Origin of the sequence: Luteimonas rhizosphaerae, from assembly GCF_002849595.1 — a bacterium.
Taxonomy (GTDB): domain Bacteria; phylum Pseudomonadota; class Gammaproteobacteria; order Xanthomonadales; family Xanthomonadaceae; genus Luteimonas; species Luteimonas cellulosilyticus.
Window position 1 is genome coordinate 56,261 of the sequence record NZ_NRQR01000018.1, and the last position, 112,332, is coordinate 168,592.

Genomic DNA, 112,332 nt, shown 5'->3' on the forward strand with positions numbered 1-112,332 from the left:
TCAGCCACGCCGGGCCGCACGCGAAGCTCGGCGGGTTCGCGACGTCGATCGGCAGCGACGTGACGATCGGCCACAAGGCCGTGATCCACGCCTGCACGATCGAGGACGCGGTGCTGGTCGGCATGGGCGCGATCGTGCTCGACGGCGCGGTCGTCAGGAAGCACGCATTCGTCGCGGCCGGCGCGCTGGTGGCGCCGGGCAAGGTCGTCGGCGAGCGCGAGCTGTGGGTCGGCAATCCCGCGCGCTGCGTGCGCACGCTGACCGACGCGCAGATCGAGGGCCTCTACTACAGCGCCGGGCATTACGTGCGGCTCAAGGACGAATATCTCGCCGATCCGGCGGGCTGACGACGGCGCCGGCCCGGCCGGCAGGGAATGCGACGCGCGATGCGCAATTCGACACGCGGCACGACAGGCAGGCTGGAGCGCGACGACGCGCGCGCCGGCGGCCGCGTCGACGGCGGACCGGTCGCCTGATGCTCGACACCGTCCGTGAAGTGCACACGCCCGAAGGCGTCGCGCTGCGCCTGCCCGCGGCCGGCCCGGTGCCGCGCGCGATCGCCTGGCTGATCGACCTGCTGCTGCGCGGCGCGATCGTGCTCGCCGGGGCGATGCTGCTCGGCCTGGTCGGGCGCTTCGGCCAGGGCCTGCACCTGATCCTGCTGTTCGTCGTCGTGTGGGCGTATCCGATCGTGTTCGAGGCGCTGTCGTCGGGACAGACGCCGGGCAAGCGCGCGATGGCGTTGCGCGTGGTCGCCGCCGACGGCGCGCCGATCGGCTGGATGGCCAGTGTCGTGCGCAACCTGATGCGCACCGTCGACATGTTGCCGTTCGGCTATGGCGCGGGCCTGGCGGCGAGCCTCGCCGACCCCTGGAGCCGGCGCCTCGGCGACATGGTCGCCGGCACCCTGGTGATCCACGCGCCACGCGAGCGGCCGCGCCCACAGGCGCTCGAAGTGGCGGCGCAGGCGCCGGCGATGCCGCTGCAGCCGCACGAGCAGGCCGCCGTGATCGCGTTCGCCGAGCGCGCGCACGCGCTGACGCCCGAGCGCCGCCAGGAACTGGGTGATCTGGTCACGCCGGTGACGGCCGCGCACGGCGAACGCGGCGTGCTGCGCCTGCTCGGCATCGCCAACTGGCTGCTGGGGCGCCGGCCGTGAGGCAGGAGACCTTCATCGCGCGACATGAGTCCGAATGGCAGGCGTTCGAGGCCTGGCTCGACGCGCGCGGTGGCAGCGCCCGTCGCGCACGGGCGACGCGGGGCTGGGACGGCATCCGCGACGAGGACGTGCCCGCACGCTACCGCCGCATCTGCCAGCAGCTCGCGCTCGCACGCCGGCGCGGCTACAGCCCGCTGGTGACCGCGCGCCTGCAGGCGCTGATGCAGGGCGGCCACAACGTGCTGTACCGGCCGCCGCCGCCGCCGTGGCGACGCGCGCTGTGGTTCCTGCTCGCCGGCTTCCCGCGCCTGGTGCGCGCGCAGCGCGGCTGCCTGTGGGCGTCGCTGGCGCTGTTCGCGCTGCCGCTGGTGACGCTGTACGCGGTGGTGCTGCAATGGCCCGAGGTCGTGCACGGCGTGTTCTCGCCGCAGCAGCTGGCGCAGTTCGAACGCATGTACGACCCCGACACCGCGGCCCAGGCCTTCGACCGCGACAGCCAGTCGGACATGGCGATGTTCGGCTACTACATCTGGAACAACGTCAGCATCGGCTTCCGCACCTTCGCCAGCGGCCTGCTGGCGGGCCTCGGCACGATCGTCGTGCTGGTGTCGAACGGGGTGATCTTCGGCGTCGTCGCCGGGCACCTGCAGGCGATCGGCCACGGTGGCCCGTTCTGGCGCTTCGTCGTCGGGCATTCCGCGCCGGAGCTGACCGCGATCGTCATCGCCGGCGCCGCCGGACTGCGGCTCGGACTGGCGCTGGTCGCGCCCGGCCGGTTGCGGCGACTCGATGCGCTGGTCGAAGCCGGGCGGGTCGGCGGCCAGCTGTGCCTCGGCATTCTGGCGATGCTGGTGTTCGCGGCGTTCGTCGAAGCGTTCTGGTCGTCGACCGGCTCGATTCCCGACCCGCTGAAGTTCGGTGTCGGCGGCGGCCTGTGGCTGCTGGTGCTGCTGTGGTTGTGGCGCGGCGGACGGGGGTCTGCGGATGCGCGTTGACACCGTCCAGGTGGAACTGCGCCCGCGCTCGCCGTGGGAGGCGATGGAACTCGGCAACGCGCTCGTGCGCCGCCACGCGGTGGCCATCTGGTGGCCGTGGCTGCTCGCCAGCCTGCCGGTGTTCGCCGCGATCAACGCCATCGGCTGGACCACCGACCGGCTGGGCTGGGCCGCGCTCGCATTGCTGTGGCTCAAGCCGGTGTTCGACCGCATTCCGCTGTTCGTGCTGTCGCGCGCGGTGTTCGGCACCGCGCCGGGCTGGCGCCAGACGCTGGCCGCGCAGTTGCGCTGGGGCTGGCGTCCGATGCTCGGTCATCTGACCTGGCGGCGGGCCAGTCCGTGGCGCGCGCTGACGCTGCCGGTCGATCTGCTCGAAGGCGGCCCGGCGACCCAGGTGCGCGCGCGGCGGCAGGTGCTGTCGGACGGCGTCGGTGGCCACGCGCTGCTGCTGACCGGCATCTGCGTGCTGTTCTCGCTGGTGCTGCTGCTGTCGCAGGGCCTGCTGGCGTTCCTGTTCGTGCCGACCGAACTGCTGTCGGAATCGGCGCGCGCGGCGTGGACGTTGGTGTCGCAGGATCCGCCGCGCTGGGCGCAGCTGCTGTTCAATCTCGCGCTGTGGCTCGCGGTCAGCATCGTCGAGCCGTTCTATGTCGCGGCCGGTTTCGGCCTTTATCTCAACCGGCGCACCCAGCTCGAGGCCTGGGATCTGGAGATCGCGTTCCGCCGCCTGCACGCGCGGGTCGCACCGGGCGCCGGGGTGCTCGCGGCGGTGCTCGCCTGCGGCCTGCTGTCGCCGCAGGCGCCCGCGCAGGACACCGCGCCGCAGACCACGCCGGTCACGCCGACCAAGACCTGGACGCCGCGCGACCGTGCCGCGCAGACGGACGCCGACACCGACACCGACGACGCAGCGCGGGCGCCGACCCTGCCGCAGGTGTTCGGCGACGCGCTGGCCGATCCCGGCCGTTTCGACGACGCGGTCGAGACCGCGTACGCGGACCCGCTGCTCGGCGGCAAGGCCACCCCGCCACCGCGTCCGCGCGATGCGCCCGACCTCGGCGGCCTCGCGTGGCTCGTCGGCCTGCTGTCGACGCTGGCCGAGTACGGGCTGTGGGCCGTGTTCGCGATCCTGGTACTGGCGCTGGCCTGGACCGCGCGCCGCTGGTGGCCGTGGCTGCGCGGCAGCCTGGCGACGCCGGTCGACGACGACGCGGCGCTCGATACCTCGCCCGCGCCGCCCGCGCCGGAGCCGTTGCCCGACGACCTGCTCACGGCGGTGCGCCGGCTGTGGCACGACGGTGCCCGCCGGCGCGCGCTGGCGCTGCTGTATCGCGGCAGCGTCGCCGCGATGGCGACACGCGCCGGCGCGACCCTCGTGCCCGGCGCCACCGAAGCCGAGTGCCTGCGCGTCTCGCGGCGCCTGCCCGACCCCGAGGACCGCGCGGCGTTCGCCGGGGTCGTGCGCGTCTGGCAGCGCGCCGCGTACGCGCAGCGCCTGCCCGACGACGCCGAATTCGACGCCCTGCTCGCCACGCTCGCACCGCGCTTCGGGTGGTCGGCATGACGCGCTGGCGCACGCGCATCGGCGTGGCGCTGCTGGTGGCCACGGTCCTCGGCCTGTTCGTCGCGTGGTGGCTGCACACCTACGAGCGCGTCGAGCGCGAGATCGCGCTGCCGCCGCGCGGCGAGGCGACCTACAACCCGCTCTACGCGCTGCGCCTGGCGCTGCGCGCCGACGGCGTCGATGCGGTGTCGCGGCAACGGCTGCGGCTGGAATCCGAGGCCCTGTCGCCCGGCGACACCGTGCTGCTGTTCGGCGATCCGCGCACGCTGCGGGCACGCGACGTCGACGCGCTGCTGGCCTGGGTCGACGGCGGCGGTCACCTGCTCGTGCGCACGCCGCCGCCGCGCGGTCGCGACGCGGTCGCACGACCGTGGGAGCTGCTGCCGCGCCTGGGCGTCACGCCGGTGCCCGACAGCGCCCGTTGCGAACGCCTGTTCGTCGACGCGCAGGAGCCGCATGTGGAGTTCTGCAACGGCCAGCGCTTCGTCGTTGCCACGCCGCTGCTGACCTGGGGCGATGACGCTGGCGACCTGGTCTTCGCACGCCTGCAACGCGGCGCGGGACGTGTCGACGTGCTCGCCGATTTCGATTTCCTCGCCGGCGACACCCTGCGCGAGCCGCCGCACGCGGCGCTGGCCCGCCAGCTGCTGGCGCCGAACTACCGCGAAGGCCGCGTGCACCTGATCTACGCCGCGAGCGTGCCGCCGCTGTGGCGCGTGCTGCTGACGCGCGGCTGGATGGCGTGGGGCCCGCTGCTGCTCGCGCTGCTGGCGTGGCTGTGGATGCGCACCCAGCGGCTGGGCCCGCTGCTGCCGTCGCCGTCGCCGACCCGGCGCGCGCTGCTCGAGCACGTACACGCCAGCGGCGAACACCTGCTGCGCTACCGGCGCAGCGCCCCCTTGCACGCCGCGGTCCGCGATGCGTTTCTCGACCGCCTGCGCCGGCGCGATCCGCTGGCCGCCGCGCTCACCGGCGATGCCCAGGCGGAGGCGATCGCCGCGCGCACCGGGCACACGCCGGCCGAGGTGCGCCACGCGCTGCAGACACCGTCTCCCGACGATCCCCGCGGCTTCCGCCAGCGCATCGCCCGTTTGATCCAGATGAGAACGCACCTATGAGAGCCCGACCATGACCGAACTGCCCCTCGCCCCACCCGAGCCGGTCACCGGCGAAGCGCTCGCGGCGCGCGTCGCTGCGGTCCGCGACGAAGTCTCCAAGGCCTTCATCGGCCAGCCCGAGGTGCTCGACGAGATCCTGGTTGCGCTGCTCGCGGGCGGCCATGTGCTGATCGAGGGCGTGCCCGGCCTCGGCAAGACGCTGCTGGTGCGCGCACTGTCGGCGGTCCTCGGCTGCAGCTTCGCGCGCGTGCAGTTCACGCCCGACCTGATGCCGAGCGACGTCAGCGGCCACGCGGTGTGGGACACCAAGAGCGAGACCTTCGTCGTGCGCCGCGGCCCGATCTTCACCAACCTGCTGCTGGCCGACGAGATCAACCGCGCGCCGGCCAAGACCCAGTCCGCGCTGCTCGAGGCGATGCAGGAGCAGCAGGTCACGATCGAAGGCCACAGCTTCGAACTGCCGCCGCCGTTCATGACCCTGGCGACGCAGAACCCGATCGAACAGGAGGGCACCTATCCGCTGCCCGAAGCGCAGCTTGACCGGTTCCTGCTGAAGGTGCTGATCGACTATCCCGGACATGCCGACGAGGTTGCGATGGTGACCGCGATCAGCAGCGGCAAGGTCGCGGCCGATTTCGATCTGTCGCAACTCGCGACCGTGCTGCAGCCGGGCGAGATCGTCGCGCTGCAGCAGGGCACCGCGGCGACGGTGGTCGATGCGGCGGTGATCGACTACGCGGTGCGCATCGCCGCGGCCACGCGCAAGTGGCCGGGCATCGCGCTCGGCGCCGGGCCGCGCGGCAGCCTCGCGCTGGTGCGCGCGGCGCGCGCGCAGGCGGTGCTGTCGGGGCGCGATTTCGTCACCCCCGACGACATCCGCGCGATCGCCAGGCCCGCGCTGCGCCACCGCATCGCGCTGGCGCCAGAGCTGCAGATCGAAGGCCAGAGCGCCGACCAGGTGCTGGACGCGCTGCTGGCCCGCGTCGAGGCGCCGCGTCGCTGATGCCGCGCTCGGGAGCCCATCCGCGATGAGGCCGTCGACACCGCTGCTCGCCGCGCTGGTGCTGTGGGCGCTGGTCGGCATCGCCGCGTCGATCTGGTCCGAGATGACCCTCGCGTGGCAGGCGGTCGGTGCGACCTTGTTGCTGCTCTCGGTCGCGGACCTGGTGGTGCTGGCGCGGCGCCCGACGCCGCGGGTCACGCGGACCATGGCTGAAGCGTGGCCGATCGGCCTGGTGCGCGAGGTCGTGCTGCACCTGGACGGCGGCGCGGCCGGCCAGCGCCTCGACGTGCACGACGGCCATCCGCCGCACTGGACGCTGCAGGGCCTGCCGCGGCGCGTGCGGCTGGCGGCCGACACCGTGACCCATGTGCCCTACACGCTGCAGCCGACGCTGCGCGGCGAAGCGGCGTTCGCGCCGGTGCAGCTGCGGCTGCTGTCGCCGCTGGGGCTGTGGCGACAGATGCGCGAGGCCGGCGGCGTGCAGCATGTGCGGGTGTTCCCGAACTTCGCGCCGCTGACGCGGCTGGCGCTGCTCGGCGCCGACCAGGCCTCGCGGCTGATCGGCGCGCACATCAAGCGGCGACGCGGCGAAGGCACCGATTTCCACCAGATGCGCGAATACCGCGTCGGCGACAGCCTGCGCCAGATCGACTGGAAGGCGAGTTCGCGCGCACGCAAGCTCATCTCGCGCGAATACCAGGACGAGAAGAACCAGCAGCTGGTCGTCGTGCTCGACACCGGCCGGCGGATGCGTGCCCAGGACGGCGCGCTGTCGCATTTCGACCATGCGCTCGATGCCGCGCTGGTGGTGTCGTATCTGGCGTTGCGGCAGGGCGATGCAGTGGGCCTGTTCGCGACCGGCGGCGCGTCGCGCTGGATGGCGCCGCAACGCGGCATGGGCGCGATCGACACCCTGCTGCGCATCAGCTACGACCTGCAGCCGGAGCCGGTCGCGACCGACTACCTCGCCGCGGCGACCGAGCTGTCGCTGCGCCAGCGCCGGCGCGGCCTGCTGATGCTGGTCACCAACCTCGGCGACGAAGATGTCGAGGACGTGCTCGCGGCGGTGCGCATGCTGCAGCGGCGGCACCTGGTGATCGTCGCCTCGCTGCGCGAACGCGCGCTCGACGCGGCGCTCGAGGCCGAGGTCCACGATCTCGACGACGCCGTGCGTGCCGGCGCGACCGCGCGTTATCTCGCCCAGCGCAAGGCCGCGCACGACGCCCTGCGCAACCATCGCGTGCTGGTGCTCGACGTCACCGGCGACGAGCTGCCCGGCGCGCTGGTGGAGCGCTACCTGGCGGTCAAACGCGACGGTCTGCTGTGACGGTGCATCCCGCCGCTGCCGCCGTGGCCGGGCGCGCGTTCCGCTATAACTGAACGGCAGCCGCGACCGCCGGGCGGCCGGCACGCGGCGCGACACCGGCGCGACGGCGCCCGGCGTAGCGTCGGCGGGCCTGCAACGGATCCACCGTTGCAACGCGATCGGGACAGGGGGGGCGTGACGACTCAAGAGACCAGTGCGGGGCCGCCGTCGGGCGGGCCTGACGGCGCCAGCGTGCGCCTGCCCGCGATGGCGCCGCCGCTGTCGGACATCCTGGCGCGCGTCTCGCGCGAGGCGCTCGAGAGCGACAACCTCGACGAGATGCTGCAGCGGATTGTCGACGTGCTCGCCGCCGAATTGCCGGTGACCATCGCCAGCATCCTGCTGCTCGACGAGGCCGGCGGCGTGTTCGTGCAGGAGATCAGCGCGGGCGGACTCGCGTTCGATCCGCCGCTCGCGTGGCCGTGGCCGGTGACCCAGGGGGTCGCGGGGCGCTGCGTCCGGCTCGGCACGCCACAGCTGATCACCGACGTCGCCGCGGATCCCGATTACGTCTCCGGCCACGGCGCGCTGCGCGCCGAGTACGTCGTGCCGATCCGGCATCGCAGCCGGCTGCACGGGGTGCTCAACGTCGAGAGCGTCGACGCCGGCTTCTTCGACGCGGCGATGTGCACGACCTTCGACGCGGTGGCGGCGCAGATCGCCGGGGCGATCCACCTCGCCCGCCGCGCGGCGTCACTGGAACGCGCGAACGTGCGCCTGCAGCGCATCTCGATGGTCGACGGCCTGACCGGCATCGCCAACCGGCGCGCGTTCGACAGCGCGCTCGACGCCCTGTGGCAACGCCAGCGCCGCGCGACGCAGCCGCTGACCCTGCTGCTGGTCGACGCCGATCATTTCAAGGCGCTCAACGATGCCCTCGGCCATCTGCGCGGCGACGAATGCCTGTGCGAGATCGCGGGTGTCTGCGCCAGTTCGGCCGCCGCCGCGGGTGGCACCGCCGCGCGTTTCGGCGGCGAGGAATTCGCGCTGCTGCTGCCGGGGTACGACGCGTCCGACGCCGTCGCCTCCGGCGAGGCCCTGCGGCAGGAAATCGAAGCGCTCGCGCTGCCGCATCCGGCGTCGCCCGTCGCGCCGGTCGTGACCGTCAGCCTCGGCGGCGGCACGCTGTCGCCGCATGCGGGCGACACCCCCCGCGACCTGCTGGATATCGCCGATCGCGCGCTGTACGCGGCCAAGGCCGCGGGGCGCAATCGCGTGCTCGTGGAGACCGGCCTCGCGGCCGCTCAGGCGCCGACGCGCTGACGCACCCGGCCGACGTCGCGCACCGGTCGCACCTCGATGCAGCCGGTCTTCGCCCAAGGCAGATCGCGCGCCATCCGCAGGGCCTCTTCCTCGCTGTCGGCCTCGATCAGGTTGAAGCCGGCCAGCATTTCCTTGGTTTCGGAAAACGGACCGTCGAGCACCTGGGTGCTGCCGTTGCGCGTGCGCACCGACTTCGCCGTCGCGGCCGGTTCCAGCTGCTGGAAATCCAGCAGCTTGCCGTCGGCGCGCAACGCGTCCGCGTGCAGCAGGCAGTCGCGCATCATGTGGTCGTACTCGCCGTCGGCGAGACCGTCGAGCAGGGCATCGTCGGTGTAGACGAGCAGCAGGTACTGCATGGCGGACTCCTGCGGTGGACGCGACTCAGGCGTCGAGATGGAAATACGGTTCGACGGTCCCCTGCAGCTTGACCGTCAGCGGTTGCCCGCGGCGATCCAGCGCGCGCCCCGCGGCGACCCGGATCCAGCCTTCGCTGACGCAGTATTCCTCGACGTCGCGGCGCTCGTTGCCGTTGAAGCGGATACCGATGCCGCGGCCCATGGCGGCTTCGTCGTAGTGCGGGCTGCGCGGGTCGTTGGACAGGCGGTCGGGCGGGGTGTCGGTCATGGGGGAATCGGCAGGCGAACGGGAAGCGGCAAGGATACCGCCGACCTCGCCACGCCCGCACGCGCAGCGTCGGTCAGGGCGCCTCGCCGCGGCCTTGGCGCTTGGCTTGGGCGATCACCGCGCGGACCCGGGCGCGGTCGGTATGGCGCGAGATGGCCACTGCGCCGAGCGCGATCGCACGCAGGCGCGTCGCCGCATCGACGTCGTAATGCGCGCCGCTGGTCTTGTTCTGGAAGGCGCGCCGCGGAATGCCCAGGCGGCCGGCGAAGGCGTGCAGTTCGTCCAGCGTGTCGGCGAGCAGGTGCGCCCAGCGGTCGCCGCGCCAGGGGTGGACCGCATCGTCGACATAGACCGCCATCGTAGGCTCCGCGCGCCGGCTCGATCGCCGCCCGACATGATAGGGGCGATGCCGTCGGCGCCGCGCGGATGCGCGCAATCGGCACGCGATCCGCGGGTCTGGAGAATCTCGCCAAAATGCGTCGGGAATCCCGGTGCGACGCGTCGAACGCCGGTTTTCGCCGGGGAAATCCGCGTGTTTGGAAACTCCCGATTTTGGGTCGGTGTTGGAATTCCGTTAGCATGGCCGGCTGAATTCAATAATCGAACCTGTTTCGGGGAGGGCTGACCGATCGTGAATGTGCGTGGTTTCCAGTGGGTGTTGGGAAGTGTGTTGCTGTGTCTGGCGCCGGTCGTGGCCGCGGACGACCCGTCGCAGGACGGCGGACCGCAGGACGACGCGCCGAGCTTCGATCTCGGCGGCGCGGTGCGCTTCAACTACGGCTGGCTCGATTACGGGCCCACCAGCGGCCTGCAACCGGAACTCGTGCGCATCGACGCGACCGGCAGCGCCGGACCGGCGTTCTTCTCGCTGCAATACCGCTGGTACGACGGTTTCGATGCCGTGCACCACGCCTGGGCCGGCTGGACGCTCGGCGACGAACGCGACGGTGTCGACAGCGACATCCGCGCGGGCATCCAGCAGGTGCCGTTCGGCCTGCTGCCCTACGCGTCGCACAGTTTCTGGTTCGGGTCCGGCTATTACCTCGGCATCGAGGACGATTACGACCTGGGCCTGGTCTGGCAGCGCGGCGACGACACGCACCAGTGGCATGCCGGCGTGTTCTTCGGCGACGAATACGGCACCGGTGCGAACTTCGACCGCTATTCGTTCGACGTGGCGACGACCGACGATCTGCCCTACCGCGAGCGCGAACGCGCGATCGTCCGCTACGAGCACAGCCGAGACTGGAACGGCGCGCAGGTCGCCGTCGGCGCGTCGGGCTTCACCGGTCGCGTCGAGAACCGCATCGACGGCCGCACCTTCGATCACACCGGCGCCGCGCTGCACGCGCAGTGGGCGCGAGGCCAGACCACGGTGCAGGCGCAGTGGGCCCGCTACCGCTACGACATCCCGGAATCGCGCATCGCGCTGTCGGCGTTCCAGTCGCCGTTCGAGATCGCCGCCGAAGCCGACGTGCCGACGCTCAACGTCGCCTACGAGCTGCCGCGCAGCGGCTGGTTCGACACGGTGACCTGCTACAACAATCTCAGCGCGACGCTGCCGGTCGGCGACGATCCGGGCCTGCGCGACTCGGTGCAGAACGTCACCGGCTGCAGCTTCGGCAAGGGCGCCATGCTGACCTATGTCGACTGGATCGCCGGCAAGAACATGTGGTTCGCGGGCGGGCCGGGCATCGGCGTCCGCGATCCGGACAACCAGGGCTGGCATTCGCGCCTGAACGTCAACATCGGCTTCTACTTCTGATCGCAGCGTCCGGGCGCGTGCGCCCGGACGTCGCCGTACGCCCGTACGATCCCGCGATCGTGGCGGCGTGCTTCACCCGGACGTGTCCGGCCCCGGCGCAGGCTCTGCGCTTGCGCCGCACGTCCCGACACGAGGAACCACCATGAACGAGCCTTCGTCGCGCCCGGCCGCGACTCCCGCGCCGGTGCCGCCCGAGACCTGGCATTCCCGCATCCTCGGACCGGTCTTCTATCCGTCGGCGCTGATCATCCTGGTGCTGGTGGCGCTGGCCTTCATCGCGCCGGCCGCGTCGGAATCCGCGTTCAATGCGGCCAAGCTGTGGGTCGCCAACGACGCGGGCTGGTTCACCATCCTCACCGTCGCCGGCTTCCTGGTGTTCATCGTCGGCATGGCGGTCAGCAGCTTCGGCCGGCTGAAACTCGGCCCCGACCACAGCACGCCCGACTACAGCTACCCGACCTGGTTCGCGATGCTGTTCGCGGCCGGCATGGGCATCGGCCTGATGTTCTTCGGCGTCGCCGAGCCGATCATGCACTTCTCGGATCCGCCGGTCGGCGACGCGGAAACCGTGACCGCCGCGCGCCAGGCGATGCGCATCACCTTCTTCCACTGGGGCGTGCACGCGTGGGCCATCTACGCGGTGGTCACGCTGTCGCTGGCGTACTTTTCGTACCGCCACGGCCTGCCGCTGCGCATCCGCTCGTCGCTGTATCCGCTGATCGGCGACCGCATCCACGGGCCGATCGGCCATGCCGTGGACACCTTCGCGGTACTCGGCACGATCTTCGGTCTGGCGACGTCGCTGGGCCTGGGCGTGATCCAGATCAATTCGGGGCTCAACTACCTGTTCGACGTCACCGTCAGCACGACGACGCAGGTGATCCTGATCGCGGCCATCACCCTGGTGGCGACGGGGTCGGTGTTCACCGGACTCGATCGCGGCGTGCGCCGGCTGTCGGAACTGAACATGGTGCTGGCGGTCGCGCTGTTGGCCTTCGTGCTGGTCATGGGCCCGACCGTCCACCTGCTGCAGGCGTTCGTGCAGAACACCGGCATGTACATCTCCAGCGTGTTCGCGATGACGTTCAACCTCTATGCCTACGAGCCGAGCGGCACGTGGCTGGGCGGCTGGACGCTGTTCTACTGGGGCTGGTGGATCGCGTGGTCGCCGATCCGCGAGTTCGTCGTCGGCGTGCTGCTGGTGCCGCTGGGCTTCACCTTCCTGTGGATGACGATCTACGGCAACAGCGCGCTGTACCAGGTCATGGTCGAAGGCTCGACCGGTCTGGTGGCCGCGGTGTCGGCCGACAGTTCGGTAGCGATCTTCCAGTTCCTCGAGGCGTATCCGCTGTCGACCATCACCTCGGCGATCGCGACGCTGCTGGTGGTCATCTTCTTCGTGACCTCGGCCGACTCCGGCGCGCTGGTCATCGACATGCTGTCCTCGAAGGGCGAGGAGGAGTCGCCGGTATGGCAGCGGATCTTCTGGGCGCTGCTGGTCGGTTCGATCGCGATCGCGCTGCTGATCGCGGGTGGGCTCGAAGCGCTGCAGGCGGGCACGATCGCCAGCGCCTTGCCGTTCACCGTCATCATGATCCTGATGTGCTGGGGCATGGTGCGGGCGATGCGGCTGGAAGTCGTCAAGCGCAACAGCATGCGCGACGCACGCATCGCGCCGGTGGGCATCGGCGGCGGCGACTGGAAGCTGCGCCTGCGTGCGCTCTCGCACAATCCGTCGCAGAAGGAAGTGCTGGCGTTCCTGTCGGGCCAAGTGAAGCCGGCGCTCGAGGATGTCGCCGCGGAGCTGCGCAAGCAGCACCTCGAGGTGCGCGTCGAATCGGGCGAGGACGGCCGGGTCTGGGTCGAAGTCGGCCACGGCGAGGAGATGGACTTCTTCTACTCGGTGCGCCCGATCCCGTACGAGCCGCCGACCTTCATGCTCGACGACCCGCGTCGCAAGCGTCGCGACGACGAACGTTACTTCCGCGCCGAGGTGCATCTGCGCGAAGGCGGGCAGGACTACGACGTCATGGGCTGGCGCCAGGACGAGCTGATCCACGACGTGCTCGACCAGTACCAGCGCCACATGCACTTCCTCAACGTGGTGCGCTGAGCGCCGCATTCCGGGATGGGACCGCACCAGGCCGCGCACTGCGCGGCCTGGTGCGTTGTGGGGGGGGCGGATGCCGGCCGCGCCAATTCAGGGCTAGTGACGGCATGCAGATAGCGACCGCGCTGGAGAGCACCATGAAAAAGGCCGCGCATCAGCGCGGCCTTTCTTCGAGGGGACGCGTCGCCCTCAGTTGCGGGCGACGGTCTCGCGCAGCTCGCGTCGCAGCCAGTCGTCGATCAACTGCTTCTCGAAGCGCAGTGCGTCGCTGCGCATCGCCGTGCCGCGACTCAGGAATCCCATGTCGCGCAGTTCGCGGCTGCCTTCGGCGACCACGGTGCCGTCCGCGTCGCGCAGCACGAAGTCCAGGTCGATACGCGGCGGGTAGTGGTCCTTGACGATCCGCACATGGTCGTAGCGCGCGCTGCGCCCCGGCTCGTACATGCCGGCGCGGCGGATGTCGCGGATGGTCACGTCCATCGTGCTGCCGGGCGGCAACTCGCGCTCGGCGCGCTCGCGCACGTGCTGCGCCAGCTGCTCGACCCAGTCGCCGCGCTGGGCTTCCCAGCGGTTGCCACTGAGGCGGATGTCGGAGAACGCGGCCGGATCGGTCCAGTGCACCAGCACCGGGCTGTCGTCGGACAGGCTGCGCGGCAGGCCGGGATCGGTGACGTCGTTGCCGGCAAGGGCGGGCATCGCGAGCGCACTGAGCGCAGCGGCAAGCAGCAGGGGCAGGGAACGGCGGTTCATTGCGGAAACTCCCTCGGTGCGGGCGACCCGCACTGGCGTTGGTGGACAGGCCTGCAGCATGCGCCCGGCGGGCTTAACCGGCCATCAAAATCTCGGAGCGGTTCAGGGCAGCAAGAAGGCGTGGGGGCGGTCGCGGTACCGGCGTAACGGGCTGCGCGCTGCCACGAGATACGCCGCCGTCAGCAGCGTCCAGATGAGCCCCCAGACGACCGCGTGTTGCGCCATGGGACCGCGGAGCAACGTCATGCCCAACGTAGCGCTGGTCGCGAGAATCAATGGCAGCATCATGAGGAACATGCGGGTCGAGGCGACGCTCCGGTCGGCCAGCGCGGATACGCACATCAGTACGCTCCCCGCACCCACGCCGGCCAGCATAGCCAGCAGGTGGGCGGCATAGGGCCAGGGCATCTGCCGCAGCCAGATCAGCAGGCCCAGCCCCGCGAGCGCGAACAGCATCAACTGGCCGAGCCGCACGGCGACGCGACGCAGCAGTCGCGTGGATGCCGTCGCGGCATCACCCAGGCCCGGCAGCAGCGCGAGCTCGGCGAATTCGGCGGACATCCGGTTGCGCTGCCGCTCCAGGCGCATCGCCAGCGTCCAGCCACCCCCGAGAAGTCCCACGACGCCGCCGAGCAGCAACGCGTCGCGCAACAACGGCGTCTCGCCCTGGAATGGAATCGCGATGACCGCGATGACGAGTGCCGCGACGATTGCCCACTGCTTGGCAGCGGCCCGGGGTGCGACATATCCCATCGACCCCGCCAGCAGCGCGTCGATCGCTTGGCCGGGGGCGTGGGGGCCGGCACGCGTCGGGCGCGGCATCGGCGCGAGCCAGCCTTCGTACATGCGGGGAAGCGCGGACGCCGCGCCGGCCTCGGAGTCGGTCCAGACGACGATACCCCCGGGCGCCTGCAGCATCACCGGGCGACGCCAGGCGGGAATCGCCTCCGTGTCCGGGCCTCGCAGCAGGCTGCGCCAGCACGCCGTCAGGACCAGGAGGCCGACCACAGCGCCAGCGAGCATTTCCGCAGAGCCCAGCGGAGGCAGGTACAGAGATGCCCACTGCCAGGCGCCGGGTGCCATCAGCAGAAGCACAGCCGCGGGCCACGGCAACAACGCGAACAGCAGTCCACCGAGCACGCCGAGCGCGGGTGCGCCGAGCGCGACAGGGACCGGCACTTCGAGCGTGAGCAAGACGAGGCCAGGCAGGAGCACGGTGAGGGCGAGACCACAGGCCAGCGCCTGCCGGACGGCGCTGGCGATGCCGGGCGCCTGCACGCCGGCAGCGTCGCGCTGCAGCAGTAACAGACGCGCCAGCCATCCGGCCCACAGCGAGAAGTTGGCGATCGCGGCAAAGAAGCCGAGCCCCAACGTTCGCGCACCGTCGCCCGGCACGAAGACGCCAAGCAGGGCGGCCGCGACCAGCAGCGTGAGATAGACCGCGAGCATCCAGTTCCGGTGCCGCCGCGTTGTCGCCACCCGCATCGCGGCGAACGCGGCATGCAGGCCGGCGTGTCGTTGGATCGGCATAACCGCGTTCATGCCGACACCTCGATGAAGAGATCCTCCAGTGGCAGCGCCTCGGCACGCACGCTGGGCACTTGCAACAGGTCGGGCCAGGGCGCGTCCTCGCCGCGCAGCACGGTGATCGACAGACCGCCATAGGGATGTGGACGGCGCGCGACCTCGCCGGGCACGTCCTCGCGCAACTGCGTGGCAACGGCTTCGGGCACGTGCAGTCGCAGGTTGCGTTCCTTGAGGCTGTCGAGCTCGCTGTGCAGCAGCAGTTGGCCTTCGTGCAGGAACGCGACGTGCGAGGCGACGCGTTCGAGGTCGGACACGATGTGAGTCGAGAACAGCACCGTGGTACCGGACTCGCCGGCGCGCGAGGCGATCTCGCGCAGCAGCTCGCGGCGGCCGACGGGATCGAGCGCCGAGGCGGGTTCGTCGAGCACCAGCAGTTCGGGTCGGGGCGCGAGCGCGCGCAGGATCGCGACGCGCTGACGCTCGCCGGGCGAGAGTTTCGCCAGCACGCGGTTGCGCGGCAGCTGCCAGCGTTCGAGCGTGGCGTCGACGTAGGCGGCGTCCCAGCTCGGGTAGAAACGCCCAATGAAGTCCAGCATCTCTCCGATCTGCAGCCACGCCATCGCCTCGGGCTGTTGCGGCACGTAGCCGAGCCGCTGCTTGATCGCGTCGCTCATGCGCAGCGCGGGCATACCCCAGACGGCGGCGTGGCCGGCATCGGGTTCGATCAGGCCGAGCATCGTGCGGATCAGCGTGCTCTTGCCGGCGCCGTTGCGCCCGATCAGGCCGAGCACGGCGCCCGGTTCGATCGCCAGCGACACGCCGCGCAACACGCTGCGGTGGTCGTACTGCTTGATCACGTCTTCGGCGGCCAGTGGCGCCGTCGTGTCGACGACGGGCAGGGGGCGATCGAGCATCGCGTTCATTGCGGATCCTCCGTGAGTCGGGTCTTGAGGCGGTCGAGCAACGTGCCGACCGGCAGTTCGAGTTCGCGCGCCTGGCGTGCGAGCGCGTCGAGTGCGGGATCGATCAGAATCCATCGCGCGGCGAGATCGGGCGGCGCGGTGAGATCGGCGACGACCATGCCCTTGCCGCGCAGCCGCAGCAGCACGCCCTCTGCTTCGAGCTGGCTATAGGCCTTGGACACCGTCATCGGATTGATCGCATGCAGCCCGGCCACATCGCGCACCGAGGGCAGAGCTTCGCCGGGTCGCAGCACGCCGCCCGCAACCAACCGCCGGATCTGGCCGGTGATCTGCCGGTACAGCGGCTCGACGGCGTTGGGCTGGATCGACAGCAGGCTTGCGTCCATGTGTATCAATACAACAATACACATAGGCGGGTGTCAAGCAGCGGAGTTGCGAAGTTTCAATGGCCCGGCTGATCCAGACGCTCGCATCGGCGGATGCGCGGCAAACGACGCGTCGAAGTGACGGCTAAGCTATGCGGCGCATGCACCACGTTCTCGCCTCACTGTTGCTGGTCCTCTCGATACTGGCGTCGTCGTCGCTGCAGGCGGACGACGTGCTCGAGCGTCTGTCGGCTGCGGCGCCCGCGCTCGACCGCAAGGTGCTGGCGCTCGCGCTCGACGCCCGGGCCTGCGCGGCGCGCCGGCATGACGTCGGGCGCCGGCTCGCGGTGATCGACTATTCGCAGCCGTCGACCGATGTCCGGCTGTGGGTGTTCGATGTGCCCGATACGCGGCTGCTGCACGCCGAGCACGTCGCCCACGGGCGAGGCAGTGGCGACAACGTGCCGACGGTATTTTCGGACACCGAGGGCAGTTACCAGTCGAGTCTCGGCCTGTTCCGCATGAGCGAGACTTATGTCGGCGGCAACGGTTATTCGCTGCGGATGGACGGGCTCGAGCCCGGCCTCAACGCGCGGGCACGGGAGCGGTTGATCGTCATGCACGGTGCCGATTACGTGGATCCGGCGCAGGGGCGTCGCCAGGGCCGCCTGGGCCGGAGCTGGGGCTGTCCGGCGGTGCGCAGCGAGGTGGCGCAGGCGGTCATCGACGATCTCAAGGACGGGCAGCTGCTGTTCGCCTACGCCGACGATCCGTCGCTGCGGCGCGAGTCCCGGTTCCTGCACTGTCCCGCCGACTGAACGCGCGCGGCGCGGCTTCACGCGTCGGGCGCAGCGCCAGCCGGCACGATGGCGCCCTCTCCGTTGCAGGAACGTCCATGCGCCAGACCCCGTCCGCCTCCGTGCGGCAACCCGCGTCCGTCCGTCCGCTGTCCTGGCTCGTCGCCGGCGCCCTGGCCGTGGCCTGCATGCCGTGGCAGCTGCACGCGCAGGAGGCCGAAGCCGCCGCAGACGCGGGGACCGACGCCGCCCTGTCCGCGGACCATGTCAACGACGCGGCCTTCGATGCCGGCGACGCCGCGCTGTTGCGCGCGCAGGTGCTGCTGGACCGGGCGCACTTCTCGCCGGGCGAGATCGATGCCGGCGCCGGCAGCAACACCACGCGCGCCATCGCCGGCTTCCAGCGCAGCCGCGACCTCGCGGCGAGCGGCGAACTCGACGCCGCCACCTGGGCCGCACTGACCGACGGCGCACCCGCGGCGCTGGTGACGCACACGCTGACGGCCGAAGACGTCGCCGGCCCGTACCGGGCGCTGCCCGCGGACATGATGGAAAAATCCGAACTCGACGCGCTCGGCTTCGAGACCCTCGAGGAGGCGCTGGGCGAGCGTTTCCACATGTCGCCCGCGCTGCTGGCGCGGCTCAATCCCGGTGTCGCGCTCGAGGCCGGTGTGCGCCTGGTGGTGCCGAACGTCGCCGACGTGCCGGCGCTGGCCAAGGCCGCGCAGGTCGTCGTCGACGAGAGCGATGCGGTGCTGCGCCTGCTCGACGACGCCGGCAAGGTCTACGCGCAGTTCCCGGCGTCCACCGGCAGCGAGCACGATCCCCTGCCGGTCGGCGACTGGACGATCGAAGGCGTCGCTACCGACCCGACTTTCCACTACAACCCCGAGCTGTTCTGGGACGCCGATCCGGACCACGCCAAGGCCGCACTGCCGGCCGGCCCGAACAACCCGGTCGGCGTGGTGTGGATCGATCTTTCGAAACCGCATTACGGCATCCATGGCACGCCCGAGCCGGCGAACGTCGGCAAGACCGAGTCGCACGGCTGCATCCGGCTGACCAACTGGAGCGCCCGCCGCGTGGCCGACGCCGTCGGTCCCGGCACCGTGGCGCTGCTGCAGGACTGACCGCGGATGCGTGCGCTGGCGTGGCTCGGCGGCGTGATCGTGCTGCTGGTGCTGGCGAACGTCGCCGGCTGGTGGTGGCGGAGCGGCCGGCTTGCCGAAGTGCCGGCGCCGGTGGTGTCCGCGCCGACGCCCGCGGCGGCCCCGGATGCGGGCGCGGCCCGGCCTGCATCCACACCGCCCGCGGCGGTCACGCTCCCCGAGCGTATCGAGCCGCCACCGCCGCCGGCGCTACCGACGCCGACGCCTGCGGTCATGTCGACGCCATCGTCCGCGCCGGCGGGCGCCCTGCTCGTGCCGGTCCAGGGCGTGCCGTTCGCCGCGCTCGCCGACACCTTCGATGACGCGCGTGGCAGCGAACGTCGGCACGAAGCGCTCGACATCATGGCCCCGGCCGGCACACCGGTCGTGGCGATCGCCGACGGCACGATCGAGAAACTCTTCGACAGCGAGCGCGGCGGCCTGACGATCTACCAGTTCGAACCGAGCGGACGCTTCGCCTACTACTACGCGCATCTGCAGGCGTATGCGCCGGGCCTCGCCGAGGGCGCGCAGGTGCGCCAGGGCGACGTGCTCGGCACCGTCGGCAGCACCGGCAACGCGGATCCGGCGGCGCCGCATCTGCATTTCGCCATCTTCCGGCTGACGCCGGAGAAGCAGTGGTGGACCGGCGAACCGGTCAATCCCTATCCGTTGCTGCGCGATGCGCAGCCGCCGGCGCGGTGATGTCCACGCGCTGACATCGTTGTGCGAGCGGGCGAGCGCGCGCGAGCGTGCGTGCAGTGCACGATGCGCCGCGTTGCAAGCGCAAAAAAAAGGAGGCGGCCCAGGGGCCGCCTCCCGCACGTGCGCGAACCAGACGAGGAGTCCGCGCGCGAATCGCCGCGACCGGCGCCGCCCGCAGGCGACGCCGGCGGTGCGGTTACGGCATCAGCACGGTGTCGATGACGTGGATCACGCCGTTGCTCTGGCGCACGTCGGCGGTGGTCACGGTCGCCACGCCACCCTTGGCGTCGGTCAGCGTCACGACGCCGCCGTCGGCCTTGGCCGTCAGCTGCGCGCCTTCGACCGTGGTCAGCATCGCGCTGCCGCCACCGGCTTCGATCTGCTGCGTCAGCGCCGCGGCGTCGACGTTGCCCGGGACCACGTGATAGGTCAGCACCTTGGTCAGGTCGTCCTTCATTTCCGGCTTGAGCAGGCCGTCGACGGTGCCCGCCGGCAGCTTCTCGAACGCGGCGTTGGTCGGCGCGAACACGGTGAACGGGCCCGGGCCCTTCAGCGTGTCGACGAGGCCGGCCGCTTCGACGGCGGCGACGAGCGTGGTGTGCTCGTTGGAGGTCGCGGCATTGGTGACGATGTCGCGGTCGGCGAACATCGGCGCGCCGCCGACCATCGGGTTGTCGGCCTGGGCGCTGGCGTCGGCTTCGGTGGACGTCGCGGCATCGGTCTCGACCGGCGCCAGCGGCGCGGTCGCCGGGGCATCGGCGGCCGGCGTCGTCATCGCGGTGTCGTCGGTCGTGTCGTTCTGGCAGGCGGTCAGTGCGAGCGAGGCCAGCAGCGTGGCGGTGAGCAGATTGAGCTTCATGTCGGATCCCTGTGTGCGTCCGGAGACGGTGGGTGAACCCCGACGCGGATGCGCCGGGCTACAGGGACTTACGCCGCGCGGCGCCGTGTGGATGCATCACGCGGAACTAACGAAATCGCTGCCGGCGCCGCGCGGCCCGTGCCGGCTCAGTCGAGCAGCGGCCGCAGCGCCGGCCACACGTGATCGAGGATCACGGGCTGCGCGGCGATCGTGGGATGCAAGTTGTCGTCCTGGAAGTTGGCCCGGTCCTCGGCGACCGGCTCCAGCAGGAACGGCAGCAGCGCCGTGTCGAACAGCGCCGACAGGTCGCGGTAATTGCGCTCGAAGCCCGCGGTGTATTCGGCCCCGAGGTTCGGCGGCATGCGCATGCCGACCAGCAGCACCTTCGCGCCGACGTGCTGCGACGCGCCGATCATCCGCGCCAGGTTGCGGCGGGCATCGGCCAGCGGCAGGCCGCGCAGACCGTCGTTGGCGCCGAGGGCGATGACCACGACCTCGGGCCGTTCGCGCACCACGGCCTCGGCGATCCGCGACGCCCCGCCGGCACTGGTTTCGCCGGAGATGCTCGCATTGACCACGCGCCAGCCCGGCGCCTCGCCCTGCAAGCGTTGCTGCAGCAGCGCGACCCAGCCCTGGCTGGCGGCCATGCCGTAGCCCGCCGACAGCGAGTCGCCCATGACCAGCACCGTCCGCGCGTCGGCGCCTGCGGACGCGGATGGCGTCTGCGCCTGCGCGGCGAACGCACACAGCAGCAGCACCGAACCGATGGCACATTGCATGGCGGCGCCGAAGGCCCCATACCGGACGCGCTTAATCATCATTTAAACCCTGTCTTCGAAGATGGCTGCCATCAGCGCAGGCGCACAAAGGAACATCATGGCCGATTCAAACCCAGCGCAGGCTGAAACCCGCCACGCGCTTCTCGTGGACGGGCTGGGCAAGCGCGTGGCGCTGCCGTCGGGCGATCTGACGATCCTGCAGGACGTCGCCTTCCACATCGGCCACGGCGATACGGTCGCGATCGTCGGCGCATCGGGCTCGGGCAAGAGCACGCTGCTGTCGCTGCTCGCCGGTCTGGACACGCCGAGTGCCGGCAGCGTGGTGCTCGACGGCGCGCCGATCTCGACGCTCGACGAGGACGGTCGCGCCAGGGTGCGCGGCGAGAAGGTCGGCTTCGTGTTCCAGAGCTTCCAGCTGCTGCCGTCACTCAACGCGCTGGAGAACGTGATGCTGCCGCTGGAGCTGCGCGGCGATGCCGACGTCGAAGGCCCGGCGCGCGAGGTCCTGGCCCGCGTGGGCCTCGGCGAGCGCCTGCACCATTACCCGCGGCAGCTGTCGGGTGGCGAGCAGCAGCGCGTCGCGCTGGCGCGCGCGTTCGTGACCCGGCCGTCGCTGCTGTTCGCCGACGAGCCGACCGGCAACCTCGACACCGCGACCGGGCAGGCGATCATCGAGCTGCTGTTCGCACTCAATGCCGACGCGGGCACCACGCTGGTGCTGGTGACCCATGACGATCACCTGGCCGCGCGTTGCCAGCGTCGCCTGCGCATCGACAGCGGCCGCCTGGTCGCCGACGAGGCGATGACCGCATGACGCTGCCCGGCTCCAAGGTCGCGGCGATGGCGTGGCGCCAGTTGCGCCGCGATTTCGCCGCCGGCGACATCCGCATCCTGTTCGCCGCGCTGGTGCTGGCCGTGGTCGCGGTGACCGCGGTCGGCTTCGTCACCGACCGCGCCGAGCGCGCGCTGGCGATCGAAGCCAACCGCTTGCTCGGCGGCGACGCGGTCGTGCGCGGCGACGCACCGATCGAGGGCGTGATCCGCGAGGCGGCCGCGTCGCCGGGCCTGCAGCAGGCCGACACCGTCGAACTCGACAGCATGATCCGCGTCGGCACCGGCGACACCGCGAACCTGCGCCTCGGCGACGTGCGCGCGCTGGGCGACGGCTTCCCGTTGCGCGGCACCTTCCGCATCGTCGGCGCCGATGGTGTGGAGCGTGACGCCGCCGCCGTGCCGGAGACCGGCACGCTGTGGATGAGCCGCGCCGGCGCCGACACGCTCGGCGCGTCGATCGGCGACGAGGTCGGCATCGGCAGCCGCACGTTCCGCCTGACCGCGCTGGTGGTGACCGAGCCCGATGCGTCGATCGATTACTTCAATGTCGCGCCGAAGGTGTTCCTGCCGCTGTCCGAACTCGAATCGACCGGCCTGGTGCAGCTCGGCAGCCGCATCCGCTACCGCCTGGTCATCGCCGGCGACGCGACCGCGGTCGACGCGTTCGCCGGCACCGCGCGCGCGAACCTCGGCCGCGGCCAGCGGATCGAAACCATCACCGATGCGCGGCCGGAAGTGCGCTCGTCGCTCGACCGCGCCGGCCGGTTCCTCGGCCTCGCCGCGCTGGTGTCGGTAATCCTCGCCGCGGTCGCGGTCGCGATGGCGGCGCGCCAGCACAGCGAACGGCATCTGTCTTCGGTCGCGGTGATGCGCTGTCTCGGCGCGCAGCAGCGCACGCTGGTCGGCATCCATGTCGGCGAGCTGCTGCTGCTCGGCCTGATCGCGTGCACGCTGGGCGTGGCGCTCGCGTTCGGCCTGCAGTGGGGCGTCGGTGCATGGCTGGAGGCCGAACTCGGCCTGTCGATCCCGTCGGCCGGCTGGTTGCCGGCGCTGCAGGGGTACGGCGTCGGCCTCGTCGTGCTGATGGCCTTCGGTGCGCCGCCGGTGCTCGCGCTGCGGCGCGTGCCGGCGCTGCGCGTGCTGCGCCGCGACCTCGATGGCAGCGAACCCAGTGCGTGGCTGGTCGGCCTGACCGGCCTCGCGGGGCTGGCGGGTCTGCTGTGGTGGAAGGCCGGCTCGGCGACGCTCGGCGGCGCGATGCTGCTCGGCATCCTCGCCACGTTCCTGGTGCTGGCACTCCTGGCCTGGGGGCTGATCCTGCTGGTGCGCGCGCTGCGCACGAAACTGCGCGGCAGCCTGCGCTACGGACTGGCCAACGTCAGCCGGCGCGCGTCGACGAGCATCGCCCAGATCAGCGCGCTCGGCCTCGGCCTGATGGCGCTGCTGCTGCTGACCTTCGTGCGGACCGATCTGCTCGACCGCTGGCAGCTGGCGCTCGGCCAGGAAGCGCCGAACCGCTTCATCATCAACGTGCAGCCCGAGCAGCTGGATCCGGTACGCGCCTTCATCGCCGATCAGGGCGTTGATGCGCCGGTGCTGTTCCCGATGATCCGCGCGCGTCTGATCGAGCGCAACGGCGAGCCGGTGCGCGGCGACGACTACGTCGGCCAGTCCGGCGACGAGGACCAGGACCGGCAGTCGCAGCGCCGCGCCGAGCGCGAGTTCAACCTGTCGATGCAGACCGATCTGCGCGACGACAACCAGGTCACCGCGGGCACCTTCTGGGGCGACCCGGTCGAAGGCGGCCGCGCCGATCGGATCGAGGCCCGCCGTGGGCTCGTCGAGGAACAGCAGCGACATCGCCGGGCAGCGCTTCGAGGCGCCGATCACCAGCCTGCGCAGCATCGAATGGGAGAGCTTCCGGCCGAATTTCTTCGTCGTCGCGTCGCCCGGGGCGCTGGACGCGTATCCCGCCAGCCACATCACCGCGGTGCGGGTGCCGCCCGAGCGGCCGCGCTTCACCGCCGAGCTGGTGCAGCAGTTCCCGAACCTGTCGGTCGTCGACATCGACGCGGTGCTGCAGCAGGTCCGCAGCACCGCCGACCAGGTGTCGACGGTGGTGCAGGTCGTGTTCTGGTTCTCGCTGGTCGCCGGCGTGCTGGTGCTGCTGGCGGCGGTCAGCGCCAGCCAGGACGAGCGCCTGCTCGAAGGCGGGGTGATGCGCGTGCTCGGCGGCAAACGCGCGCAGTTGCGTCTGGCGCAGGCGTCGGAGTTCGCGGCGATCGGCCTGCTCGCGGGCCTGGTCGCGGCGATCGCGGCCTCGGTGCTGGCGGGCGTGGTCGCGGTGCAGGTGTTCGATCTGCCGTGGCAGCCGAACTGGGCGCTGGCCGTGGCCGGCGGCGCGACCGGCGTGGTGATGACGCTGTTCGCCGGGTTGTGGGCAACGCGCAAGGTGCTGGATGCGCCGCCGTCGGTGACCCTGCGCGAACTGCAGCAGTAGCGCGTCGGCCCGCATCGCGGTCGTACGCGGCCGGACGTCGCGGCAGCGCGACTCCGGTTGTGCAGGCGTCACGTGGAGGCGCCGGTAGCGCCGGTCCTATGCGTGCGTTGCCGGGGCTTCGTCAGGCGGGGTGACCGGCGACCTGGTGCGTCATGAAGGCCGTATCGCGGGACGGCGCGCAGATCGCGCGAGATGAAGCTGCAACGCCGCGTCTCTGCCTGATCGCATGATCAGGACAGCCCGGACAGGAGCGGCGGCCGCAGAAGGCCGCCGCCCGGAGACGCCTCAGGTCACCGCCTGCTCGTCGGTCGCATCGAAACGACGCGCGTAATCGCGCTCGTTGCTGACGCGCAGCACCTCGTCGGTCGCTACATCGGGCGCGCCGTAGATCGCGTAGACCACCGTGTCGTCCTGCTTGCCGACCGCGTGCAGCCGATAACGCGGCTGGCCGCTGCCGGTTTCCGGCGGGTAATGCTTCGGCGGCTCGGGGCCGTCGAGGTCGAGTTCGTTGTTGTCCACCACGCCGCCGACAAACAGTGCGCGCATCGGGTTCTCCTCAGGTTGCGGAAGTGCGGCTCCATCGTGCGCAAGTGGATGTTCGCGAATCATCAATATCGCGTTGGTGCCGGGTTGGCACCGTTCACCGGGCGACGCCGCCCGTGCCCGGTCCGGCGTGCCGGCCGTCGCGGAGGGGCGGATCGGGCGGACGGGTAGAATCCGCATCCCGATCCGTTCCTGGTGTGCCCCGCCCTTGTCGCAGTCCGATCCCGCCCTCGACGCCCTGTTCCTGCCGCTCGAACACCGCCAGATGGCCTGGCCCGATGACGGCGCGCTGTTCCTGCGGGCGCGTCCCGGCATCCCCACGACCGGGGGCCGCTGGCCGGGCCTGGTCTGCGAGCAGAGCTTCAAGCCGTTGCACGCCGCGCTGCAGCGCGCCGGGCTCGACGTGCTGCCGGCCGACGGCGATGCCGCCCTGCCGGGCAAGCCGCTGGTCCTGGTGCTGCCGCCGCGCCAGCGCGACGAATCGCGCGCGGTGCTGGCGCGCGCGCTGCAGACGGTGACGCCGGGTGGCTGGGTGCTGGCGAGCGTCGCCAACGACGAGGGCGCGAAGTCCGCCCAGGACGATCTCGCGCGGCTGGCCGGCAACATCGGCGCGCTGTCCAAGCACAAGTGCCGCGTGTTCTGGGCGCAGGCCGGCGCCACCGTCGACGCCGCCCTGGTCGCCGAGTGGGCCGCGCTCGACCGCCCGCGCGCGGTGCTCGACGGGCGCTTCCAGAGCCGGCCCGGCGTGTTCGCCTGGGACCGCATCGATCCCGCGTCCGCGCTGCTGGCCTCGCACCTGCCGACGACGCTGGCCGGCCGCGGCGCGGATCTCGGGGCCGGCTACGGTTTCCTGTCCGCGGAGCTGCTGCAGCGCTGCCCCGGCGTGACGTCGCTCGACGTGCACGAGGCCGAAGCGCGCGCGCTGGCGCTGGCGCGTCGCAACCTCGACGCGCTCGGCGCGCCGGCGACGCTGCACTACCACTGGAGCGACGTCACCACCGGCCTGCCGGAGGTCTACGACTTCATCGTCAGCAATCCGCCGTTCCATGCCCACGGCCGCGAGGGCCGGCCGGACATCGGACGCGCCTTCATCGCCGTCGCGGCCGCGGCGCTCAAGCCCGGCGGCGCGCTGTGGCTGGTCGCCAACCGGCACCTGCCCTACGAGGAGGTGCTCGACGCGCGCTTCGGCGAGGTGCGCGAGGTCGCCGCCAGCGGCGCGTTCAAGGTGATCCACGCGGTGCGCGCGCGTCCCGTGCCGAAGCGGCTGCGCGCGTGAAGCTGGTCAAGCTGCTGGCGAACCTCGGCTACGGCAGCCGCAAGCAGGTCACGTGGCTGTTCCGCGAAGGCCGCATCACCGATGCCGACGGCGAGGTGCTGTATGCCGACGACCAGGTCGAACACGCGGCGATCCGTGTCGACGGCATGCCGCTCGATCCGCCGCAGGGGCTGACGCTGCTGCTGCACAAGCCGGCCGGCTACACCTGCTCGACCAAGGACACCGGGCGGCTCGTCTACGAGCTGCTGCCGCCGCGGTTCCGGCTGCGCGCGCCGGCGCTGTCGAGCGTCGGCCGGCTCGACCGCGAGACCAGCGGGCTGCTGCTGTTCACCGACGACGGCCAGCTGCTGCACCGGATCATCTCGCCCAAAGCCGAGCTGCCGAAGGTCTACGAGGCCACGCTGGCCGAGCCGCTGCGCGGCAACGAGGTCGCCCTGTTCGCCAGCGGCGCGCTGCTGCTGGAATCGGAACAGACCCCGCTGAAGCCGGCGGTACTCGAGGTGCTGGCGCCGACCCGGGCGCGATTGACCATCACCGAGGGCCGCTACCACCAGGTGCGGCGGATGTTCGCCGCCGTCGGCAACCACGTGGTGGCGCTGCATCGCAGCCATGTCGGCGGGCTCGGCCTCGGGGCGCTGCCCGAAGGCCAGTGGCGCCCGCTCGACGCCGCCGATCTCGACACCCTGCTGGGTCCCCACGCCGCGTGAGCGCGGCGCCGCCGTTGCCGCAGCGCCCGGCCGCGGTGCTGTTCGACATGGACGGCCTGCTGCTCGACAGCGAACGGGTCATCCTCGAGTGCCTGCAGACCGCAGCGACGGGGCAGGGCATCGACATCGCGCCCGACTGGTGGCTGCAGATGATCGGCCAAACCGATGCGGTCTGCCGCGCGCTGCTGGGCGCGCGCATCGGGCCGGCCGCGGCCGACGCCCTGCTCGACGACGGCCATGCGCGCTACATCGCGATCGCGGAAGCCGGCGTGCCGCACCGGCCGGGCGTCGTCGCGCTGCTGGCGCTGCTCGCACGCCACGACGTGCCACGCGCGGTCGCGACCTCGACGCGCACGCCGCTGGCGCAGCGCAAGCTCGGGGCCGCGGGCCTGTTGCCGTATTTCGACGTCGTCTGCACCAGCAGCGATGTCGCCCGGCCCAAGCCGGCGCCGGACGTGTACCTGCTGGCGGCCGCGCGCCTCGGCATCGCGCCCGCGCAGTGCCTGGTGCTGGAGGATTCCCCGACCGGCGTGCGCGCGGCGCTGGCGGCGGGCATGACGGTCATCCAGGTCCCGGACCTCGTGGAGCCCGACGATGGGGTGCGCGCGCTCGGGCACCGGATCGTCGGGTCGCTGGACGAGGCGCGGGCGTTGCTGGCGCCGTGGTGGGAGGCGGGCGGGGACCGGACCCTCCTGTAGGCGCTCGCGCGCGCGACGGCCCGTCGGAACGCGCGCCAACCGTCGGTGTGCCCCTCGCGCGCTCCTGCAAGCGCCCTCAGGTCTGCGGGCGCAGGCGGGCCAGTTCGCTGGCGCGCTCGGTCGTCATCGTGCGCACGCAATCGGCGGATGCCACCGACGCCAGCGTGCCGCCGTCGAGATCCACGCGGAACCGGCAGTTCGCGTCGCGGTACTGCAGCCACGCCCGTTGCGCCGCACGCAGGCGGACCTGCTGGCCTGTCGACACCGCGCTCATCGTGTCGCGGTATTCGGTGTTGAGACGCGCATCCTGCAGCCGCGTTTCATCGCCGATGCAGTCCAGCATGTCGGCGGTGACACCGCCGGCGCCCTGCATGCAGCGGCCGAAGCCGGCCGAGGCATCGTCCGCGGCGCGGGCGGACGTGCAGGCCAATGCACCGGCGCCGAGCACGGCGGCGAGAGCGACGAGGCGGATCGACATGGCAGGCTCCTGTTCGTTGACGAGGCGCCCAGTGTCGACATCGACGCCTGCCAGGGTGTGAACGCCGCGAGCGCGGCCCGCGGTCTCAGGCGTCTTCGGCCGCGTGGGCCAGCATGTCCAGCAGCATGTCGCGCACGTGGGCGTCGTCGGCCTCGTAGAGCACCTGGCGCTGCTGGCGTTCGCCACGCACCAGCCGCGCGGCGCGCAACAGACGCAGGTGGTGGCTGACCAGCGGCTGCGACGCGCCGGTGCGGCGCGCGATCTCGCTGACCGCGACCGGGCCGTCGACGCAGGTCAGCAGCACGCGCAGGCGCGTGGGATCGCCGAGTAGCTTGAAGGTTTCGGCGAGGATCGCGACGCCGGCGTCGTCCGTCGCGCTCATCGTGGCGTGTCCCGGCCCGCCTGCACGGCGTCGTCGGCGCCGTCAGGGCCGTGCGCGTGATCGCCGTGGTGCGCCTGGGCGTCATGCGTGTGCGGAACATGGCGTGCGGCTGTCGCGGATCCGCCGGCGCCACGCGCCAGCGCGCACTGCGCCTGCGGGCTGTGCACGACCTCGACCGTCGAATGGCCGATCGCGAACGTGTCGGCGAGCGTCCGCTTCACCGCGGGCACCACGCGCGCCGGGTCGGCGCCTTCGGCCAGCGCGAGTTCCAGCGTGGCCAGCACCCGGCCGGACGTGATCGACCACACGTGCACGTGCGCCACGCCTTCGACGCCCGGCACCGTGTCGAGCAGATGCGACCGCAACGCGGCGATGTCGAGATCGGGCGGCGTGCCCTCCATCAGGATGTGGAACGAGCCGCGCAGCAGCGACCAGGCGCTGCGCAGGATCAGCAGGCAGACCAGCACCGACAGGATCGGATCGATCGGCATCCAGCCGGTGAAGTGGATGACCAGCGCCGCGATGATCGCCGCGACCGAACCGAGCAGGTCGCCGAGCACGTGCAGCGTCGCGCCCTTGATGTTGACGTGCGACTGGTCGCCGCGGTGCAGGATCCAGAACACGAGGCAGTTGACCAGCAGGCCGACGACGGCGACCGCGAGCATCGGCCCGGCCAGCACCTCGCCAGGCGCGCGCAGGCGTTGCACCGCCTCCCAGACGATCCACAGCACCAGCGCGAACAGGGTGATCGCGTTGATCAACCCGGCCAGCACCTCGACCCGCATGTAACCGAAGGTGCGTCGCGTATCCGACGCGCGCCGGCCGATGCGAAAACCCACCCACGCCAGCGCCAGCGCCGCGGCGTCGGTCAGCATGTGGCCGGCATCGGCGATCAGCGCCAGCGAGCCCGACAGCACACCACCGATCAGCTCGACGACCATGAAGCTGGCCGTCAGCAGGAAGCCGGTCAGCACGACACGTTCGTTGGTGGCCGACACGGACGGAGCGTGGTTGTGGTTGTGGTTGTGGTCGTGCGGGTGGTCGTGGTGGTGCGACATGGGGCGCAACGGGCAGGAGGGCCTGCGATTATATAAACATATGTTTATGTTTCAACATGCGGGGCGGGCATCGTCGAGCCCGGGCGGCATCGTCGAGCGGGTCCGGTGTTCCGAGGCGCCGGCGTGCCCGAATCCCAAGCGCCGCCGTTGGCACTGACGCCGATGCTGGGCCTGCCGGGTTCCGTCACGTGCTGCCGGAGAGGCCGGGAATGGGGCGTTGTCGTGGAGGCGCCGCGATGCCGCTGTGGAGGGAAGCCTGGGGCGTGGCAGGCCATCCGAAGCCGGCCCCGGAGACACGGTCTGCCTCCGTCCCGAGCCGCCAGCGCCTTGGATCGGTAACGCGCATTGCCCGTCATGCCCGCACAGGCGGGCATCCAGTGACTTCAACCAGGCCCTCCCGCGAATCATGCAGTTTGCGTTGAACTCTGCTTCGGCTTTGGCTTTGGCTGTTGCTCTACCGAGCCGTAAAGCGAGCCGAGCACCGCAGCCTGGCGCGGCCGCAGAGGCGCCCATGTCTGAGCGTAGCGAGTTTGGGCGCCGTGCCGCGGCAGGCGAGGACGCGCAGGGGACCGATGCGGCTTCACCGCATCGGCGAGTGTCCGGCGAAAGGACTTTTTGGTTCCTTTTTGGTCCTTCAAAAAGGAACTCGCACGCGCAAGCGGGCGAAAGCCCTGCAATTGATTTGGCTTGTTTTTCCCCTGCTAAAGGGCGAGTCCAACTGACTTGCCAAGAACAGAGCTTCCGCGCTGTTCGCGCGGCTTACTTTTGTCTTGTCAAAAGTAAGCAAAACCGCCGTCGCCGGACACGAGCCGATGCGATGGAGCCGCATCGGTCCCCTGCGCTCCTCGCCCGATCCGGCACGCTGCCCAAACTCGCTGCGCTCAGACATGGGCAGCTCTGCGGCCGGATCGGCCTCCGGTGCTCGGCTCGCTTTACGGCTCGGTAGATCAAATGCTTGAAGCCAAAGCCAAAGCCAAAGCCAAAGCCGGACCCGCCAGAGCAAGCGCAGTAGCTGCACCAGCCCCAGCAAGCGCCAAGCACGGCCAACTCAGAATCGGAAGCACCAGCGAACGTACGCCAGCTCCACACCCCGATGTCAGGCCACATGCGCCCCCGCCGACGGCAACCCCTTCCTCAACTCCGCGGCGAAAACAACCGTGACCAGCCCTCATGCCCCAGCTCGTCGAGCGTCCGCAGGTTGCGGTCGATGATCGCGTCGGGCTCGGGATACGCCGCGACCGCGCGTTCCACGCTGTCTTCGCGCAGCAGGTGCAGCGTCGGAAACGGCGCGCGGTTGGAATAGTTGCCGATGTCGTCGGGCTCGGTGCCGGCGAACTGGTACTGAGGATGGAAACTCGCGACCTGCAGTTCGCCGTCGAGGTCGAGCGCTTCGACCAGCGCATCGGCATCGCCGAGGAAATCATTGTAGTCGAGGAAGTCCTGCAGCACCCAGGGATGCACGATCAGCGTGGTGTCGACCAGCTCGGCCGGGGTGTCGCGCAGCCGCGCCATTTCCTCGCCGAGGTCCTGCAGCAGGGCTTCGGGCGTGGTCGCTTCGCTGAGGACGAAGCGGACCTGGTCCTTGACCGTCACCGCCTTGGCGAACGGGCACAGGTTGAGGCCGATCACCGCGCGCTCCAGCCACAGCCGGGTGGCGGCGATCGGATCGCCCGGGTCGACGGACGGCGTCGTCATCGCGGCGCGCTCAGTCGCGGAAGTTGTCGAACTGCAGCGGCAGCTCGAAGTCGGTGCTGCGCAGCAGCGCCATCGCCGCCTGCAGGTCGTCGCGCTTCTTGCCGGTCACGCGCAGCTTGTCGCCGTTGATCTGGCTGTCGACCTTCAGCTTCGCGGTCTTCAATGTGGTCTGGATCTTCTTGGCCAGCTCGCGCTCGATGCCCTGCTTGACCGTGACCTTCTGGCGCGCGCCGGCGAGATTGGTCTCGATGTCGCCAAACTCCAGGCACTTGATGTCGATCTTGCGCGCGGCCAGGCGGGCGCGGAGGATCTCGGTCATCTGCTGCACCTGGAACTCGCTGGGCGCCGACTGCTTGATATCGGCCTCGTCGAGCTCGAACGACGCCTCGACGCCCTTGAAGTCGAAACGGGTGGTGAGTTCCCGGTTCGCCTGGTCGACGGCATTGGTCAGTTCGTGGGTGTCGACTTCGGAGACGATGTCGAAGGACGGCATGGCGGGCCCTCTGCGGATCTGCGGAAAGCGCGCAGGGTACCGCAGCGGCGGCATGGTCTGTTCCCGCGGCCGAGGCCGGTCGCGACGTTGCGCTGCCCCGCGCAGGTCCACACTGCGCCGTCCCTCGAGAGGATTCCGCCATGTTGTCCACATCCGCCTACGCCGCCTTCGACGCGGCGTCCCCGCTCGCGCCGCACACCATCGAGCGGCGCCCGCCCGGTCCGGGCGAGGTGTTGATCGACATCCTGTTCTGCGGGGTCTGCCACACCGACCTCCACCAGGTCCGCGACGAATGGGGCGGGTCGCTGTTTCCGATGGTGCCCGGGCACGAGATCGTCGGGCGCATCGCCGAGGCCGGCGCGGGCGTCACCCGGTTCCAGGTCGGCGATGCGGTCGGGGTCGGCTGTTTCGTCGATTCGTGCCGGATCTGCACACAGTGCGAGTCGGGCGAGGAGCAGTTCTGCGAGCAGGGCATGACCAGCACCTACAACGCGATGGAACGCGACGGCAGCGCGCCGACCTACGGTGGCTATTCGACGCGCATCACCGTGCACCAGGAGTACGTGCTGCGCGTCCCCGAGTCGTTGCCGCTCGACGCCGCGGCGCCGCTGCTGTGCGCTGGCATCACCACGTACTCGCCGCTGCGCCACTTCGGGGTCGAGGCGGGCGATGCGGTCGCCGTCGTCGGCCTCGGCGGCCTGGGCCACATGGCGGTGAAGTTCGCCGTGGCGATGGGCGCACGCGTGACGGTGCTCAGCACGTCCGAATCCAAGCGCGACGACGCGATGAAGCTCGGCGCGCACGCGTTCGCCGCGACGCGTGAAGAGGCCACGTTCAAGACGCTGGCCAGGACGTTCGACTTCATCGTCGACAGCGTCTCCGCGCCGCACGACTACAACGCCTACCTGTCGCTGCTGAAGGTCGACGGCACGATGATCCTGCTCGGCGTGCCCGACCAGCCCGCGCCGGTCGCCGCCGGCTCGCTGATCATGCAGCGCCGTCGCTTGACGGGTTCGCTGATCGGTGGCATCCGCGAAACCCAGGAGATGCTGGACTTCTGCGCCGAGCACGGCATCGTCTCGGACATCGAGCTGATCGACATCGACCGGATCAACGAGGCGTACGAGCGCATGCTCAAGGGCGACGTGCGCTACCGCTTCGTCATCGATACGGCCAGCCTGAGCCGCTGATTCCCGGGCCGCGCGCCGGGTGCCCGGCGCGCGTGTCCATGCGAGGATGCGCGACCCGTCCGTCGAGTCGTCCGCATGCCCCGCCACGCCGCCGCACCCCGGACCGACACCCGCGCCGCGGCGCTGTGGATGCTGTTCGCGGTGCTCGCGTTCGCCGGCATGGATGCGGGCATGAAGTGGATCGCCAACGACTACTCCGCGTTCCAGGTCGCGACTTTCCGCAGCCTGGCGACGCTGCCGCTGATCGTCGGCTGGCTGCTGCTGCGCGGGCGCGCGGGCAGTCTGCTGCGCATCCACTGGCCGCTGCACCTGCTGCGCGGGCTCCTGGGCGTCGGCATGATCGCCGGCTTCGTCTATGGCCTGGCGCGGATGCCGCTGTCGACGGCCTACGCGATCGTGTTCGTATCGCCGCTGATGGTCACCGCGCTGGCGGTGCCCCTGCTCGGCGAGAAGGTCGGCCCGCGGCGCTGGACCGCGATCGCGCTCGGCGTCGTCGGCGTGCTGGTCGTGCTGCGGCCGACCGGCGAGGGCATGGCGACGCTGGCGGGGCTGGCCGTGGTCGGTGGCGCGCTGTGCTATGCGATCGCGTCGATCACCGTGCGCAAGCTCGCGCAGCGCGACAGTCCCGAAGCGCTGGTGTTCTGGTTCCTGGTGCTGATGGCGGTGTTCGCCGGCGCGCTGGCGTGGCCGGACTGGCAGCCGCTGCAGCGCGAACACGGGTGGGTGCTGGCGCTGATCGGGGTGACCGGTGCGCTGGGCCAGGTGGGCCTGACGCACGCGTTCCGGCTCGGCGAAGCCAGCCAGGTCGCGCCGCTGGAATACACCGCGCTGCTGTGGGTCGTGCTGCTGGACCTGTTCGTCTGGCAGGTGCTGCCCGACGGCATGACGTGGATCGGCGCGGGCATCATCGTCGCCAGTGGTCTCTACATGTTCCGCCGCGAAAAGGTGTTGTCGGAGACCGTCACGGTCGATGCCGGCGTCAAGCGGCTCGACGGCACGCCGCCGCCCTGAGCCGGCACCGTGACCCGCATCCGATCGGAGGCAATCCGGTCCGATGACCGGGATACGGACCCGGGACACGTTCGCCTGCCTCGCCATCTGCACGCCGCAACCGGCATGCTGCGCGGATGCCGATCCTCCTGCTGCTCCTCGTCCTGCTGCTCCTCGTCTTCGCCGCGGTGCTGCTCTGGCCCCTGGCCCTGTGGAACCGCTATCGCGTCGGCAGCTCGCGGCGGCGTCCGCCGTATTTCCTGACGCGCCTCAACGCGTTCCTGATCCCCGCGTCGGCCGGCGTGTTCCTGCTGGCGATGGCGGCGACGAACCTGTTCGTCACCCATGCCTTCGTCTACGGCGCGGCGGGTCTGCTGGCGGGACTGCTGCTCGGCGGGCTGGGCTGGGTGCTGACGCGTGTGGAGCACCGGCCCGGGCAGGTCTGGTACACGCCGAACCGCTGGCTGGTGCTGGGCCTGACGCTGGTCGTCGTCGCCCGTCTCGGCGTCGCGATCTGGCAGACCTGGGAGCGGATGCGCGGGCACCACGATGCGCTGGCGCACTGGGGCCTGCTCGGCGAGCACGCCAGTCTGTTCGCGGTCGCCGGCCTGGTGCTCGGCTACCACGCGGCCTACGCGTGGCTGCTGTACCGGCGCCTGGGGCGCTGGCTGCGCTGACTCGCTGCCGACGCACGGTAGGAGCGCGCTCGCGCGCGAGCACCTTTGGCACGATCCGTTTTCGAGCAGGGCCTTAGCGAACAGGACGTTGGCGAAGCGATCCTGCGTGCCGCATTGGCTCGCAATAGGGTCAAGTGCGGAAAATCGAAAGCTCGCGCGCGAGCGCGCTCCTACAAGGTTCCGATTTCTCCGGATCCACCCAAAGAAAAAGACCCGCCGAAGCGGGTCTTTTCCTGGGCACGCCTCTGGAGAGAGGGTCAGAAGCGCGCGCCGATACCGAAGCCCACGGTCCACGGGTCGAGCTGCAGCTCCTGACCGGTGCCGGCGCCTGCCTGCTGGACGTCCGCACGGCTGCGCAGGTAACGCGCATCGGCGCGGGCGAACCAGGTCGGGGTGATGTTCATGTCGACGCCGACAGTGCCGATCGCGCCCTTCGGCGTGGTCAGGCTGACGTGCTCGCCGCCCGGGTTGAGGTCTTCACCGCTGATGTTCGAGTGGTGATAACCCAGGCCCACGAACGGACGGAAGGTGTTGTCCGCCTGGCCGAAGTGGTACTGGCCGCTGAGCGCGATGGGCTGCTGCTCGACGGTGCCCAGCTTGCCGGTGTTCGTCGTCACGCGATGGTCGAACTTGTCGAGCGCGCCCCACAGTTCGGCACTGATGTTGTCGGTGAAGTTGTACGAGACCGAGGCCGTCGGGGCCGGGCCGCCGTCGACTTCGATGCCGTCGTTGCTGCTGCTCTTGGTCGGCTGCAGCAGGGTGGCGCCGCCGACGACCGAGAAGCGCTTGCCGGACGCAGTATCGCTGGCGTCCTGGGCGAAGGCGACCGAGGAGACGGCCAGGCTGGCAAGAGTGGCGAGAGCGAGTACGCGCTTGTTCATGGGGGACTTCCTCTTCTTTCAATGAGTCGACAGCCCAGGCCGGCGCCGTCAGCAATGGATCCATCTGTGGCGGCCGATCCGGCTGGCCGTCCTTCCTTCTGCGGGAAGGCGCGGCCATGCTGGCGATCGCTGCCTGAATCGACGCTATTCAGTTTCTGAAGGCTTCCGAACTCTTCACTGCGCCTTCTGGAATCTGCGCAGAGCGTTCAGCGCAATGCCGCCTGCTACGCGGAGTGGCGCAGATGTCCCACGCATCCGGCCGCTGTACGGAACACGAATGCGGGCGATACGACGCTGCGTTCCAGTACGGATCAGGCAGTCGCCAGCGCCGGATCGCGCGCATCGCGAGCGGATGGTTTCGTCTGCATCGTTCGCGCACGCAGGCGCTGTCGCGCGGCAGCGCCAAGCCGACGCGCAAACCGGTTGGCGCATCGCGGGGCGGGGCGCCACAATAGAAGGTCACGACATGGCCGGAGGGCCGCATGGCCGACCTGAAAGAAGCGCGCGTTCCCGACATTGGCGGGTATGACGATGTCCCGGTGATCGAAGTGCTGGTCGCCGTCGGCGATACCGTCGCCGTCGACCAGGGCTTGGTCACGCTGGAATCCGACAAGGCGACGATGGAAGTCCCGGCGCCGTTCGCGGGCGTGGTCAAGGAACTGAAGGTCAAGGTGGGCGACACACTGTCGGAGGGCGGTGTGGTCGCGATCATCGAGGCCGAAGGTGCGGCAGCCAGCGAGGCCAAGCCGGCTGCGCCCGCCAAGGCGGCGGACGCGCCTGCCGCCGACGCCGGCAAGCCCGCCAAGGCCGACGCGCCGGCGAAGGCCGAGGCTCCCCCGCCTGCGAAGACCCAGGGCGGCGGCGCGCAGGAAGCCCGCGTGCCGGATATCGGCGGCTACGACGACGTGCCGGTGATCGAGGTGCTGGTCGCCGTCGGTGACACCGTCGCCAAGGACCAGGGGCTGGTCACGCTGGAGTCGGACAAGGCGACGATGGAAGTGCCCGCGCCGTTCGCGGGCGTGGTCAAGGAACTCAACGTCAAGGTCGGCGACACGCTGTCGGAAGGCGGCGTGGTCGCGATCATCGAAGCGGAAGGCGAGGCCGGTCCGGACACTGCGGCGACTGCAGACATCACGCCCGCCGCTGCCGCCGTCAAGTCGACCGACGATCCCGAGGCCGAGCCCGTCGCGGCGCAGGCCAAGCCCGACAGGATCGCGCAGGCGTCGATGGACCACCGGCCGGCCGGCAACAGCGCGCCGCCGGTGCGCTTCGACGCCGATGCGGTCCTGCCCGACAAGGTGCCGTATGCGAGTCCCGCGGTGCGCCTGTTCGCGCGCGAGCTCGGTGTCGACCTGCTGCAGCTCAAGGGCAGCGCCCGCGGCGGTCGCATCGTCCGCGAGGACGTGCAGGCCTTCGTCAAGGGCGTGATGCAGGGCGGCGGCGCCAAGGCCGCAGCGGGGGCGCCGGCCGCGAGCGGCGGTGGCCTCAACCTGCTGCCGTGGCCGAAGGTCGACTTCACCAAGTTCGGCGAGATCGAGGTCCAGGAACTGGGCCGCATCCAGAAGATCTCGGCCGCGAACCTCGCACGCAACTGGGCGATGATCCCGCACGTCACCCAGCACGACGATGCCGACATCACCGATCTCGAAGCGCTGCGCGTGCAGCTCAACAAGGAGAACGAGAAGGCCGGCATCAAGCTGACCATGCTCGCCTTCCTGATCAAGGCCTCCGTCGCGGTACTCAAGCAGTACCCGCGCTTCAACAGCTCGCTCGACGCGGCCGGCGAGAACCTGACGCTCAAGAAGTACTTCCACATCGGTTTCGCCGCCGACACGCCCAACGGCCTGGTCGTCCCGGTGATCCGCGACGCCGACAAGAAGGGCGTGCTCGAGATCTCGCAGGAGATGTCGGCGCTGGCGAAGAAGGCGCGTGACGGCAAGCTCGGCCCGGCCGACATGCAGGGCGGCTGTTTCTCGATCAGCTCGCTCGGCGGCATCGGCGGCACCAGCTTCACGCCGATCGTCAACGCCCCGGAAGTCGCGATCCTCGGCGTGTCGAAGTCGGCGATGAAGCCGGTCTGGGACGGCAAGGCCTTCCAGCCGCGCCTGGTCCTGCCGCTGTCGCTGTCCTACGACCACCGCGTCATCGACGGCGCTGCCGCTGCCCGCTTCACCGCGACGCTGGCGCAGCTGCTCGGCGACATGCGCCGGGTGCTGCTGTAAACGTGCCGGTGCCCAGCGACACGGCGCGCGAAAAGGCGCGCCTCACCGTCCGTCACGCGACCATCGCCGACATCCCAGCGATCGTCTCGCTGTCGGACCAGGTCTATGGCGAAGAAGGCGGTTACACCGCCGAGATGCTGACCGGGCAGATCGCGCAGTTCCCACAGGGCGTGTTCGTCGCCTGCTACGAAGACGTCGCGGTCGGCTACTGCGCGACGTTCCGTATCGACGAAGCGAGCGCGATGGCGCCGCACCGCTGGACCGAGATCTCGGGCGGGGGGTATGGCGCGCGCCACCTGACCACCGGCGACTGGCTCTACGGCATGGAAGTCTGCGTGGATCCCGCGTATCGCGGGCTGCGCATCGGCCGCCGGTTGTACGAACTGCGCAAGCGCCTGTGCCAGGAGCTGGGGCTGAAGGGCATCGTGTTCGGCGGTCGCCTGCCCGGGTTCTCGCGGCGCGCGAAGGCCTACGGCAACGATGCCCACGCCTATGTCGCCGACGTGCGCGCGGGCCGGATCCGCGACCGCGCGCTGAGCTTCCAGCTCAGCAACGGCTTCGAGTTCATCGGCCTGCTGCGCAACTACCAGCCGGCCGATCGCGAATCCCGCGGGTATGCCGCGCATCTGGTCTGGCGCAATCCCAAGATCGACCCGAATGTGCGCACCACCGGCACCGCGCGCCCGCTGCCCGATTCGGTGCGCGTGGCGACCGTGCAGTACCAGCAGCGCCGGGTCGCGTCGTTCGAGGAATTCGCGACCCAGGTCGAGTACTTCGTCGACATTGCCGCCGACTACCGCGCCGATTTCGTGGTGTTCCCGGAACTCTTCACGCTGCAGCTGCTGTCGGTCGAGAACAAGCCGCTGTCGCCGCAGGATTCGCTGCTGGCGCTGACCGGCTACACCGAGCGTTTCTCGACGCTGCTCAGCGAACTCGCGGTGCGCCACAACATCAACATCATCGGCGGCTCGCATCCCACGCGGACCAGCGAGGGCGCGGACGCCAACGTGCGCAACATCTGTTACGTCGCCCTGCGCGACGGCTCGCTGCACACGCGCGACAAGCTGCATCCCACGCCCAACGAGCGCACCTGGTGGGGCATCGGCGGCGGCGACAGTGCGCGGGCGATCATGACCGACTGCGGACCGATCGGCGTCATGATCTGCTACGACAGCGAGTTCCCGGAACTCGGCCGGCATCTCGTCGACCAGGGCGCGATGATCCTGTTCGTGCCGTTCTGCACCGACACCCGCGAAGGCTATCTGCGCGTGCGCTACTGCTCGCAGGCGCGCGCTGTGGAGAACCAGTGTTACGTGGTGCTGTCGGGCAACGTCGGCAACCTGCCCGGCGTCAACAACTTCGACATCCAGTACGCGCAGAGCTGCATCCTGACGCCCTGCGATTTCCCGTTCGCGCGTGACGGCATCGCCGCCGACACCACACCGAACGTCGAGCAGGTCGCGTTCGCCGACCTGCGCCTCAACGATCTCGTCGTCGCCCGCAACGACGGCACCGTGCAGAACCTCAACGACCGCCGCCACGACCTGTATTCGCTGACCTGGGCGCGTCGCCCGGCGTCGCGCATCGCGGCGTCGGACCCCACGCAACAGACTCCGGAGAACCCGTGATGGCCCAGACCCTCGAAGTGAAAGTCCCCGACATCGGCGGCTACGACGACGTGCCGGTGATCGAGGTGCTGGTCGCGGTCGGCGACACCGTCGCCAAGGACCAGAGCCTGGTCACGCTGGAATCGGACAAGGCCACGATGGAAGTGCCGGCCTCGAGCGCGGGCGTCATCAAGGAACTGAAGGTCAAGGTCGGCGACACGCTGTCGGAAGGCAGCGTGGTCGCGGTGATCGAGGCTGAAGGTGAGGGCGATGCGACTCCCGCCGATGCCAAGGCAGCCGCGCCTGAGAAGAAAGAAGAAACCCCGGCGAAGAAGAGCGACGCGCCCGGCAGCAATCCGCCGGTCGCGCGTTCGCACGCGGCGCCGGCCGAGCCGGAGGCGGTCAAGGCCGCGCCCTCGTCCCGCCGCCAGGCCGACGTGGAATGTCGCATCGTCGTGCTGGGCTCCGGCCCGGGCGGTTACACCGCTGCGTTCCGCGCCGCCGATCTCGGTCTCGATACGGTCCTGATCGAGCGCTACGAGACGCTCGGCGGCGTCTGCCTCAACGTCGGCTGCATTCCGTCGAAGGCGCTGCTGCACGCGGCGGAGGTCATCGACCAGGCCAAGCACGCCAGCGATTACGGCGTCGACTTCGGCGCCCCGACGATCGCCCTCGACAAGCTGCGCGGCTACAAGGACAAGGTCGTCGGCCAGCTGACCAAGGGTCTCACCGGCATGGCCAAGCAGCGCAAGGTGCGCGTGGTCACCGGCGAAGGTCTGTTCGTGTCGCCGAACGAGATCGAGGTCACCGGCCGTGATGGCAAGACCCAGCTCGTGCGCTTCGAGCAGTGCATCATCGCCGCCGGTTCGCAGGCTCTGAAGTTGCCCGGGTTCCCGTGGGACGACCCGCGCGTGATGGATTCGACCGACGCGCTGGAACTGGCTGAAACGCCGAAGAAGCTGCTCGTCGTCGGCGGCGGCATCATCGGGCTCGAGATGGCGACGGTCTATCACGCGCTCGGCAGTGAGGTGACGGTCGTCGAGCTCGCCGACCAGCTGATGCCCGGCGCCGACAAGGATCTGGTCAAGCCGCTGGCCGACCGCCTGAAGAAGCAGGGCGTGTCCGCGCATCTGAAGACCAAGGTCGTCGAGGCCAAGGCCGCGAAGTCCGGCATCGACGTGGTCTTCGAGGGCGAAAGCATCCCGGACACGAAGACCTTCGACCGCGTGCTGGTGGCGGTGGGCCGCACCCCCAACGGCGGCAAGATCGCCGCCGACAAGGCCGGCGTGCGCGTATCGGAGCGCGGCTTCATCGCCGTCGACACGCAGATGCGGGCCAACGTCCCACACATCTTCGCGATCGGCGATCTCGTCGGTCAGCCGATGCTGGCGCACAAGGCCACGCACGAAGGCAAGCTCGCGGCCGAGGTCGCCGCCGGCGAGAAGAAGGAGTGGGTGGCGCGGGTGATTCCGTCGGTCGCCTACACCGATCCGGAAATCGCGTGGGTCGGCATCACCGAGACGGAGGCCAAGGCCAAGGGCCTGAAGGTCGGCGTGGGCAAGTTCCCGTGGGCGGCCAGCGGCCGCGCCATCGGCATCGGCCGCACCGAGGGCTTCACCAAGCTGATCTTCGACGAGGCCACGCACCGCATCGTCGGCGCCGGCATCGTCGGCGTGCATGCGGGCGATCTGATTGCAGAGGCAGGCCTGGCGATCGAGATGGGCGCCGAAGTCGCCGACATCGGCCACACCATCCATCCGCATCCCACGCTCAGCGAATCGGTGGCGATGGCGGCGGAAGTGTTCGACGGCACGATCACCGACCTCTACATCCCGAAGAAGAAATAAGCGCGGGGCAATCCGACCGCGCAACAAAAAAGCCCCGGCATGCCGGGGCTTTTTCGTGGCCACGCGCCCGTTTCCAGGCGCGTGGATCGGGGTGGCGCATCAGAAGCGGAAGGTCACACCCGCCATCGGACCGTGCACCTTCAGATCGCCGGTCACGTTGCCCGAATACGGGAACGGGCCCGCGTCGATGCCGTCCGGCGCGCGTGCGGTGCCGCGGTACTGGTCCGTCAGCTTCAGGCGGAACCAGTCGTAGCCGACATGCAGACCGACGCGCTCGCTGACCATGTACTCGACCAGCAGACCACCGCGTTCGAAGTGGCCGTCCTCGTCGACGATGTCGCCCCAGGTCGTGTCGAGATACTGCGCTTCGAGGCCGACGGTCCAGCGCTCGGCCGGCGTCCACACCAGGCGCGTGTGCAGGCCCGGCGAGAAGCCGTCGCGCTCCCAGCCCACGGTCTCGAACTGCGGGTCGACGAGATCGGTGCCGGTCGAGCTGCCGTTGGCCGTGGCTTCGAGCTTGGCGTAGGTCACGCCCAAGCCGAGGCCCCACTGGAAGCTGTCGTTCTTGACGACGGCATATTCGTAGTTGAGGTTGGCGAGGCGGAACGACAGGCGGCCGTCGATGCGCGCCGACGGCACTTCGATCGCCTCGCCGCCCGGGATGATGGTGCCGGTGTCGAGCACGTTGCCGCCGTACTCCCAGGTTTCATCGCGACGGTAATCGTAGAAATTGCCGACCAGTGCCTGGCGCTCGCTCAGCTGGAACCCCACGGCGCCACGCGGCCGCCACTCACGGCCGGTATCGAAGCTCTCGTCGAAGCCGAATGTCGCCGAGTCGGTGCCGTCGGTGACGACGCCGTCGCCCGAGAAACCCAGCTCGGCTTCGGGATTGAACGCGCTCAGGCGCAGTACGAAACGGTCGTCGCGGCTCTGGGCGTGGACGGGCTGGGCAAGCGTCGCGAGCGCGATCGCAGCGGGAATCGCGGCAAGCGAGAGGTGACGGACGAGGGATCGGGACATCGTGGGGGTGCCATGCGGTGGGGAATGGCGGACGATGTTGGGGACGCGCGGGTCGGCCCGATGTGAAATCCATGCACGCGCGCCGGCAAGGAATCGTTTCGCATTCATGCGCCAGCAAGGCGCGCGGCGCGCGCAAAAAGAAGCCCCGGCGGCGGGCCAGGGCTTCGGTGGCGATCTGCAGGCGGGACCGACGAGGAAGTGCGGGCAGATCGGACACGTCATCTATCGACCGGGGATCGCTGGCGAAGTTCCGGCGAATTCCGGAGAAAATTATGAATGGGCCGAGCCGGCCACTCGCCTCCGCCCCTCAACGCATCCCGGCGCGGCGCGGTCCGGCGCGGCCTGCGACCCACGACGTTCGCCGGTTGTGGGTCAAATGACGCGACTGCTATAATTCTGCGGCTCGACGGGGCGCGTTACGACGCTCCGGTTCGCTCAACGTCCAGGACTTCATGTGTTGACTTCCGTCGCAGCGGGTCGGCAGCTGGCACAGCGCGCAATCGTCTGGCAGGCGGTCGCAGTCGCGGTGACGGCGCTGGCCTTCCTCGCCAAAGGCGGGACCTGGGCGCTGGCCGCAGCACTGGGTGGCGCGGCGATCGCGGTCGGCGGCTGGTTGTCGAGCGTGATCGCGCTCGGTGGCGGGGTCAATCCATCGGCCGGCGCGCTTGCGCGGCTGCTGGCGGGGGTGGTGGTGAAGTGGGTCGTGGTGGTGGCCGTGTTGTTGCTGGGGGTCGGGGTGGGGCGCTTGCCGCCGGTTCCGATGCTCGCCGGGGTCATCGTCGCGTTGTTCGCGCAGTTGCTTGCGATGGCCCGGCCAGTGGCCAGGCATTGATACGTTAACCAGCAGGGTTTGATCTTATGGCGGGCGAAGCGGAACTCACCCCTACCAGCTACATCCAGCACCACCTCCAGAACCTGACGGCCTCCGTCGGCGACGGCGGTTTCTGGACGCTGCATGTCGATACGCTGATCACCGCGCTGCTGATGGGCGGCCTGATGGTCGTGATGTTCTGGATGGCGACGCGCAACGCCACCGCCGGCGTGCCGGGCAAGTGGCAGGCCTTCGTCGAGATCCTCCTGGAGTTCGTCGACAAGCAGGCGCGCGATACCTATCACGGGTCCAGCAAGCTGGTGACGCCGATCGCGATCACCCTGTTCTTCTGGATCCTGCTGATGAATCTGCTGAAGATGATTCCGGCGGACTTCATCGCCAAGCCGCTCGAGCTGCTCGGCGTGGGCTACTGGAAGCCGGTGCCGACCGCCGACGTCAACGCGACGCTGGGCCTGTCGATCAGCGTGTTCTTCCTGACCGTGTTCTTCGCGCTGCGCGCCAAGGGTCTCGGTGGCCTGACCAAGGAATTCCTGACCGCGCCGTTCGGCAAGTGGATGGTGCCGTTCAACCTGATCCTCAACATCGTCGAATGGCTGAGCAAGCCGATTTCGCTGGCGATGCGACTGTTCGGCAACATGTTCGGTGGCGAGATCGTGTTCCTGCTGATCTGGGTCCTCGGCGGCGCAGGCCTGCTGGGCGTGCTCGGCGGCGGCGTGCTGGGTCTGGGCTGGATGCTGTTCCACCTGCTGGTCATTCCGCTGCAGGCCTTCATTTTCATGATGCTGTCGATCGTCTACCTCAGCCTCGCCGAGGACGACCACTGATCGACCGCGTCGCGCGCCCCGGTTTCGTTCCACCCCTTCCGTCTCACCCTTACCAAAGCAATCCGCTCCGGAGAAAACAATGGAAATCGCACTGACCTCGTTCGCCCAGATCCAGGCTTCGACCGTTCTGGCCATCGGCATCATGATCGGCCTGGCCGCGCTGGGCGCAGGTCTGGGTCTGGCCATCATGGCCGGCAAGTTCCTCGAGTCGGCCGCGCGCCAGCCGGAGCTGATCCCGGTGCTGCAGGTCCGCATGTTCATCACCGCCGGTCTGATCGACGCCGCGTTCATCATCTCGGTCGCCGTCGGCCTGCTGTTCGCGTTCGCGTCGCCGTTCATCGGCCCGCTGGCTACGCAGCTCGCTGGCTGATCCAGCCGCCCGGCGTTCCGGCGCGGCCATGCCTTCGCGCATGACCGTGCCGGTGGATGACAGGGGGCGCGTGCGCGCGCCCAACCCTTCACGACAGGCAGTCACAAGCCCATGAATATCGGTCTGACCCTAATTGCCCAGGCTCTGGCGTTCGCCGGTCTGATCTGGATCATCGCCACCAAGATCTGGCCGCCGTTGCTGGCCGCGATCGAGGAGCGCCAGCAGAAGATCGCCGAAGGTCTGGCCGCGGCCGACAACAGCCAGCGTGCGCTGGCGCAGGCGCAGGAAACCGCCAACGAGGAACTCAAGGCCGCACGTGCGAAGGCCAACGAGATCATCGAGCAGGCCCATGCCCGCGCGAACCAGCTCGTCGAGGCCGCCAAGGCCGAGGCGGTGACCGAAGGTCTGCGCCAGAAGGCGCTGTTCGACGCCGAGATCGAAGCGTCGGCCACCCGCGCGCGCGAGGATCTGCGTCGCCACGTGTCCGCTCTGGCGGTCAGCGGCGCCGAGCGGCTGCTCAAGCGTGAGATCGACGCCAACGCCCACAAGGCGCTGCTCGACGAACTCGCCGCGGAGATCTGATCCATGTCGATCACCCTCGCACGCCCGTATGCCCGCGCCGCGTTCGCGATCGCCCGCGACGACGGCCGGTTCGCGCCGTGGTCGGACGCGCTCGCGTTCTCCGCGCGCGTCGCGGCCGATCCGCAGGCGGCGGCGCTGCTGGGCCATCCGGCCCTCGGCGACGAGGACGCGGTGAGCCTGCTGGCGCCCGAGGATGCCGACGGCAAGTTCGCGGAGTTTCTCGGCCTACTGGCCGGCAACGGCCGCTTGCCGCTGCTGCCCGAAATCGCCGGACTCTATGAAGAGCTGCGCGCCGAAGCCGAGCACGTGGTGCTGGCGACGGTGACGTCGGCGACCGAACTGCCCGATGCCGAAGTGGCCCACATCCGCGACGCGCTCAAGCGCCGGTTCGGCCGCGAGGTCCAGCTGGAGACCGCGGTCGATGCGTCGCTGATCGGCGGCGCGGTGATCGCGGCCGGCGACGTGGTGATCGACGGCTCGCTGAAGGGCAAGCTCGCCCGCCTGCAGACCGCGCTGGCGCACTGACACGATTTTCAATTGCAACGTCGGCGGCAACGCCGGCCCAAGGGAACTCCCGATGGCTACCACGCAACTCAATCCCTCCGAGATCAGCGAGCTGATCAAGAACCGCATCGACAAGGTCAAGCTGACCGCCGAGGCGCGCAACGAAGGCACCGTGACCTCGGTCGCCGACGGCATCGTGCGCATCCACGGCATCGCCGACGTGATGCAGGGTGAAATGATCGAGCTGCCCGAGAACACGTTCGCGCTGGCGCTGAACCTCGAGCGCGACTCGGTCGGCGCCGTGGTCCTGGGCGACTACGAGCACCTGCGCGAAGGCGACGTGGCCAAGACCACCGGCCGCATCCTCGAAGTGCCGGTCGGCCCGGAACTGCTGGGCCGCGTCGTCAACGCGCTCGGCGAGCCGATCGACGGCAAGGGCCCGATCGACGCCAAGCTCACCGCACCGGTCGAGCGCGTCGCGCCCGGCGTGATCTGGCGCAAGTCGGTCGACCAGCCGGTGCAGACCGGCTACAAGTCGGTCGACGCGATGATCCCGATCGGACGCGGCCAGCGCGAGCTGGTCATCGGCGACCGCCAGACCGGCAAGACCGCGCTCGCGATCGACGCCGTGATCAACCAGAAGACCACCGGCATCAAGTGCGTCTACGTCGCGATCGGCCAGAAGGCCTCGACCGTCGCCAACATCGTGCGCAAGCTAGAAGAGAACGGCGCGATGGCGCACACCGTCGTCGTCGCCGCCACGGCGTCCGAGTCGGCCGCGATGCAGTACATCAGCGCCTACTCGGGCTGCACGATGGGCGAGTACTTCATGGACCGCGGCGAAGACGCGCTGATCGTCTACGACGATCTGTCCAAGCAGGCCGTCGCCTACCGCCAGATCTCGCTGCTGCTCAAGCGTCCGCCGGGCCGCGAAGCCTATCCGGGCGACGTGTTCTACCTGCATTCCCGCCTGCTCGAGCGCGCCGCGCGCGTGTCCGAGGACTACGTCGAGAAGTTCACCAACGGCGCCGTGACCGGCAAGACCGGCTCGCTGACCGCGCTGCCGATCATCGAAACACAGGCCGGCGACGTCTCGGCGTTCGTGCCGACCAACGTGATCTCGATCACCGACGGCCAGATCTTCCTGGAAACCGACCTCTTCAACGCGGGCATCCGTCCGGCCGTGAACGCCGGTATCTCGGTGTCGCGCGTCGGTGGCTCGGCCCAGACCAAGATCATCAAGAAGCTGTCGGGCGGCATCCGCAAGTTCGCGTCCGATCTCGACGAAGCGACCCGCAAGCAGCTCGAGCGCGGCCAGCGCGTCACCGAGCTGATGAAGCAGAAGCAGTACGCGCCGATGTCGATCGCGCACCAGGCGCTGTCGATCTACGCCGTCAACGAGGGCTTCCTCGACGACGTGCCGGTCGGCAAGGTCCTCGCGTTCGAGGAAGGCCTGCACGCGCACTTCGACAACACCGCGGGCGAGCTGGTCGACAAGATCAACCAGACCGGCGGCTGGAACGACGAGATCGAAGGCGCGTTCAAGCAGGGCATCGCCGAGTTCAAGAAGACCGGCAGCTGGTAAGGGCCGGCAGGCGGGCTCCGGCCCGCCTGCGCACGAGACGATTCAGCCAGAGGCGGGTGTCCACCCGCCGCACGCAGGGATAAGAGATGGCCGGCGGCAGAGAAATCAAGACCAAGATCAAGAGCGTGCAGAACACCCGCAAGGTGACGCGCGCGCTCGAGATGGTATCGGCGTCGAAGATCCGCAAGGCGCAGGACCGGATGAAGGCGTCGCGCCCCTACGCGCGCGCGATGAAGCAGCTGATCGGCCACCTGGCGCAGGCGAACTCCGAGTTCCAGCATCCGTATCTGGTGGAGCGGGAGGTCAAGCGCGTCGGTTACATCATCGCCTCGTCGGACCGCGGCCTGGCCGGCGGCCTCAACAACAACCTGTTCCGCAAGCTGCTCGGCGAAATCCGCCAGTGGCAGGAAAAGGGCGTCGAGGTCGACGTGGTGACGATCGGCCAGAAGGCGACGGTATTCTTCCGCCGCCTCAAGGTCGACATGCTGGCCAGCGTGACCCACATCGGCGACACGCCGGAAGTCGAACAGCTGGTCGGCATCATCAAGGTGATGCTCGACGGCTACACCGACGGCCGCCTCGATCGCGTGTTCCTGGCCTACAACCACTTCGTCAATACGATGACCCAGAAGGGCAGCTTCGACCAGCTGCTGCCGCTGCCCGCGTCCGACACGCAGGTGGTCAAGCACGACTGGGACTACATCTACGAGCCGGACGCCGAATCGGTGCTCGCGCACGTGCTGACGCGCTACATCGAATCGCTGGTCTACCAGGCGGTGATGGAGAACGTGGCCTCCGAGCATGCCGCGCGCATGGTCGCGATGAAGGCCGCGAGCGACAACGCCACCAAGCTGATCGACACGCTGAACCTGGTCTACAACAAGGCCCGCCAGGCGGCGATCACGCAGGAAATCTCTGAGATCGTCGGCGGCGCGGCAGCGGTCTGAGGCGACTCGAACGGCCGCGCCCTACGCGCGGCATGATCCGGAACATCATCGGCGGCCCCGGTCGCAAGACAATCTTAAGAGTCTGAGGAAACCACAATGAGTCAGGGCAAGATCGTTCAGATCATCGGCGCAGTCGTCGACGTCGAGTTCCCGCGCGCGTCCGTGCCGAAGGTGTACGACGCATTGAAGGTCGACAACACCGAAATCACGCTCGAAGTGCAGCAGCAGCTCGGCGACGGCATCGTGCGCACCATCGCGCTCGGTTCGACCGACGGCCTGAAGCGCAACCTGGTCGCGACCAACACCGGCCTCGGCATCTCGGTGCCGGTCGGCGCGGGTACGCTGGGCCGCATCATGGACGTGCTGGGTCGCCCGATCGACGAAGCCGGCGACGTGCAGGCCACCGATCACTGGGAAATCCATCGCGCCGCGCCGAGCTACGAAGACCAGTCGTCGGCGACCGAGCTGCTGGAGACGGGCATCAAGGTCATCGACCTGATGTGCCCCTTCGCCAAGGGCGGCAAGGTCGGCCTGTTCGGCGGCGCCGGCGTCGGCAAGACCGTCAACATGATGGAACTGATCAACAACATCGCCAAGGCGCACAGCGGCCTGTCGGTGTTCGCCGGCGTGGGCGAGCGGACCCGCGAGGGCAACGACTTCTACCACGAGATGAAAGATTCCAATGTCCTCGACAAGGTGGCGATGGTCTACGGCCAGATGAACGAGCCGCCGGGCAACCGCCTGCGCGTCGCGTTGACCGGCCTGACGATGGCGGAGTACTTCCGCGACGAGAAGGACGCGTCCGGCAAGGGCAAGGACGTGCTGCTGTTCGTCGACAACATCTACCGCTACACGCTGGCCGGTACCGAAGTCTCGGCGCTGCTCGGCCGCATGCCGTCGGCGGTGGGTTACCAGCCCACGCTCGCCGAGGAAATGGGCGTGCTGCAGGAGCGCATCACCTCGACCAAGACCGGCTCGATCACCTCGATCCAGGCCGTCTACGTGCCCGCCGACGATTACACCGATCCGTCGCCCGCCACGACCTTCGCCCATCTCGACTCGACGGTCGCGCTGTCGCGCAGCATCGCCTCGCTGGGTATCTACCCGGCGGTCGATCCGCTCGACTCCACGTCGCGCATGATGGATCCGAACGTCATCGGCAACGAGCACTACGACACCGCGCGTCGCGTGCAGTCGACGCTGCAGAAGTACAAGGAGCTCAAGGACATCATCGCGATCCTGGGCATGGACGAGCTGTCGGAAGAGGACAAGCAGGCCGTGTCGCGCGCGCGCAAGATCGAGCGCTTCTTCTCGCAGCCGTTCCACGTCGCCGAGGTGTTCACCGGCTCGCCGGGCAAGTACGTCTCGCTGAAGGACACAATCCGCGGCTTCAAGGGCATCGTCGACGGCGAATACGACCACTTGCCCGAGCAGGCGTTCTACATGGTCGGCGGCATCGACGAAGCGGTCGAAAAGGCCAAGAAGCTCGCCGAGAAGGCCTGATCCCGTCGCCCTCGTCCGGCACCGGGCGGGGGCGTGGATGACGCCGGCGAGATCGCCACCGTGATTCCTGCCTGCTCCCGTCCGCGGGCGCGGGAGCACCCGAAGAGAAGCGCGTTATGAGCACCACCATCCGTTGCGACATCGTCAGTGCCGAGGCCGAGATCTTCCACGGCGAGGCGACCATGGTCGTCGCCACCGGCGAGCTCGGTGAACTCGGCATTGCGCCGCGCCATGCGCCGCTGATCACGCGGCTCAAGCCCGGCAAGGTCGTCGTGACCCAGCCCAACGGCGAGGTGCTGGACTTCGCGATCGGCGGCGGCATCCTCGAGGTGCAGCCGCAGGTCGTGACGATCCTCGCCGACACCGCGATCCGCGCCGACGACATCGACGAAGCCTCGGTCAAGGCCGCCAAGGAAGAAGCCGAGCGCGTGCTGGCCGGCCGTGGCGAGACGATGGACGTCGCCGAAGCCCAGCAGAAGCTCGCCGAGGCCGTCGTGCAGCTGCAGGCGCTGGAGCGCCTGCGCAAGACGCTCAAGCACTGACGGATCGCGCACTGCGCATCGCGTCGCCGAAGAGCCCCGCTATCCGCGGGGCTTTTTGTTGGATGACGGCCGGGATCGATGCTGCGCGGTGGACACGCTACTTGCGGTAGATCCAGTAGCGCGACAGCACGAAACCGAGCAGGCCGAGTGCGATCTCCAGCGCGGGTTTCGCCAGCCAGACCCACTTCAGCCCGAAGAAATCGTCGATGTGGGTCAGCGACCAGGTGCTGACCACCGTCGTGCTCACCCACATCACCAGGAAACGCTGGAGTTGCGGCGCGCCGACGGCGGTGTCGTCGCCAGCGAAGGTCCACTTGCCGTTGAGCCAGTACCCCAGCAGCGCGCCGGTGATGCGCCCGGCGATGTTGGCCGGCGCGACCGGCAGGCCCGCGTGGGTGAGCGCGACCATGACGCCCCAGTCGATGAGCCACTGCAGCGCGCCGATGACCAGGTAGCCGCGCCCCTGTTTCGCGAGGCTCATGCGGGCACCGCGCGGCGCGGCGGAACATCGGGACGGGCGGGCATCGGACGCATCGAACGCAGGGAGAGCGAAATCCAGCCGGCATCGTAAAGCCTGCGCCGTTAGAATTTCCCATCCGTCTGCCGCTGGAATCCGCCATGTCCACTCCGCTTCACGTCGTGATCCTCGCCGCAGGCGAAGGCAAGCGCATGAAATCCGCGGTGCCGAAGGTGCTGCAGAAGATCGCCGGGCGGCCGATGCTGTGGCACGCGATCGAAGCGGCACGCCAGCTCGATCCCGCCGGTCTGCACGTCGTCTACGGTCACGGTGGCGAGCAGGTGCAGGCCGCGTTCGCCGACCAGCCGGATCTGCAGTGGGCCGAGCAGGCCGAGCAGCTCGGCACCGGCCACGCGGTGCGCCAGGCCATGCCCGACATTCCCGATGGCGCCCAGGTGCTGGTGCTCTACGGCGACGTGCCGCTGATGCGTCCCGAGACCCTGCGCCGGCTCGTCGCGATCGACGGCCGCCTCGCGGTGCTCGCCGCCGCGCTCGAGGATCCGACCGGCTACGGCCGCATCGTGCGCGATTCCGAAGGGCACGTCGGCGCGATCGTCGAGCACAAGGACGCCAGCGACGAGCAGCGCCGCATCGCGATCGTCAACACCGGCATCCTGGTCGCCGAAGCCACCGCGCTGAAGGGCTGGCTGGAGCGCCTGTCGTCTGACAACGCCCAGGGCGAGTACTACCTGACCGACATCTTCGCGATGGCCGCCGACGAATACAGCGCGGCCGAGATCGTCATGGTCGGCGATCCGCTCGAAGCCGAAGGGGCCAACGATCCCTGGCAGCTCGCGCAGCTGGAACGCGCCTGGCAGCTGCGCGCCGTGCGTGGGCTGTGCGTCGACGGCGCGCGCTTCGCCGATCCCGCGCGCGTCGACATCCGCGGCACGGTGACGGTCGGCAGCGATGTCGAGATCGACGTCGACGTGGTGTTCGAAGGCCGTGTCGAACTCGGCGACGGCGTCCGCATCGGGCCGTTCTGCCGGCTGCGCGACGTGCGCCTGACCGCCGGCACCGAAGTCCGCGCGCATTGCGATCTCGAAGGCGCCGTGACCGAAGGCGCGGTGACGATCGGACCCTTCGCACGCCTGCGTCCGGGCACCGTGCTCGCCGACGGCGTGCACATCGGCAACTTCGTCGAGACCAAGAACGCGACGCTCGGCGTCGGCAGCAAGGCCAACCACCTGACCTATCTGGGCGATGCCGAGATCGGCGCCGGCAGCAACATCGGCGCCGGCACGATCACCTGCAACTACGACGGCGCCAACAAGTCGACGACGGTGATCGGTGACCGCGCCTTCATCGGCTCGAACGCGTCGCTGGTCGCGCCGGTACGCATCGGCCACGATGCGACGACCGCGGCGGGCTCGGTGATCGTCAACGATGTCCCCGACGGCAAGCTCGCCGTCGCGCGCGGCCGGCAGACCCTCGTCGAGGGCTGGGTGCGGCCGGCGAAGAAGTAACGCCGGCCGCGCGGACGGTGTGCAGTCGAAGGCCGCGGGTCGTAGTGCGCGCGACGTCTCAGGACGTCACGCCGCGCACCAGGCGTGCGCCGCGGGCCGCGCCACGGCGCCACGCCTGCGCACCGGTGCTCAGTCCGGCAGCGTCAGCGAGACGCACAGGCCGCCGCCTTCGCGGTTGAGCAGGGCGATCCGGCCGCCGTGCGCCTCGGCGATCTCGCGGGCGAGCGCGAGCCCCAGGCCGGTGCCGTTGCGCTTGGTCGAATAGAACGGCAGCAAGGCGTTCGACAGCACCGCCTCGTGCATGCCGGGGCCTCGGTCGAGCACGTCGATGCGCCAGCCCTTGCCGATGCGGCGCAGCGACAGCGCGACCTCGCCAGCCGGCGAGCCCGATTCGTGCGCATTGCGCAGCAGGTTCAACAGCGCCTGTTCGAGCTGCGCGGCATCGAAGCTGGCGCTGGCCTGCGCATCGACGCCCGCGTCCAGCGCGAAGGCCAGCTGCGCGTGCAGCTGGTCGAGGAACGTGCGCCATGCGACCGGTGTGCGCCGCGGCGTCGGCAGCTTGGCGAAATGCGCGTAACCGCGGATGAAACCTTCGAGGTGGCGCGCGCGTTCCTCGATCGTCGTCAGTGCGCCCGGCAGGCGTTCGAGCTGGCCGCGCCGCAGCAGCTCACCGCCCGAATGCGCGAGCGACGCGATCGGCGCCAGCGAATTGTTGAGCTCGTGGCTGATGACCCGGATGACCTTCTTCCAGGTCTGCACTTCCTGGCGGCGCAGTTCGGTGGTCATCAGCCGCAGCAGCACCAGCTGGTGCAGACGGCCGTTGAGCCGGAACGTGCGCCGCGACAGGTGGTAGATCTCTTCGTCCTCGCCGTCGCCGACGGTGAACATGCCGTCGCCGCCGCGCGCGAACGCTTCCGCGAGCGCGGGATCGGCCGCGTCCACCAGCGCGTCGAAGCCCAGGCCTTCGAGCCGGTGCCCGGTACCGAAGCTCTTGCGCGCCGCGAGGTTCGCGTGGACGACATGGCCGTTGGGATCGACCAGCAGCATCGCGACCGGCGTGTTCTGCACCATCGTGTCGAGCAGCAGCTCGCGCTGCACCAGCGACAGGCGCTGCTCGCGCAGGGTGTCGCCGAGCGCGTTGTGGCTGTCGACGAGATCGCGCAGCGCGCCGCGCCCCTGCCACGCGAGCCCGACGCTGTAGTCGCCGTCGCGGTAACTGGCGACCAGCCCGGCCAGCGCGCGGAACAGCGACTGCGCCGGTGCCAGCGCGCGGGCCAGCAGCCACAGCAGCGACGGTACGGCAGCGGCGCTCGCGGCCAGCACGGCCGCCCACGCCGGCCACCAGCGCAGCAGCCAGGTCGCGAGCGCCGCGGCGCCCACGACGTGCGCGAGCGCGATCGCGAACAGCACCGCGGTCAGCGGCAGGCGCTGGTGCCAGCGCATCTCAGTCGCGCCGGATGCCCAGCCGGTCGAGCCGGCGGTACAGCGCCTGGCGCGACAGGCCGAGATCGGCGGCGGCCTGCGCCAGCACGCCCGCGTGGCGCGCGAGCGCGGCTTCGATCGTGGCGCGGTCGGGTTCTTCGGCCGCGCTGGCGAGCGAGGCGGGTGGCGAGGCCGTCGGCAGGCTCAGGTCGGCCGCGGCGATGCGTTCACCGCGCGCCAGCAGCTGGGCGCGCTGCATGACATTGCGCAGCTCGCGGACATTGCCCGGCCACGGGTGCCGCAGCAGGGCGCGCCCGGCATCCTCCGACAGGCGCTTGCCGTCGCCGATGAAATGGCGCGCCAGCGGCAGGATGTCGCGCGGCCGCTGCGCCAGCGGCGGCAACCGCAGCTCGATGCCGTTGAGGCGGTAGTAGAGATCCTCGCGGAAGCGGCCTTCGGCGATCATCGCCGTCAGGTCCGCGTTGGTCGCGCTGACCACGCGCACGCGCACGTGCCGTTCGCGATTGCCGCCGAGGCGCTCGAACCGTCCGGTCTCGAGCACGCGCAGCAGCTTGACCTGGCCCGACGGCGGCAGCGTGCCGATCTCGTCGAGGAACAGGGTGCCGCCATCGGCGGCCTCGAACTTGCCCTCGCGCGCGCGGGTCGCGCCGGTGTAGGCGCCGGCCTCGGCGCCGAAGAGTTCCGCTTCGATCAGCTCCCCCGGCAGCGCCCCGCAGTTCAGCGCGACGAACGGGCCCGCACGCACCGCGGAATTCGCGTGCAGGATCTCGGCGTACTTCTCCTTGCCCGCGCCGTTCGGTCCGGTCACCAGCACCGGCAGGTCGGAGCGCGCGACCTGCAGCGCCAGCGACAGCGTCGTCTCGCTGGCCGGATCGTCCCAGACCAGGCCGCGCAGGTCGTGGCCTTCGGTCAGCGACGCGCGGCGTCGGCGGTCGTCTCGCGCGCGCGCATCGAGCTGCCGGCGCGCATCGACGAGCTCGAGCAGCGTGTGCACGGTCGCCATCAGCTTGGCGTCTTCCCAGGGCTTGGCCAGATAGTCGGCAGCGCCGGCGCGGATCAGGTCGACCGCGGTTTCCAGGCGCGTCCACGCGGTCAGCAGGATCACCGGCATGTCGGCGTCGAGCGCGCGGATCGCCTGGAACAGCGCCGCGCCCTCGTCGCCCGACGTGGTGTCGGCGTGGAAGTTCATGTCCTGGATCACCAGGTCGACGCCGCCGCCCTGCAACCGCGCGAGGCCGTCGGCCGGCGTTTCCGCACGCAGGGTGTCGATGTCGTGCAGGGAGAACAGCAGTTCGAGCGCGGTCGCGACCGCGGGATTGTCGTCGATGACGAGGATCGTGGGCATCAGGCGGGAACGGTCGAAGCATGCACGGCGGTGGCGCCTGCATGGTGGTCACCGCGCGCGGCGGACGCAAGCCGCGTCCGGGCACCGGCCGGGTGGGTCGCCTCAGACACTGCGCGTCGCCACGGCCGGTGGCACCCGGGCGGCACGCCGCGCCGGCCAGTACACGGCGAACTGGCCGAGCAGCCACAGCGAGACCGCGCCGATCGGCAGGTACAGCAGCGGCAGGCGATCGAGTTCGTAGCGCGCCATCAGCAGCTGGTTGAGGCCGAAGGCCAGCAGCATGCCGAGCGCGATGCCCATGGTCGCGAGCAGGAAGTTCTCGATCTGGAAGTAGCGCAGGATCTGCGCGCGTGTCGCGCCCAGCGCGCGGCGGATGCCGATCTGCTTGGTGCGCTGCTGCACCCAGAAGCTGGCCAGGCCGACGATGCCCAGGGCGGTGACGACCAGGAGCGAGACGCAGACGACGACCATCAGCAGCGCCATCGCACGGTCCTGCCGGTAATAGCGGTCTCGCAGGTCCGAGAGCAGATCGCTGTTGACCGGCACCCGGTTCGGATCGAGCTGCTTCAGCGCCGCGACGCCGGCGTCGAGCACCCGCTGCCGGTCCGCGGGGGCGGACCGCAGCAGGTAGTTGACGCTGCTGGCGTTCTCGCGGACCGGCAACAGCATCGTGGCATCGCCGTCGCCGCCGTGATCGTTCGGGCGCGCCAGCGTGTCGACGACGCCGACGATCGTGATCGGAGCGGTGCCCCAGCTGTAGACCCGTTTGCCGATCGCACTCTCGCCCGGGAACAGGCGTTCGGCCATCGCGCGGTTGACGATCATCGACGGCAGCTTGCCGGCCTCGCCCGCACGCGCGAGCACGTCCATGTCCTGGTACTCGTCGGCGTTGAACCGGCGTCCCTCAACCAGCTGCAGACCCAGTGTGTCGAGCAGGTCCTCGCTGCCGACGTAGGGGGACGACAGCAGGGTGTCGTGGGTCTGGTCGGGCGACAGCCGCACGCCGCTGGTGGAACTGCTGTTGCCGAACGGGATCTGCGACGCGGCGGCGACGTGGGTGACGCCGGGAATCGCACGCAGCGCCGCGAGATCGCGCTCGACCGCAGCCCGGCGATTGACGTCGCCGTCGTCGTCGATGCTCGGCATCTGGATCCGCACGAGCTCGGCTTCGACCGTTCCGCTGGGACGCGCCATGCGGTCGATGCGCCGGTCGATCAGATAGATCGCATTGCAGATGATCGCGCAGGCCAGCGCGATCTCGAGGACGATCAGCGCGGCGGCGGTCTTGTGGCGACGCAGCGTGGAGAGGATGGGGCGGATGTCCATGGTCGTGGTCCTTGGCAACACGGTGCTGTTCTCTTCTCCCGGCGGCGGGAGGAGGTGCCCGAAGGGGCGGATGCGGGCGACGGCGACGCATCGCCCTCTCCCGGACCCCTCTCCCGTACGGAAGAGGGGCGCTGGACGTCATTGCGACTTGAGCTGGATCGCCGGTGTCACCTGCATGGCGCGCCATGCGGGCAGTAGGCCCGCCAGCAGGCTGGCGACGATCGACAGCGCGAAGGTGAGCGACAGCATCGACACGTCCAGTTGCGCGAGCCCGGCGTAGGCGCTCGGGCTCTGGCGGACCGCCCACAGGCCGAGCAGGGCGAGCCCGAGGCCGACGACACCGCCGGCGACGCCGATCGCACCGGCTTCGACGAGGAACTGCGCGAAGATCGCACGTCGCGACGCCCCCAGCGCCCGGCGCACCCCGATCTCGGACGCGCGGCGCAGGCTCTTGGCCAGCAACAGCCCGACGGTGTTGATCAGGCAGACCAGCAGGAAGCCGAGCGCCAGCCAGACCTGCAGGCGCACGTCGTTGGGCACGACCTGGTTCTGGTCGAGCCACGCACGCACGTCGCGCAGCCGCACGTTGGTCGGCCGTTCGAAGCGCCCGGCCGCACGCTGCTTGTCCGAGTACGCTTCCAGATAATCGCGATAGGCGAGGGCGCTGGCCGGGGCGTCGAGTTCCACCCAGTACTGCAGCCACGTGCAAGGCGCGTTGCGCGTCGTGGAGTCGAGACCGGAATCCCCCCAGCAGGTCATGCTGCCCATGCGCGCCAGCTTGAGCTCGATCGCGGTCGAGAACGGCACGAAGACCGATTCCAGACTGCCGAAGGCATCGAGGCTGAGATCCCAGAAGCGCGGGGCCGGCGCCCAGGACGCGAGCACGCCGATCACCCGGAAATCGGCGTTGTTGATGCGCAGCGTGCGGCCGGTGCTGTCCTCGCCGCCGAACACGCTGCGGTTGGTCTCGTCCGACAGCACGACCACGCGTGCGCGATCGACGTCGTCGGACGCCGACCACGCGCGCCCGAACGCCATCGGTGGATCGAACATCGGGAAGAAATCCGCCGAGGTGTAGCGCGCATCCGTGAAGAACGGCACGCGCTCACCGCCGGGCTGCACCGCGACGAACCCACCGGTCATCACCGCCTGGCGGACGCCGCGCGCTTCTTCCAGCAGGGTCTCCGCATCGAGTCGCGTCATCTGCAGGTCGGGCTCTTCGCCAGCGGCGTAGCCGCGCATGCTGGAGGCGTCGAGCTGCACGTAGAACAGCCGGTCGCTCTTGTCGGGAATGGGGTCGCCCGAGAGGACGTGGAACACTGTCAGCGTGGTCATGCTGGCGCCGATGCCCAGCGCGATCGCCAGCACCATCAACGCGGTCAGCACCTTGCTGTTGCGGAAACTGCGCAGCGCGAGCTGCAGGTAGTAGGCGAACATCGCGCGTCTCCTCAGACCGTTTCGGGCGTGGCGACGGGGGCGCGCAGCGACGGCGCGCGTTCCACGTCGGTCGCCATGCCGTCGACGATGTGGACGTTGCGCTGCGCGCGCGCGGCGAGTTCCGGATCGTGGGTGACCATGACGATCGTCGTGCCCTGCTGGTTGATGTCCTCGAGCAGCTCGAGCACGCTGCGCGCCATCTGCGAATCGAGGTTGCCGGTCGGCTCGTCGGCCAGCAGCAGGCGCGGGCTGCCGGCGAGCGCGCGGGCGATCGCCACGCGCTGCTGCTGGCCGCCCGACAACTCGGCCGGAAAGTGCTTCATGCGTGAGGCGAGACCGACCATGCCAAGCGAATCCTCGATCCGCAGCTTGCGTTCGTTGGCCGGCATGCCGCGGTAGCGCAGCGGCACGTCGACGTTGTCGAACAGGTTGAGGTCCGGGATCAGGTTGAAGCCCTGGAAGATGAAGCCGATCTTCTCGTTGCGCAGCTTCGAGCGCGCGTTGTCGTCCAGGCCGCGGACCTCGACGCCGTCGAGCAGGTACTCGCCGCCGGTGAAGGTCTCCAGCAGGCCGGCGATGTTGAGGAAGGTCGTCTTGCCGGAACCGGACGGACCGGTGACGGCGACGAACTCGCCCTCGCGCACGTGCAGGTCGAGCGCACGCAGCGCATGGGTTTCGACGAGTTCGGTGCGGTAGACCTTGGCGACCTGGCGCATGTCGAGCATGGGAATGTCCTGGAATCGGAAGTGGGAAGAGGCGTGCGGGTCTCGGTCAGCGGACCTGGAACACGCCCGGCATGTCGCTGCGGACCGCGTAGCGCCGCGCGAGCGCGACGGCGGCGGGGACGTGGGGCGCGGGGACCGCAGTCGTGAAATCGACAGCGAACAGCGACGACAGCGGACGCGGTACGGCGTCGGCGAGTTCGTCGGCGGTCCACGGCGTGGGGAACGGGCTGTCGAGGGGCGTCTTCATGGTCAGAGTCCTGAAATGCGGATCCGCTCCGCGTTGTCGAACAGGTCGCTGCCGGCGACGACGACACGCTCGCCCGGCTGCAGGCCCGAGAGGATCTCGACCGACGACAGGCTGCTCGCACCGGCCTGGATCGGCCGGCGCACCGCCGTGTTGCCGTCGAGGACGTAGGCCGCGCGGCCGCCGTCCTGGTCGAGGAACGGGCCGCGCGCGACCATCAGCACGTCGTCGCGGGTATCGAGGACGATCCGCGCCGACAGCCGCTGGTTCTGGCGCAGGCCGGGCGGCTGATGGCCATCGTCGAAGCGCAGCCGGGCGACGACTTCGCCGGCGACGACCTCGGGCGACACCGCCGACACCTGCGCGGGAAACTGGGTGCCGGCGCTGCCGATCTGGGCCGGCATGCCGATCGCGAGATCGCGCGCGAAGCTCTCGGGCACCTTGATCTCGACCTCGAACACCGACAGGTCGACGACCGACAGCACCGGCGCGTTCGCCGCGACGTTGCTGCTCTGGATCGCCTGCACCTGGCCGACCTGACCGTCGAACGGGGCGCGCAGCGTCAGCAGGTCGACCTGGCGCCGCATCTCGACGACGACCGCGCGCTGGCGGTCGGCGAGCAGCTGCTTGTTGCGCGTGTCGAGCCCGGCGCCGCGGCCCTGCAGGCTGACGTCCTGGCGCGCCGAGGCGACGCCGATCTCGGTCTTCTGCAACGTGTCCTGCGCCTTGGCCAGATCGACCTGCGCCACCGCGCCGCCCTCGAAGGCGCGCTGGTAGCGCTGCAGGTCGCGCTCGGCCGCAGTGCGGTCGATCTCGGCCTGGTCGAGTTCCTTGCGCGCCGCGGCGCTGCTGAGCTGCGCGTCGAGCGCGGCGCGGCCGGCCTCGGCTTCCAGGCTCGCGAGCGTGGTCTCCTCCTGCGCCAGCTTGCTGCGCAGTTCGGGACTGTCGATCTCGGCCAGCGCCTGGCCGCGCGTCACCTGGTCGCCGGCGACCACCTTGAGGGTCACCGTGCCGGCGGAGATCGCGTAGAGCGTCGGGCTGTTCGCGGCGATGACCCGGCCCTCGGCCGCGATGTCGCGCACCAGATCGCCGCGGGTGACCTCGGCGAAGCGCAGCCGCGCCGCATCCACCGAACGGCCGCCGCCGGCCCAGCCGGAGACGACCCAGCCGGCGGCGAGCAGCAGCACGAGGCCGAGACCCCCGCCGAGCAGCCAGCGCGTCCGGCGCGACCGGCCCGGCCGGGCGTCGACACGCCGCGTGTCCTGCGCGACGGGTTCGCGGATGCCGGCGGGGCGGCGGAGGGGGGAATCGGGCGAGTCGGATGCCATGAGTGCGTGCGATGGAAGGTCGGGGAACACAACGCACGGAGCGTGCCAATCGCAAGGCATTGATCTACAAGGCGCAAGTAGCGGGTCGACGGTGTCCGCGTGGCGGGCGGACGTCCGCGCGGACGCGTCGGCGCGTCCGCGCACGCCACAGAGCGACCGATCCGCAGGCGCGCTGGATCGACGAATGGATGCGCGCGATCCACCAGTCGCTTCAGGGATCCTGTTCCTGGCATCCGTGGCAAGACCGTCGGTCGCCGGCCTTGAGTGCCGGCGACGGCTGAACGTCGGGCGCGATTGCGGATCGGGGCATGGCGCGTGGCCGCTAGAATGGCGGGCTGAACGCAATGGAGATGGCGGCATGTGTGGAATCGTCGGTGCGATCGCGGGACGGGACGTGGTGCCGGTCCTGATCGAGGGGCTGAAGCGGCTGGAATATCGCGGCTACGACTCGGCGGGCATCGCGGTCGCCGTCGACGGCGCGATGCGCCGGGTCCGGCGCACGGGGCGGGTGTCCGAAATGGAAGCCGCGGCGACGGACGAAGGATTCCAGGCCCCGCTCGGCATCGGTCACACGCGCTGGGCGACGCATGGCGGCGTGACCGAGGACAATGCCCATCCGCACATCAGCCACGACACGCTGGCGCTGGTGCACAACGGCATCATCGAGAACCACGAGGCGCAGCGTGAGCGGCTCACGGCACTCGGCTACGTCTTCGAGTCGCAGACCGACACCGAGGTCATCGCGCACCTGATCCACCACCACCAGGGGCAGGAACTGGATCTGCTCGCCGCGCTGCAGGCGGCGGCCGCGGAGCTCGAAGGCGCATACGCGCTCGCGGTCATCGACCGCCGCGAGCCCGACCGCATGGTCGTCGCGCGCATGGGCTGCCCGTTGCTGGTCGGCCTGGGCGAGGGCGAGAACTTCGTCGCCTCCGATGTTTCGGCGATCCTGCAGGCGACGCGGCGGGTGATCTTCCTCGAGGAAGGCGACACCGCCGTGCTCACGCGCGAATCGGTGCAGGTCTTCGGCGAGGACGGCCAGCCGATCACGCGCGACGTGCACCTGTCCGACGTCTCGCTGGCGTCGCTGGAACTCGGTCCCTACCGCCACTTCATGCAGAAGGAAATCCACGAGCAGCCGCGCGCGCTGGCCGACACCATCGAAGCGATCATCGATGCGGCCGCGTTCGAGTCGACGCTGTTCGGCGCGGACGCCGACGCGGTGTTCGACGGCGTCGAGGGCGTGCAGATCCTCGCCTGCGGCACCAGCTTCTATTCCGGCTCCGTCGCGCGCTACTGGATCGAAGCGATCAGCGGGTTGCCGTGCACGGTCGAGATCGCCAGCGAGTACCGCTATCGCAAGGCGGTCGCGAACCCGAAGCACCTCGTCGTCACGATCTCGCAGTCGGGCGAAACCCTCGACACGATGGAAGCGCTGAAGTACGCGAAGTCGCTCGGCCACGACAAGACATTGTCGATCTGCAACGTGCCCGAGAGCGCGATTCCGCGCGCCAGCCGGCTGGTGTTCTACACCCGCGCCGGCGCCGAGATCGGCGTCGCGTCGACCAAGGCCTTCACCACCCAGCTCGTCGGCCTGTTCGCGCTGGCCGCGACCCTGGCCAAGCGCAACGGCCGGCTCGCACCGGAGCAGGAGGCGGAGTACATCGAGGCGCTGCGCCATCTGCCGGGCAGCGTGCAGCACGCGTTGAACCTCGAACCGCAGATCGCCATGTGGGCCGAGAAGTTCACACCGAAGCACCACGCACTGTTCCTGGGCCGCGGCGTGCATTACCCGATCGCACTGGAGGGCGCGCTCAAGCTCAAGGAAATCTCCTACATCCACGCCGAGGCCTATCCCGCCGGCGAGCTCAAGCACGGCCCGCTCGCGCTGGTGGATGCCGACATGCCGGTGGTGGTCATCGCGCCGAAGGACGGGCTGCTGGAGAAGGTGAAGTCCAACATGCAGGAAGTGCGCGCGCGCGGCGGCGAACTGTTCGTGTTCACCGACGCCGACAGCAACTTCGAGGCATCCGAGGGCGTGCACGTGATCCGCACCCCACGCCACGTCGGCGTGCTGAGCCCGATCGTGCACACCATTCCGGTGCAGCTGCTCGCGTACCACACCGCGCTCGCGCGCGGCACCGACGTCGACAAGCCGCGCAACCTCGCCAAGTCGGTGACGGTGGAATGAGGCGCCTCGCGCGCCGCGGCGGCTGACGCCCGGCGCGCGTTCTTTACGCGGAATTTGCGCGCACGGCACGTGCGCGGCATGGAGACTTTACGGGGCGCGGATCGACACTGCGCGGCATCGACGGCAGGTCGCCGTCGCGGATCCTTGCCATGTCCCGTGTCCCGTTCCTTCCTTCGGCGCGCCTGCCCGGCGCGCCCGTTCTGGTCGCCCTGCTGCTCGGGAGCGTCGCCCTGCCGGCGGCCGCCGCCGACGTCTCGGGCACCGCCGCACTCACCAGCGATTACGTCTGGCGCGGCACGTCGCAGAGCAACGAAGATCCCGCTGTGCAGGCCGGCGTCAAGGTCGCCGGCGCCTCGGGCGTCTATGCCCAGGTCTGGGGATCGAGCGTCGAATTCGCGCCGGAGACCCGCGCTTCCAGCGAGTTCGATCTCGTCGCCGGCTGGGCGGGCGCGCTGTCGGACGCGTGGGCGCTCGACGTCAATCTGACCCACTACGTCTATCCGTCGACCACCGTCGATCTCGACTGGACCGAAGCCAACGCCACGGTGACCTTGCACGAACGCTACTGGCTGCAGGTCGGGCATTCGCGCGACGCGCTCGCCAGCGACACCGCCGGCACCTACGCCCAGCTCGGCGCGCGCTGGCCGCTGACGGACACGGTCCGCATCGAAGCCGCGGCGGGGCATTACTGGCTGGCGCGCGACAGCGGCTACGACGACTACACGCACGCGCAGCTGGGCGCGGTGTGGGCGTTCGCAACGCCGGTCGAACTGCGTGTCACCCTGCACGACACCGGTTCGAGCGCCGAGCGCGGGTTCCCAGGCCTTGCCGGCTCGCGCATCGAAGCCGCGCTGCAGGCCTCGTTCTGAGCGCCGCGGCGCTTCTTCCTTCCCGCTGACGGATCACCGCCATGATCGAATTCATCACCGTCCTCGGCCTTGCGCTCGCGCTCGGCTGGCCGCTGGGCCGCTATCTCGCCGCCGTGATGCGCGGCGGCGCCCTGCCGGGCGACCGGTTGTTCGGGCTGATCGAACGTCCGATCTATCGCCTGCTCGGCGTCGACCCCGCACGCGGCATGGACTGGAAACACTACGCGCTGGCGTTCATCGCCAGCAACGCGGTGCTCGGCGCGCTGGTCTGGGCCCTGCTGATGACCCAGGCCTGGCTGCCGCTGAATCCCAACGCAGCGCCGAACATGTCGTGGGACCTCGCGCTGCACACGGCGGTGTCGTTCCTGACCAACACCAACCAGCAGCACTATTCCGGCCAGGCGCAGCTGTCGTATCTCGCGCACATGGCCGGCATCGTCGGCCTCCAGGTGGTCACACCGATGATGGGCCTCGCGCTGGTCGCGGCGACGCTGCGCGCGTTCTTCGGCGGGCGCAATCGCGACGAACACGGCGTCGCGCGCGGCGGCGTGGCCGACGTCGGCAACTACTGGGCCGATGTCGTGCGGCCGTCGGTGCGCGTGCTGCTGCCGCTCGCCGTGCTGTGGAGCGTGCTGCTGACCGGTCAGGGCGTGCCGGCGACGCTATCGGGCGGGCCCGAGGCGACGCCGGTCGATGCCAGCGCCGGCATGGAGACGCAGAAGATCCCGTTGGGTCCGGTCGCGGCGATGGTTGCGGTCAAGCAGCTCGGCACCAACGGTGGCGGCTGGTACGGCCCCAACAGCAGCGTGCCGCTGGAGAATCCGACGCCGTTCTCCAACTGGCTGGAGACGCTGGCGCTGATCCTGCTGCCGGTCGCGGTCGCCTGCATGATCGGGCCGTTCACCGCGCGTCGGCGACTGACGCCGCTGGTGCTCGGCACGATGCTGGCGATGTCGCTCGCATCCGCGGGTCTGGCGGTGTGGTCGGAGTCGGCGTCGCCGACGTCCACCGACGTCGCGCTGATGGAAGGCAAGGAAGTCCGCAACGGCGCCGCGCCTTCCGCGCTGTGGGCGGCGCTGACCACGCAGACCTCGAACGGCTCGGTCAATGCGATGCACGACTCGATGGCGCCGCTGACCGGCCTCGTCACGCTGTCGAACATGCTGATCAATGCGATCTGGGGCGGCATCGGCTGCGGACTGCAGCAGTTCCTGGTCTATCTGCTGCTGGCGGTCTTCGTCGCCGGACTGATGACCGGACGCACGCCGGAACTGTTCGGCCGCAAGATCGAGGCGCCCGAGGTGCGGCTGCTCGCCGCGCTGGTGCTGCTGCAGCCGGTGGTGCTGCTGGGCCTCACCGCGCTGACGCTGGCGGTGCCGGCGTGGACCGGCAACAGCAATCCCGGCTTCCACGGCATCAGCCAGGTGTTCTACGAATACGTGTCGGCCTTCGCCAACAACGGCTCCGGCTTCGAGGGCCTGGGCGACGCGACGCGATGGTGGAACCTGTCGACGAGCGCCGTGCTCGCACTCGGCCGCTACCCCGCGCTGCTGCTGCCGCTGGCGATCGCCGCGATGCTCGGTGCCAAGCGCGCCGCGCCGGACAGCGCGGGCACGCTGCGGATCGAGACACCGACGTTCGCGCTGACGCTCATCGCCATCGTCGTGATCCTCACCCTTCTCCAGTTCATGCCGGTCCTGGTCCTCGGCCCCGTGGCCGACCACCTCGCGCTGGCCGCCATCGCCGGATGATCCCGATGCCTCCTCTCACTGAAACCGCCGCGCCGACGCGCGGCACCAATCCCCGCCTGTTCGACGCGGCCATCCTGCGCAGCGCCTCGGTCGACGCGTGCCGCAAGCTGTCGCCGCGCCACGCGCTGCGCAACCCGGTGATGGCCGTGGTCTGGCTGGGGACCGTGCTGACCGGCGCCCTGACCGTCCTCGGCCATGCCGCACCTGCCCTGGGCGGCAGCATCACCGCGGTCCTCGCGCTGACCGTGCTGTTCGCGAACTTCGCCGAGGCCATGGCCGAGGCCCGCGGTCGCGGCCAGGCCGCATCGCTGCGGCGTGCGCGCCAGGACCTCGTCGCGCGTCGCCTGGCCGGCGAGGCCGAGGGCGCCGCGGAAACGCAGGTGCCCGCTGCGGAACTGAAGCCGGGCGACCTCGTGGCCGTGTCGGCTGGCGAACTGATCCCCGCCGACGGCGAGATCCTGCGCGGCGTCGCCACGATCAACGAGGCCGCCGTCACCGGCGAGTCCGCGCCGGTGCTGCGCGAGGCCGGCACCGACCGCTCCGGCGTGATCGGCGGCACCAAGGTGCTGTCGGATGCGATCGTCGTGCGGGTGACCGTGGAAGCCGGGCACAGCTTCCTCGACCGCATGATCGCGCTGGTCGAAGGTGCCAACCGGCAGAAGACCCCGAACGAGATCGCGCTCGGCCTGCTGCTGACCACGATGACGCTGACCTTCCTCGTCGTCGTGCTGACGCTGCCGGCGATCGCGGGCTTCGTCGGCGTGCGCCTGGACCCGGTGCTGCTGGTCGCGCTGCTGGTGTGCCTGATTCCGACGACGATCGGCGCACTGCTGCCGGCGATCGGCATCGCCGGCATGAACCGCGCGCTGTCGGCGAACGTGCTGGCCAAGTCCGGCAAGGCGGTCGAGCTGGCCGGCGACGTCGACGTGCTGCTGCTCGACAAGACCGGCACCATCACCTACGGCGATCGGCAGGCGACCGCCTTCCATGCACTGGCCGGCATCGATCCCGATGCGTTGCGCGAGGCAGCGCTGCTGTCGTCGCTGGCAGACCCGACGCCGGAGGGCAAGTCGATCGTCGCGCTGGCGCGTCGGCCCGGCGAGGCAATCGAGGTGCCGGCGGACGCACGCTTCGTCGCGTTCACCGCGCAGACGCGCATGTCCGGTGTCGATCTCGGCAATGCGGGCGCGCCGCGGCGGATCCGCAAGGGCGCGCTCGACGCGATCCTTGCGCACGTCGTGGCGCTCGGCGGCCAGCAGTCGCATGAATTGCGCGCGCGGGTCGAGCAGGTCGCGCGCGGCGGCGCCACGCCGCTGGTCGTCGCCGACGGCGCGCACGTGCTCGGCGTCGTGGAACTGTCGGACGTGGTCAAGACCGGCATCCGCGAGAAGTTCGCGCAGCTGCGGGCGATGGGCATCCGCACGGTGATGATCACCGGCGACAACCCGCTGACCGCGGCGGCGATCGCGGCCGAGGCCGGCGTCGACGACTACATCGCCGAGGCGCGGCCCGAGGACAAGCTCGCGCGCATCCGCAGCGAGCAGGCTGCCGGCCGGCTGGTGGCGATGGTCGGCGACGGCACCAACGACGCGCCCGCGCTCGCGCAGGCCGATGTCGGCCTGGCGATGAACTCCGGCACCCAGGCGGCGAAGGAGGCCGGCAACATGGTCGACCTCGATTCCGACCCGGCCAAGCTGCTGCGCGTCGTCGAGGTCGGCAAGCAGCAGCTGATCACCCGCGGTGCGCTGACGACGTTCTCGCTGGCGAACGACGTGTCGAAGTACTTCGCGATCCTGCCGGCGCTGTTCGCCGCGGCGATCCCGCAGATGGCCGTGCTCGATGTCATGCGGTTGTCGAGCCCGGCCAACGCGGTGCTCGCCGCGCTGGTCTTCAACGCGGTCGTGATCCCGATGCTGATTCCGCTGGCCCTGCGCGGCGTGCGTTTCCGCGCCGGCAGCGCGACCGCCCTGCTGCGCCGGAACATGCTGGTCTTCGGCCTCGGCGGCGTGCTGCTGCCGTTCGCCGCGATCAAGCTTATCGACCTCGCGCTTGCCGCCATCTTCGGTTCCTGAGGAATGTCCATGTCCACTGTTCCCGCGTCCTCCCTGTCGACATCACGTCCGCGTGGCCTGCTGCGCGCAGCCTGCGGTCTCGCCGCGGTCACCCTGCTCGGCTTCGGCCTGCTGTATTCGCTGGCGGCCACCACGCTCGGCGGGGTGCTGTTCCCCGCGCAGGCGCAGGGCAGCCTGATCGAGCGCGACGGCCGCATCGTCGGCTCGGCGCTGGTCGCGCAGCCGTTCGTCGACGCCCGCTATTTCATGCCGCGGCCGTCGGCCGCCGGGTACGACCCGATGGCACTCGCCGGCAGCAACCAGGCGCGCACGAATCCGGACCTGCGCACGGCGATGACAACGGCCGTCGACGATATCGCCGCCCGCGAGGGCATTGAAGCGCGCGACGTGCCCGGTGATCTCGTGACCCGCTCGGGCAGCGGCATCGATCCGCACATCAGCCCGGAGGCCGCACGGGTGCAGATCGCGCGCGTCGCGCGGACACGCGGTCTCGCGGTCGCCGACGTCGAGCGCCTGGTCGAGGCGCATACCGCCGGCCCGCAGTTCGGGCTGCTCGGCGCGCCGCGTGTCGATGTGCTGGCGCTGAACCTCGCGCTCGATGCGCAGGCCGGCGGGCGCGGCGCAGAATAGGCCGATGGTCGACAACCGCGACGCCCGGGCCGATGCCCTGCTGGCCGACACCCGACGCCGCGAGGCGGGCGGGCGGTTGACGGTGTTCCTCGGCGCGGCGCCCGGCGTCGGCAAGACCTACGCGATGCTGTCGCGCGCACGGGAACTGCACGCGACCGGCGTCGACGTCGTCGTCGGCCTGGTGGAAACCCACGGACGCGCGGACACCGCGGCGCTGCTCGACGGGCTCCAACAGCTGCCGCGGCGCCAGATCACCTACCAGGGCCGCACGCTGGACGATCTGGATGTCGATGCCGTGCTCGCGCGTCGCCCGGCGCTGGTGCTGGTCGACGAACTCGCGCATCGCAACGTGCCCGGCAGCCGCCACGAGCGCCGCTGGCAGGACGTCGTCGACCTGCTCGATGCCGGCATCGACGTCTGCACCACGGTCAACATCCAGCACCTGGAAAGCCTCAACGATGTCGTCCACCGCATCACCGGCGTGCGCGTCACCGAAACCGTGCCGGACGCGCTGTTCGACCGGCTGCGCGACATCCGGCTGGTCGACCTGCCGCCGGCGGAGCTGATCGAGCGGCTCAAGGCCGGCAAGGTCTACCTGCCCGACCAGGCGACGCGCGCACTGCAGGCGTTCTTCTCGCCATCGAACCTCGCCGCGCTGCGCGAACTGGCGATGCAGACCGCGGCCGATCGCGTCGATGCCGATCTGCGGGGCAGCCAGGCGGCGCGCGGACTGCCGGGGTTCGCGCTGCGGCGCACGGTGCTGGTCGCGATCGATGGCCTCGGCACTTCCGACTACCTCGTGCGCGCCGGCCGCCGGATCGCCGAGCGGCGCGATGCGCCGTGGCGCGTGGTCACCGTCGATGCCGGCGGTCGCAGCGATGCGCCGCGCCAGCTCGAACTCGACCAGGCCTTCGCACTCGCGCGCAGCCTCGGCGCCGAGACCGACGTGCTGCACGGCAGCCGCATCGCCGATGCGCTGCTCGAACACGCCGAGCGGATCGGTGCGTCGACGATCGTCGTGGGCCGCACGCGTGAGCGACCGTTCGCGCGCATGGTCAACCGCACGCTGACCCAGCGCCTGCTGCAGCAGGGCGCGCGCCACGAGCTGGTGATCATCGGCACGCCGGACGCGCGGGCGAAGGCGCGTCGACGCCGGCGCATCGGCGAGGCGGCCTTCGGCGCGCGCGACATCGGCCTGCCGGTGGTCGCAACCGCGCTGGCCATCGGCTTCGGCTGGCTGGCGCAACGCGTCGCCGGCCTGGACGATCTGTCGATGGTGTTCATCGTCGCCGTCGTCGTCGTCGCCGCGCAGGCGCGCATGGCCGCGGCGATGACCACCGCGGTGCTGTGCTTCGTCAGCTACAACTTCTTCTTCATCGAACCCCGCTTCACCTTCCAGATCGGCGCGCATCGCGGCGTGGTCACCGTCGTGCTGTTCCTCGCCGCGGCGCTGGTCGCCGGGCGGCTCGCCGCGCGATTGCGCGAACAGGTGCTGGCATTGCGCGCGGCCAACACGCACGCGACCGGCCTGCAGGCGCTGGGGCGGCAGCTCGCGGGCGCGGCCGATCTCGGGGAAGTGGTGGCGGCCGGACGCAACGCGCTCGCGCGGGCGCTCGATGCGGAGGCATGGCTGCGCATCGGCGACGTGGACGCAGCGGCCCAATGGCCTGACGGTCTCGACCCGGCCGCGGTCGACTGGACCCGGCGACACGGCCAGCCGGCCGGCCGCTTCACCGACACGCTGTCGGCGTCGCGCTGGTGGCTGCTGCCGCTGCGCGCGGGCAGCGAGACGCTCGGTGTCGCGGCGCTGCGCTTCCCGGAGTCGCGCACGCGACTCGGCCTGGAACAGCACCGGCTGGCCCAGGCGATGGCCGACGACATCGCCCAGGCCGCGCTGCGCACGCGGCTGGTCGCCGATCTCGAAGGCGCACGTGTCTCGAACGAAACCGAGCGCCTCCGGTCGGCGCTGCTGTCGTCGGTGTCGCACGATCTGCGCTCGCCGCTGGCGTCGATGATCGGCTCGGCCAGCAGCCTGGTCGGCTACGGCGACACGATGGACGCGACCGATCGCCGGGCCCTGCTCGACACCATCGTGCTCGAGGGCGAACGGCTCGATCGCTACATCCAGAACCTGCTCGACATGACCCGGCTCGGTCACGAGGGCCTGGTGCTCAATCGCGACTGGATCGGCGTCGACGAACTGGTCGGCGCGGCGGTCGGGCGCCTGCGCCGCTACCAGCCCGGGATCGTGGTGGACAGCGACGTGCCCGCCCGCCTCGCGCCGCTGTGGGTGCATCCGGCGCTGGTCGAACAGGCGCTGTTCAATGTGCTGGAGAACGCGGCGAAGTTCTCGCCGCCCGGCGCGCCGGTGCGACTGGTCGCACGCGAGGTCGACGATGCGCTGCGGATCGACATCAGCGACCGCGGCCCCGGTATCCCCGACGACGAGCGCGCCCGCATCTTCGACATGTTCTACAGCGTCGAACGCGGCGACCGCGGCCGCAAGGGGACCGGCCTCGGCCTGACGATCTGCCAGGGCATGATCGGCGCCCACGGCGGCGCGGTCGAAGCGCTGCGCGGGCCCGACGGCCACGGCACCCTGATCCGGATCACGCTGCCGCGGCAGCGGCCTCCGTCAGACTCGCCCGATGCCGACTGATCCTGCCGCCGCATCCACGCCGGTCCGCGTGCTCGTCGTCGACGACGAGCCGCAGATCCGCCGCTTCCTCGACATCAGCCTGCGCGCGCAGGGCTACGAGGTGCTGCTGGCGGCCGATGGCGAAACCGGACTCGCGATGCTGGCCGAGCGCGGCGCCGATCTCGTGGTGCTCGACATCGGCCTGCCCGGCCTCGACGGCCACGCGGTGCTGCGCGCGATCCGCAGCTGGTCGGCGGTGCCGGTGCTGATGCTCAGCGTGCGCGCGGGCGAGGGCGAGAAGGTCGCGGCGCTGGACGCCGGCGCCAACGACTACGTGACCAAGCCCTTCGGCACGCAGGAACTGGTCGCGCGCATCCGCGCCCTGCTGCGCGCGCAGGCGCCGGCGGCCGACACCGCGGCCGCGTTCGACGACGGTCACCTGCGCATCGATTTCGCGCGGCGCGACGTGCAGCTCGATGGCGCGCGGGTGACGTTGACGCGCAAGGAATACGCCCTGCTGGTGCTGCTCGCGCGCCATGCCGGCCGGGTGGTGACCCAGCCGCAGATCCTGCGCGAGGTCTGGGGCCAGTCGCACGTCGAGGACACGCACTACGTACGGATCCTCGTCGCGAAACTGCGGCAGAAACTCGGCGAGGACGCGACCTCCCCGCGCTACCTGGTCACCGAGCCGGGCGTGGGTCTCAGGCTCGTACTGGCGCCACCACCGGCGCCCTGAGGCTCAGCGTCGCCGCGGCGACGCGCGGTCGCGTCGCCACCAGCAGGCCCCGGCCACCAGCACCACGAGGCCCAGCGCCAGCCAGGACACGACGTCCCAGACGCCATCGCCGACCAGTGCGCTGACGAGGCCGATCGCGCTCGCCAGCGCGAGCAGGGCCGGCCAGCCGAAGACCCGGCGCAGCTCCGCGCCGGTCATGCGCCCGTCCCCGCGGCCTGCGCCGCTTCGAGCTCGCGCAGCCGGGTATCGGTCGAGCCGCGACGCTTCCACAGCACCAGGCCGCTGACCAGGATCACGATCGTCAGCAGGTCCAGCAGTGCCCAGACGATCTTCAGCGGCAGCCCGCCGTAGTCGCCGAAATGCAGCGGCTGCGACACCAGCAGCGCGGTGATGTAGGCCGGACGTCGTGGCATGCCGGCGAAGGCGCCGGTTTCCGCGTCGACCAGCACCGCCGAATACAGCCGGCTGGTCAGTGGCGTGTCGCCGAGCAGGAACACGCCGAAATGGTGGTCGCCGCTGTAGCCGGTGCCGGGAAAGCTGACGAAGGCCGGCGCCATGCCGGGCGCGTGCGCCCGCGCGAGCGCGACCGCGTCGGCCAGCGAGCCCAGTGCGGTGGGCCGCGGCCGCGCGCCGATGGCGTCGGTCAGGTCGGCCAGCGCGCTCGCCTGCCACAGCTGCGACAGCGGCGTCGCCAGGGTGTTGATCGCGCCGGTCAGGCCGACGACCAGCGCCCAGGCCAGGGTGACGATGCCCAGCATGTTGTGCAGGTCCAGCCAGGCCAGCCGGCGGCCGCGCCCGGTGCGCACGGTACCGAACGGCACCTTGCGCATGAAGGGCGCATACAGCACCACGCCGGAGACGATCGCGGCCGCGAACAGCAGCGTCATCAGGCCGAGGAACAGCGTGCCCGGCAGGCCGGCGAAGACATCGGTGTGCAGCCGGTAGATCAGCCACATGACGCCTTCGTTGAACTGCGGCACGTCGGCGATCGCGCCGGTGTACGCATGCATCACCACGGTGTGCATCCGGGCCGGCGGCGTGTCGGCGGTCGGGCCGGTGTTGACGTAGACCAGCGGCTCGTCCGGATACCAGCCGAGGAACAGCGGCTGTTCGCCGGGCTGCTGCGCCGTCGCGATGCGCAGCAGCGCATCGAGATCCATCGGCTGTGCGCCGGGCGCGGGCGCGTCGACCTCGGGCTCGGCGCCGGTGGCGTGCGCGATCTCGTGGGCGAAGATCAGCGGCAGGCCGGTCAGGCACAGCAGCAGCAGGAACACGGTGCACACCAGGCTCGTCCACTTGTGGACGAGGAACCAGGCCTTGAGCGCGCGTCGCTGCATGCTCAGAACCGGTAGCCGACGGTGGCGACGACGTAGCGGCCGTTGCCGATGAAGCAGTCGCCGAACACCCGGCACGGGGCGTAGTAGGTGCGGTCGGCGAGATTGGTCGCGTTGAGCAGGAACGACCAGGCGCCGGTGTCGTAGCCGACCATCGCATCGGCCAGCGTGTACGACGGCGTGCGCAGGCTGTAGTCGGCGGCGTGCGACTGGGTGTCGCCGACGTGGCGCACGCCGAGGCCCGCGCGCAGGCGGCCCGCGGTGCCGACGTCGAAGCTGCGCGTCGCCCAGAGCGACGCCAGCTGGCGCGGGATGTCGGCCAGCCGCTTGTCGAGCTCCGGCGCGAAGTTGCTTTCGGTCACGCGCGCATCGTTCCAGCTGTAGTTTGCGTTGACCGCGACGCCGGCGACCTCGAACGCGGCTTCCAGCTCGACGCCTTCGGCCTCGACCCGGCCGACCTGGACGATGTTGACCGGGTTCTCGGGATCGTTGGTCGAGCGGTTGGTCTCTTCGAGGCGGTAGACGTTCGCGGTCACCAGCGCGTTGCGCGTCGGCGCCCACTTCACGCCGACTTCGACCTGTTCGCCGCGCACCGGTTCGAACGCGACGCCGTAGACGTCCTGGCCCGGGGTCGGCAGGAAGGACTCGGCGTAGCTCGCGTATGGCGACCAGCCGGGCGCGACATCGGCGATCACGCCGACGCGCCAGGTCGTCGCGTGGTCGGACTGCGTCGGTGCGCCTTCGGTTTCCGACCGCGCGCGGTCCCGGCGCGCGCCGAGCACGACCGACACGCGGTCGGCCCAGCGCATCTGGTCCTGCACGTAGACGCCGAGCTGGGTGTTGCGCTGGTCGGGCTTGCGCACGTAGTCGGGCGCGACGAAGCCGGTCGACACCGGAGCATAGACGTCGATCGGCGACCCCAGGCCCGAGGCGGTCAGCGCGGATTCGCGGAAATCCGACCAGTCCACGCCCGCCAGCACGCGATGCTCGACGCGGCCGGTGGCGAAGCGCGTCTCGACCGCGGTGTCGGTGGTCAGCACGCCGATGTCGGGCTTCACCGCATAGGCGAAGCGGTTGACGATGCGGCCGTCGGGATCGAGGAAGGGATTGGCCGGATTCGAATACACGTCCGGGTAGAGCTCCTGGAACGTGGTCTGGATGTCGGCGTAGCGCAGGTTGCTGCGCACGGTGACGCGGTCGTTGACCCGGTGCTCGGCCAGCAGCGTCAGCGCGTCCTGGCGCGCGTCGAGGCGGTCGTAATCGCGGTCCCCGAGGAAGGCCGACGACGGCAGGCGACGCCCGGGCGGCGCCAGCAGCGTGGAGACCACTGGCAGGAACTGCTGGCTGGAGGCGCTGTCGTCGCGCTGGTGCAGGTAGATCGCCGTCAGCGTCGTCGCGTCGGTGGGCCGCCAGGTCAGCGACGGCGACAGCAGCACGCGGTCGTCCGACACCCAGTCGGTCTGCATGCCGCTGTCGCGGACCAGGCCGACCAGGCGTCCGGCCCAGGTCTCGCCGCTGCCGAGCGAGCCGGTGACGTCGACCATCAGCTGGCGCCGCTCGTGACTGCCGGCCTGCACGGCGATCTCGCCGGCCGCGTCGCCGAACACCGGGCGCTTGCTGGTCGCGTTGACCACGCCGCCGCTGCCGCCGGCGCCGTACAGCGTCGACGACGGCCCGCGCAGGATCTCGACGCGTTCGAAGGTGTAGACGTCGGGCCGCGGCACCGGGTCGTAGCCGAAGATCTGGCGCAGGCCGTCCTGGTACTGGGCCGAGGTCATGCCGCGGATGCCGAAGCCGTCGCCGCGCGTGTCGAGGCCGTAGGGCTCGGCGATGACACCGGCGGTGTAGCGCAGCGTCTCCTGCAGGTTCAGCGCGCCGCGCGCGGCGATCTGGGCATCGCTGACCACGCTCACGGCCTGTGGCGTCTCGGTCACCGCGGTATCGGTCTTGGTCGCGACCGAGGCGCGCTGGCCGACGACATGGATCGCGTCGAGCGTGGTGGCGGACTGGGCGAACACCGGGCCGGCGGCGAGCGTGGCGAGCAGGGCGAAGGACAGGCGTTGGGGCGGGTGGCGGGGGCGTGACATGAGGGAACCGGCAGGGCGCCGAGGCGCGGGACGGCGGAATTCTGTGCTTCGCCCGATCGGAATGCAAACGATTCGCATTCGCCGAGAGCGTCGGGGCCGGTGCCCGGGGGCGGGCGTGTGCGGAGCGCGGACATGGCACGCGCTAAGGTGGCGCGGCCTCCCGCCTCGCCGTTGCCGATGAGTACCTACGCGCTCCAGTCCGTGTTCCAGCCCGCGTCGGTCGCGATCGTCGGGGCCAGCCCCCGGCCCCGTTCCCTGGGCCGGCTGGTGCTGCAGCAGCTGCGCGGCGGCGGCTTCGCGGGTCCGGTCGGGGTGGTCAACACGCGCCATGGGGCGATCGACGGGCTCGCGACCGTCGCCCGGTTCGACATGCTGGGCTTCGTGCCGGAGCTGGTGATCCTGGCCGTGCCGCCGGAGGACGTCGCCGGCGTCGCGGCCGCGGCCGCCGAGGCGGGCGCCAAGGCGGCGATCGTACTGACCCGCGGCATGGGCCAGGGCGCCGGCTCGCACAACGCCGCGCTGGCCGAGGTCGCGCGCGCGCGCGGGCTGCGCATCGTCGGGCCGAACTGCCTCGGCGTCATCGCCCCGCACGCGAAACTCTTCGCCAGTTTCGCCGCGCATGCGCCGGTGCCGGGCGATCTGGCGCTGATCTCGCAATCGGGCGCGGTCGCGGCCGGGATGATCGAGTGGAGCCGTCCGCGTGGCATCGGGTTTTCCGCGGTCGCCTCGCTCGGCGATGCGCTCGACGTCGATTTCGCCGACCTGCTCGACTACTTCGCGACCGACCGCCACACCCGCGCGATCCTGCTGTACGTCGAGCAGATCCGCGATGCGCGCAAGTTCCTGTCGGCAGCGCGTGCCGCGGCACGAGCCAAGCCGGTCGTCGTCGTCAAACCGGGCCGCCATGCCCGCGCGCATGCGGACGCGGCGACCTACACCACCGCGCTCGCCAGTCCCGATGCCGTCTACGACGCCGCCTTCCGCCGCGCCGGCCTGCTGCGCGTGCATGCACTCGACGAACTGTTCGCCGCGGCCGAAACCCTGTCGCATCTGGGCTCGCTGCCGGGCCGACGGCTCGCGGCGATGACCAACGGCGTCGGCGTCGGCATGCTCGCGCTCGACCGCCTGGTCGATCTGGGCGGCGAACGCGCGACGCTGTCGGAGGACACCGTGGACACTCTGGACGCGGAGCTGCTGCGCGGCTGGTCGCGGCGCAACGCGGTCGACATGCTCGGCGACGCGGACGGCGCGCGCTACGCGGTGACGTTCGATGCGCTGATGCGCGACCGCGACAACGATGCGGTGCTGGTGATGCAGGTGCCGACGGTGCTGTCGGATGCGCGCGAAACCGCCGAGGCCGTCGTCGGTGCCCTGCGCGCGTTGCCGCGGGAGATCGCGCGCAAGCCGGTGTTCGCGGTCTGGCTCGGCAACGACGCCGATGCGGTCGCCACCCTCAGCGGCGCGGGCATTCCCACCTACGCCAGCGAGGCCGACGCGGTGCGCGGCTTCATGTACCTGGTGCGGCACCACGAGGCGCAGACCGCGCTGATGGAGACCCCGCCCAGCCTGCCTGCCGATTTCGTCGTCGATGCCGACGCGGGCCGCGCCATCGTCGACGCGGCGCTGGCGCGCGGACGCACCTGGCTCGAACCCGCCGACATCGCCGCCCTGTTCGCCGCCTACGGCATTCCGATCGCCGATGCCCGGCATGCCGACGATGTCGAGGCGGCGGTCGCGGCCGCCGCGCCGCTGCTCGCACGCGGCGAGGCGGTCGTGCTGAAGATCAGTTCCCCCGACATTCCCCACCGCTCCGACGTCGACGGCATCCGCCTGAATCTCGGCAGCGCGGAGGCGGTGCGCGACGCCGCGACGGCGCTGCTGCGCCGCACGCGCGAGGCGCGCCCCGATGCGCGCATCGACGGCCTGACCGTGCATCCGATGGTGGCACGCGCCAAGGCGCGCGAGCTGATCGCCGGCATCGCCGACGATCCGACCTTCGGCCCGGTCCTCGTGTTCGGCCGCGGCGGCAACGCGGTCGAGGTCATCGACGACAAGGCGCTGGCGCTGCCGCCGCTGGACCTGCGCCTGGCCCACGAGCTGATCGGCCGCACCCGGGTCTCGCGCATCCTCAAGTCCTACCGCGACGTGCCCGCCGCCGACGAGCGCGCGGTCGCGCTGCTGCTGGTGAAACTGGCGCAGCTGGCGGCCGATATCCCGCAGGTCCGCACACTCGACGTCAATCCGCTGCTGGCCGACGCCGACGGTGTCATTGCACTCGATGCGCGTGTCGCGATCGCGCCGTCGCGGGCCCTGCACAAGGGCCGCGGCCATCCGCGGTTCGCGATCTTCCCGTATCCGACCGAATGGGAGCGCACGATCACGCTGGCGAGCGGCAAGACCGCGTTCGTCCGCCCGGTGCGGCCCGAGGACGAGGCGCTGTTCCGCACGTTCTTCGAGAAGGTCAGCACCGAGGATCTGCGGCTGCGTTTCTTCAGCGCGGTGCGGCACTTCAGCCACGAATTCATCGCGCGCCTGACCCAGCTCGACTACGCGCGCTCGATCGCCCTCGCGGCACTCGATCCCGAGACCGGCGAGATGCTCGGCGCGGTGCGGCTGCTGGCGGACGCCAACTACGACACCGGCGAGTACGGGATCATGGTGCGCTCCGACCTCAAGGGCGCGGGCCTGGGCTGGCGCCTGATGCGGATCATGCTCGAGTACGCGCGCTGGCAGGGCCTGAACACCGTCGAAGGCCAGGTGCTGCGCGAGAACACGACGATGCTGGCGATGTGCCGCCAGCTCGGGTTCTCGATCACGCCCGATCCCGACGACGGCACCGTCGCCATCGTGCGGCTGTCGGTCGGGGACGCGGCGCAGGCGTGACGCGCCACGCCGTGGCGTCGTGCACCGCGCGTGCATCGCCTGACGCAGGCACATGAACGTGCGCGGGGCGGTGTCGCCTGCGCTGCGACCGGGGCGGCGATAATGACGCCGGTGCGCAAGATCCTCCACATCGATATGGACGCGTTCTACGCCTCGGTCGAGCAGCGTGACGATCCGTCGCTGCGCGGACGACCGGTCGTCGTCGCGTGGCGCGGTGCGCGCTCGGTGGTGTGCGCGGCGTCCTACGAGGCGCGGCCGTTCGGCGTGCGCTCGGCGATGCCGGCGGTGACGGCGGAGCGGCTGTGTCCGGACGCGGTCTTCGTGCCGCCGGATTTCGCGCGCTACAAGGCGGTGTCGCGCCAGGTGCGCGAGATTTTCCTGCAGCACACCGACCTCGTGCAGCCGCTGTCGCTGGACGAGGCCTATCTCGACGTGACGACGCCGAAGATTCCATCGCCGAGCGCGACCGCGACGGCGGAGACGATCCGCGCGCAGATCCGCGAGGCGACCCGGCTGACGGCGTCGGCGGGTGTCGCGCCGAACAAGTTCCTCGCCAAGATCGCCTCCGACTGGAACAAGCCCGATGGCGTGTTCGTGGTCAAGCCGTCGCAGGTCGATGCATTCCTGATGCCCTTGAAGGTCGGTCTGATTCCGGGCGTCGGCAAGGTCATGGAAAAGAAGCTGGCCGACCTCGGCATCGCCACCGTCGGCGACCTGCGCGGCCTCGCGCGCGAGGAACTGGAGCTGCGCTTCGGCACCTTCGGCGCGCGCCTGTACCAGCGTGCGCGCGGCATCGACGAGCGCGCGGTCGAGCCGGACCAGCCGGTGCAGTCGATCTCCTCGGAAGACACGTTCGAAAGCGATCTGCCGCTGGAAGCGCTGGATCCGATGATCGAACGGCTCGCGGAGAAGACCTGGGCGGCGACGCGCAAGACCGAGCGCATCGGCCGCACCGTCGTGCTCAAACTCAAGACCTCGCAGTTCCGCATCCTCACGCGCAGCTTCACGCCGGACGCGCCGCCGTCGTCGCAGGACGAGCTGACGCGGATCGCACTGGCGTTGCGCGAGCGTGTCGCGTTGCCGGCATCGACGCGCTATCGGCTGGTGGGGGTCGGGATCGGGGGCTTCCGCGAGCGGGAAGAGTTGCCGATGCAGGTGGGGCTGTTTGGTGGGGAGTCGGGGGGCGGCTGAGGTGTTGGTCCGACGCGTGTCTGCACGAGGCTGCTCTCGGACAATCCTGGCGACTTCGGAACTTCTCGTGCCCGTGCCCATGCTCCCGCTTTGCTCTGGCTCTGGCTCTGGCTGTTGCGCTGCTCCTGGCTTTATCGAGCCGTAAAGCGAGCCGAGCATCGCAGGACGGCAGGGCCGAAGAGGCGCCCGTGTCTGAGCGCAGCGAGTTTGGGCGCCGTGCCCTGTCGTTCGAGAAGCGCAGGGAACCGGCGCGGCGCAGCCGCGTCGGCTCGTGTCCGGCGACGGCGGTTTTGCTTACTTTTGACAAGACAAAAGTAAGCCGCGCGAACAGCGCGGAAGCTCTGTTCTTCGCGAGTCAGTTGCACTCGCGCGTCGGCAGGGAAAGAACAGAGCGAAATCAATTGCAAGGCTTTCGCCCGCTTGCGCGTGCGAGTTCCTTTTTGAAGGACCAAAAAGGAACCAAAAAGTCCTGTCGCCGGACACTCGCCGATGCGATGAAGCCGCATCGGTCCCCTGCGCTCCTCGCCTGACGCGGCACGGCGCCCAAACTCGCTTCGCTCAGACAAGGGCGCGTCTTCGGCCGCGCCAGCCTCCGGTGCTCGGCTCGCTTTACGGCTCGGAAGATCAAATACCGAAGCCGGAGCCGGAGCCGGAGCCACAAGCTAAAAGCTAAAAGATGGAGCCAAGAGCTAAAGTTGGCGCTCAGCCCAGGCAAAGAGCGCCAAAGCCGGCATCCTCAGCCTGCCGTCCACTCGAACACCAGCGTCTCATCCCGCGCAAACCGCTGCAGATGGTTCTCGATGACCTGCTGGTAGCGCGCGCTGTCTTCCGCGTTCGGCTGCTGCAAGGTGATGCGCAGGGAGTCGCCGTCAACGTTGAAGTCCGCGCCTGCGGCGTCGCCGGCGAACGGGATGAACGCGTGCGTGTCGCTGTCGCGGCGGATCTCGAACTTGTGGCGCCAGTGGTTGCACAGCGTGCGCAGCAGGCGGGGCGCGTCGTTGGACACGGTCGACGTGTGGCGGGTGACGGGCATCGGAGCATTCCTGCACGGCGCGGACGCGGGCGTCCGCCGGGTCGACGAGGATAGAGGCCACGCCGCGTCGACGGAATACGCGCACCGCCAACGCTCTGTTGCACGCCGCCGCTGCGCAGGGCGTCGACACCGGATGCCGCACAATGCCGACCCGCTTCACCGGATGCCGCCCGATGCCCATCGCTTCTTCCGCCGCCGACTATCCTTGGCCCGTCGTCCTGTTCGATCTCGACGGGACGCTGGTCGACAGCGCGGCCGACATCGCCGAGGCGGTCAACCGCATGCTGGCCGAGCTCGATCTCGCGCGCGTCGACGAGGCGACGGTGCGCAGCTGGATCGGCGATGGCGCCGGGCAGCTGATCACGCAGGCGCTGCAGCATGCCGGCAGCAGCTTGACCTCGGATGCGGTCATGCCGCGTTTCATGGTGCATTACGCGGATTGCCTGCTGCTCGCGCCGCAGCTCTATCCCGGCGTCGCGGAGACCTTGCAGGCGCTGCAGGCGCGCGGGGTGCGCATGGCGGTGTGCACCAACAAGCCCGAGCGCTTCGTCGCGCCACTGCTCGCGGCGATGGGAATCGCCGGTCGTTTCGAGGCCGTGGTCGGCGCCGGCACGGTGGCCGAACGCAAGCCGCACCCGCTGCCGTTGACGCATCTGGCCGCGCATTTCCACGTGCCGGTGTCGCGCTGCCTGATGGTTGGCGATTCCGCGACCGATGCCGGCGCGGCGAATGCGGCGGGTGCGCCGCTGGTGCTGGTGTCGTACGGCTACCGGCGCAGCTTCGATCTGCACGGTTGCGGTGCGCTCGCGGTCATCGACCGCTTCGACGACCTGCTGGCCCTGGCCTGAGATCAGCGCGGCAGGTGGAGCCGGGTGCGCACGGCCTCGGCGACGCGCGTGGTCTCGCGCAGCGGGGTGACGGTCGTCGTGGCGATCGACATCCCCAGCACCGTGATGCGATCGCGGCCGAGCAGGGCGTCGACGAAGCGGCGCGGCGCGCCGTCGATGCGGTCCGGCGCGAACACCTGCACCGGTGCGCGGGTCGCGCAGGCTTCCGACAGCATGTTGACCGAGTCGGGCGAGCAGACGATGCGATCGGCCCAGCCGAGTACGCCGGCGTAGGGATTGGCCCCGTCGGCATCGCCGGCCCACACGTGGTCGGCGTCCGCGGGAAAGCGCGCCCGCAGCCGGGTGCGGATTGCGTCGGGCGTGCGCCGCGATGCGACCAGCAGCAGGCTGCCGCCGGTCTCCGCGCGCAGGGCGTCGAGCTGCGTGGCGAAGGCGTCGAACGCGCCGGCATCGAAACGCCCGTGGCGCGACGCGCCGCCCAGCAGCACGGCGGTGCGCGGGCCGGGGAGTCGCCCGAACGCCGGGAACGCCGCGCGTCCGGCGGCCAGCCAGGCGTCGTCGACCGGATGCAGGCTGCCGAGCAGGGTGATGACATTGGCGCCGCGCAGGGCGTCGTGCTCCGGCACGACGACGAGATCCCAATGGGACGGATCGAGCCGCGGATCCAGGATCTGCACCGTGCGTGCGCCGTGCGCGCCCGCGAGGCGCGTCGCCAGCGCGGCCTGGCGGCCGCAACCGATCGCCAGTGCGGGCGCCTCCGCGAGACGCCGCGCGAATGCGGGGCCGAAGGCCCGCGCGCTGCCCGGCAGCCGCCGCGGCGCGCACCAGCGCCATGGCGCGCGCGGCTGCAGATGCAGGGCCTCGACCGCGTCCGGCTGCAATGCCGCGGCCAGTGCTTCGGCCTGGCGGGCGTTGCCGGCGCGGCCGTCGCTGAGTGCCCAGATCCGCGACGCGGCCGGCCCCGGCGGGCGATCGTGTTCCACGTGTGTGACCCTCCGTTCCGGCACGACCCTGCGAGCCGGCGCCCGGGGACTCTACACTGCCGCTCTGTTCAGCCGATTCTGATCGAGGTGCCCCGATGTCCGAAGTCCTGTCCGATGCCGCGCTCGACCAGCTGTTCCGCACCGCGCGCACCTACAACGGGTTCAGCGGCGAGATCAGCGACGAGACCCTGCACCGGCTCTACGACCTGCTGAAGTTCGCGCCGACCTCGGCCAATTCGTCGCCCGCGCGTTTCGTGTTCGTGAAGTCGGCCGAGGCGAAAGCCAAGCTCGGTCCCGCGCTGAGCGAAGGCAACTACGAGAAGACGATGTCCGCGCCGGTGATCGTCATCGTCGGGTTCGACGAGGATTTCCACGAGAAGCTGCCGTTCCTGTTCCCGCACACCGATGCCAAGAGCTGGTTCGACGGCCCGCGCGAGGACCGACACGTGCCGGCATTCCGCAACGGCAGCCTGCAGGGCGCGTACCTGATCCTGGCCGCGCGCGCGCTGGGCCTCGACACCGGCGCGATGTCGGGCTTCGACAACGCCAAGGTCGACGCCGCGTTCTTCGCCGGTACCGCGATCAAGTCGAACTTCCTGGTCAACCTGGGCACGGGCGATCCGTCGACGATCTTCCCGCGCTCGCCGCGCCTGCCGTTCGACGAGGCCGCGCGCATCGAATAAGCGCCCCCGGGCGCGCCTGTCGCGCGTCGCCCGTGGCGCCGCACCACGTCGTTCCCTTCCCGCCGCCCCACGTTTCCGAGGATTCCAACATGCGCACCACCCAGTTCCTGCTGCTGCCCCTGGCCGCCGCGCTCGCGCTCGCCGCCTGCGCCGACCAGGACGCGCCCGCCACCGACACCGCGGCCGGTACCGCCGCCGTCGCCGCGCCGACCACCGCAGCGCCCGCCGACACCAGCGCCACCGCCGACAACGCCGAGACCGTCACCGGCATCTCCGGCACCTACGTCATCGATCCGCAGCACACCGACGTCATCGCGCAGTGGAGCCATTTCGGCTTCTCGCATCCGGTCGCGCATTTCGGCCAGGTCGACGGCCGGATCGTCTACAACGCCGAGGACGTCGCCGCCTCGTCGGTCGAGGTCACGCTGCCGCTGGCCGGCCTGAACTCGCACGTCGGCGATTTCGACGAGCATCTGCGCAGCGCCGACTTCTTCGATGCCGCGCAGTTCCCGAACGCGACGTTCAAGAGCACGGCGGTCGAAAGCGCCGGCGGCAACAAGCTCAAGGTGACCGGCGACCTGACGATCAAGGACATCACCAAGCCGGTCGTGCTGGACGTGACGATCAACAAGTTCGCCGAGCAGCCGATGGCCAAGCGCGCCGCGGCCGGCTTCGACGCGGTGGCCCAGATCAAGCGCAGCGACTTCGGCGTCGGTGCGTACGCGCCCAACGTCAGCGACGAGGTCGAGCTGCGGATCACGACCGAGGCGGTCGTCGCCGAGGACGCGGCGGCGCCGGCTGCGGCCCAGTAACATCGCGGCACCGCACGCGGCTTGCGTGCGGTTTTTTCGTCCGGCGCGCCAGCGATGGCGCGCCGGTGTCGTTTGGACCGGGCCCGGACCCGGCAGTTGTGAGGTTCACGATGCAGTTCCAGCGTCCCGGCGACCAGCGCGGTCGCACCACCGCCGACGGCCGCGACAGCCGCCATGCATTCTCGTTCGGCGACGCCTTCGATCCGGAGTGGACCGGCTTCGGCGCGTTGCGCGTCTGCAACGAGGATCGCCTGGCCGCGGGCGTGGCCCTGCCGCCGCAGCGTCGCGCCAACATGGAAATCCTGACCCTGGTGCTCGACGGCGCGCTGCGGCACGAGGACGACGTGGTCGGCGCGCAGACCCTGCCGGCGGGCTCCTGCCATCTGCTCGCCGCCGGCCATGGCGCCGACCAGCGCATCGCCAATGCGGCGTCGGATGCGCCGGTGCGCGTCCTGCAGCTGTGGCTGCAGCCGGCGCGGGTGAATCTCGCTCCGCAGTCGATGGCGGCGGCCATGTCGCCGGAGGCGGACGCCGGGGGCTGGCAGGTGCTGGCATCCCCGGACGGCAGCGAGGGCGGGCTGCCGCTGCGGTTGCCGGCGACGCTGCGGCGCGCCCGGCTCGCGCCGGGAACGGACGTCGGTGTCGACGGGCAGGTGGACCGCGACGGGTGGCTGCAGGTGCTCGACGGCGTCGTCGACATCGACGGCCGGACGTGTCGCGCCGGCGACGCGTTCGGCTGGCGCGACGTCGCCGGCCCGGGCCGCATCCGCGCGGCAGGTGCCGCCGCTGCCGATCTCCTGCTGCTGACGCTGGCGCGCTGAGCCCGTCCGGGCATCGCGCGCTAGAATGACGCGTCCCCACGATCGCCGATCCTGCCGTCATGACCGCAGCTACCGTCCCGCCGACGCAAGCCAATGCCCAGCAGCGCCATGACGTGCGCCGCGCCGAGCTGCCCCTGAGCTGCCCGCTGCCGTCGATGGGGCTGTGGAATTCGCATCCGCGCGTCTACCTGCCGATCGAGGCCGACGGCGGTGAGGCGGATTGCCCGTACTGCGGGACGCACTTCGTCCTCGTCGACTGACGATGGGCCGCGTGCCGGCGGAGGACGCATGCGCCGTCCGCTGACCGTCGTCCAGCTGCTGCCGGCGCTGTCGTCGGGCGGCGTCGAACGCTCCACGATCGAGATCGCCGGCGCCCTGGTCGCTGCCGGCCACCGGGCCATCGTCGTCTCCGCCGGCGGCCGCCTGCTGCCCGAGCTGAGCGCGACCGGCGCCGAGCACGTCACCTTCGACATCGGCCGCAAATCGCTGCGCACGCTGCGCCACGTGCGCACGCTGCGCGCGCTGTTCCAGGCGGCGCGCGTCGACATCGTGCATGCGCGCTCGCGGTTGCCGGCATGGCTGGGCTGGCTGGCCCTTCGCAGCCTGCCGGCCGCGCACCGGCCGCGCTTCGTCACGACGATGCACGGGCTCAATTCGCCGTCGCGCTACAGCGCGATTATGGCGCGCGGCGAGCGGGTGATCTGCGTGTCGCGCACGGTGCGCGACTACCTGCTGGCGCATTACCCGGCGACCGCGCCCGAGCGGTTGCGGGTGATCCCGCGCGGCATCGATCCCGCGCAGTTTCCGTCGACGATGCACCCCGACACCGCCGCGCGTGCCGCGGTCGCCGCGCGGCATCCGCAGCTCGCCGGCGACGGCCCGCTGCTGCTGCTGCCCGGCCGCGGCACGCGCCTGAAAGGCCACGGCGATGCGATCGCGCTGCTCGCGGCGCTGCGCCGCGACGGTCGCGATGCGCGACTGTGGATGCCCGGCGCGCGCGAGCCCGGCCGCGCGGCCTACATCGCCGAACTCGAACGCGACGCGGCGCAGGCCGGGGTCGCCGATGCGCTGGCGATCACGCCGGCCATCCGCGACATCGCCGGCGCCTACGCGGCCAGCGACCTGGTGCTGCAGCTCTCGCGCAAGCCCGAGGCCTTCGGGCGCACCGTCGTCGAGGCGCTGTCGAGCGGGCGGCGGGTGCTGGGCTGGGCGCATGGCGGGGTCGGCGAGCTGCTGGCCGAACTGCAGCCCGACGGCGCCGTGCCACCGTTCGACGCGACCGCGCTCGCCGATGCCGCGCGCCGCCTGCTCGCGTTCCCGCCCGGCACGGCGATGCCGGTTCCCTACACCCTGCGCGCAATGCAGGACGCTACGCTGGCGGTCTATGACGAACTCCACGACGACAACTGAGCGGCTCGCGCCGATCCGCCGGCCGGTGGGCTGGCGCTGGGCCCCGCACTGGGTTCTGGCCTTCGTGATCCTGTGGCCCGCGCCGGGGTACGCCGAAGGCGTGATGGTGCTCGGCGCGCTCGCGGCCATCGTGCACCTGCTGGTCGCGCGCTTCCGCGGCGGCGCGCAGCTGCTGAGCGCGCCGGCGTGGGCGCTGACCAGCGTGCTGTTCTTCGCCTACTGGCTGCCGCAGCTGATCTCCGCGATCGATGCGGTGGACACCGGACGCGCGCTGCGCGAGGCCCTGGTTGATCTGCGCTACCTGCCGTTCCTGTGGCTGGTCGCGTCGGCCGTCGCCGAGCCGCGCGGGCGGCGCATTACCCTCGGTGGGCTCGCGATCATCGTCTGCGTGTGGACGCTCGACGGCCTGGCCGAAGTGTTCTTCGGCACCAGCCCGCTGTTCTTCGGCATCGACCAGCTCAAGCAGCTGATCAGCGACCGGCCGATGTGCTCGCTGGAGCAACTGGCGCTGGCGGACCGGCTCGGCGGCGTGCTGGGGCCGTGCAACCTCAAGCTCGGCGTCGTGCTCGCCAGCCTGTCGCCGTTCGCGCTGTATGCGGCGGGTCGCCGCTTCGGCACGACCGGCTGGCTGGTCGTCGCCGCGGCCGTGGGCATCGTGCTGCTCTTCGCCGGCTCGCGCGCGTCGTGGCTGACCTACGGCCTGGTGCTGCTGTTCTCGGGCTGGCGCCTGCTGGGCTGGAAGAAGCTGCTCGCGGTCTTCGCCGTCGGCGTGGCGATCGCCATCGCGGCTGCGCTGCTGTCGCCGCAGGTGCGCGACCGTGTCGAGCGGACCGCGATGGGCCTGTCGGCCGACCAGGACGGGGTCGACAGTGCGCTGTCGGGCCGCACCCGGATCTGGGGCGCGGCGCTGTGCATGGCGCGCGAGCATCCGGTCAACGGCGTCGGCGCGCGCGGGTTCCGCGAGGCGTTTCCGGCCTGCGACCCGCACGCGGGCCGGGTGGCCGCCTGGGGCGACGGCCCGGCGTTCCACGCCCATCAGATCGTGCTCGAGGTGCTCAGCGAAACCGGCGTGATCGGGCTGCTGCTGTGGCTGTCCGGCGTCGCGCTGGCCTGGCGCGCGTGGCGCTTCGCCAGTCCGCTCGCACGCGAGCAGGCGCGACCGGCGATGCTGGCGCTGGCGGTCACGGTGTTCCCGCTCAACACGCACCTGGCGTTCTATTCGACGTTCTGGGGTGGTTTCACGCTGCTGCTGTCGGCCCTGTTCGCCGGCACCCTGCTGGCGCGTGCGACGCCCGACACGGAGCCCGGCTTGCAGGCGGGGACGCGGCCGCCGGGCGCTGTGGCGTCTTAGGGCCCTCGGACCGGTCGAGTCGCCGCATCACGTGTCGATCCCGCAAGCGCGATGCGGCGGTGATCCGCTGATCGCCTCGGGTTCGCGCGCAGGCGCGCTCTTGCAACCGGGCGATGTCTGCCGAATGGCGCACGTGCAGGAGCGCCACTCGCGCGAGACGCGCCGGATCTTCAACCGGTCATGTGGCTCAGGGCAGACGCGCTGACCGGGCACCCTCGAACACGCGGGTCCGTATTGCGGTCTCGCGGTATCGCGAACGACCCGCCTCCCACGTCTGCACCGCACGCCGCGCGTCCAACCACGCGTCAGTACAGCGACCCGCCTTCGGGCTGGCGCTTGAAGCGCCGGTGGATCCACAGGTACTGCGCGGGCGCGGCGCGGACCATGGTCTCGACGCCGGCCATGACGGCGGCGGTATCGGCGGTCGCATCGTCGCTGGGATACGGCGCCGGCGCGGGCCACAGCGTCAGCGTGTAGCCGCCGTCGTCGCGGCGGCGATGCTGGTACAGCACGACCGCGGCGCCGGACATCCGCGCCAGCTGGTGGGTCGAAGTCAGGCTGTGCGCGGGCCGGCCGAAGAACGGCACGTAGACCGCATCGCCGCCGCTCGGATCCTGGTCGGGCGCGTACCACAGCAGGCCGCCGCGCTTGAGATGGCGCACCACGCCGCGCACGTCGCGCTTGGGGAACATCGCAGCGGCATAACGCGCGCGACCGCGGCGCACCGCCCACTCCATCGCAGGCTGCGTGTGCGGCCGGTACATGCCGGCCAGGGGCACGTAGTCGCACATCAGCCGGCCACAGACCTCGAGCGTGGTGAAGTGGCCGGACACGACGATGACGCCGCGTCCGCTCTTCTGGACGGCTTCGATGTGCTCGACGCCCTCGACCACCAGCCCGCGCCGCAGCGGCGCGATCGAGCCCCACCAGGCGCGCGCGAACTCGAACAGGCCGATGCCGAGCGACGTGAAGTGCGCACGCAGCAGCGCCTCGCGCGCGGCGTCGTCGAGTTCCGGGAAACACAGCGCCAGGTTGCGCGCGGCGATGCGGCGCCGGCTGCCGAGCACGCGGCGCATGACGCCGCCGATGACGCGCCCCAGCGCGCGCTGCAGCGGCCACGGGATCCGCGCAGCCAGCGCCATCAGGCCGATGCCCAGCCAGGTCGGCCAGTGACGGGGGCCGAGCGGCGGGCGGGGCGATACGGGCGATGGCGTCGACATCGGGCCATTGTAGAAGGTGGTGCGTCGCGGTCCTTCCACGTGTGGGCTCGACGTGCGGCACAGCCGCCCGCCGACGACCCTTCCGCTATCCTGTGCGGATGGCTGCCGACCCCACAGAACGACTGCTGCGCGGCCTCTATTCGGCGCTGCTCTACGTGCTGGTGCCGATCACGGTCTACCACCTGATCTGGCGCGGTTTCCGCCAGCCGGCGTATTTCCAGCGCTGGAACGAGCGCTACGGCGTCTATCGCGCGGCGCCGTTGCCCGCTCCGGTGTGGGTGCACGCGGTCTCGGTCGGCGAGGTCAATGCCGCGGCGCCGCTGATCAACGCGCTGCTGGAACGCGATCCCGCGCGGCGCCTGCTGGTGACGACGATCACGCCGACCGGCTCGGCGCGCGTCGCCGCCCTGTGGGGCGAGCGCGTCGAACACGTGTATCTGCCCTACGACCTCAGCGGCGCGGTGCGACGGTTTCTCGCCCAGTACCGGCCGCAGGTCGGGTTGATCGTCGAGACCGAGCTGTGGCCGAACCTGTTGTTCTGCTGCCGCGATGCGGGCGTGCCGACCTACATCGTCAACGCGCGCCTGTCGGCGCGATCGCTGCGCGGCTACCGCGTGCTGCGGCCGCTGGTCGGACGCGCGCTGCGCACCGTGCGCCGGGTCGCGACCCAGTCGTCCGACGACGGCAAGCGCTTCGTGAAACTGGGCGCGCTGCGCGAGGCCGTGCTGCACACCGGCAATCTGAAGTACGACATCGCCGTCGACCAGGCCGCGGTCGACGCGCTGGTCGAGGCGTTCCGCGGCAACGCCGGCGTGCGGCCGACGTGGATCGCGGCGAGCACCCATCCCGACGAGGAAGCTGCGGTCGTCGACATCCACCGGCGCCTGCGCCAGCGCTGGCCGGACCTGCTGCTGTTGTGGGCGCCGCGGCATCCCGAGCGCTTCCGCGCCGTCGCCCAGCTCGGCGTCGATGCTGGCTGGCGCGTCGCCACGCGGGCGCTGACCCACTGGCCGGACGCGGGCGACGACGTCTTCGTGCTCGACACGCTCGGCGAGCTGGGCGCGTTCTACGCCTGCGCCGATGCCGCCTTCGTCGGCGGCAGCCTGCAGGACATCGGTGGCCACAACCTGCTGGAACCGGCCGCGGTCGGCACTGCGCCGGTGACCGGCCCGCATCTGCAGAACTTCACCGACATCGCGCGCCAGCTCAAGCAGGCCGGCGCGGTGCGCATCTGCGCCGACGCCGACGGCGTGCACGCCGCACTGGCCGAGCTGCTGGCCGATGACGACGCCCGACGCGCGATGGGGGAGGCCGGACGCGCGCTGGTGGCCGCCGGGCGCGGTGCTCTGGGACGCACGCTCGCGCTGGTCGAACCCGACCTGCCGGTACCGGATACGAAAACGGCGCGGATCCGATCCGCGCCGTTCGCTGTCTGACCTGCGGTTCCGGTTACTGCGGCGGGTTGGCCGCGCCGGTGCCGGTGGACGCGCCGACGCTGTTGACGTCGACCGTCAGCTGCCGGTTGATGTCCTGCAGGTTGGCGATGTCCAGCGTGCCCGCGGCCTGCTCGAGCAACAGCCGGCTCTGCAGGAAGTTGTACTTCGCGAACGCGTACTGCTGGCGCGCGGAGAACAGGTTCTGCTGGTTGATCAGCACGTCGATGACGGTGCGCGTGCCGACTTCCAGGCCGACCTGCGAGGCCTCGTAGGCGGCGTTCGCGGACACCAGCGCCAGACGGCGCGCTTCGACCTCGGTGATGCCGGCGACCAGGTTCTGGTAGGCGCTGCGCGTGTTGCGCTCGATCGCGCGGCGCTGCGCCTCGTACTGGTCGGCGGTGATGTCGCGCTGGGCGATCGACTGGCGCACGCGGGACTGGGTGATGCCGCCGCTGAAGATCGGCACGGTCAGCGTCAGGCCGATGCTGTTGGTTTCGCCCTCACGACCCAGCGAGCCCTGGTTGGTCTCGCCCCAGCTGTCGCTGCGGCCGTAGCTCGCGCCGAGGTCGAGGGTCGGCAGGTGCCCGGACTTCGCCGCGGTCACGTTGTAGCCGGCCGATTCGACCTGGTATTCCAGGGCCTTGAGCTGCGGATTCTGGTCCAGCGCGGTCGCGACCCAGGCTTCGGCGTCGCGGCCCTGCGGCAGCTCCGGGGTGAAGTCGTCGGGCAGGCCGCGCAGGTCGGTGATCGGCGCACCGGTGATCTCGGCCAGCGCCTGGTAGGAATCCTGCAGCGCGTTGCGCTGGACGATCGTGTTGGCGCGGGCGCTGTCGTACTGGGCGCGCGCTTCGTGCACGTCGGTGATCGGCGCCAGGCCGACTTCGAGGCGCTTGTCGGCGAAATCGAACTGGCGCTTGAACGCGGCTTCTGCGGCCTCGGCGGCGGCCAGCGTCTCGGTCGCGACCAGCACGTCGAAGTACGCCGCGGCGGTGCGGGTGATCAGCGTGTCGTTATCGGCGTCGAGCTGGAAGTCCGCCGCGGTGCTCAGCGCGCGCTGCGAGCGCAAGGTTGCGACCTGGCTCCAGTCGAACAGCACCTGGCCGGCGTTGATGCCGTAGCTGCGGGTGCGACTGCTGCCCGAAAAGCCGGCGACGCGGCTCTCGGTCAGCGAGGCGCTGCCGTTGATCTGCGGCAGCAGCGCGCCACGCGCCTGGACCGCGCCTTCGCGGGTCGCGAGGCGCTGCGACTCGGCGATCGACAGCGTCGGATCGTTGGTGCGGGCCAGCTCGTAGGTCTGGACGAGATCGGCGGCGAGCAGCGGGCTGGAGGTCAGCGCCAGTGCGAGCGACAGGAACAGGGGGCGGCGGAACATCGGGGAATCCTTCGATCGATCAGAGGGAGAACTGCGGCACGGGCGCGGCGCCGGCGAGATACGCCAGTCCGGTCTCGAACAACGATTCGACGCGCGGTGCGTTGACGTCGTCGCCGTCGCGGCGCACGCGCACCGCTTCCATCGCGGGCGCACGGCCACGGACGATGAACATGCGACCGCCGGGGCGGAGCCATTCGACGAACCGCGTGGGGATGACGTCGGCCGCGGCGCAGACGCAGATCGCGTCGAAGCGGCGGTCGGTGGTCCAGGCGAGCGCGTCGGCGGCGATGACCTGCACGTTGCCGATCGCCTGCGCCTGCAGCCGGTCGCGCGCGGCATCGGCGAGGTCGGCGTGGCGTTCGAGGGTGACGACGTCGCGCGCCAGGCTGGCGAGGCACGCGGCGAGATAACCGCTGCCGGTGCCGATCTGCAGCACCTCGTCGCCCGGGGTCAGCTCCAGCGCCTGCAGCGCGCGGCCTTCCACGACCGGCTTGAGCATGCTTTCGCCATGGCCGATCGGCAGCTCGATGTCGGTATACGCCAGCGCGCGCCGCGTCTCGGCAACAAAGGCCTCGCGCGGAATGCGCGCGATCGTGTCGAGCACGCGGATGTCCAGCACGTCCCACGGCCGGACCTGTTGTTCCACCATCGCCTCGCGGGCCTTGGCGTAATCGATCGTCATCTCGTCGGTTCCTGTCTACCAGCGCGCAATTCTAGCGGGCGCGGGCCTGGGGTCATCATCGCGGGGGTGGCGGGTGCGACGCAGTGCCGGAAGTCATCGAGACTGCTGGCACCACGCGGCAGGCGGTCATGCGGCGGCGGGCCGGCTCAGCGCTCGCGCCCGTAGGCGCGCAGGAACATGTCGACCGACGCCTCCAGGTGCGCGCGCCGGAGCTCGGCGCAGCGGTCCGCATCGGCGTCGCAGTCGAAGACCATGCGCTGGTGGAGGTCGCCCTTGACCAGCACGAAGAACTGGGCGGCGGCGACGGCGGGATCGTCGATGTCCAGGTCGCCATGCTCGATGCGCCGCTGCAGCAGTGCCGCGAACTCGGCCTGCACGCGCAACGGACCGCCTTCCCAGAAGCGCTGGGCGAGGCGCTTCTCGACCATCTGCGGCGTGCACAGCAGGCGGTGGCCGGCGACGGCCTCCGGCGCGCTGATCATCGTGAAGAACGCATCGGCGACTTCCAGCAGGCGCTGGCGCACCGGTGTGTCGGGCGCGGGCTCGAATACCGAGGCCGGCATCTGCTGCTCGCAGTACGCGGCGGCGGCGGCCGTGAACAGCGTGTCCTTGTCGCCGAAGTGGCTGTAGACCGTCAGCTTGGAGACGCCGGCCTCGGCCGCGATCTGGTCCATGCTGACGCCTTCATAGCCCTGCTGCAGGAACATCCGCTCGGCGGCTTCGAGGATTGCCGCGCGCTTGGCCAGGTCCTTGGGACGGCCAGGACCTGCCGCAGGACGGGGGTCGGAGGCGGAATCGTCGGTGGCGCGGGCAGGTGTGGACATCGCGGAATACTATACCAACGGGTTCTATAAATATACGATACGCGCCAGTACATTAATCCCCGACTTCCGGAATGCTGCGCGTGAACGCGATGCCCATGACCCATTCCTCTTCTTCTTTTGCCCCGGCGCGGCTGCGCGCGACCGCGGTGCTCGCTGCGCTCGTGCTCGCGGCCTGCGGCGACGGGGCGCCGGTGCCCGACACCGCACAGCCCGTGCTCGTCGTGCGGCCGGGCGACCTCGCCAACGACGGCGTCGGCGCCTACGCCGGTGAGATCCGCGCGCGCGAGGAAAGCCCGCTGTCGTTCCAGGTCGGCGGCCGCCTCGTACGCCGCCTGGTCGACGCGGGCGAGCACGTGACCCGCGGCCAGGTGCTGGCCGAGATCGATCCCGGCGACCTGCGGTTGCAGGCGCAGTCCGCGCAGGCCCAGCTGGCGTCGGCGGAAGCCGAGTACGCCCGCGCCCGCACCGATCGCGCGCGCTACGCGACGCTCGTCGACGAGCAGCTGGTCAGCCGCTCGCAGATGGACCAGCAGGACGCCGCCTACAAGGCCGCCGAGGCGCAGGTGCGCGCCGCGCGGGCGCAGACCGACGTCGCGCGCAACCAGGCCGGCTACACCCAGCTGCGCGCGCCGCGCGACGGGGTGATCGCCAATCGCCAGGCCGAAGCGGGCGAAGTCGTGGCCGCCGGCCAGCCGATCTTCACGCTCGCCGGCGATGCCGGACGCGAGGTCGCGATCGCGCTGCCGGAATCGCGGATCGCGGGCTTCCGGGTCGGCCAGACCGCGCGAGTCGAGCTGTGGAACCGGCCCGGCACGCAGTTCGAAGGCCGCATCAGCGAGATCGCGGCCGCCGCCGATCCGCAGGCGCGCACCTATGCCGCGCGGGTCGCCCTCGACCTGCCCGGCGACGCCGCGGTCGAACTCGGCCAGAGCGCTCGGGTGTATCTCGCCGGCGATGGCGCCGAGCCGATGTCGCTGCCGCTGTCGGCGATCCAGCCCGGCGCCGACGGCGGCAAGTCGGTGTGGGTCGTCGATCCGCAGCGCCGCGCCGTCGTGGCGACCCCGGTCTCGGTCGGCGCCTATGGCGCGCGGACAGTGCCGGTCCGCGAGGGCCTGACGGCCGATGCGCTGGTCGTCGCCGCGGGCGGGCATCTGCTGCGCGACGGCCAGGTCGTGACCCCGGTGGATCGCGACAATCGCCCGGTGCCGCTGGCGCCGCTGTCGGACACGGCGACGACGCCGTGACGTCGCGGGCCCCCTGTGTTCGCAGGTCCGCTGCGGCCTGCGCGTGCGCGTGGCTGCCTGGCCGTCGTCGCGCCGCCGCGATGCGCGGCATCATCGGTCCCGACCCGGTCCACCACGCCCCCGCGCGCCGCCACGGAACCGCCTGCCGATGAGCCGCTTCAACCTGTCCGAATGGGCGCTCGGCAACCGCACCCTGGTGCTGTACCTGATGCTGGTCGTCGCGATCGCCGGCATCTTTTCCTATTCGCGCCTCGGCCAATCCGAGGATCCGCCGTTCACCTTCAAGGCGATGGTGATCCAGACCCAATGGCCGGGTGCGACCGCCGAACAGGTGGCGCTGCAGGTCACCGAGCGCATCGAACGCAAACTGATGGAAACCGGCGACTACGAGTTCGTCCGCTCGTACTCGCGTCCGGGCGAATCGCAGGTGATCTTCTTCGCGCGCGACTCGATGCACTCCGACGAGATCCCGGACCTCTGGTACCAGGTCCGCAAGAAGGTCGGCGACCTGCGACCACAGTTGCCTCAGGACATCGTCGGCCCGTTCTTCAACGACGAGTTCGGCGACACCTTCGGCAACATCTACGCGCTGACGGGCGACGGCTTCGACTACGCGATCAAGAAGGACTATGCCGACCGCATCCAGCGCGAGCTGCAACGGGTCGACGATGTCGGCAAGGTCGAGCTGGTCGGCCTGCAGGACGAGAAGGTCTGGATCGAGGTCAGCAACACGCGTCTGGCGACGCTCGGCATTCCGATGGCCGCGGTGCAGCAGGCGCTGGCGGAGCAGAACGCGATCGTGCCCGCCGGCTTCTTCGAGACCGCCGATGCGCGCGTGCAGCTGCGCGTCGACGGCGCGTTCCGTTCGGTCGAGGGCATCCGCGCGTTCCCGATCCGCGCCGGCGACCGCACCGTGCGGCTCGGCGACATCGCGACCGTCGAGCGCGGCTTCGCCGATCCCGCCGCGCCGCGCATGCGCTTCATGGGCGAGGACGCGATCGGTCTCGCGGTGGCGATGCACGACGGCGGCGACATCCTGCGGCTGGGTCGCGCGCTGGAGACCGAGTTCGCGCGGCTGCAGGAGACGCTGCCCGCCGGTCTCGAGCTGCGCAAGGTCTCCGACCAGCCGCGCGCCGTGCGCGATTCGGTCGGCGAGTTCGTCACGGTGCTGGCCGAAGCCGTCGTCATCGTGCTGCTGGTGAGCTTCCTGTCGCTCGGCTTCCGCACCGGTCTCGTCGTCGCGGTGTCGATCCCGCTGGTGCTGGCCATGACCTTCATCGCGATGGACCAGTTCGGCATCGGCCTGCACAAGATCTCGCTCGGTGCGCTGGTGCTCGCGCTCGGGCTGATGGTCGACGACGCGATCATCGCCGTCGAGATGATGGCCATCCGCATGGAGCAGGGCGACAGCCGCCTGACCGCCGCCAGTTACGCGTGGACGCACACCGCGTTCCCGATGTTGACCGGCACCCTGGTCACCGCGGCCGGCTTCCTGCCGATCGCGACCGCGGCGTCGAGCACCGGCGAGTACACGCGCTCGCTGTTCCAGGTGGTGACGATCGCGCTGGTCGTGTCGTGGGTCGCGGCGGTGCTGTTCATTCCGTGGCTCGGTGAGAAGATGCTCCCCGATCTCGCCAATCCGCAGCCGCCGAAGCCGGGCTCGCTGGCCGCGCGGTGGCGCGGCGCACGCACGCGCGCAGCCGATCGCTGGCCGGCGTTCGCCTTTGCGCTGGCGCCGCGCGAGCCCCATGCGCACGACCACGATCCCTACCAGCGCCCGTTCTACCGCCGCTTCCGCAGCTGGCTGCACTGGTCGCTGCGCCATCGCTGGCTGGTGATCGGCGCGACCGCGGCGCTGTTCGTGCTGTCGCTGGCGTTGTTCCGCTTCGTGCCGCAGCAGTTCTTCCCCGATTCCACCCGGCTGGAGCTGATGGTCGACGTGGAACTCGCCGAAGGCAGTTCACTGCGCGCGACCGAGGCCGCGGCCGCGCGCCTGGATGCGCTGCTCGACGGGCATCCGGGCGTCGACAACCGCGTGGCCTACGTCGGTACCGGCTCGCCGCGCTTCTATCTGCCGCTCGACCAGCAGCTGCCGCAGGCGAACTTCGCCCAGTTCGTCGTCACCACTGCGGATGTCGACGCGCGCGAGCGCATCCGCGGCTGGCTCATCGACGAGGTCGCGCCGCAGTTCCCCGAGCTGCAGCTGCGCGTGACCCGGCTCGAGACCGGCCCGCCGGTCGGCTATCCGATCCAGCTGCGGGTGTCGGGCGAACACGTCGAGCGCGTGCGCGAGATCGCGAACGCCGTCGCCGGGCAGGTGCGCGCCAATCCGCACGTCGCCAACGTCAACCTGGACTGGGACGAACCCAGCAAGATCGTCCAGCTGGTCGTCGACCAGGAACGCGCGCGCGTGCTCGGCATCAGCTCCCAGCAGCTGGCGCAGTTCCTGTCCGGCTCGCTGTCGGGCCTGCAGGTCAGCACCTACCGCGAGGGCAACGAGCTGATCGGCATCCAGATGCGCGGCACCGGCGACGAGCGCGCGCAGCTGGAGATGCTCGACAGTCTCGCCGTGCCGACCGCGAACGGCCAGGCCGTGCCGCTGTCGCAGATCGCCCGCCTGGAGTCGACGTTCGAGGACGGCATCATCTGGCACCGCGACCGTCTCCCCACCGTCACCGTGCGCGCCGACATCCGCGATGCGGAAACGCCGGCGACCGTCGTCGCGCAACTGCTGCCGACGCTCGAGGACATCCGCGCATCGATGCCGGACGGCTACCGCCTCGAGACCGGTGGCACCGTCGAGGATTCCGGCAAGGGCCAGGATTCGATCGGCGCCGGCATGCCGCTGTTCCTGTTCGTCGTCGTGTCGCTGCTGATGCTGCAGTTGCGCAGTTTCTCGCGCAGTGCGCTGGTGCTGCTCACCGCGCCGCTGGGCATGATCGGCGTGACCCTGTTCCTGCTGGTCTTCCGCGTGCCGTTCGGCTTCGTCGCGATGCTCGGCACGATCGCGCTGGCCGGCATGATCATGCGCAACTCGATCATCCTGGTCGACCAGATCGAGCAGGACATCGCCGCGGGCCACGCGCGCTGGGACGCGGTCATCGACGCCACGGTGCGCCGCTTCCGGCCGATCGTGCTGACCGCGCTCGCCGCGATCCTCGCGATGATCCCGCTGTCGCGCAGCGTGTTCTTCGGCCCGATGGCGGTGGCGATCATGGGCGGCCTCACCGTCGCGACGCTGCTGACGCTGACGTTCCTGCCGGCGCTCTACGCCGCGTGGTTCAAGGTGCGCGAGGACGAGGCGCCGAGGGCGGGATGAGTCGGGCGCCGTGCGCCGCGTCTTGCGGCACGGCGTGAGCCGCTGCACGTCACGGCGCACGCTGTGATCGACGCGCGCGTCCGGCCCGTGCGGATCAGGACATACCGATCACGGCAGCCAGAGTTTCTCGAGGTCGCGCAGGCCGAAGTCGGCGGGCGATTCGGATTGCAGGATGCGGTCTCGGTCGCCGGCCGTCGCCAGGTCGAGGTCGTGCATCAGGATCCGCGCGCGCCGCCGCAGGCAGTGGAACACGCGCACCCGCGGTTTCAGCAGCGCGCCCGGCACCTGTTCGATCACCACCGCCAGCTGCTGCGACTGCAGACGCACCAGCGTGCCGACCGGATAGATGCCCAGGCTTTTGACGAAGGCCTGGAAGATCACCGGATCGAAATGGCCGGTCCACGAGGCCATCTGCCGCAGCGCATCGGCGGGGCACCAGCCGCGCTTGTAGGGGCGGTCCGAGGTGATCGCGTCGTAGACGTCGCAGACCGCCGCCATCCGCGCCAGGCGCGAGATGTCCTCGCCCGACAGGCGACCGGGATACCCGGTGCCGTCCATCTTCTCGTGATGGCGCAGCGCGATGTCGAGCGCCGCCGCGTCGTCGACGCCGCTGTCGACCAGCAGTCGATGGCCGTCCTCGGGGTGCCGGCGCATCGTGTCGAACTCGTCGTCGGTCAGGCGCCCCGGCTTGTTGAGCACGTGCAGCGGCGACATCGCCTTGCCCATGTCGTGCAGCAGCCCGCCGCGCGCCGCGGCCTGCACCTCGTCTTCGGGCATGCCCAGGCCGCGGGCCAGCGCCGCCATCAGGCCGGCGACGGCCATCGAGTGGAGATACGTGTAGTCGTCGGCGGTCTTGAGCCGCGCCACGCTGACCAGCGCGTGCGGGTTGCGCAGCACCGACGCGCAGACCGCGCGGACCAGCGGCGTGACCGCGGCGGTGTCGACGCTACGACCCAGGCGCGCCTCGCCGAACATCGCCTCGACCAGGGCGCGGCCTTCCTGTAGCAGGTTGCGCGCGTGCCGCACTTCGGATTCGAAACTGCCTTCCTGCCGGGCCGGTGATGGCGGACGCGGGACGCAGTCCTGCAGCAGGCCGGGGGCGTCGGGCACTGCGACGGGTCGTGGCGCGGCGCTTCCGGACGACACGTCGGTATCGAGGCCCTGCTCGGTGTCGATGACCAGCGCGTCGATACCGCTGTCGCGGATGCGCGCGACCGCGTCCGCATGCCACGCGCCGGACAGGCGCTGGACGTACATTCCCGGTCGAAGCTGGTCGGATCGGATCGTGCGGAGCATGCGTCGGCCGTCGGGCGGGCGGAGCGGGTGTCGGGCCGTCGCCATCCCACCCCACCGCCCGTCAGCGCGCACCGCGCTGACGCATCCGCACGGTCGGGAATGGACATGGAGACGCCCGTGTCCGTATCGGCCGATCGACGGAGGACTTGAGTCGGCGTGCGGAGGCGGGCTGCGCCAGAACAAGGTCGAGGAATCGCGACCCCGTTTCACGCGGGGCCGGTGTGCTCAGTCGGCCTTGCGATGCTGCCAGCGCTGGAGCAATTCGCTGCCCAGCACACCCACGCACGCGCCCGTCAGGCCGAACAGCGCGACGCGCTCGAACACGAACAGCCCGATGGCCATCCCGATCACGAAGCCAGCGATCAGGCAAGCCGCATGCCGCCATCGCGCGATGCCTTCACTCGCCGTACCGGTTCGAGACGCTGTTGGCTGCATGCCGGGTTCCAAGTGCTGCGTGGTCGTGACTGCGCCATCCGGTTGCGATCTGTCCATGCGTGACGTCCTTGTGGTGATAGCGCCGGCCCGAAGTGGAGCCGGATGTTCTTGCGGCCGCCTCGCTGTCAGCGGGCCGCCGCGTTGCGCCCCGCATCGAGCTCGGCCAGAAACCGCGCCCGATCGCGAGGCGAGATCATCACCGATCGTCCCGGTCCGTAATCGATGCGCAGCCGGTTCAGCGACAGCGCGGGACTGGAGAGCGGATTCGTGCTGGGCGTGACCGCCGTGATGTCGGCAAGCGGAATACGCCATGAGAAGGGTCCGGAACGGACCAGTAACCGGTCATGCACCACGGTGTAGTGCGTCGATTCCAACAACCAGAGCGGCAGCCCGGCACCGATGGCGGCCGTGAATACGGCGATCAGCGCACCTGCGATTGTGGGCGATCGGGACACCACCAGGACGGCGGCGGCCAGTGAGATCGCGGCCGCGCCGCCGAGCACTGCGAGCAGCCAGGGATCGATCCTGGAGCGGTACTCGTTGGCCATTGCGTCCTTGCCCTGGTTGAGCCGGGTGCCAGTTGAACCCACGCGGGCGTTAGGTTCAAGCCGGTCGCGTTGCGCGCGGCCCGGGCGTTTGCCGTGCGGGATGCCGGACGGCGAGGTGGTCGACCTGCCGGATTCAAGCAATAACGTGCGCCGCCGCCGGGCGTCGTCGTGTGCGACGTAGTTGGCGTTCGGAGGAGGTCTTCTTTCCACGCGCAGGCGTGCGTCGGGAACCGGGTGCGGTGCGCGCCTCCAGGCCAGGCGAGGAGGTCGGCTCGCTCAAAGCCGTGATGTCTCTCGCGACGCTACTCTGCGTCGGCCAACCGGACCGCCTCACGCTGGAGGCGGGCGCTGCGACGGACATGGACCACGCAGGTCAGAATCCAGACGCACAGCGACACCTCGATCACGCGTTGCGCGAGTCCCGGAAAGCCGGAATCCGGATCCATCGCGGGCAGCGCCGCGATTGCAACGACCCAGCAGAGAATGCCGAGCGGAAAGAGATGCGTTCCCCCAGGCCATCTACGTGCCTGGATCCCGAGAATGAGTAGCCCGGTGATTCCGGCCAGATAGCCTGTGATGGCCATGACATCGTGAATGACCTGGCTCGGTGTCGGATCGCGCGGGCGGCAGCCCGTATCACAGGGGAAGAACCCGGCCACGGTCAGGCCGAAGGCGCAGTAGGCGATCGCCGTGAAGCCGAGCCACGTCCAAGGGGCGCGCGGCAGCGCCAGCGGCGCAGTGAAGGCGAACACCATCAACAGAATTCCTGCGGGTACGAAACCCAGCCAGTTCAGGGTATGCGAGTCGGGCGCTCCAGCGGCGCCGAGCTCGCTCATGTACTGGCTGACATGACTGTATCCAGCGACGCTGGAGCCACCCCAGACCACGACGAGCAGCAGAAGCGCGTAGCTCAACACTGCAGACCAGAATGCCATCCTTGCCATGCTTCGATCCTCTCCTGTTGATCCGCTTGAGCCCGGTCACCGTGCCGGCGGCTTACCGGTGGGAGGTGCCCTCGTGGTACAGCATCTGCCATCCCGCCGCGTGTCTGCGCCAGGTGAAGTTGGGTAGCGAGCGAGCCTTGGCGTTCCCCACCCATCCTGTCGACGCATACGTAGCCAGTATTGCGTCTGTCCCAAGCGCAAAAGGACTTGCCTGACGTTGATCAGAGCCGAGCTGACCAGCCACGGTCACGGGGCTGACCTCGACTCCTGCGACGCGAGCCGGTTCCGGCTTGAACGAACTTTTGAGCCATGGCGGGACGAGCACGGAACCGGAGGAATCGCAGCACCTGGCGCTAGATGAGAATAGATCTCCACCCTGACCAGTCGCCACTTTCTGTCCAGGTTCTGGAAGACATAGCGGGCATCGGCGTGGCCCCCGGCGGGGCCGAGCATGACCGAGACCCGGTCCTCGGTCTCCGATTCCGGGGCGCGATACGTTGCGCCACTCTCCGTCAACCGACTGGAGCTGGGCAGGACGTGCCAGCCTGCTTCATACAGTTCCATAACCGTGCACTGGTTGGCCCGGGGCTTCCCGGTGTCATTCCCATCGCTTCGAAACTCTTCGACAATCACGAGACCCGGATCCGCTCGTGACGCAAGAAGCGCGGGGCTGGCCCGCATTCTCGCGAACGCAGAGGCGAAGTCTTCCTTGGACTTTTCAGTCGGTGACAGCGTGCAAGCGCTTAAGGCGCCAACTGCGACAACAATTGCTGCGGACGATCGCATTGTTAGAGCGCCTGTAAGAGCGACGCCGAGACGCAGCGTCGGCGTGCACGAACTATCAAGTCTCCATTGACTGCGTGTAGATACGCGCTTGGCAACGTAAAGAATGACGCCAGAAAGCAGCCAGAACCAGCAGATGGCGCCTAATATATATGCGGAATCGAGGCGCCTGTACTCTGAAGAGATCGCCCCGGTACGTGGTGTGCGAGCTACGGGTGCGAGGAGCTGATCCGGCGATATTTCAGTAGCACTAGGAAACCGCGCGCACGTGAATAATTGCTTTCCCGACCTAATCGACCGCCGGCTACGCTGCGGAATGTTGCAACTCGCGGCGAGCCCGTATTCTACGCTCGCCTATGACCACTCCAAGGAACTGTCGTGACCGCCTCTCGTAGCCATCTGGATATTACCCTCGCTTCGATCGAAATCTTCAATAACGATGGACTGCTGGATGGTGCCGAGCTGGACAAGCTGCTCCAGCTGGCTGAGCGGGACAGTGTTTTTGACGACGACGAAAAGCGGGTGCTTGGAAAGATCTTCGCCCAAGCCGAGCAGACCAGGCTGGACCCTCTTGTGGCCGATCGCATCACCACCATTCGCGCGCGCCACGCCATTACGTGAGGCTTCTAGGTCCTATCCGCTTACCTCAATTTGCAGTTGCACTCGACGGGAACAGCACCCGGGTGTCGCGGTGCCCCTCCTAAAACCTCAAGGCAAGTCGTGCCGAGGACGCCGGATTGCGTGAGTGAAAGCTGTCGAACAGTCTCGAAAACGGCTTTGTCATCAACTCTGTACGCCGGCGTCTTAGACGCTGGCGCGCCAAGCCTGAGTAATTCCTGTTTCAGGAATGGAGCGCCAGTCTCAGGCCGACCAACGTGACATCGATACCTACCCAGTCAACGCAGGCAGAGCCCTCAGGATTTGGGTTGCCGAGTTGGGTGCCTCCTCGGTCACCTCACCCAATCCCGCCTCATGCAGCGACGTGTACAAGGGATTCCCGCAGTCGCCGCCTCGAGCAAGCGGCATTATTGATTCTGGATCTTGACGAATACAGATGTCGTCGAAGGAGAAGCGGCTTCGAGGCCCACCTCAGTTTGAGTTGCGAACCATGCCAATGGAGCAGCTGCCGAACGCATCAGCGGAGTGGTACTTGCAGTATGTGTTTCCGGCCAAGCGCCGGAGCCTAGATCCCCGTGATGGCGTGGAGCGGCGTCATCATCTCGGCGATGGGGCGTTGACGCGGGGCCTGAAGACCTTCTGCAACCGCGCGGGTCTCATCAAGCGGGTGTCGGCACACACGCTGCGCCACTCTTTTGCCACGCACCTGATCGAGCGCGGCCACGACATCCGCACGGTGCAGGAGCTGCTGGGCCACAAGGATGTCGCGACGACGCAGATCTACGTGCATGTGCTGGGGCGCGGGGCGAATGCGGTTCTGAGCCCGTTAGACCGCTTGCCGACGCCAGGTCAGGCCGGATCCTGATCCGATTGGGCTCACCCGTCCAGCAGCGCGCGGTCACGCACCGCGCCCTTGTCGGCGCTGGTGGCGAGCAGCGCATAGGCCTTCAGCGCGGTGCTGATCCGACGCGGACGCGCGCGTTCGGGTTTCCAGCCGCGCGTTTGCTGCGCATCGCGGCGTGCGGCGAGTTCCGCGTCGTCGACCAGCAACCCGATCGCGCGCGCGGGAATGTCGATGCGGATGCGGTCGCCGTCGCGCACCAACGCAATCGCGCCGCCCGCCGCCGCTTCCGGCGACACATGCCCGATCGACAGGCCGGACGTGCCACCCGAGAACCGGCCATCGGTCAGCAGTGCGCACGTCGCGCCGAGTCCCTTCGATTTCAGGTAGCTCGTCGGATACAGCATCTCCTGCATGCCCGGGCCGCCCTTGGGGCCTTCATAGCGGATCACGACGACCTCGCCCGGCTGCACCACGTCGTCGAGGATGCCGGCGACGGCGTCCTCCTGGCTTTCGAAGACGCGCGCCGGGCCTTCGAACACGTGGATCGCCGCATCCACGCCGGCGGTCTTGACCACGCAGCCGTCGGCGGCGAGGTTGCCGGTGAGCACGGCGAGGCCGCCTTCGGCCGAATAGGCGTTCGCAACGTCGCGGATGCAGCCGCCCGCGCGATCGGCGTCGAGCGTGTCCCAGCGCGTCGCCTGGCTGAAGGCGGTCTGGGTGGGAATGCCGGCCGGGCCGGCGCGGAAGAAGGTGTGCACGCCCTCGTCTGCGTTGACGTCGATGTCCCAGGCGGCGATCGCGTCGGCCAGCGTGCGCGCGTGTACGGTCGCGACACCGGTGTGCAGCAGGCCGCCGCGGGCCAGCGCGCCGAGAATCGCGGGAATGCCGCCGGCGCGGTGCACGTCCTCGACGTGGTAGTCGGGCGAGTTCGGCGCCACCTTGCACAGCTGCGGCACGCGCCGGGAGAGACGGTCGATATCGGCCATCGTGAAGTCGACCTCCGCTTCCTGCGCGGCCGCCAGCAGGTGCAGGATCGTATTGGTCGAGCCGCCCATCGCGATGTCGAGCGTCATCGCATTCTCGAACGCCTCGAACGTCGCGATGCCGCGCGGCAGCGCGGATGGATCTTCGGCGCCGTACCAGCGGTGGCACAGCTCGACCACGGTGCGGCCGGCGCGCAGGAACAGCTGTTCGCGATCGGCATGCGTCGCCAGCAGCGTGCCGTTGCCCGGTAGCGATAGCCCCAGCGCTTCGGTCAGGCAGTTCATCGAATTCGCGGTGAACATGCCCGAGCACGAGCCGCAGGTCGGGCAGGCGCTGCGTTCGACCGCGGCGACCTGTTCGTCGCTCGCGGCCGGGTCCGCCGCCAGCACCATCGCGTCGACGAGATCGAGCTTGCGCCCCGCGTCGCCATTCGCGAGCCGGGTCTTGCCCGCTTCCATCGGCCCGCCGGAGACGAACACCACCGGCACGTTGAGCCGCAGCGCCGCCATCAGCATGCCGGGCGTGATCTTGTCGCAGTTGGAGATGCACACCAGCGCATCGGCGCAGTGCGCATTGACCATGTACTCCACGGCGTCGGCGATCAGCTCGCGGCTCGGTAGCGAATACAGCATGCCGTCGTGTCCCATCGCGATGCCGTCGTCGACGGCGATGGTATTGAACTCCTTGGCCACGCCGCCGACGCGTTCGATCTCCCGCGCCACCAGCTGGCCCATGTCCTTGAGGTGCACGTGACCGGGCACGAACTGGGTGAATGAATTGGCGACCGCGACGATGGGCTTGTGGAAATCGCCATCGGTCATGCCGGTCGCGCGCCAGAGCGCACGTGCGCCGGCCATGTTGCGACCGAAGGTGGAGGTTCTGGAGCGGTAGTCGGGCATTCGGACACTCGGGGCGGTGGGCACGGGTGATCGGTGACACGTTTAGCGGTGAGCGCAGTCTTGGCGTTTTGAACACGCCCGTGGTCTCCGCAAAGGCACGATTCCTGCGTTTTCAAGCGATTGAAGCAGAAGGCGCTGGATTGACCAGCCGTTCGGCGTTTGAAACAAAAGCATCCGCTTTCGCGGGAATGACGCGCAGGAGCGGACGTACTCAGACGTTCCCGAGAGCGAAGACGCGGGCAGACCCGTCTTCCGCACGGTCCGGACGCGCTGCCTGCGTCGGAGCGACGATGAGCCGGTGGTCCCGGCCGAACGCGACCTTCATTGAAGCGGTCAACGGAGCAGCGGAGCCCGGCGCGGTTACGGTCATGGCACTCAATCCCGCAGCTCGGCGACCTGGCAGGTCGTCTCGATCCGCTCCAGCACCGCGGCCGTGACCTCGCGTGTCGAGCGTGCGTCGCCGCCGGCCGCGAGGTCCGCACTGAACACGCCGTCCTCCAGCGCCGTGTCGACCGCCTGCTCGATGCACGCGGCCTCCATCGACAGCCCCAGCGAGTAGCGCAGCAGCAGCGCCGCACTGAGGATCGTGCCGTAGGGATTGGCGATGCCCTGGCCGGCGATGTCGGGCGCGGAGCCGTGGATCGGCTCGTACATTCCGACGCTGCCATCGCCCAGCGACGCCGACGGCAGCAGGCCCAGCGAACCGGCCAGCATCGAGGCCTCGTCGGTGAGGATGTCGCCGAACATGTTCTCGGTGACGATCACATCGAACGCGCGAGGCTTGGACAGCAGGTGCATCGCCATCGAGTCCACCAGCTGGTGTTCCAGGGTGATGTCGGGGAATTCGTCGCGGGCGATGCGCGTGGCGACGTCGCGCCACAGCCGCGAGGTTTCCAGCACGTTGGCCTTGTCGACCGAGGTCACGTGGCCGCGGCGGCCGCGCGCCAGCAGGCAGGCGCGGCGCACGACACGCTCGATCTCGGCGACGGTGTACGTACACAGGTCGCTGGCGGCATCGGCGGTGCGCGTGCGCGCGCCGAAGTAGATGCCACCGGTGAGCTCGCGCACGACCAGCAGGTCGACGCCGGCCAGCAGGTGCGGCTTGATCGGCGAGGCGCCGATGGCGGCATTGTGCGGGCGGGTCGGCCGCAGGTTGGCGTACAGGCCCAGCGCCTTGCGGATCGCCAGCAGGCCCTGTTCGGGCCGGACGGCAGCATTCGGATCCGACCATTTCGGGCCGCCCACGGCGCCCAGCAGCACCGCATCGGCGTCGCGCGCCGCGGCGAGCGTGGCATCGGGCAGGGGCGTGCTGGTGGCGTCGATTGCGGCGCCGCCGATCAGGTGCTCGTGCAGTGCGAAGCGATGGCCGTAGCGGCGCGCGACCGCCTGCAGCACCTCGACGGCGGCGGCGGTGACTTCGGGTCCGATGCCGTCGCCCGGCAGTACGACGATGTCAGCATGCATGGTTGCGCTCCTCATAGCGTTGGATGTCGGCGTCGCGCGCCAGCAGATAACCCATTTCGTCGACGCCTTCGAGCAGGCAGGTGCGCGCGAACGCGTCGAGCGGAAAGGCATGGACGGTGCCGCCCGGCGTGCGCAGCTCGCGGGCGACGATGTCGATCTCGAGCACGTCGTCGGGCCGCGCCATCAGCGCCTGCACGTCGGCCTCGGGCAGCACGATCGGCAGCAGCCCGTTCTTCAGCGCGTTGTTGCGGAAGATGTCGGCGATCTCGCTGCTGACGATCGCGCGCAGGCCCAGGTCGCGCAGCGCCCAGGGCGCATGTTCGCGCGAAGACCCGCAGCCGAAGTTGCGCCCGGCGATCAGGATCTCGCGACCGGTGTTGTGTGCCTGGTTGAACGCGAACGCCGGGTTCGGCGTGCCGTCCTCGCGCCAGCGCCAGTCGTTGAAGGCATGGCGGCCCAGGCCCTGGCGCTCGGTCGTCGACAGGAACCGCGCGGGGATGATCTGGTCGGTATCGACGTTGGTCTCGCGCAGCACGACGCTGGCGGACACGATGGCGCTGAAGGCGGTCATGGCTGGTGCGCCATGTGGGCGGCCGTCACGCAGTGGATCGGGTCAGCAGGGGCGCCGGTTGCCCGGCACCGTTGGCAGGACGGCGTCATGCGACCTCCCTGCGGTCGTCGGACAGCTCGCGTGGATCGGCGACGACACCGCGGACCGCAGCCCACGCCGCCGTCATCGGCGAGGCGAGGAGGGTGCGCGAGCCGGGTCCCTGGCGGCCCTCGAAATTGCGGTTGCTGGTGCTGACGGCGAGCTGGCCCGGCGCGACCAGGTCGCCGTTCATCGCGATGCACATCGAGCAGCCGGGCTCGCGCCATTCGGCGCCGGCGGCGCGCACGATGGCGTCGATGCCTTCGGCCTCGGCCGCGCGCTTGACGATCTCCGAGCCCGGCACGACGAGCATGCGCACATGCGGCGCGACGCGGCGGTCGCGCAGGACCTGCGCCACCTCGCGCATGTCGCCGAGCCGGCCGTTGGTGCACGAGCCGACGAAGACGACGTCGACGCGCGTGCCGGCCAGGGTGTCGCCGGCGCGCAGCTGCATGTAGTCGAGACCCTTCTGCGCGGCGACGTCGGCGGCCGCGGGAATCGGCACGTCGACGCCGATCGCGGTACCCGGATGGGTGCCCCAGGTCAGCGTGGGGCGGATGTCGGCCGCATCGATGTGGACCTCAACGTCGAAGCGCGCGCCGGCGTCGCTGCGCAGCGTGCGCCAGCGCGCAACGGCGGCGTCGAACTCGGCCCCCTTCGGGCCGCGCGGCGTGCGCGCGATCCAGTCGAATGTGGTGGCATCGGGCGCCACCATGCCCGCGCGCGCGCCGGCTTCGATCGACATGTTGCACAGGGTCATGCGCTGCTCCATGTCCATCGCGTCGATGGTCGAGCCGCGGTATTCGATGACGTGGCCGGTGCCGCCGTTGACGCCGATGACGCCGATCGCGTGCAGGATCACGTCCTTGGCGCCGACGCCCGGTGCCAGCACGCCGTCGACGGTGATCGCCATCGTCTTCGCCTTGCGCTGCAGCAGGCATTGCGTGGCCAGCACGTTGCCGACTTCGCTGGTGCCGATGCCGAAGGCCAGCGCGCCGAACGCGCCGTGGGTCGAGGTGTGGCTGTCGCCGCAGACGATGGTCATGCCGGGCAGGGTGAAGCCCTGTTCGGGCGCGATCACGTGGACGATGCCGCGGCTGTCGGACGCCATGTCGAAGAGTTCGATGCCGTGCTCGGCGCAGTTCGCGGCCAGCATCTCGACCTGCGCGCGCGCGGCGTCGTTCGCATACGGCAGGCGGCCGTTGGCATCGGCCGGCAGCGTGGGGGTGGAATGGTCCATCGTCGCCTTGGTGCGATCCGGGCGACGCGGCGCGAGGCCGCGTTCGCGCAGTGCGGTGAAGGCCTGCGGCGAGGTGACCTCGTGGATCAGGTGCAGGTCGATGTACAGCACCGCGGGCGCAGCCTCGCTTTCGGGCGTGACGACGTGGGCGTCCCACAGTTTGTCGAACAGGGTTTTCGGTGGACTGGCGGTCATCTGGATGCGTGTCTTGTGTAGGCGCACGTCGGCGCGCGATGTGGTGTGGCCTGTGAAGTGCGTTCGCGGGCGAGCGCGCGTCTCAGGGGACTGCGGTCCGGTGCCGGCGTCCTCGCGCGCCGACCGAAAGGCGATGCCGGTCAGGCATGCGCCGCCGCCCGCTGCGTGCCCGGCGCGGCGTCGGCGCGCCGTCGCAGGATGCGGTTGGCGACGTCGAGCCAGGCGAGCGCACTCGCTTCGATGATGTCGCGACTCGTACCGGTGCCGTCGTAGGCGGCGCTCGTGCCGGTGCCGTCGTCGTGGCGCACGCCCAGGTTGGCTTCGCCGCGTGCATCGCGGCCGATGCCGACGCTGTGGACCTGGTAGCTCTCCAGCGCCAGCTCGACCCCGGTGGCGGCGGCCAGCGCTGCGAACAGCGCATCGACCGGCCCGTCGCCCAGCGCGCTCTCGCTGACCGTGTTGCCGGCAGGATCCGACAGTTCGACCTGGGCGCTGGCGCGCTGGCCGCGGTCGCTGACGGTCATCGATGCGAGGCGCCAGCCCTGGCCGTCGACATCACCGTGCATCAGCGCTTCCAGATCCGCGTCGTCGACCACGCGCTGCTGTTCGCACAGCGCCTTGAACGCGACGAAGACCTGGTCGATCTGGTCGTCTTCCAGCGTGTAGCCCAGCGCGCGCAGCCGGTGCGAGACCGCCGCGCGGCCGCTGTGCCGGCCCAGCACCAGTTTGGAATCGGGCCAGCCGACGTCGGAGGGATTCATGATTTCGTAGGTGCCGCGATGCCGCAGCATGCCGTGCTGGTGGATGCCTGATTCGTGGGCGAACGCGTTCTCGCCGACGATCGCCTTGTTGCGCTGGACCGACATGCCGGTCAGGCGCCGCAGCAGCTGCGAGGTCGGCACGAGCAGGCGCGTGTCGAGCGCCGTGTCGAGCTGGTAGAAGGCCTGCCGGACCTTCAGCGCCATCGCCAGCTCCTCGACGGCGCAGTTGCCGGCGCGCTCGCCGATGCCGTTGACCGTGCACTCGACCTGGCGCGCACCGCCCTCGATCGCGGCCAGCGAGTTGGCGACGGCCAGGCCCAGGTCGTTGTGGCAGTGCGCGCTGAAGACCACGTCGCGCGCGCCGGGAATCGTCGCGATCAGACGCTGGAACAGCGCGCGCATCTCGTCGGGCGTGGTGTAGCCGAGCGTGTCGGGCACGTTGATCGTGGTCGCGCCATTGGCGATCGCCGCGGTGATCACCTCGACCAGGAAGTCCTCCTCGGTGCGGGTGCCGTCCTCGGTCGAGAACTCCACGTCGTCGACCAGCCGGCGCGCGTGGGCGACGCTGCTCGCGGCCATGTCCAGCACCTGCTGGCGGCTCATGCGCAGCTTGTGTTCGCGGTGCAGCGGGCTGGTGGAGACGAACACGTGCAGCCGCGGATTCGCCGTGCCTTCCAGCGCGCGTACCGACGCTTCGATGTCGGCCGGCAGGCAGCGCGACAGTACCGCCAGTGTGGGGCGGCGCACCTCGCGTGCGATCAGGCGTGCGGCTTCGCGGTCGGACTCGGAACTGGCGGGGAAGCCGGTCTCGATGATGTCGACGCCCAGCGCATCGAGCGCCCGGGCCAGCACGACCTTCTGCTGCGGCGACATGCTGCAGCCGGGCGATTGTTCGCCGTCGCGCAATGTGGTGTCGAAAATTCGGATGGTGTCGGCTGAAGTCATGCGGGAACGTCCTCGGGTATGCGGGTCGGCGTGCGGCCGGTGGGGCGGGGGCGCGGCGTCTCGCATCGAAGTCGTGGTTCACCGCCTGCCGTGCCGGCGGACGCACGTGGCGGCAGATCGTTGCGCCGCCGCGGCACCGCGACCGGCACGACGGCCGCCAGCACGCGCGCGGCCTCGGTCTCGCGCACGCGACGCCGCGGCTTGCGCGGCGGGCGCGGGCGCACGTCCGACAGCAGCCGCGCCAGCACGCCGGCGTCGACGTTGCCACCCGAGACCACCGCGACCTTGCGCTTGCCGGCGACGCGGCGGCCCGCCGCCAGCGCCAGCGCACCGGCGCCTTCGGCGATCACGTGTTCTTCCAGCGCCAGGCGCACCAGCGTCTCGCGCAGCTCGGCCTCGCGGACGATGACGATGTCGTCGAGCAGATCCGCCAGCAACACGCGGGTGATGTGGCCGGCCTCCTTGACCCGCACGCCGTCGGCCAGCGTGGTGACGGGATCGAACGGACTGTCGTCGCCACGCAGTACGCGCGCCATCGCGTCCACGCCCTCGACCTGTGCGCCGACGATGCGCACGCCCTGTGATTTCAGCGCCAGAGCGACGCCCGATGCCAGGCCGCCACCGCCGATCGGCACGATGACGACATCGGGCGTGAGGTGCGACGCGATCTCCAGCCCGACGGTGCCCTGGCCGGCGATCACGTCGGCATCGTCGAAGGCCGACAGCAGGCGGAAGCCGTTCTGCCCGGCCAGTTCGGCGGCGAAGGTCTTGGCCTCGTCGTAGGTGTCGCCGTGCAGGCGCACGGTCGCGCCCCAGTGGGCGACGCCCGCGATCTTGGTCTCGGGCGCGCTCCTGGGCATCACCGTGATCGCCGGCACGCCGAGACGGTAGGCCGCCCACGCCATGCCCTGCGCGTGGTTGCCGGCGGACGCGGTGATGACCATGCGGTCGTCGCCACGCTCGCGCGCCGCCAGCAGGGCGTTCAGCGCGCCGCGCACCTTGTAGGAGCCGGTGCGCTGCAGGTTCTCCAGCTTCAGCCAGCAGCCGAAGCGCTCGGCGTAGTGCATCGGCGTGACATCGAGATAGCGGCGCAGCCGCGCCTGCGCCGCCAGCACGTCGCTGGCGGTGACCCGGGGGGGGCGGCTTACGTCGGAATCCGTCATGGCACCTCAGACCGCCGTCAGCCAGCCGCGCTGCGTTTCAGCCTCGCCGCGCACCACGCTTGCGTACAGCGCGGCCAGCTCGCGGGTCACCGGGTTGTCGCCGTAGCGACGGTCCTCGATCGCCTGCACCGGCGCGACTTCGGCCGCGGTGCCGCAGGCGAAGACCTCGTCGGCGTCGCGCAGTTCCTCGACGCTGACCGCGCGCGATTCGGCGCCGCTCAACGTGATCAGGGTGTCGCGGGTGATGCCGGGCAGCGCGTCGCGATGCTGCACCGCGGTCACGCGCCCGGCCTTGACGAGGAAGACGTTGGCGCCGGTGCACTCGACGACGAAACCGTCGGCATCGGTGAACAGCGCTTCGTCGAAGCCGCGCGCCTTGCTCTCGCGCTTGGCCAGGATCGAGTTGATGTAGGCGCCGCACAGCTTCAGCGGCGGCAGCGAATCCGCCGGATTGCGCCGCCACGTGCTGACGCCCACGCGCGCACGGGCGCCGGCCAGATGCACCCGGGTCGCGGTGGTCGCGACCATCAGGTGCTCGGTGTGGCCGTCGACATCCAGGCCGAAGCTGCCCGCGCCGAACCAGGCCAGCGGGCGGATGTAGGCATCGCGGTGCCGGTTCGCGCGCAGCGTCGCCAGCACGGCATCGGTGGCGACGGCGGGATCGAATGCCATGCCCAGCAGCGCCGCACCCTGGCGCATGCGTTCCATGTGCTCGGGCAGGCGGAACACCGCGGCGCCATCGGCGGTGGCATAGGCACGGATGCCTTCGAACACCCCGCTGCCGTAGTGCATCGCATGTGTGGTCAGGCCGGCCTGCAGCGCGTCGATGTCGCACAGCGTGCCGTCGAACCAGGCTCGGGGCTGCGCGGGCGCAACGGCCTCCGCGATCGACGGCCCCTGCGCCGGCGCGGCCTCGGCCACGGCATTCAGCGACATGGCTGCACCTCCACCGCCAGGCAGTCGTAGAGCTTCGCCAGCTGGCCCTGCAAGGCGGCGGGCGCGCGGTCGCTCTCCACGGTCATGCGCAGCTGCCACTGGTCGCGGTCGGCGTGCGCGTCGCCCTCGAACGACAGCGGGCGAAAGCCGCGTCGTTCGGTGGTCCCCAGCACGCGCACCAGCGCGCCCTCGGCGCGGCGCAGGGTCATCTCACACTGGTAGCGCATGGCTCGGTTCCTTGGAGGCGGGGGCGGTGGGCGCAGCCGGCGCCGGGCCGACGTCGAGCGAGGCGACCTCGTCGGCATCGAGCATCTGCGCGTTGTTGTGATTCGGCGGCACCAGCGGCCAGACATTGGCGGCGGTGTCGATGGCGACGTGCAGCAGCGCCGGGCCCGGGGTGTCCAGCAGGGCCTGCAGCGCGGCTTCGACATCGGCGGCCTTGTCGACCGACAGCGCCGCGATGCCGAACGCACGCGCGACTTCGGCGAAGTCGGGGTTGTCGGACAGGTCGATCTCGGAATAGCGCCGCTCGAAGAACAGCTCCTGCCACTGGCGCACCATGCCCAACGCCTGGTTGTCGAGCAGCACGATCTTCACCGGCAGGCGGTAGCGACGCAGCGTCGCCAGCTCCTGCACGTTCATCAGGAACGAACCGTCGCCGCTGACGCAGACCACGCGCCGCGACGGATCTTCCAGCTGCGCGCCGATCGCCGCGGGCAGGCCGAAGCCCATCGCGCCCAGCGCGCCGCTGGTCAGATGTTTGCGCGGATGGTCGAAGCGCCAGTGCTGCGCGACCCACATCTGGTGCTGGCCGACATCGCAGGCGACCACGGGCGGGTGCGAACACCTTGTCGCCGGGCGCGTCATAGCGCGCGGCGAACTGCGACCGGCGCTGGTCGCACAGCTGCCGCCAGGCCTCGCGCGCGGCGGCATGGCGCCCGCCCATCTGCGCCGCGCACGGCGCCGCCAGCCGCGACAGGCTGGTCGCGACATCGCCGCAGACCGCGACATCGGTCGCGCGCAGCTTGCCGATCTCGCAGCCGTCGCCATCCAGATGCACGATCCGCGCGTGCGGCGCGAACTCGGCCAGCTTGCCGGTCGCGCGGTCGTCGAAGCGCGCGCCGACGACCAGCAGCAGATCCGATTCCTGCACCGCCAGGTTCGCCGCGCGCGTGCCGTGCATGCCCAGCATGCCCAGGTTCGCCGCATGCGCCGGCGACAGGGCACCGAGACCGCGCAGGGTCAGCACGGTCGGGATCCGGGTCAGGTCGGCGAATTCGCGAAACGCCTCCAGCGCCTCGCCCAGGATGATGCCGCCGCCGCCGTAGACCACCGGGCGCTCGGCCTGGGAGATCATCGCCGCGGCCTCGTGGATCGCATGGTCGGCGCAGCCCGGCATGGTGTCGGCCTGCGACGGCACGTGCGCGCCCAGATGCGCGGCATCGCCGATCTGCACGTCCTTCGGCAGGTCGATCAGCACCGGCCCGGGCCGGCCGGATCGCGCGATACGGAAGGCTTCGGCGACGACGTTCGGCAGCTCGTCGACGCTGCGCAGCAGGAAGCTGTGCTTGACGATCGGCAGGGTCATGCCGAACACGTCCAGCTCCTGGAACGCATCCGTGCCCAGCAACGGCGTCGCCACCTGGCCGGTGATGACGACCATCGGCACCGAGTCCAGCATCGCATCGGCGATGCCGGTGATCAGGTTCGACGCGCCGGGACCGGACGTCGCAACGCACACTCCGACGCGCCCGCTGGCCCGCGCAAACC

The 112,332-nt window shown here is 70.3% G+C and carries 102 protein-coding genes and 2 pseudogenes (2 of these 104 only partly in view); 57 read left to right on the forward strand and 47 right to left on the reverse strand.

Features of this window, described 5'->3' with window-relative positions; translation table 11 throughout:
* The 8 genes from CJ022_RS08765 to CJ022_RS08800 all read left to right on the forward strand — a co-directional run.
* Positions 1-347 carry the 3' portion of a gamma carbonic anhydrase family protein gene (locus CJ022_RS08765; RefSeq protein ID WP_101926279.1) on the forward strand. Its footprint begins 196 nt before the window's first position, so 347 of the gene's 543 nt are visible here — the last part of the coding sequence; its start codon lies off the left edge, out of view; it ends in the stop codon at positions 345-347.
* Positions 348-475: 128 nt separating this feature from the next.
* Positions 476-1,159: an RDD family protein gene (locus tag CJ022_RS08770; protein ID WP_101926280.1), complete on the forward strand. Its 684-nt coding sequence runs from the start codon at positions 476-478 to the stop codon at positions 1,157-1,159.
* Positions 1,156-2,154, forward strand: coding sequence for a stage II sporulation protein M (locus tag CJ022_RS08775; protein WP_101926281.1), 999 nt, complete (start codon positions 1,156-1,158; stop codon positions 2,152-2,154). The genes CJ022_RS08770 and CJ022_RS08775 overlap by 4 nt, the downstream gene beginning before the upstream one ends.
* Positions 2,144-3,718: a DUF4129 domain-containing protein gene (locus CJ022_RS08780; protein WP_101926282.1), complete on the forward strand. Its 1,575-nt coding sequence runs from the start codon at positions 2,144-2,146 to the stop codon at positions 3,716-3,718. Before CJ022_RS08775 ends, CJ022_RS08780 begins: the two co-directional genes overlap by 11 nt.
* Positions 3,715-4,836, forward strand: coding sequence for a DUF4350 domain-containing protein (locus CJ022_RS08785; RefSeq protein WP_101926402.1), 1,122 nt, complete (start codon positions 3,715-3,717; stop codon positions 4,834-4,836). Before CJ022_RS08780 ends, CJ022_RS08785 begins: the two co-directional genes overlap by 4 nt.
* Before the next feature lie 10 nt (positions 4,837-4,846).
* Complete coding sequence (locus CJ022_RS08790) at positions 4,847-5,839, forward strand: AAA family ATPase (protein ID WP_101926283.1); 993 nt, start codon at positions 4,847-4,849, stop codon at positions 5,837-5,839.
* Between the two features lie 25 nt (positions 5,840-5,864).
* Complete coding sequence (locus tag CJ022_RS08795; protein WP_101926284.1) at positions 5,865-7,166, forward strand: DUF58 domain-containing protein; 1,302 nt, start codon at positions 5,865-5,867, stop codon at positions 7,164-7,166.
* A gap of 174 nt (positions 7,167-7,340) precedes the next feature.
* Positions 7,341-8,468, forward strand: coding sequence for a GGDEF domain-containing protein (locus CJ022_RS08800; protein ID WP_143703924.1), 1,128 nt, complete (start codon positions 7,341-7,343; stop codon positions 8,466-8,468).
* Here the strand turns inward: CJ022_RS08800 and CJ022_RS08805 are convergent.
* From CJ022_RS08805 to CJ022_RS08815, 3 genes are all read right to left on the reverse strand, one after another.
* Positions 8,450-8,824 (reverse strand): YciI family protein, encoded by a 375-nt coding sequence (locus CJ022_RS08805; RefSeq protein WP_101926286.1) that lies wholly within the window; start codon positions 8,822-8,824, stop codon positions 8,450-8,452. The two genes, CJ022_RS08800 and CJ022_RS08805, sit on opposite strands and share 19 nt — an antisense overlap.
* 25 nt (positions 8,825-8,849) lie before the next feature.
* Complete coding sequence (locus CJ022_RS08810; protein ID WP_101926287.1) at positions 8,850-9,092, reverse strand: DUF3297 family protein; 243 nt, start codon at positions 9,090-9,092, stop codon at positions 8,850-8,852.
* Between the two features lie 73 nt (positions 9,093-9,165).
* A complete protein-coding gene (locus CJ022_RS08815) occupies positions 9,166-9,450 on the reverse strand; it encodes a DUF4031 domain-containing protein (protein WP_101926288.1) in 285 nt (94 codons plus the stop codon).
* A 273-nt stretch (positions 9,451-9,723) separates the two neighbouring features.
* On the opposite strand from CJ022_RS08815, the gene CJ022_RS08820 reads away from it, so the two are divergent.
* A complete protein-coding gene (locus CJ022_RS08820; protein ID WP_233198664.1) occupies positions 9,724-10,857 on the forward strand; it encodes an OprO/OprP family phosphate-selective porin in 1,134 nt (377 codons plus the stop codon).
* Between the two features lie 142 nt (positions 10,858-10,999).
* Positions 11,000-12,970, forward strand: a complete 1,971-nt coding sequence (locus CJ022_RS08825) for a BCCT family transporter (protein WP_101926289.1) — start codon at positions 11,000-11,002, stop codon at positions 12,968-12,970.
* A gap of 186 nt (positions 12,971-13,156) precedes the next feature.
* On the opposite strand, the gene CJ022_RS08830 is transcribed toward CJ022_RS08825, so the two are convergent.
* The 4 genes from CJ022_RS08830 to CJ022_RS08845 form a co-directional block, all read right to left on the reverse strand.
* On the reverse strand, positions 13,157-13,717 hold the full coding sequence (locus tag CJ022_RS08830) for a DUF3016 domain-containing protein (protein WP_101926290.1): 561 nt from the start codon (positions 13,715-13,717) through the stop codon (positions 13,157-13,159).
* Positions 13,718-13,819: 102 nt separating this feature from the next.
* Complete coding sequence (locus CJ022_RS08835) at positions 13,820-15,259, reverse strand: hypothetical protein (RefSeq protein ID WP_143703925.1); 1,440 nt, start codon at positions 15,257-15,259, stop codon at positions 13,820-13,822.
* Positions 15,256-16,167: an ABC transporter ATP-binding protein gene (locus CJ022_RS08840; protein WP_101926292.1), complete on the reverse strand. Its 912-nt coding sequence runs from the start codon at positions 16,165-16,167 to the stop codon at positions 15,256-15,258. Before CJ022_RS08840 ends, CJ022_RS08835 begins: the two co-directional genes overlap by 4 nt.
* Complete coding sequence (locus CJ022_RS08845; protein WP_101926293.1) at positions 16,164-16,553, reverse strand: GntR family transcriptional regulator; 390 nt, start codon at positions 16,551-16,553, stop codon at positions 16,164-16,166. Before CJ022_RS08845 ends, CJ022_RS08840 begins: the two co-directional genes overlap by 4 nt.
* A gap of 140 nt (positions 16,554-16,693) precedes the next feature.
* Between CJ022_RS08845 and CJ022_RS08850 the strand changes: the two genes are divergently transcribed.
* The 3 genes from CJ022_RS08850 to CJ022_RS08860 all read left to right on the forward strand — a co-directional run bounded on the left by CJ022_RS08850 (position 16,694) and on the right by CJ022_RS08860 (position 19,182).
* On the forward strand, positions 16,694-17,350 hold the full coding sequence (locus CJ022_RS08850) for a murein L,D-transpeptidase catalytic domain family protein (RefSeq protein ID WP_101926404.1): 657 nt from the start codon (positions 16,694-16,696) through the stop codon (positions 17,348-17,350).
* Positions 17,351-17,517: 167 nt separating this feature from the next.
* Positions 17,518-18,459 carry a L,D-transpeptidase family protein gene (locus CJ022_RS08855; protein ID WP_101926405.1) on the forward strand — a complete coding sequence of 314 codons (942 nt, stop codon included), beginning with the start codon at positions 17,518-17,520 and terminating at the stop codon, positions 18,457-18,459.
* 6 nt (positions 18,460-18,465) lie between these two features.
* Positions 18,466-19,182 (forward strand): M23 family metallopeptidase, encoded by a 717-nt coding sequence (locus CJ022_RS08860; RefSeq protein ID WP_101926294.1) that lies wholly within the window; start codon positions 18,466-18,468, stop codon positions 19,180-19,182.
* 196 nt (positions 19,183-19,378) lie between these two features.
* On the opposite strand, the gene CJ022_RS08865 is transcribed toward CJ022_RS08860, so the two are convergent.
* Together CJ022_RS08865 and CJ022_RS08870 are read right to left on the reverse strand one after the other, a co-directional pair.
* On the reverse strand, positions 19,379-19,957 hold the full coding sequence (locus CJ022_RS08865; protein WP_199171478.1) for a fasciclin domain-containing protein: 579 nt from the start codon (positions 19,955-19,957) through the stop codon (positions 19,379-19,381).
* A 230-nt stretch (positions 19,958-20,187) separates the two neighbouring features.
* Complete coding sequence (locus CJ022_RS08870) at positions 20,188-20,820, reverse strand: arylesterase (protein ID WP_199171463.1); 633 nt, start codon at positions 20,818-20,820, stop codon at positions 20,188-20,190.
* 97 nt (positions 20,821-20,917) lie between these two features.
* Between CJ022_RS08870 and CJ022_RS08875 the strand changes: the two genes are divergently transcribed.
* The 3 genes and pseudogenes from CJ022_RS08875 to CJ022_RS17685 all read left to right on the forward strand — a co-directional run bounded on the left by CJ022_RS08875 (position 20,918) and on the right by CJ022_RS17685 (position 24,154).
* Positions 20,918-21,634, forward strand: a complete 717-nt coding sequence (locus CJ022_RS08875; RefSeq protein WP_101926295.1) for an ABC transporter ATP-binding protein — start codon at positions 20,918-20,920, stop codon at positions 21,632-21,634.
* Between the two features lie 839 nt (positions 21,635-22,473).
* Positions 22,474-22,722: pseudogene (locus tag CJ022_RS17470) on the forward strand (FtsX-like permease family protein); the annotation flags it as partial.
* 763 nt (positions 22,723-23,485) lie between these two features.
* Entirely contained in the window at positions 23,486-24,154 is a 669-nt protein-coding gene (locus CJ022_RS17685; RefSeq protein ID WP_284700101.1) for an ABC transporter permease, read from the forward strand.
* Between the two features lie 285 nt (positions 24,155-24,439).
* On the opposite strand, the gene CJ022_RS08885 is transcribed toward CJ022_RS17685, so the two are convergent.
* Complete coding sequence (locus CJ022_RS08885) at positions 24,440-24,700, reverse strand: hypothetical protein (protein WP_101926296.1); 261 nt, start codon at positions 24,698-24,700, stop codon at positions 24,440-24,442.
* A gap of 262 nt (positions 24,701-24,962) precedes the next feature.
* On the opposite strand from CJ022_RS08885, the gene CJ022_RS08890 reads away from it, so the two are divergent.
* The 3 genes from CJ022_RS08890 to CJ022_RS08900 are packed head-to-tail and all read left to right on the forward strand — an operon-like array spanning position 24,963 to position 27,378.
* The gene (locus CJ022_RS08890) at positions 24,963-25,973 is read left to right on the forward strand and encodes a class I SAM-dependent methyltransferase (RefSeq protein ID WP_101926408.1); all 1,011 of its coding nucleotides are present in this window, start codon (positions 24,963-24,965) and stop codon (positions 25,971-25,973) included.
* A complete protein-coding gene (locus CJ022_RS08895; RefSeq protein WP_101926297.1) occupies positions 25,970-26,680 on the forward strand; it encodes a pseudouridine synthase in 711 nt (236 codons plus the stop codon). The genes CJ022_RS08890 and CJ022_RS08895 overlap by 4 nt, the downstream gene beginning before the upstream one ends.
* The gene (locus CJ022_RS08900) at positions 26,677-27,378 is read left to right on the forward strand and encodes an HAD family hydrolase (RefSeq protein WP_101926298.1); all 702 of its coding nucleotides are present in this window, start codon (positions 26,677-26,679) and stop codon (positions 27,376-27,378) included. Before CJ022_RS08895 ends, CJ022_RS08900 begins: the two co-directional genes overlap by 4 nt.
* Positions 27,379-27,454: 76 nt before the next feature.
* Here CJ022_RS08900 and CJ022_RS08905 read toward each other — a convergent pair whose 3' ends face one another.
* The 5 genes from CJ022_RS08905 to CJ022_RS08930 all read right to left on the reverse strand — a co-directional run bounded on the left by CJ022_RS08905 (position 27,455) and on the right by CJ022_RS08930 (position 31,484).
* Entirely contained in the window at positions 27,455-27,856 is a 402-nt protein-coding gene (locus CJ022_RS08905; protein ID WP_101926299.1) for a lysozyme inhibitor LprI family protein, read from the reverse strand.
* Between the two features lie 85 nt (positions 27,857-27,941).
* Positions 27,942-28,238: an ArsR/SmtB family transcription factor gene (locus CJ022_RS08910; protein WP_101926300.1), complete on the reverse strand. Its 297-nt coding sequence runs from the start codon at positions 28,236-28,238 to the stop codon at positions 27,942-27,944.
* The gene (locus CJ022_RS08915; protein ID WP_101926301.1) at positions 28,235-29,296 is read right to left on the reverse strand and encodes a cation diffusion facilitator family transporter; all 1,062 of its coding nucleotides are present in this window, start codon (positions 29,294-29,296) and stop codon (positions 28,235-28,237) included. The genes CJ022_RS08910 and CJ022_RS08915 overlap by 4 nt, the downstream gene beginning before the upstream one ends.
* A gap of 1,134 nt (positions 29,297-30,430) precedes the next feature.
* Positions 30,431-30,991, reverse strand: a complete 561-nt coding sequence (locus CJ022_RS08925) for a DUF1415 domain-containing protein (RefSeq protein WP_101926302.1) — start codon at positions 30,989-30,991, stop codon at positions 30,431-30,433.
* A gap of 10 nt (positions 30,992-31,001) precedes the next feature.
* Entirely contained in the window at positions 31,002-31,484 is a 483-nt protein-coding gene (locus CJ022_RS08930) for a YajQ family cyclic di-GMP-binding protein (protein ID WP_101926303.1), read from the reverse strand.
* Between the two features lie 140 nt (positions 31,485-31,624).
* Between CJ022_RS08930 and CJ022_RS08935 the strand changes: the two genes are divergently transcribed.
* The 3 genes from CJ022_RS08935 (at position 31,625) to CJ022_RS08945 (ending at position 34,341) form a co-directional block, all read left to right on the forward strand.
* Positions 31,625-32,674, forward strand: coding sequence for an NAD(P)-dependent alcohol dehydrogenase (locus CJ022_RS08935; RefSeq protein WP_101926304.1), 1,050 nt, complete (start codon positions 31,625-31,627; stop codon positions 32,672-32,674).
* 75 nt (positions 32,675-32,749) lie between these two features.
* Positions 32,750-33,685 carry a DMT family transporter gene (locus CJ022_RS08940; RefSeq protein WP_101926305.1) on the forward strand — a complete coding sequence of 312 codons (936 nt, stop codon included), beginning with the start codon at positions 32,750-32,752 and terminating at the stop codon, positions 33,683-33,685.
* A 116-nt stretch (positions 33,686-33,801) separates the two neighbouring features.
* Positions 33,802-34,341 carry a DUF1453 domain-containing protein gene (locus CJ022_RS08945; RefSeq protein ID WP_101926306.1) on the forward strand — a complete coding sequence of 180 codons (540 nt, stop codon included), beginning with the start codon at positions 33,802-33,804 and terminating at the stop codon, positions 34,339-34,341.
* A 257-nt stretch (positions 34,342-34,598) separates the two neighbouring features.
* Here CJ022_RS08945 and CJ022_RS08950 read toward each other — a convergent pair whose 3' ends face one another.
* Entirely contained in the window at positions 34,599-35,222 is a 624-nt protein-coding gene (locus CJ022_RS08950) for an OmpW/AlkL family protein (protein WP_101926307.1), read from the reverse strand.
* A gap of 482 nt (positions 35,223-35,704) precedes the next feature.
* Between CJ022_RS08950 and aceF the strand changes: the two genes are divergently transcribed.
* From aceF to lpdA, 3 genes are read left to right on the forward strand one after another with little or no spacing between them, the layout of a single operon-like run.
* On the forward strand, positions 35,705-37,444 hold the full coding sequence (gene aceF / locus CJ022_RS08955; protein ID WP_101926308.1) for a dihydrolipoyllysine-residue acetyltransferase: 1,740 nt from the start codon (positions 35,705-35,707) through the stop codon (positions 37,442-37,444).
* An 8-nt stretch (positions 37,445-37,452) separates the two neighbouring features.
* Complete coding sequence (locus tag CJ022_RS08960; protein WP_101926409.1) at positions 37,453-39,072, forward strand: GNAT family N-acetyltransferase; 1,620 nt, start codon at positions 37,453-37,455, stop codon at positions 39,070-39,072.
* Positions 39,072-40,898, forward strand: coding sequence for a dihydrolipoyl dehydrogenase (lpdA, locus tag CJ022_RS08965; protein WP_101926309.1), 1,827 nt, complete (start codon positions 39,072-39,074; stop codon positions 40,896-40,898). Before CJ022_RS08960 ends, lpdA begins: the two co-directional genes overlap by 1 nt.
* A gap of 99 nt (positions 40,899-40,997) precedes the next feature.
* Here the strand turns inward: lpdA and CJ022_RS08970 are convergent, their stop codons facing one another.
* Positions 40,998-41,918 (reverse strand): hypothetical protein, encoded by a 921-nt coding sequence (locus tag CJ022_RS08970; RefSeq protein WP_101926310.1) that lies wholly within the window; start codon positions 41,916-41,918, stop codon positions 40,998-41,000.
* 454 nt (positions 41,919-42,372) lie between these two features.
* On the opposite strand from CJ022_RS08970, the gene CJ022_RS08975 reads away from it, so the two are divergent.
* The 9 genes from CJ022_RS08975 (at position 42,373) to CJ022_RS09015 (ending at position 49,607) form a co-directional block, all read left to right on the forward strand.
* Entirely contained in the window at positions 42,373-42,750 is a 378-nt protein-coding gene (locus CJ022_RS08975) for an ATP synthase subunit I (RefSeq protein WP_101926311.1), read from the forward strand.
* A gap of 26 nt (positions 42,751-42,776) precedes the next feature.
* Positions 42,777-43,574: a F0F1 ATP synthase subunit A gene (atpB, locus tag CJ022_RS08980; RefSeq protein ID WP_101926312.1), complete on the forward strand. Its 798-nt coding sequence runs from the start codon at positions 42,777-42,779 to the stop codon at positions 43,572-43,574.
* A gap of 79 nt (positions 43,575-43,653) precedes the next feature.
* Positions 43,654-43,944, forward strand: a complete 291-nt coding sequence (atpE, locus tag CJ022_RS08985; RefSeq protein WP_101926313.1) for a F0F1 ATP synthase subunit C — start codon at positions 43,654-43,656, stop codon at positions 43,942-43,944.
* A 111-nt stretch (positions 43,945-44,055) separates the two neighbouring features.
* Positions 44,056-44,526 carry a F0F1 ATP synthase subunit B gene (locus tag CJ022_RS08990; RefSeq protein ID WP_101926314.1) on the forward strand — a complete coding sequence of 157 codons (471 nt, stop codon included), beginning with the start codon at positions 44,056-44,058 and terminating at the stop codon, positions 44,524-44,526.
* A 3-nt stretch (positions 44,527-44,529) separates the two neighbouring features.
* Positions 44,530-45,051: a F0F1 ATP synthase subunit delta gene (locus tag CJ022_RS08995; protein WP_101926315.1), complete on the forward strand. Its 522-nt coding sequence runs from the start codon at positions 44,530-44,532 to the stop codon at positions 45,049-45,051.
* 52 nt (positions 45,052-45,103) lie between these two features.
* The gene (gene atpA / locus CJ022_RS09000; RefSeq protein ID WP_101926316.1) at positions 45,104-46,615 is read left to right on the forward strand and encodes a F0F1 ATP synthase subunit alpha; all 1,512 of its coding nucleotides are present in this window, start codon (positions 45,104-45,106) and stop codon (positions 46,613-46,615) included.
* A gap of 86 nt (positions 46,616-46,701) precedes the next feature.
* Positions 46,702-47,562, forward strand: coding sequence for a F0F1 ATP synthase subunit gamma (atpG, locus tag CJ022_RS09005; protein WP_101926317.1), 861 nt, complete (start codon positions 46,702-46,704; stop codon positions 47,560-47,562).
* A 96-nt stretch (positions 47,563-47,658) separates the two neighbouring features.
* Complete coding sequence (atpD, locus tag CJ022_RS09010) at positions 47,659-49,065, forward strand: F0F1 ATP synthase subunit beta (protein WP_101926318.1); 1,407 nt, start codon at positions 47,659-47,661, stop codon at positions 49,063-49,065.
* Between the two features lie 116 nt (positions 49,066-49,181).
* Entirely contained in the window at positions 49,182-49,607 is a 426-nt protein-coding gene (locus CJ022_RS09015) for a F0F1 ATP synthase subunit epsilon (protein ID WP_101926319.1), read from the forward strand.
* A 97-nt stretch (positions 49,608-49,704) separates the two neighbouring features.
* Here CJ022_RS09015 and CJ022_RS09020 read toward each other — a convergent pair whose 3' ends face one another.
* Entirely contained in the window at positions 49,705-50,088 is a 384-nt protein-coding gene (locus CJ022_RS09020; RefSeq protein WP_101926320.1) for a GtrA family protein, read from the reverse strand.
* 137 nt (positions 50,089-50,225) lie between these two features.
* Here CJ022_RS09020 and glmU point away from each other — a divergent pair, with 137 nt between their 5' ends.
* Positions 50,226-51,590, forward strand: a complete 1,365-nt coding sequence (gene glmU / locus CJ022_RS09025) for a bifunctional UDP-N-acetylglucosamine diphosphorylase/glucosamine-1-phosphate N-acetyltransferase GlmU (protein ID WP_101926321.1) — start codon at positions 50,226-50,228, stop codon at positions 51,588-51,590.
* A 129-nt stretch (positions 51,591-51,719) separates the two neighbouring features.
* On the opposite strand, the gene CJ022_RS09030 is transcribed toward glmU, so the two are convergent.
* The 7 genes from CJ022_RS09030 to CJ022_RS09060 all read right to left on the reverse strand — a co-directional run bounded on the left by CJ022_RS09030 (position 51,720) and on the right by CJ022_RS09060 (position 59,438).
* Positions 51,720-53,033, reverse strand: a complete 1,314-nt coding sequence (locus CJ022_RS09030) for a sensor histidine kinase (RefSeq protein ID WP_101926322.1) — start codon at positions 53,031-53,033, stop codon at positions 51,720-51,722.
* A gap of 1 nt (position 53,034) precedes the next feature.
* Entirely contained in the window at positions 53,035-54,378 is a 1,344-nt protein-coding gene (locus CJ022_RS09035) for a sigma-54-dependent transcriptional regulator (protein WP_101926323.1), read from the reverse strand.
* Positions 54,379-54,480: 102 nt separating this feature from the next.
* Complete coding sequence (locus CJ022_RS09040; protein ID WP_101926324.1) at positions 54,481-55,704, reverse strand: ABC transporter permease; 1,224 nt, start codon at positions 55,702-55,704, stop codon at positions 54,481-54,483.
* Positions 55,705-55,842: 138 nt separating this feature from the next.
* Positions 55,843-57,141: an ABC transporter permease gene (locus tag CJ022_RS09045; RefSeq protein ID WP_101926325.1), complete on the reverse strand. Its 1,299-nt coding sequence runs from the start codon at positions 57,139-57,141 to the stop codon at positions 55,843-55,845.
* A gap of 11 nt (positions 57,142-57,152) precedes the next feature.
* Positions 57,153-57,866, reverse strand: coding sequence for an ABC transporter ATP-binding protein (locus CJ022_RS09050; protein ID WP_101926326.1), 714 nt, complete (start codon positions 57,864-57,866; stop codon positions 57,153-57,155).
* Positions 57,867-57,912: 46 nt separating this feature from the next.
* Positions 57,913-58,113, reverse strand: a complete 201-nt coding sequence (locus tag CJ022_RS09055) for a hypothetical protein (protein ID WP_101926327.1) — start codon at positions 58,111-58,113, stop codon at positions 57,913-57,915.
* 2 nt (positions 58,114-58,115) lie between these two features.
* The gene (locus tag CJ022_RS09060) at positions 58,116-59,438 is read right to left on the reverse strand and encodes an efflux RND transporter periplasmic adaptor subunit (RefSeq protein ID WP_101926328.1); all 1,323 of its coding nucleotides are present in this window, start codon (positions 59,436-59,438) and stop codon (positions 58,116-58,118) included.
* Positions 59,439-59,796: 358 nt separating this feature from the next.
* Here CJ022_RS09060 and glmS point away from each other — a divergent pair, with 358 nt between their 5' ends.
* From glmS to CJ022_RS09095, 7 genes are all read left to right on the forward strand, one after another.
* Positions 59,797-61,629 (forward strand): glutamine--fructose-6-phosphate transaminase (isomerizing), encoded by a 1,833-nt coding sequence (gene glmS, locus CJ022_RS09065; protein ID WP_101926329.1) that lies wholly within the window; start codon positions 59,797-59,799, stop codon positions 61,627-61,629.
* 149 nt (positions 61,630-61,778) lie between these two features.
* Positions 61,779-62,498 (forward strand): TorF family putative porin, encoded by a 720-nt coding sequence (locus tag CJ022_RS09070; protein WP_101926330.1) that lies wholly within the window; start codon positions 61,779-61,781, stop codon positions 62,496-62,498.
* A gap of 41 nt (positions 62,499-62,539) precedes the next feature.
* Positions 62,540-64,249 carry a potassium-transporting ATPase subunit KdpA gene (gene kdpA, locus CJ022_RS09075; protein ID WP_101926331.1) on the forward strand — a complete coding sequence of 570 codons (1,710 nt, stop codon included), beginning with the start codon at positions 62,540-62,542 and terminating at the stop codon, positions 64,247-64,249.
* A gap of 5 nt (positions 64,250-64,254) precedes the next feature.
* Complete coding sequence (gene kdpB / locus CJ022_RS09080; protein WP_101926410.1) at positions 64,255-66,321, forward strand: potassium-transporting ATPase subunit KdpB; 2,067 nt, start codon at positions 64,255-64,257, stop codon at positions 66,319-66,321.
* Between the two features lie 9 nt (positions 66,322-66,330).
* Entirely contained in the window at positions 66,331-66,951 is a 621-nt protein-coding gene (gene kdpC / locus CJ022_RS09085) for a potassium-transporting ATPase subunit KdpC (RefSeq protein ID WP_101926411.1), read from the forward strand.
* A 4-nt stretch (positions 66,952-66,955) separates the two neighbouring features.
* On the forward strand, positions 66,956-69,610 hold the full coding sequence (locus CJ022_RS09090) for a sensor histidine kinase (protein WP_101926332.1): 2,655 nt from the start codon (positions 66,956-66,958) through the stop codon (positions 69,608-69,610).
* Complete coding sequence (locus tag CJ022_RS09095; protein ID WP_101926333.1) at positions 69,600-70,325, forward strand: response regulator transcription factor; 726 nt, start codon at positions 69,600-69,602, stop codon at positions 70,323-70,325. Before CJ022_RS09090 ends, CJ022_RS09095 begins: the two co-directional genes overlap by 11 nt.
* A gap of 3 nt (positions 70,326-70,328) precedes the next feature.
* On the opposite strand, the gene CJ022_RS09100 is transcribed toward CJ022_RS09095, so the two are convergent.
* From CJ022_RS09100 to CJ022_RS09110, 3 genes are read right to left on the reverse strand one after another with little or no spacing between them, the layout of a single operon-like run.
* Positions 70,329-70,523: a hypothetical protein gene (locus tag CJ022_RS09100; protein WP_101926334.1), complete on the reverse strand. Its 195-nt coding sequence runs from the start codon at positions 70,521-70,523 to the stop codon at positions 70,329-70,331.
* Entirely contained in the window at positions 70,520-71,662 is a 1,143-nt protein-coding gene (locus CJ022_RS09105) for a PepSY-associated TM helix domain-containing protein (protein ID WP_101926335.1), read from the reverse strand. The genes CJ022_RS09100 and CJ022_RS09105 overlap by 4 nt, the downstream gene beginning before the upstream one ends.
* A 2-nt stretch (positions 71,663-71,664) precedes the next feature.
* Entirely contained in the window at positions 71,665-73,746 is a 2,082-nt protein-coding gene (locus CJ022_RS09110; RefSeq protein ID WP_158238382.1) for a TonB-dependent siderophore receptor, read from the reverse strand.
* Between the two features lie 177 nt (positions 73,747-73,923).
* Between CJ022_RS09110 and CJ022_RS09115 the strand changes: the two genes are divergently transcribed.
* The 3 genes from CJ022_RS09115 to CJ022_RS17070 all read left to right on the forward strand — a co-directional run bounded on the left by CJ022_RS09115 (position 73,924) and on the right by CJ022_RS17070 (position 78,350).
* The gene (locus CJ022_RS09115; RefSeq protein WP_101926337.1) at positions 73,924-76,629 is read left to right on the forward strand and encodes a bifunctional acetate--CoA ligase family protein/GNAT family N-acetyltransferase; all 2,706 of its coding nucleotides are present in this window, start codon (positions 73,924-73,926) and stop codon (positions 76,627-76,629) included.
* A gap of 111 nt (positions 76,630-76,740) precedes the next feature.
* Positions 76,741-77,820 (forward strand): DNA polymerase IV, encoded by a 1,080-nt coding sequence (gene dinB, locus CJ022_RS09120; RefSeq protein ID WP_101926412.1) that lies wholly within the window; start codon positions 76,741-76,743, stop codon positions 77,818-77,820.
* Between the two features lie 188 nt (positions 77,821-78,008).
* Entirely contained in the window at positions 78,009-78,350 is a 342-nt protein-coding gene (locus tag CJ022_RS17070) for a hypothetical protein (protein ID WP_158238383.1), read from the forward strand.
* 206 nt (positions 78,351-78,556) lie between these two features.
* On the opposite strand, the gene CJ022_RS09135 is transcribed toward CJ022_RS17070, so the two are convergent.
* Positions 78,557-78,853, reverse strand: a complete 297-nt coding sequence (locus tag CJ022_RS09135; RefSeq protein ID WP_101926339.1) for a DUF2218 domain-containing protein — start codon at positions 78,851-78,853, stop codon at positions 78,557-78,559.
* Positions 78,854-79,026: 173 nt separating this feature from the next.
* Here CJ022_RS09135 and gph point away from each other — a divergent pair, with 173 nt between their 5' ends.
* Positions 79,027-79,701 (forward strand): phosphoglycolate phosphatase, encoded by a 675-nt coding sequence (gene gph, locus CJ022_RS09140; RefSeq protein ID WP_101926340.1) that lies wholly within the window; start codon positions 79,027-79,029, stop codon positions 79,699-79,701.
* A 2-nt stretch (positions 79,702-79,703) separates the two neighbouring features.
* Here gph and CJ022_RS09145 read toward each other — a convergent pair whose 3' ends face one another.
* Entirely contained in the window at positions 79,704-80,684 is a 981-nt protein-coding gene (locus tag CJ022_RS09145) for a mitochondrial fission ELM1 family protein (RefSeq protein WP_233198665.1), read from the reverse strand.
* Between the two features lie 95 nt (positions 80,685-80,779).
* Here CJ022_RS09145 and CJ022_RS09150 point away from each other — a divergent pair, with 95 nt between their 5' ends.
* The 6 genes from CJ022_RS09150 to CJ022_RS09175 all read left to right on the forward strand — a co-directional run bounded on the left by CJ022_RS09150 (position 80,780) and on the right by CJ022_RS09175 (position 85,761).
* A complete protein-coding gene (locus CJ022_RS09150) occupies positions 80,780-81,367 on the forward strand; it encodes a malonic semialdehyde reductase (protein ID WP_101926341.1) in 588 nt (195 codons plus the stop codon).
* An 89-nt stretch (positions 81,368-81,456) separates the two neighbouring features.
* The gene (locus CJ022_RS09155) at positions 81,457-82,179 is read left to right on the forward strand and encodes a YceI family protein (RefSeq protein WP_101926342.1); all 723 of its coding nucleotides are present in this window, start codon (positions 81,457-81,459) and stop codon (positions 82,177-82,179) included.
* A gap of 110 nt (positions 82,180-82,289) precedes the next feature.
* Positions 82,290-83,000: a pirin family protein gene (locus CJ022_RS09160; protein WP_101926343.1), complete on the forward strand. Its 711-nt coding sequence runs from the start codon at positions 82,290-82,292 to the stop codon at positions 82,998-83,000.
* Positions 83,001-83,059: 59 nt separating this feature from the next.
* Positions 83,060-83,260 (forward strand): zinc-finger domain-containing protein, encoded by a 201-nt coding sequence (locus CJ022_RS09165; RefSeq protein WP_101926344.1) that lies wholly within the window; start codon positions 83,060-83,062, stop codon positions 83,258-83,260.
* A gap of 28 nt (positions 83,261-83,288) precedes the next feature.
* A complete protein-coding gene (locus CJ022_RS09170) occupies positions 83,289-84,410 on the forward strand; it encodes a glycosyltransferase family 4 protein (RefSeq protein ID WP_101926345.1) in 1,122 nt (373 codons plus the stop codon).
* A complete protein-coding gene (locus CJ022_RS09175; RefSeq protein ID WP_101926346.1) occupies positions 84,385-85,761 on the forward strand; it encodes an O-antigen ligase family protein in 1,377 nt (458 codons plus the stop codon). The genes CJ022_RS09170 and CJ022_RS09175 overlap by 26 nt, the downstream gene beginning before the upstream one ends.
* 305 nt (positions 85,762-86,066) lie before the next feature.
* Here the strand turns inward: CJ022_RS09175 and lpxL are convergent, their stop codons facing one another.
* Positions 86,067-86,981, reverse strand: coding sequence for an LpxL/LpxP family Kdo(2)-lipid IV(A) lauroyl/palmitoleoyl acyltransferase (gene lpxL, locus CJ022_RS09180; RefSeq protein ID WP_101926347.1), 915 nt, complete (start codon positions 86,979-86,981; stop codon positions 86,067-86,069).
* Positions 86,982-87,079: 98 nt separating this feature from the next.
* On the opposite strand from lpxL, the gene waaA reads away from it, so the two are divergent.
* Positions 87,080-88,417 (forward strand): lipid IV(A) 3-deoxy-D-manno-octulosonic acid transferase, encoded by a 1,338-nt coding sequence (gene waaA / locus CJ022_RS09185; RefSeq protein ID WP_101926348.1) that lies wholly within the window; start codon positions 87,080-87,082, stop codon positions 88,415-88,417.
* Between the two features lie 13 nt (positions 88,418-88,430).
* On the opposite strand, the gene CJ022_RS09190 is transcribed toward waaA, so the two are convergent.
* The 3 genes from CJ022_RS09190 to CJ022_RS09200 form a co-directional block, all read right to left on the reverse strand.
* Positions 88,431-89,789 carry a TolC family outer membrane protein gene (locus CJ022_RS09190; protein ID WP_101926349.1) on the reverse strand — a complete coding sequence of 453 codons (1,359 nt, stop codon included), beginning with the start codon at positions 89,787-89,789 and terminating at the stop codon, positions 88,431-88,433.
* Between the two features lie 19 nt (positions 89,790-89,808).
* On the reverse strand, positions 89,809-90,471 hold the full coding sequence (locus CJ022_RS09195) for a protein-L-isoaspartate O-methyltransferase family protein (RefSeq protein ID WP_101926350.1): 663 nt from the start codon (positions 90,469-90,471) through the stop codon (positions 89,809-89,811).
* 146 nt (positions 90,472-90,617) lie between these two features.
* Positions 90,618-91,295, reverse strand: a complete 678-nt coding sequence (locus tag CJ022_RS09200; RefSeq protein ID WP_101926351.1) for a TetR/AcrR family transcriptional regulator — start codon at positions 91,293-91,295, stop codon at positions 90,618-90,620.
* An 89-nt stretch (positions 91,296-91,384) separates the two neighbouring features.
* Here CJ022_RS09200 and CJ022_RS09205 point away from each other — a divergent pair, with 89 nt between their 5' ends.
* Entirely contained in the window at positions 91,385-92,539 is a 1,155-nt protein-coding gene (locus CJ022_RS09205) for an efflux RND transporter periplasmic adaptor subunit (RefSeq protein WP_233198671.1), read from the forward strand.
* A gap of 148 nt (positions 92,540-92,687) precedes the next feature.
* Positions 92,688-95,858, forward strand: coding sequence for an efflux RND transporter permease subunit (locus CJ022_RS09210; protein WP_101926352.1), 3,171 nt, complete (start codon positions 92,688-92,690; stop codon positions 95,856-95,858).
* Positions 95,859-95,966: 108 nt separating this feature from the next.
* Here the strand turns inward: CJ022_RS09210 and CJ022_RS09215 are convergent, their stop codons facing one another.
* From CJ022_RS09215 to CJ022_RS09225, 4 genes are all read right to left on the reverse strand, one after another.
* Positions 95,967-97,154 carry an HD-GYP domain-containing protein gene (locus CJ022_RS09215; RefSeq protein WP_101926353.1) on the reverse strand — a complete coding sequence of 396 codons (1,188 nt, stop codon included), beginning with the start codon at positions 97,152-97,154 and terminating at the stop codon, positions 95,967-95,969.
* 225 nt (positions 97,155-97,379) lie between these two features.
* Positions 97,380-97,646: a hypothetical protein gene (locus CJ022_RS16765; RefSeq protein ID WP_143703927.1), complete on the reverse strand. Its 267-nt coding sequence runs from the start codon at positions 97,644-97,646 to the stop codon at positions 97,380-97,382.
* A 68-nt stretch (positions 97,647-97,714) separates the two neighbouring features.
* A complete protein-coding gene (locus tag CJ022_RS09220; protein WP_199171471.1) occupies positions 97,715-98,347 on the reverse strand; it encodes a PH domain-containing protein in 633 nt (210 codons plus the stop codon).
* 92 nt (positions 98,348-98,439) lie between these two features.
* Positions 98,440-99,081 carry a DUF998 domain-containing protein gene (locus tag CJ022_RS09225; protein ID WP_101926355.1) on the reverse strand — a complete coding sequence of 214 codons (642 nt, stop codon included), beginning with the start codon at positions 99,079-99,081 and terminating at the stop codon, positions 98,440-98,442.
* A 1,161-nt stretch (positions 99,082-100,242) separates the two neighbouring features.
* Here CJ022_RS09225 and CJ022_RS09230 point away from each other — a divergent pair.
* Positions 100,243-100,485 (forward strand): hypothetical protein, encoded by a 243-nt coding sequence (locus tag CJ022_RS09230; protein WP_101926356.1) that lies wholly within the window; start codon positions 100,243-100,245, stop codon positions 100,483-100,485.
* A 487-nt stretch (positions 100,486-100,972) separates the two neighbouring features.
* Positions 100,973-101,347, forward strand: a complete 375-nt coding sequence (locus tag CJ022_RS09235) for a tyrosine-type recombinase/integrase (protein WP_304442100.1) — start codon at positions 100,973-100,975, stop codon at positions 101,345-101,347.
* A gap of 11 nt (positions 101,348-101,358) precedes the next feature.
* Here the strand turns inward: CJ022_RS09235 and ilvD are convergent, their stop codons facing one another.
* The 9 genes and pseudogenes from ilvD to ilvG all read right to left on the reverse strand — a co-directional run.
* The gene (ilvD, locus tag CJ022_RS09240; protein ID WP_101926358.1) at positions 101,359-103,209 is read right to left on the reverse strand and encodes a dihydroxy-acid dehydratase; all 1,851 of its coding nucleotides are present in this window, start codon (positions 103,207-103,209) and stop codon (positions 101,359-101,361) included.
* Between the two features lie 375 nt (positions 103,210-103,584).
* Positions 103,585-104,673, reverse strand: a complete 1,089-nt coding sequence (gene leuB / locus CJ022_RS09245) for a 3-isopropylmalate dehydrogenase (protein ID WP_101926359.1) — start codon at positions 104,671-104,673, stop codon at positions 103,585-103,587.
* Positions 104,663-105,244, reverse strand: a complete 582-nt coding sequence (gene leuD / locus CJ022_RS09250) for a 3-isopropylmalate dehydratase small subunit (protein ID WP_101926360.1) — start codon at positions 105,242-105,244, stop codon at positions 104,663-104,665. Before leuD ends, leuB begins: the two co-directional genes overlap by 11 nt.
* An 85-nt stretch (positions 105,245-105,329) precedes the next feature.
* Complete coding sequence (leuC, locus tag CJ022_RS09255; protein WP_101926361.1) at positions 105,330-106,757, reverse strand: 3-isopropylmalate dehydratase large subunit; 1,428 nt, start codon at positions 106,755-106,757, stop codon at positions 105,330-105,332.
* A 140-nt stretch (positions 106,758-106,897) separates the two neighbouring features.
* Entirely contained in the window at positions 106,898-108,463 is a 1,566-nt protein-coding gene (locus tag CJ022_RS09260; protein WP_101926362.1) for a 2-isopropylmalate synthase, read from the reverse strand.
* A complete protein-coding gene (locus tag CJ022_RS09265) occupies positions 108,460-109,626 on the reverse strand; it encodes a threonine dehydratase (RefSeq protein WP_255407558.1) in 1,167 nt (388 codons plus the stop codon). The genes CJ022_RS09260 and CJ022_RS09265 overlap by 4 nt, the downstream gene beginning before the upstream one ends.
* 6 nt (positions 109,627-109,632) lie before the next feature.
* A complete protein-coding gene (locus CJ022_RS09270; RefSeq protein WP_101926363.1) occupies positions 109,633-110,562 on the reverse strand; it encodes an aminotransferase class IV in 930 nt (309 codons plus the stop codon).
* Positions 110,553-110,789 carry an ACT domain-containing protein gene (locus tag CJ022_RS09275; RefSeq protein ID WP_101926364.1) on the reverse strand — a complete coding sequence of 79 codons (237 nt, stop codon included), beginning with the start codon at positions 110,787-110,789 and terminating at the stop codon, positions 110,553-110,555. Before CJ022_RS09275 ends, CJ022_RS09270 begins: the two co-directional genes overlap by 10 nt.
* Positions 110,773-112,332 (reverse strand): annotated as a pseudogene (ilvG, locus tag CJ022_RS09280) (acetolactate synthase 2 catalytic subunit); it runs 166 nt beyond the window's last position. The gene CJ022_RS09275 and the pseudogene ilvG overlap by 17 nt, the downstream one beginning before the upstream one ends.

Bases quoted from the DNA above. Each gene is read 5' to 3' on its own strand.
- CJ022_RS08770 (WP_101926280.1), top strand. From the start codon at position 476: ATGCTCGACACCGTCCGTGAAGTGCACACGCCCGAAGGCGTCGCGCTG.
- CJ022_RS08780 (WP_101926282.1), top strand. From the start codon at position 2,144: ATGCGCGTTGACACCGTCCAGGTGGAACTGCGCCCGCGCTCGCCGTGG.
- CJ022_RS08785 (WP_101926402.1), top strand. From the start codon at position 3,715: ATGACGCGCTGGCGCACGCGCATCGGCGTGGCGCTGCTGGTGGCCACG.
- CJ022_RS08790 (WP_101926283.1), top strand. From the start codon at position 4,847: ATGACCGAACTGCCCCTCGCCCCACCCGAGCCGGTCACCGGCGAAGCG.
- CJ022_RS08795 (WP_101926284.1), top strand. From the start codon at position 5,865: ATGAGGCCGTCGACACCGCTGCTCGCCGCGCTGGTGCTGTGGGCGCTG.
- CJ022_RS08805 (WP_101926286.1), bottom strand. From the start codon at position 8,824: ATGCAGTACCTGCTGCTCGTCTACACCGACGATGCCCTGCTCGACGGT.
- CJ022_RS08810 (WP_101926287.1), bottom strand. From the start codon at position 9,092: ATGACCGACACCCCGCCCGACCGCCTGTCCAACGACCCGCGCAGCCCG.
- CJ022_RS08815 (WP_101926288.1), bottom strand. From the start codon at position 9,450: ATGGCGGTCTATGTCGACGATGCGGTCCACCCCTGGCGCGGCGACCGC.
- CJ022_RS08825 (WP_101926289.1), top strand. From the start codon at position 11,000: ATGAACGAGCCTTCGTCGCGCCCGGCCGCGACTCCCGCGCCGGTGCCG.
- CJ022_RS08830 (WP_101926290.1), bottom strand. From the start codon at position 13,717: ATGAACCGCCGTTCCCTGCCCCTGCTGCTTGCCGCTGCGCTCAGTGCG.
- CJ022_RS08835 (WP_143703925.1), bottom strand. From the start codon at position 15,259: ATGAACGCGGTTATGCCGATCCAACGACACGCCGGCCTGCATGCCGCG.
- CJ022_RS08840 (WP_101926292.1), bottom strand. From the start codon at position 16,167: ATGAACGCGATGCTCGATCGCCCCCTGCCCGTCGTCGACACGACGGCG.
- CJ022_RS08845 (WP_101926293.1), bottom strand. From the start codon at position 16,553: ATGGACGCAAGCCTGCTGTCGATCCAGCCCAACGCCGTCGAGCCGCTG.
- CJ022_RS08850 (WP_101926404.1), top strand. From the start codon at position 16,694: ATGCACCACGTTCTCGCCTCACTGTTGCTGGTCCTCTCGATACTGGCG.
- CJ022_RS08855 (WP_101926405.1), top strand. From the start codon at position 17,518: ATGCCGTGGCAGCTGCACGCGCAGGAGGCCGAAGCCGCCGCAGACGCG.
- CJ022_RS08860 (WP_101926294.1), top strand. From the start codon at position 18,466: ATGCGTGCGCTGGCGTGGCTCGGCGGCGTGATCGTGCTGCTGGTGCTG.
- CJ022_RS08865 (WP_199171478.1), bottom strand. From the start codon at position 19,957: ATGACGACGCCGGCCGCCGATGCCCCGGCGACCGCGCCGCTGGCGCCG.
- CJ022_RS08870 (WP_199171463.1), bottom strand. From the start codon at position 20,820: ATGCAATGTGCCATCGGTTCGGTGCTGCTGCTGTGTGCGTTCGCCGCG.
- CJ022_RS08875 (WP_101926295.1), top strand. From the start codon at position 20,918: ATGGCCGATTCAAACCCAGCGCAGGCTGAAACCCGCCACGCGCTTCTC.
- CJ022_RS08885 (WP_101926296.1), bottom strand. From the start codon at position 24,700: ATGCGCGCACTGTTTGTCGGCGGCGTGGTGGACAACAACGAACTCGAC.
- CJ022_RS08890 (WP_101926408.1), top strand. From the start codon at position 24,963: ATGGCCTGGCCCGATGACGGCGCGCTGTTCCTGCGGGCGCGTCCCGGC.
- CJ022_RS08905 (WP_101926299.1), bottom strand. From the start codon at position 27,856: ATGTCGATCCGCCTCGTCGCTCTCGCCGCCGTGCTCGGCGCCGGTGCA.
- CJ022_RS08910 (WP_101926300.1), bottom strand. From the start codon at position 28,238: ATGAGCGCGACGGACGACGCCGGCGTCGCGATCCTCGCCGAAACCTTC.
- CJ022_RS08915 (WP_101926301.1), bottom strand. From the start codon at position 29,296: ATGTCGCACCACCACGACCACCCGCACGACCACAACCACAACCACAAC.
- CJ022_RS08925 (WP_101926302.1), bottom strand. From the start codon at position 30,991: ATGACGACGCCGTCCGTCGACCCGGGCGATCCGATCGCCGCCACCCGG.
- CJ022_RS08930 (WP_101926303.1), bottom strand. From the start codon at position 31,484: ATGCCGTCCTTCGACATCGTCTCCGAAGTCGACACCCACGAACTGACC.
- CJ022_RS08935 (WP_101926304.1), top strand. From the start codon at position 31,625: ATGTTGTCCACATCCGCCTACGCCGCCTTCGACGCGGCGTCCCCGCTC.
- CJ022_RS08940 (WP_101926305.1), top strand. From the start codon at position 32,750: ATGCCCCGCCACGCCGCCGCACCCCGGACCGACACCCGCGCCGCGGCG.
- CJ022_RS08945 (WP_101926306.1), top strand. From the start codon at position 33,802: ATGCCGATCCTCCTGCTGCTCCTCGTCCTGCTGCTCCTCGTCTTCGCC.
- CJ022_RS08950 (WP_101926307.1), bottom strand. From the start codon at position 35,222: ATGAACAAGCGCGTACTCGCTCTCGCCACTCTTGCCAGCCTGGCCGTC.
- aceF (WP_101926308.1), top strand. From the start codon at position 35,705: ATGGCCGACCTGAAAGAAGCGCGCGTTCCCGACATTGGCGGGTATGAC.
- lpdA (WP_101926309.1), top strand. From the start codon at position 39,072: ATGGCCCAGACCCTCGAAGTGAAAGTCCCCGACATCGGCGGCTACGAC.
- CJ022_RS08970 (WP_101926310.1), bottom strand. From the start codon at position 41,918: ATGTCCCGATCCCTCGTCCGTCACCTCTCGCTTGCCGCGATTCCCGCT.
- atpB (WP_101926312.1), top strand. From the start codon at position 42,777: ATGGCGGGCGAAGCGGAACTCACCCCTACCAGCTACATCCAGCACCAC.
- atpE (WP_101926313.1), top strand. From the start codon at position 43,654: ATGGAAATCGCACTGACCTCGTTCGCCCAGATCCAGGCTTCGACCGTT.
- CJ022_RS08990 (WP_101926314.1), top strand. From the start codon at position 44,056: ATGAATATCGGTCTGACCCTAATTGCCCAGGCTCTGGCGTTCGCCGGT.
- CJ022_RS08995 (WP_101926315.1), top strand. From the start codon at position 44,530: ATGTCGATCACCCTCGCACGCCCGTATGCCCGCGCCGCGTTCGCGATC.
- atpA (WP_101926316.1), top strand. From the start codon at position 45,104: ATGGCTACCACGCAACTCAATCCCTCCGAGATCAGCGAGCTGATCAAG.
- atpG (WP_101926317.1), top strand. From the start codon at position 46,702: ATGGCCGGCGGCAGAGAAATCAAGACCAAGATCAAGAGCGTGCAGAAC.
- atpD (WP_101926318.1), top strand. From the start codon at position 47,659: ATGAGTCAGGGCAAGATCGTTCAGATCATCGGCGCAGTCGTCGACGTC.
- CJ022_RS09015 (WP_101926319.1), top strand. From the start codon at position 49,182: ATGAGCACCACCATCCGTTGCGACATCGTCAGTGCCGAGGCCGAGATC.
- CJ022_RS09020 (WP_101926320.1), bottom strand. From the start codon at position 50,088: ATGAGCCTCGCGAAACAGGGGCGCGGCTACCTGGTCATCGGCGCGCTG.
- glmU (WP_101926321.1), top strand. From the start codon at position 50,226: ATGTCCACTCCGCTTCACGTCGTGATCCTCGCCGCAGGCGAAGGCAAG.
- CJ022_RS09030 (WP_101926322.1), bottom strand. From the start codon at position 53,033: ATGCGCTGGCACCAGCGCCTGCCGCTGACCGCGGTGCTGTTCGCGATC.
- CJ022_RS09035 (WP_101926323.1), bottom strand. From the start codon at position 54,378: ATGCCCACGATCCTCGTCATCGACGACAATCCCGCGGTCGCGACCGCG.
- CJ022_RS09040 (WP_101926324.1), bottom strand. From the start codon at position 55,704: ATGGACATCCGCCCCATCCTCTCCACGCTGCGTCGCCACAAGACCGCC.
- CJ022_RS09045 (WP_101926325.1), bottom strand. From the start codon at position 57,141: ATGTTCGCCTACTACCTGCAGCTCGCGCTGCGCAGTTTCCGCAACAGC.
- CJ022_RS09050 (WP_101926326.1), bottom strand. From the start codon at position 57,866: ATGCTCGACATGCGCCAGGTCGCCAAGGTCTACCGCACCGAACTCGTC.
- CJ022_RS09055 (WP_101926327.1), bottom strand. From the start codon at position 58,113: ATGAAGACGCCCCTCGACAGCCCGTTCCCCACGCCGTGGACCGCCGAC.
- CJ022_RS09060 (WP_101926328.1), bottom strand. From the start codon at position 59,438: ATGGCATCCGACTCGCCCGATTCCCCCCTCCGCCGCCCCGCCGGCATC.
- glmS (WP_101926329.1), top strand. From the start codon at position 59,797: ATGTGTGGAATCGTCGGTGCGATCGCGGGACGGGACGTGGTGCCGGTC.
- CJ022_RS09070 (WP_101926330.1), top strand. From the start codon at position 61,779: ATGTCCCGTGTCCCGTTCCTTCCTTCGGCGCGCCTGCCCGGCGCGCCC.
- kdpA (WP_101926331.1), top strand. From the start codon at position 62,540: ATGATCGAATTCATCACCGTCCTCGGCCTTGCGCTCGCGCTCGGCTGG.
- kdpB (WP_101926410.1), top strand. From the start codon at position 64,255: ATGCCTCCTCTCACTGAAACCGCCGCGCCGACGCGCGGCACCAATCCC.
- kdpC (WP_101926411.1), top strand. From the start codon at position 66,331: ATGTCCACTGTTCCCGCGTCCTCCCTGTCGACATCACGTCCGCGTGGC.
- CJ022_RS09090 (WP_101926332.1), top strand. From the start codon at position 66,956: ATGGTCGACAACCGCGACGCCCGGGCCGATGCCCTGCTGGCCGACACC.
- CJ022_RS09095 (WP_101926333.1), top strand. From the start codon at position 69,600: ATGCCGACTGATCCTGCCGCCGCATCCACGCCGGTCCGCGTGCTCGTC.
- CJ022_RS09100 (WP_101926334.1), bottom strand. From the start codon at position 70,523: ATGACCGGCGCGGAGCTGCGCCGGGTCTTCGGCTGGCCGGCCCTGCTC.
- CJ022_RS09105 (WP_101926335.1), bottom strand. From the start codon at position 71,662: ATGCAGCGACGCGCGCTCAAGGCCTGGTTCCTCGTCCACAAGTGGACG.
- CJ022_RS09110 (WP_158238382.1), bottom strand. From the start codon at position 73,746: ATGTCACGCCCCCGCCACCCGCCCCAACGCCTGTCCTTCGCCCTGCTC.
- CJ022_RS09115 (WP_101926337.1), top strand. From the start codon at position 73,924: ATGAGTACCTACGCGCTCCAGTCCGTGTTCCAGCCCGCGTCGGTCGCG.
- CJ022_RS09135 (WP_101926339.1), bottom strand. From the start codon at position 78,853: ATGCCCGTCACCCGCCACACGTCGACCGTGTCCAACGACGCGCCCCGC.
- gph (WP_101926340.1), top strand. From the start codon at position 79,027: ATGCCCATCGCTTCTTCCGCCGCCGACTATCCTTGGCCCGTCGTCCTG.
- CJ022_RS09150 (WP_101926341.1), top strand. From the start codon at position 80,780: ATGTCCGAAGTCCTGTCCGATGCCGCGCTCGACCAGCTGTTCCGCACC.
- CJ022_RS09155 (WP_101926342.1), top strand. From the start codon at position 81,457: ATGCGCACCACCCAGTTCCTGCTGCTGCCCCTGGCCGCCGCGCTCGCG.
- CJ022_RS09160 (WP_101926343.1), top strand. From the start codon at position 82,290: ATGCAGTTCCAGCGTCCCGGCGACCAGCGCGGTCGCACCACCGCCGAC.
- CJ022_RS09165 (WP_101926344.1), top strand. From the start codon at position 83,060: ATGACCGCAGCTACCGTCCCGCCGACGCAAGCCAATGCCCAGCAGCGC.
- CJ022_RS09170 (WP_101926345.1), top strand. From the start codon at position 83,289: ATGCGCCGTCCGCTGACCGTCGTCCAGCTGCTGCCGGCGCTGTCGTCG.
- CJ022_RS09175 (WP_101926346.1), top strand. From the start codon at position 84,385: ATGACGAACTCCACGACGACAACTGAGCGGCTCGCGCCGATCCGCCGG.
- lpxL (WP_101926347.1), bottom strand. From the start codon at position 86,981: ATGTCGACGCCATCGCCCGTATCGCCCCGCCCGCCGCTCGGCCCCCGT.
- waaA (WP_101926348.1), top strand. From the start codon at position 87,080: ATGGCTGCCGACCCCACAGAACGACTGCTGCGCGGCCTCTATTCGGCG.
- CJ022_RS09190 (WP_101926349.1), bottom strand. From the start codon at position 89,789: ATGTTCCGCCGCCCCCTGTTCCTGTCGCTCGCACTGGCGCTGACCTCC.
- CJ022_RS09195 (WP_101926350.1), bottom strand. From the start codon at position 90,471: ATGACGATCGATTACGCCAAGGCCCGCGAGGCGATGGTGGAACAACAG.
- CJ022_RS09200 (WP_101926351.1), bottom strand. From the start codon at position 91,295: ATGTCCACACCTGCCCGCGCCACCGACGATTCCGCCTCCGACCCCCGT.
- CJ022_RS09205 (WP_233198671.1), top strand. From the start codon at position 91,385: ATGCCCATGACCCATTCCTCTTCTTCTTTTGCCCCGGCGCGGCTGCGC.
- CJ022_RS09210 (WP_101926352.1), top strand. From the start codon at position 92,688: ATGAGCCGCTTCAACCTGTCCGAATGGGCGCTCGGCAACCGCACCCTG.
- CJ022_RS09215 (WP_101926353.1), bottom strand. From the start codon at position 97,154: ATGCTCCGCACGATCCGATCCGACCAGCTTCGACCGGGAATGTACGTC.
- CJ022_RS16765 (WP_143703927.1), bottom strand. From the start codon at position 97,646: ATGGACAGATCGCAACCGGATGGCGCAGTCACGACCACGCAGCACTTG.
- CJ022_RS09225 (WP_101926355.1), bottom strand. From the start codon at position 99,081: ATGGCAAGGATGGCATTCTGGTCTGCAGTGTTGAGCTACGCGCTTCTG.
- CJ022_RS09235 (WP_304442100.1), top strand. From the start codon at position 100,973: ATGCCAATGGAGCAGCTGCCGAACGCATCAGCGGAGTGGTACTTGCAG.
- ilvD (WP_101926358.1), bottom strand. From the start codon at position 103,209: ATGCCCGACTACCGCTCCAGAACCTCCACCTTCGGTCGCAACATGGCC.
- leuB (WP_101926359.1), bottom strand. From the start codon at position 104,673: ATGCATGCTGACATCGTCGTACTGCCGGGCGACGGCATCGGACCCGAA.
- leuD (WP_101926360.1), bottom strand. From the start codon at position 105,244: ATGACCGCCTTCAGCGCCATCGTGTCCGCCAGCGTCGTGCTGCGCGAG.
- leuC (WP_101926361.1), bottom strand. From the start codon at position 106,757: ATGACCGCCAGTCCACCGAAAACCCTGTTCGACAAACTGTGGGACGCC.
- CJ022_RS09260 (WP_101926362.1), bottom strand. From the start codon at position 108,463: ATGACTTCAGCCGACACCATCCGAATTTTCGACACCACATTGCGCGAC.
- CJ022_RS09265 (WP_255407558.1), bottom strand. From the start codon at position 109,626: ATGACGGATTCCGACGTAAGCCGCCCCCCCCGGGTCACCGCCAGCGAC.
- CJ022_RS09270 (WP_101926363.1), bottom strand. From the start codon at position 110,562: ATGTCGCTGAATGCCGTGGCCGAGGCCGCGCCGGCGCAGGGGCCGTCG.
- CJ022_RS09275 (WP_101926364.1), bottom strand. From the start codon at position 110,789: ATGCGCTACCAGTGTGAGATGACCCTGCGCCGCGCCGAGGGCGCGCTG.